The organism is Haloquadratum walsbyi C23, from assembly GCF_000237865.1.
Taxonomy (GTDB): Archaea; Halobacteriota; Halobacteria; order Halobacteriales; family Haloferacaceae; genus Haloquadratum; species Haloquadratum walsbyi.
In genome coordinates this window covers 1,842,593-1,957,935 of the sequence record NC_017459.1, presented here as the reverse complement: position 1 = coordinate 1,957,935, position 115,343 = coordinate 1,842,593, and the positions used below count along the sequence as shown (strand labels likewise).

Genomic DNA, 115,343 nt, shown 5'->3' with positions numbered 1-115,343 from the left:
CGATCTCCGTTTTGATACGTGACGTTGACCGCCAGTGGATACGTTTGTTCGTGCTCTTTCCCTTCGCAGATTATCTCCTCAGTCATGTACGAGGAACCCGTTGTGAGCTTCTCTTCGAGGGTTTCTTTCCCGGTTCTCACCGGAAAGACCGGCTCACGGAGAACGCCGATTAACTCGCCACAGAAGGCGTCTCTGTCCATGAAAATTTGATCGATCTCGAACGGATAAGTCTCGACGCGGGCGAGCACGCGCTCGACCGTGTCGGCCTTGCTATCTTTGCCATCAACCGGTTCAACCGCCAGCGTCAGCGGCTTCCCCTGTGCAAGAACAAACGCTGTACAGTAGCGGTGACACTTTGTAGTGCCGTCGCGGGCACTCATCCGCCGGAATTCGTCTTCATCGTCTGGACAGCCGTGGAATGGGTTGTTCATGAAGTCGATGCAGATGGTTCTCGACCCGTCGCGGTCGAGAACCGTCATAGCTACCAGCGCGAGAATGTCGTTGACAGCATCAAGCATTGTCTCTTTTTCCAGCGTGTGGAGCCAATCCATCACTGTCTCCCGGTTTGGTGTGTCCTCAGTGCTGGTTGTGACACCGTTGACCGATGTCTGGTCAACAGCAGCTCGTAAAACGACTTCCATGATCTGGTCGGAATCGAGGCCGGAGCCCTCGATTCCTTCCATGGGTATCAACTCAAGCAACTCCATGCTAAGAGATTTCAGCTGGCTGTTCGAAATGAACTCGTCCGGATCGGTGAGGATTCGTTTGAGCTTTGGTAGGTTCACGTCACCCACATCCGGGCAGCGGATGAATCAGCTTCCTGATTCACCCGCTTCATCTGGCACTATATGTCAGCGACGGCATCACTGAGACAGAGTGGACAACTAGCGAATATGGATTGTCACGGTCAACTACCAGTCACCGATCAAATGGATAGGCGATAATCGGTTGTTCGTTACAACAATTCATATAAATTATTATTGAATTCTATGGCTTCGAGAACGGAACCAGAGCCCTCATTTACCCCTGATATCAAGACTGGTTGATGAAAGCGACGACGGTAACCGTGGCGTTCGGTATCGTTGTCATCCTTGGCGCGGTTATCGGATTCGGTCTCACCGGCGGGGTGGCAAATGACTCCGAATTGAGAGCGACGTGGACGAGCGATACCGGGCGACAGGTGTCTGCGAATCACCATGCGGTCGCCGTGGCTGACGGTGGTGTATATGCGCCGATTAGCGATGACGGCGACGGGAGCTGTGCACTCATATCAATGGATATGGTTGATGGCGATACTCGCTGGACGTATGGAATTCCGTCAGAAAACTGCACCATACATGCTGTCGCCGATCCGACCGTCACCGATGTCGACAGCGACGGACAGAACGAAGTGCTGGCGGCAACGACCGAAAAGGAGGTTGCTATTCTCGATACAAACTCTGGGGATATTGAGGCGAGGCTTAATCTCTCTGACTACGGTTACACGCAGCCGATTGTCGCCGACCTCGCGCCGACAACTGGGCAGGAAATAATCGCAGTCGACGTGACCGGCACGGTGTTCGTCTTTGGATCAGACGGCACGACCCTCTGGACGGCAAGTCTTAATGAGTATGTCTGGGCACAACCAACTGTCGAAGACTTCGACAGGGATAGCAGACCCGAATTACTCGTCGGCGGTCAGAATGGAAATGCGGTACTGTTCGGTCACAATGGCACGGTTGAGTGGAATACTACTGTTTCTGACAAGGGGTCGATTACCTGGGGAACGCATGGGCAGGCTGATGAAGATTCAGCGCTAGAGAGCTTTTTTGCAACCACCGGTGGCGACATTGTGGCAGTTGACGGTCGAAACGGTTCTGTAGAGTGGCGCACTATGATCGGTGAGTTCGCTGCTGTCCGCGCGTTTGGTGATGCCGATAGCGATGGGTCGTCCGAGGTGTACGCGACGACGCAAAACGGCAGGGTTCATGCGCTTGATTCTGTCACCGGTGAGATAGAGTGGACGACCGAGGTAGTCGTCGATCGTGTGCAGATGATGCCACCACCAAACCTTGGTGATCTTGATGGCGACGGTTCGTTAGAACTTCTTACAGCCGGGAATGATGGAAGTGTAAGTATTCTCGATCCAGAAACAGGGAATATCTTGTCTTCGTATGCCCGAGACATGCAGATATTCACCCATGCTACTATAGTCGATTCCGATGACGATGGAGCGAGTGAGGCGTACGTCATCTATGCTGACGGACGCGTCGTTCGACTGGAGTACGACTGACTGAACTAGACTGATATCCTCAGTATGATATATAATCAGCACTACGACATACAACAACAAACGTTCCTTGAAGATCTCGGGAGCTCCGCTGCTCTGTCAACAGTAGGCTGTTTTGATACACTCGCCAGGAGCAATTAGAACACCGTACTCAGACGACCTGATAGGGGTGCAACGACAAGTGCTGACCTCCCGTATCTGCGTGGCGCGCGGATACTCGATGTCACAGTACTGTCGCCGTTGTAGAATGAGTCTGTGTCGCTTCGCGACGTTGAGACACCGTTCTTTATGACATTGTATTATCTGTACTGCTGGATAGTCTGTCCGTTGCTCGTCAGCACGCTCCGGCAGATACAGCCACACAGTATCGAACACGACTATACTGACGCTGTCGCGTTTTATCCAATCGACTTTGACCCCGAACACGACACACCGGAGGTAGTTTCAGCGTGCTAATCCAATTAATATCGATATAGACATCGGTAACTGGGCGTTCCTCCGGACAAAATGAGACTGCTGCAACGGAATTATTATCAACGAGTTCAGTAATATGTGTGAAACGGTTGAATCGGAGTATAGCGACTATGCGTTCATCCACACGTGCATCATCATATTTAATTAATGCCAAATGATTAAGCAAAATATCGAAGAGAGAACACGCGCCGAAGTGACGGGCTTCACCCCCGCCACGGTAGGATTGGGAACTCGGGCTATTTTTTCATTTAGCTGAATTTAGCTGATTTGAGGCGCTAAGCCCCTTCCTCAACGCCCGAACAGAGTGAGGGCGTGAGGAGGGGATACAGAGCCGCATAGTTTATTTGCGCGTTCATCAGCACGTTTACTACCCACACGGGTGAATCTGGCAGTACGATGCTCACCGCATCTCTAACGGTAACGGTGTTCAAGCGCAATCAAAAGTGCGCACTGTCGATTGTGGCTGAGTGTCCATCTGGGAGGAGTGGGACACTCCGAACTGCCTGTGAAGGGAAATCGCCTGCGCAGTCTGGAACCGCTGTGTCCACGTCGGGTACAAGCTCCGACGCAGAAACAAGAAACCCTGTACTCACCAAGCGAGGGGCGAGCAGCCCAGAGCGCGGTAGGGCAGGGCAGTTCACACGGGATGGAATCGACCAGCTGCGGTTCATAAATGATCTCAAGACCATTCGAACCGGTGGAGGAATCTTATGATTCAACGCATGATATTATGGGTTACGCACACGGACCTCGTAGGATTTTCGCTCTCGTTGATCTTCGCTATGAGTGCAATCGGTGGGGTAGTCTTACTTTCACTCAGTGTCGTCGTCTATGCGCAACGCCGGTCATTCTCATACCTCCTCTTGACAGTGGCTATCGGCGCGCTTGTCGGTCGTGTTCTCGTCGGGGGACTGGCGTTCGGCGGTATAATGAACGAATCGATGCATCATCTAATTGAACATGGGCTCGATGTTGTGACATTAGCCGCAGTCATCGGAGCAGTGTATTTCGCCCGACGGGTTCGTGGAGAGCTGAGCGTATGACAACGAGAGAACGAATCCAGGCAGCGATTCGAGCCGAGCCGGGGATTCATTTTAACGAACTTGGACGCCGACTTACCCTCGCTAACGGACAGATACAGTATCATGTCAGGCGGCTAGAACGAGCGGATGAAGTCGATCAAGAGATATACGCCGGACGGACACACTACTATGACCGGGACTTCGACCCTGAACTTCGGCGTGATGTCGCTGTCCTCAGACGCGAGACAGCACGAGACATTCTCTCATATCTACGCGACAATGGTTCAAGCCCCCCGGCGGAAATCGCCCAACGACTCGGTATTGCTAGAAGCACAGTTGAGTATCACCTGGATCGTTTATGTGACTGCGAACTTATCACAAAGTGTTACGGGACTGGCAGCGCTGTCACGGTGAGAATTAGTAATCATGAGACCGTTAGAGAACTCCTTGGAGTCGTGGAGCCAACGTTCCCTGAGCGGATGACTGATCGCTTTACCAGACTATTTGACGATGTGCTGCATGGGTGGTCCGCCGACATGGACAATAAGTAAACCAAAGACATCATACGATACGATGACTGCAGTACAGCATCAATTCGGGAGGTGTACCAGAATCAGTTTTATTGGACAGGACGGAGGATGGATATGAACCGACGACAAGCGTTGACCGGAATCGGCGTCACGATTTTTGGCTCCACTGCAGGATGTATCGGTAATCCGTCAAGCCTCTTCGAAACAACATCAGGGCGAGCACCACCACTTGTTGAAGATCGACCGAACGCAGTGTATCTTCCGACACACGTTGAGGGAATGAATATGATTGGGGTGACGAATCTTGGCGATCTCATGGTCGGACTCACCTACTCGTATCCGCATCGATTCTGGACGGTTGAAAACGATGGTGGTGAGTATACTACCCAGCGAACGGATATTGAACAGGATGACTCAGTCCATCTGATGGCGGTTCCGTGGGACCCTAAGACAGGAACTGTGCTTCCCAACACTGGTCTTTCCGTCGAGATTACTCGTGAGGATGAACTCGTGAGCGAAGAGGTCATTTACCCGATGCTCTCTCAACGAATGGGATTTCACTATGGAGCAAACTTCGGTCTTATCGGTGATGGTATGTATGATATCTCAATAAGCATGGGTGGGATCAGCGCCTCCCGATACGGTCAGTTTAAAGGCAAATTTGCGAAGGCTAGCACGAGCACGATATCATTCGAATTCTCTGAACAAGATATGAACAACATCTCTTACGAGAGATTAACCAGCGAGCAGGGTCAACAAAAGGCGGTTGAGCCTATGTCGATGGAGATGATACCAACTGGGGGCGCACCAGAATCGCTTCCAGGAACCAATATCGGACGCGGAACGAGTGGTGATGCCGTCTTTGTCGGGACCGTCGTTGAAAGGGACCGATTCGGATCAACTCCGTATCTTGGGGTCTCCGTCCGTACGCCGCACAATGGTCTTGTTATCCCCAGAATGGCGCTTTCAGTCTCGATCGATGATACCGAGTCCGTTGTCCTCTCTTCAAGCTTAGATCCAGAACTTGGATTCCACTACGGTGCAACTGTTGAGGGAATCTCAACAGAGAGTGCGGTCGAAATCACCGTCGAGGTTCCCCCGCAGGTCGCTCGGCACGAAGGGTACGAAACGGCATTTCTAGAGATGTCTCCACTCAGTCTCGAATAGCGCTCTTCAGCGGATACTTATCTGGGAAGTATCAGACCCTGCCATGTCCAATTGAGAATCAGAGACCTACCCAAATCCCAGACGATGGTCTCCCTGCATCGAGAAGTCCAGAAAGTATTTTATCATTCACCTTACTGGTGCTGTATTGGTGAACTCGATGAGTTTGAGAGGCTAGTCACTCAATATTCAAGATGTAGAATGTCAGTCTGGATTTGAATTCGAATCTCGGATCGTGCGAGATATGGGAAATCGGCATCATTCTCATGAACTACCGACGGGAACAACAGCAGGAACGCTATTCCAAACGCATCTGAAACCCACTGTTGATACAGTAGCCTGTGTTCACGGACAGATCAATGGGTAGAGCAGTCCCATCTCATCACATTTCATCTTTCCCGACGACGTTTGAGTTACCCGTGACACTGCCGGGCGGGTTCAGATCTGCACCGATGATACAAATGCTAACTGTCGACGCTAATCATAATTTGACAGACCACTACTGCAATCGAGGGCTTGAGCTAAAAAGAACAATGCGTTCTTCAAAACAGTTTGACAGACACACAATCTCCGGATGGAAAATAGCCTCCAATCCGCGTTCATATTTTACAGATACGTGGTTCGGGTCCGATGGTCGGGGAAAGTGTTCACGCCTACATTTGACATCACCTCTGTGACCTATCACTCGCCACTTGATGTGTCATCACGAATAGCTCAGAATTCTGAACATGGTTCAACTCGGATATGCGGGAATACCGTTTGTTTCCGCGACAAATGAGTACCTGAGTGAGACACTGATGAAAGATATCGTGGAACGGAAATCACAGTAACAGTGCTTGAATCGTTGATTTAGGTCTCAGAGTCGAGTTACCTCGAAATTCCTGAGTGATATAAAAACAAATGTCAGGGACAACTGGAAGCGTCCGATCGGTTTTGTTGAAGATAATGAAACAGAGTGCACGTATATGGACAGTACCCTTTGGAGCTGTATGATCTCATCCTGATAATTTGATATAGCGACATACGATATATATGTTCCATACAACACAGAAAATGAAATCGGTCTTTTCAATCTATGATTATCGACAAACCGTTAATTCGATATTTTCGTCGGTCTCACTCCATACATCTAATTTGGGGGATCCATTTTATCTCAATCAGCATATGACGTTGATATAAACATGTGATTCGTGAATTGATGCGGTGATACCGGTCCAAACACTGAGCCGTTCACTACTCACTCCAGATAAGTCGATCAACGCTGGAAAACTCACGCTTTGCTATTTGGGGTAAGTTATTGCATCTGGGATTGATGTCGCAGTACCACGGAAGAGATACGAGCGAATGCCTTTTTGACATTCTTGTCCACTGTGGGGCAGATTACCCGAACACTCGCATCGAATGATCAAACTGCTGATGTGATCAACACTGCACCCTGCAAGTTATTGGTGTTTAGATACTTTCTCTACTGATTACAACACTCATCTATCAAGACCGGTGCTTTCACAATTGGTCTCTTGCTCGATTCAAACCGTTTTGTACGGTCCCTGCCGATAGTGTGACCACCTGGACACATTCTCTTTCAATAGCCGTATCGATGTATATGAGATCGTCAGTCTTCCCAGTATTCGCTAATTTGTGAGGACCACTGCGAGTACCCAAGTCCTATTTCGGCTTGTTCAACGGCAGGCTTGAGTAGCCGTATATATGGACTGAGATATGTTTCTATATTCCGCAACATTACCGCACAATGTTCGCAGTATGAACTCACCCCGAACGACCCTGTTAGACGGCGTCTGACAGCCTATGAGATGCTCTCACGAATCCGGTTTGTATCCACAACCTCTCGACAAGACGTGAACGGAGAGAGTGCAGTCTGCAACGAGAACAAAACTCTCATTCGTACACCAGAATCGCGAACCGATTCTGAGGGTGTTGATTCGGCGTCCTCGTCCTAACCGATTAAACCACGTCAACGGACAGATTTTCAGACGTGTGAATGTAGCTCGTAATGTCGAGGTCAACACTCATGCAGTCCTCAAAGTCACTCTCACCGAGTGGCGACTTCTCGGGCGTGTCTTCCACGATGGTCACGAGTGAGACGCACGATCTGCCTATTGGTTCCTTTTGAGGATATCTTGTTAATATCGCCTGCTGGTGGGACGTCGCGGTCTGCGCGAATCTTGAACCAGCTGATCTTTCCCAGTTGGAGTCGTATGAATCGGTCGTCGCCCCTGTCATTGCTCATATTAAACCGACCGTACTGACCTCCGCAAATTACAATTTTATCAATGAAACAAAATATTATATCGGTCGTAATTACACTGCAGCGATTAGCGCATAAATTAAGTACGCAAGTGGCGAGATAACGAGTATCAATCTCCCGGCTCGACTGAAATTAATCCACAAGCCTGTTCTGGAGAGCTATCCTGGATGATTAGTTGAAATAATGATAAATAATTCTGATATAATTTAAGCTCAGACTGACAACTATGCATGGTGCACTAGATCACCTTTCTAATGACGTCAACCCCTGGAGTAAACGTCTCTGTTGACCCTTCTACAGAATGACTCAAGATAGTTGATGATCAAGCAACCGCTAACGCTACGATTCCTACTCATTTAACACACTTTACAGACGATTGACTGCTCTGCTTGAAACATGCAATCGCCCTTGTTGTCAGATTGGATCCCACCTGTGTCTCTCACTTTCGGTTTCATATATCGAGTAGACGCTGGCAAATAACGATATGTCACGACGTCGCTCATATGAGCACGATACACCTCTAGTTTGGATTCAAACGATGTGAGAACTGTTGCGATGTTGCATCGTTGCAATCTACTCTTATGTCAGAAAGAACCTAATCTACGCACCAACTTATTTGTGTAGATACATCATTATGTCCGAAAAGCACAGTCTCTACACAACTAAGTAAGTAATAACCGTGATTAAAAATTGTAGTTACACAGATAACATAGATTAGATGTGTAAAGACAGTACTTTGAAATGCATACCAATCATGAAATAAACTATGTCTGAGACTGAATCAAATACCGACCGCACCAGCGTAATGACGTACGTTTCACCCGCACAGAAGCAAGAATGGGTTACTCATGCTGAGACGCTCAATATGAGTCAAAGTGAGTTCGTCCGAACGATGGTCCAAGCGGGTCGTCGTGACTTTACTGTCCCAGATCGTTCGTCTATTACGACTGAGACAGCGTCTCAAAACACTGATTCGACGAACACAAATACCAATAATTCGGCGAACACACAGACAAATTCTCTGAGAGCACGTGTCATTGACGCTCTCACAGCGGACACGTATCACGAATGGGATGAGCTTCTTGCAATCGTTTCAGAAAATATTGAAGAGCGGCTTGATAAAACCCTCGCAGAACTTCAAGAGGCGAGTGTTATCACCTACAGCGGTCGTCACGGTGGGTATACCCTCCGTGAGGACGCTGATATGATCGATAACGCTGATACTGAAATTCTCTCCGGAGGCGAGAGCTAATGAGTGTTAACACAGCAGACGGCGAGGTTGTTCATGACCCGGTTGGATACTTCATCCAAGATATGACCTATCATGGAAAATCAACGCAAACACGGGATGCATACAACCGTGTTCTTCGCCGCTTTGAGACGTTTCTCACAGAGGAGAGTCAAGATGCATCCGATCAAACATCACCGACAGAGATCGATTCGACTGCCACTAGTAATATCGCACGTGCAACACACCGCGATTGTATGGCATGGATCCACTCACTCCGGCAAACAGAGACCGCAGATAGCACCATCGCTACATATGCCTCCTATCTTCACCGATTTTATGCATATATGTCTCAGATCGGTGCATTCGAATCTAATCCAATGACACTTGTCATCGCTGAAATGGATGAGCGTATTGATACAAATCCATCTCGACGAGAGATTTCACTAACAGATATGCGGTCATTCCTTGCAGATATACATCACCCACTTGAGCACGCGGTAATCATGACACTCATCAAAACTGGGATACGCGCCGGTGAGCTCTGTAATCTTGATCTACGGGATATCGTACTTACCGATAGAAAAGCACTTGATGAGGTGTCGACAAGTAATTCTCAACCATTACGGGCACATCTTGAGGGACGAGGACCTTCGATGTATGTTTCAGACGCTCCAGCGGTCGGAGTTGTTGTCGCTGGTGAGGAGCGAACTGCCTCAAACAAGCGTCAGCGCTCAACAACGATTCCAATCGATGAGGAACTCGATTGGGCGCTACGACGCTGGCTTGCGATTCGCCCACAGACAACGTCGCCTGCTCAACCACTATTTGTCAGCACCACAGGACAGTGGGGGAAACGTCTTACACCACATATGGTCCATCACATAGTTGAAACCCACGCAAAGGATGTTGGATGGCACAATGATGGGGGCGATGCCACAGAAAATGTCACCCCACACTATTTTCGACATTTCTTCACGACACATCTTCGAGATAGAACTGGTGACCGTGGTATTGTCAAGTATCTTCGGGGTGATGTTGGCGGTGACATTATTGAGACATATACTCACAACTGGGGTGACAGAGTCCGTGAAACCTATGAAGAGCACATATACACGATACTGTAGTTATGCTGTAGCAACAATACTCATCACACATCTCCGAAGTCACCCACACATAAACTGGCGGAATTACTCATGAGATAATATCCAAGGTCTATCGATTGCTAAAACAGTTTGTCTGTGTCAGCGAGGTTCACTGTCCAGGTTCTATTCAACTACGCGATTACAAATTGCTGCTCTTATCCAGGGTGTGTATACTGAATTCTTCCTGTAATCTTGCTTTTTCCAGATGAAATTTGATCTGGTAGATGTGCTAAACTATTATTAATGCCAGTACTCAGTGCTGCTGATGGCGATGTATGGTAAATTTCCATACGTATCCGGTGAATAATATATTATCTCCTGGCAAATCTCCGTCCGCGTTGCGACGTATAAACCATATAACGCTATATCAAAGTACTGATCCAGTAGTTGAGACTACAGTGGGTTTAGCGGGTCTGTGATGTGTAGTTTCGACCGAATCGATAAGTGGAGACTGCTTCAGAACCTTCTCTAAACGACCATTCTTGTTGAAGTTCCTACCATATGGACGATTTTCTGTAACCTTCGGTAGCATTGCCACTCGGACGACGCTCTATCACGGGTAGAGCACCGTGCTACCCGATTTCGGTCTCCTTCTTCAACAGCGTGAGCGTATTATCGGCAGTCACCATCGGTGACCGTTCGTATTCTCCAGTCAACTTGACTTGGACGAGCAGATCGACCGCTCGCCAAATCGAGTACAACAAACAGGCGAACGCGAAGTAGAAGAACCGCAGCCCGAAATCCGTTGACTTTGTCGCGACCATGAACCACTTAATCGACCGATAGCCGCTCTCAATCTCCCAGCGATAGCCGTATTCGCTGAGGAATCCACCGCCACGGTTGGACATGAACACCGAGTACTGTCGGTGATCATCGTGTTCAGAGTTCTCTTTGCGTCGGTAGATCAGCGTCGTCTCGTGCCACTCGTTCTTGTCGAGGTGGAGCTTCCGGTCAGTTTCATACCGGTCTTGGTCACGCTGGAGCAACCGCTTGGTCTGAGCTCTCTCGCTGGTCTGCATCCGCTTCGGAACGACATACGAGAGCCCGCGCTGGCTAATCATCTCCAAGAGGTGCTGGCTATCGAACTCCCGGTCCATCAGGACGTTATCGACATGGACGAGGTCCTCAGCCGAATCGAGCAAGTCCTCGACGATTTCCTGTCGTGCTCGCCGATCCCGATTCCGTTCCGCTAAAATCCTGACTCGAGTTGTGGGTAAGAGACAGGGCTAAAGACGCAGGTATTCTCCTTGGTTCTGTATAATTGAACGCTCAATGAGGTACAGACAATTCGAGATTCACCAATATGAAAAGCACTGACATGATAAATGGTTACAACTCAATTGTGATAATTATTATTCACTACCGATAAAGGGGTAGCTCGAAGATATTATGAAGTAAAAATAATTACTACCATCGAAAGTCACTAGTATCAAACCGAATATTATCAATTTGTATGACGAACTCACTTCTTGGAAGAATCACAGATACACTATTTGGAACCAACTCAGATGCGAACGACGGCGCCTGCTGTGGTGTTGAAATTGAGGAAGTGGACGACGGAGAATAATTAACAATGTCTGAATCCACTCCTGAATCGACACGACAAACGCTTAATCGTCTTTATGATAATCCCGAAGATCGTCTGACGTCGCTGACCGAGTTGACGGCTGACGACACAGAGATTCAAACGACGCAAGCAGTATTCAAAGCGCTCTCAAACGAGTACCGGATTCAAATTCTTGAAGCCCTCAGGGATGGGGAGTTGTGTGCGTGTGAAATACAGGTCGTCCTTGATGCTCCTCAGTCAACTGTCGCGAGCCATCTTCGTGAACTCAAAGACACCGATCTCGTCAACACGCGTCGACAGGGGAAGTGGACATATTATCGCATCGGAGATACAGCCGTCCTCCAATTACTCGACATTGCAGACGCACTTGGTGGGAAGACAGCATGACTCCTTCTGGTATCGAGACGGCACTGATTGATTCTGGAGATTATTTTGTTCATCTGGCGACAATTCTTGTTCCGCTGTTCATCGGAGCATCGTTTCTCGTTGGACTTGTTGAGGAGTACTTGCCGCCGGAAACGGTCGAAGAGATACTCCAGAAGCGAAATCGAGGAAGCGGAAATGTTGCGGCAGCAGGTTTGGGTGCTGTGACGCCGTTTTGCTCATGTTCGACTGTGCCAGTTCTTGCAGGGCTACTTGGCGCTGGCGCACCGCTTGGATTGTCATTCTCATTTCTGTTGGCGTCGCCTATTGTCAATGAAATTGCTGCGTTCTTGTTATTGGGATTATTCGGCGTCGAAGTGACAGCAATATACCTCATCTCGACACTGATCGCCGCAATCGTTGGTGGGGTCATTATCGATATCCTCAATCTCGACCATCTGGTAAAAAATGTGCAAATTACGACGAACGATCGCACAGTCGCGACGGATGGGGGTACCACATCATGTTCGTGCTCAAGTAATGCACAGACGACAAAAACACACCGCAAACGGATTGAAACCGCTGCTGGAGGCGCTTGGTCGTTCTTTACTGGGGCATTCCCGTATCTCCTTCTTGGGATGATCCTCGGTGCACTGATTCACGGAGCAGTACCTGCTTCGTGGCTCCAACAGGTTGCTGGGAATCCACTTGCTGTTCCACTAGCCGCACTCGCAGGCGCACCGCTTTACGTCAGCATGGCAGGAATGCTCGGTATTGCTGCTCCGCTCGTTGACCAAGGCGTCCCAATTGGGACAGTTATCGCGTTTGTCGTCGGTGGTGCAGGTGTCAGCATCCCGAACCTGATCCTACTTAACAAACTCTTCGAGCGGAAACTCCTCGCTATTTATGCCGTCACTGTCGTTACGACTGGGACTATGCTCGGTTATGGATTGAACTTCATTTCTATTTGAATATTTTCTTGTGACTAAAGATGCGGGCAAATGCGGAGCGAATGTTTGATATCTCGCAGGTTGTGTTTCTTTGTCAATATCACTATACCTTCGATCGACCTGTCTCACATGAGCGAATCAAGCATTGACACCCTCCCCGCCCTGAACGGCGAGGTTTGGCGCCTGCTCATCGGATGAGAAAGTATAAATAAAATTGAATATTCCCCAATTATCTATTGTGATGTGCTACAACTCACATTCAGGGACAGTAACATCAGGTCTGCCGACCGAGACTCCAATATCTGCGACTGATGTCATTTCGAAGACAAAGTAATCTGCTGGAATCGCTGTCACGAATTTATCATAATCGCTGAGGGGTTCATGTTGGTCGCTCGTCCCATCATTATCATGCAGATGACAGACTCGGATTTGATCACCAAATTTCTCAACGAATTCTTGATACTCATGCCCGTTCACATTCGCATGTCCAATATCAAATGTCACATCAAGTGATGCATCAGTCCCGTCAATAGATACTGCTGATGCAAGATCAGCAACTGTTGTTGTATGTCTAATATCACGGTCACTTATTGGTTGGTTCTCAACACAGAGTGGAACACCAACACGGTCGGCGTAGACTGCGCACTCTCGAAGTGACTTGCATGCATTATTATGTGCTTTTTCTCGCACCCACTCAGGATAGCGACGAGGGACTGACCCAGCGTGAACAACAACACCACCAGCCTCTGCCGCAGCAGCGTCATCAAGTGTTTGTTTCACTTGTGCAACACTATTTCGACGAATAGCATCATTAAAACTCCCCATGTTCCAGTCTCGAAACGGTGCGTGATAGGTAAGTGAGACATCATATCTATCTGTGAGCGCGCCAAGTGTTGCCGGCGTTGGTGTGTCTGGAAATCCTTCAAGATACTCGCGTTTGAGTTCAAGATGTGAGAGTCCCAGATCGGTAATATATTCAAGAAATGATTCGACTGAGATACCAAATCGAACATCCATCGCAGCACCGAGTTGTGGTTGTTGTGTACTCATTTTGCTCCCTCCGCACGGTACACAGGAGCCCCTGCGACAAATGCACGAGTAACTGTTGGGGTTGGATTGGGATCGACCATTGCAATGTCAGCACGTGCACCAGCTTCGATGCGCCCACGATCAGTCAGCCCAATAGCATCAGCAGGATTCTTACTGACGCGTGCAACGCGCGTTGGCAATGGCTCACCCGTATCGATGAATACCGCTGCGAGTAGCGACATTGGATGATAGTCTGTGACAAGCGCATCGACCACATCCGCCTCAATTGCGTCCGCTGTCCGGAGATTCCCCCACTGGCTTTCCCCACGAATGAGATTGGGTGCTCCCATCGTGACAGTCATCCCAGTGGCATGAGCACGCTTTGCCGTCTCAATGTTGATTGGATATTCACTAATATTGACACCAATATCATGCAATTGCGCCACCTCCGTTGGATCCTCATCATCGTGTGATGCTACTGGAATATCTGCATCGCGTGCGCAGTTAACAATCCGACGGACTCGTTCACGAATTGTCTCCAATTCAAGACTGCCACGCTCATCAATCATCTCTTCTGCCTCTGCGACAGTATGATTCTGCGAATTTCGATAATACTCTATGAATGCATCTGTATCGCGAAACTGCCCTTTACCAGGAATATGACTCATGACCGAAACCAATCCTGCGTCGTCAGCGTCAAGAAGCGTCTCAATCGCCTCAACACAGCGTTTCTGTGTCACTTCACACCGAGCATGAATGCGGTGGTCAGCAATGAGTCCATCAGTTTGCTCAACCGCCGTGGTGAGTTCAGCGCCAAGTTCAGGTGAACGATTTGCTTCGGGATCAACCTCAAACGAGATTGCATGAAATTTGGTTGTGATTCCAGCAGCGACATTCGCGCGGTCTGCACTCGCCAACGCCATCTGTGTCTCAATTCGCGCGCCTGCTCGTGGGTACAGATGTGATTCAATATCATCACCATGAAGATCGATAAGACCTGGAACGAGATACTGCCCTGCGGCGTCGATGCGCCGGTCCGCAGCGGATAGTGTCTCATTTTTGATATTCTCCCCGACTGATTTAATTCGATCTCCCTCAATATGAATACTACCGTTAATTACGGTCGATGGCGTGACAACCTGCCCATTTTCAATAACAACACTCATGATACGGGTGTCGTCATGAGATTTCTTTTGGGCATGTGTTGATTTCGTTGTGTCACGAGTATCGTTATCTCCATCGTGGGTGTGCGCATTTTGTGTTTGATTATCACTCATTGAGGGTCTCCACCGTTAGTGTCCGTCTCTGAATCGCCCGCAGTATCTGCAGTGTAGTCGTTATTTGTTTTTTTCTCCTGGTCGACAGCAACTGAGTCGGTGCGCGAGTGTGTCGCTGAGTATGTCTCAGCGGGTTCAATTCGCTTGAGTTGTGCCTCATCAAGAACGGCAATCCGGTCGGCGACAGCCGAGACAACATCCGCATTATGAAACACACCGATAACCGTCGTATCATCATCTAAATACGTTTCTAGCAGTTCAACCGCAGCACGACGTGTTTCTGGATCGAGTGCACTTGTCGGTTCATCAAGCAAGAGAAGATTAGGCTTTGGTGCGATTGCCTGTGCGAGATTGACCCGTTGTCGCTCACCTCCACTGAACGTCGCTGGGTATGCCTCCCATAATGACTTGGGAAGTCGAAGTTGCGATAATAACGATTTTGCACGTTCACGAGCCTTCTTATCTGCAAATCCCTGCTCGCACAGCGGTCGCGCGACGACATCAACTGCAGGAACTCGTGGGATCTCATCAAGAAATTGTGATGTATATCCGATTGCGTTTTTTCGCAGGCGAATGATTTCTCGGTCTGAACAGGAGACAAGATTAATCTCAGTCGTTATTTCATCACTCGATTCATCCCCCGGATTTTGCACACGCTGATGATACAGAATATCCCCATCAGTCGCTTGATATGTTCGATAAATACATTTTAATAATGAAGACTTTCCTGACCCCGACTCACCAACAACACCAAGAAACTCACCGGCAGTAACCTGAAATGAGACCTCATCAAGTCCAACAACCTCCGTTTCATCAACCGTGTGGAGTGCAAATGTTTTTGATAATTGCTTGACCGTGAGGACTGGTCGACATAGCTCTGTTCGAGATATCGATTGTGTCTTAGTCTTTGTGCGATCGTCTGTATTTGCTTGTGATGTCATCTGTTAAATTACTGAATTAATGAGTGTCTGTGTGTACTCGTGATGTGGATCTTCCATGATACGGTCCGTCAATCCCGACTCGATAATCCGTCCATGTCGCATCACCGCCGTTCGGTCAGCCAACAACCGGATGACACTCAGATCGTGTGAAACGACGATTGCAGCAACATTGTTTGCTTGCTGAATCCGTCGAAACATATCGAGGACACGAGCCTGAACGCTTACGTCAAGCCCTGCTGTTGGTTCGTCAAGAATGATGATATCAGGCTCATTGGCGAGTGCACGCGCAATCTGAACACGCCGTTGCATACCGCCAGAGTATGTGTGGGTTGGGTCGTCCATCCGGTCAACAGGAATCTCAGTTGCGTCAAACAAGTTCCGGACCCGTTCACGGACATCATCATATCGCCGCCATCCAGCAGAAAGCAGTTTTTCTGCAACATTACCGCCGCCAGAAAACTCTAACTCGAGTCCATCCCGAATATGTTGATGTACGAGACTCAGATGGGTGTTTTTCAGTTCATGTCGTGTTTGATAATCAACAGCTAAGAGATTGCCATCATATTCTGTATATGAAATGTCACCAGCTACTTCTCCCTCATCATCTTTCTCAAGTGCAATGAGTTCTGCAAGACTTGACTTTCCAGATCCAGATTCTCCAACAATCCCGAGCACCTCACCAGCGTCGACTGTCAAATTAATGTTTGCACATGCAATGACAGTGTCACAAACAGGACAGTGATTCGTCCCAGCATCATCACCAGTGCGTTCGATACACGCTGAGCATCCAGAGCCATACTGCTTTTTTATATCTGATACCTCGAGTAATCTCATACTCATTCGGTATCACCTGCAGTGTCTCCAGAATCGGGATCACTTACCCCAGGACCCCACCCGTCAATCGATTGCTCAAGATGATGATCACGATCTAATTCGGGTTTTTGTTGTCGTTTGTGACAAAAGGACGCATCGTTACAACTGTAGTAGACCGATCCATCATCTGTTTCAATCTCAGTGAGATACGTATCGGTCGACCCACATGCATGACAACTGACGTCGGGGAAGCGCTCAACCTGAAATGTGCGGTCTTCAAATGCAAGTGGTTCGACCGATGTGTGTGGTGGCACAGCATAGATACGTGCTTCTCGTCCAGCAGCGAAAATGAACAATGAATCCGCATGATCAAGTTTCGGCACATCCCAGCGGGGGATTGGAGAGGGATCCATCAAATACCGTCCAGCAACCATTGTTGGGTATCGAGCGGCGATATTGATCTCACCCCACTCAACGACGTTCTCATAGAGGTGTACCCACATTTTCCCGTAATTACGATGCGCATGCCGTCGACGATTCGCAGCATCGGAGCCGTCAACTTTCCGAAGTGGGTCAGTGACGGGAACCTGCAATACAAGAATTTGCTCATCGGTGAGAACTTCCTCAGGAATCCGATGTCGAGTTTGAATTATATCTGCGTTTGTCGTATCAGTCGTTGTTTCGACATCAGCAGTGTTTGATGCCAGCCGTCTAATATTTGCTGCATTGACCGATTCATCGGACCCTTGATCAATCACTTTGAATGTATCATCAGGTCCAAGCAGTGAGAGTGACGCCTGAATACCACCAGTTCCCCATCCACGGGCTAGCGGCATCGGTCGAGAAGCGTATGGAACTTGATGTCCCGGAATTGAGATAGCCTTGATAATTGATCGCCGCACTTCACGCTTTGTGTGCTCATCAAGATACGCATAGTTGTATCCTGACAAGCTATCATCATCATCAAACTCACCGAGGAGTGAATCAACGGTTTCAACAGCACTTCCCTTGGGTTCGGTCATTTCATCTTTGGGCTGATCATGTGCGTGCTGATCGGCATAATCTCTTGATTGAGTTGTGACATTATCATCTTGATTACCCTCTTTGACTTCTGCGTCTGTTTCTGCATTTATTTCACTCATCACACTCAACCTCCGTTGTTGTCGTCCCGTCAGATTGTGTTGCATGAGTGCTGTCACTATCTGCTGTTCGTTGTCGAATCCCTCTGATTCGATCAAGAATTGACTGAAATGTTACATAATGTGGCAATTTAAGATGCTCAATAAATCCAAATGAGTCCATTCCGTCGATAATATCTAAAACAAATTCTGGATCTTCTGCAGGCTCAGCGTCACTATCAAGTTGGATCGATGCATCAAGTATTGTCATTGCAATCGTCTTTCGCTCATTCCGTCCAAAGGTGAGCCCATACCCAAATGCAAACTGTGGGTCATCCCGCTTGGCGTAGATAGGGACGATTGCTTCGCTTTCGCTCACCTCAATATCAGTGATTGTTGCAGTCTCCTCAGTATATGGATGCTCAATCATGACCGGTAGCCGCCCAATCCGTACTTCAGCAAGCGTTGGATGCACCTGCCCATAGCCGCGAAGTGCAGAGTATCCAAGTGCAGTCATTGCCCCTGTTTCGCCACGAGCTAACTCCTGTAAGATAGCATCGCGATCTGCCGGATGAGTAAGCGACTCACGTGTCGTGTCTGTTGGATCAGTTATCTCAGGTGAATCTGGCTCATGAACGAGCCCTTCTGACCGAAGCACAGACATCACATTTGCGAGCGATTCAGGCGCTTCCTCAGTCGTCACATCCCACTCGGCTGTTGGATCCATTGGCTCCTTTGTCCCGCCGGATTGGGTTTTTCCCTCGTTGGTAAGTGCGAAGTCAAGTAACCGCTGAGTATAGTCCTTTGTCGGACCAAGAATTTGTCCACCTGGAACGTCTTTGTATGCAGGCGAGACTCGTCGTGTTGCAAACATCTCATTTGGATCAACTGGAACAGTCTCATCCCACCGCTCAAGCGTTGAACGGTACGCACGTAGGAGGAAAGCGGCCTCAACTGTATCCCCCTGTGCTTGTTTGACCGCAAGCGCAGCGAGGCGAGGGGCATAAAGACCTCCTTCACTCATCACTTGTGCGACTGTACGACCAAGTTGTTCCTCAAGTTGGTCAACGCTTACTGGCTCGGTGTCGCCATTGAGACGCTGTTTCTCAAAGAGGTCAGCCGCACGTTCGATAAGCTCCTCACCAGCTTTGACAGCAACATATCCCATTAGCGTGCCTCCGATTCGCGTTCACGCACTGACCCGTCGGTTACTGTCGACTGAGCATGCTCAATCGTGACTCTTGATATGCTTGCTGACCGAGGAATCGCAAGCATAGACTCAGCAGTCGTGATAATCACGTCGACACCCCGTGGATACGTTGACTGCGCAGTCGCAATTCGATCCAACTCTTCTGGAGGAAGCCCAATCGCTACTGTTCGGCCTGTCTTTGTTGGAACTCCCGGTCCGTCAATTGTGACCACTGTAATTGAGGTGTCATCCCCAACCGCATCCTGATGGATATTATCAGACTCGACGGCTGAATGTGATGATATTGTTGTAAGCGTCTCAACTCGATATATTACTGTTGCACCATCACTTGGCTCAAGCAGTGTTCCACGTGGAATATCTCGAATATCCCATGATGGTACCCCCCGCGTATGAATAATATCCGCTTCACGTACATCCGCATCTTCATATCGCCCTTGTGCGTCAAGCTCTTTTTGAAGCTTTTCATCATCTATCTGTGCTTGGAGTTCATGATCAACGAGCGTCACAACGACAGCGTGATCAACGGGAGTGACACTGTGCTGTTCAATTGTTCCTGGATTGGATAATACAGCACATAGCGTTCGGAATGTTTTTTGAGTATCATGAATGGGATCAATCCCAAGAGCTCTCATAACTCATTCTCCATTGTTTCAAACTCGACTGCAGTATGTTGACTTTCACTCCATGTTTCGTCCCGCTGTTGCTTGCGACGTTCATCCACAGTATCGAGTTTATTTTGGATTATTTCAGCATGCGTATGATTTCCAGCAACCGCAGCATCAATAATCGCTCCCGAAAGCGCTGCTCGCTCTTGTTTACCTGGGTACATTGCGAATCCCTGTGCATCATTAATCGAAACCTCAGCAGGCGTGACCACTATCTCACCAAGATTGAATTGCTGGTGTTCAACAGGGTCTGTCACCTGTTGCATGATTAATTGTGGATGTGGCTCCTGTAAGACCGATAACGAGGGATTGGTCGCAAGCACCCTGTTTGCGAGGGTTGTGAGTGTTTTTATCTCCGCATGCGCAATCTGCTCAAATCGAATAGTCCGATCATTTCGATCATCGTACTCCATGAACTCACTGTTCTGTAATAACCTGATAAGCCTGCGCTAAGTACTCTCTATGTTGTCACTCCAAGTGAGGTTATAGTTACCTTCGATAATATTTCGTACAGACGCCTATTTATTAATGACATCTTATATATAACCAATTATACCAGAATAGACCATTATTGGTTATTTATCAAATATATTGGTCCAAGAACTCTCCTTGCCATTCGTTATTGACCTTATATACTCTATGAGGACAATAATTATTCACTCGACTTAGTTCAACACAGGTGATGATGAAGAAGAAAGATCAGAATGTAAATCCGGAGCGAAATCACACAAATCAGTCTCGCGGTATGCTAACAGGGCGTCGTGGATTTATTGCCGCAGGTGCCAGCGCTGTCCTTGCTGGGCTTGCCGGGTGTAGTGGTAGTGGAACGCTCGGCGGGTCTGCGAGCGGTGGTGGTACGACAATCACCATGGTGCTGACGCCAGGAACACCTTCGGATATTCGGACACGGTATGAACCAATGCGAGCGATGATTGAAGGTGAACTTGATGAAGTTACTGTTGAGATGCAAGTTCCACAAGACTACTCAGCAGTTCGCCCAGCGCTCAATAGTGAACAAGCCGAAATTGGAATGGACGATGTTACACTTATTTCGAATCCCGACTTAATGGATGTATATGGGACAACCGTCACGGGTGGGTCGGCGTTTTATTTCTCAGTAATGCTGACAAATGAAGACTCAAATATCACACAACGCGAAGATATAGAAGACAAAACAGCGGCTTTTGCTGATCGTCTCTCGACAAGCGGATCAATCTTTGCAACATATGCGCTGAAACAAGCTGGTCTAGACGTTGGTGATGCCCCAGATGGTGACCCGGTTGATTTCACCGGCTCATGGTCGAATCATGAAGTTGCACTCGAGAAACTTGGTGCTGGTGAGGCGGATGCAGCAACCACGTATGGTGGAAACGGAATGCCACATATCTCATCATCATACAAATCTGACTTTCCACAACGCGTCATTGATAAGAGTTCAGCACTGGATGTGCTTGATACTGAGTCACCAAAATTCCGACCATTCTGGTGGTCATTCCCGATTCCAAAACAGCCAGTATATGCCCGAAAAACCTGGGATTCAGAGTATAAAACACAGGTTGGCGATCTTCTTGTTAACTCAAATAAAAGCTTAATTCAACAGTATTATCCAGAGGATTACAATGAGGCTGATTTACCATTCACAACACTCCGTGACACCTCAATCGATGACTACCAACCCGTAATTAAACGACTCAATAATCTTGGAATCGAGCTTGGATCCTAATCCCTGGTAGCAATCAACTAACTCTTTTATTAAAGATAATTATTATGAGCACACTTACTGTAGATAACGTAACAAAAACATATGGTGACGTCGTTGCACTCGATTCAGTCTCATTCGAGATTGAAGATGAATTTGTTGTCCTTCTCGGTGAATCAGGAGCTGGAAAGTCAACGATGCTCCGCTGTGTTAACGGACTAACACATCCAACCGAAGGAGAGATTCGACTTAATGGGGATCCGATCAATGGCTCACGCTCTGACATTGGGATGATATTCCAGCAACACAATCTCGTTGATGGTGTTTCAGCGTATATGAATGCACTTACTGGTTCACTTGATCGAACGTCGACAGTTAGCAGTCTATTACAACAGCAAAATAAAGAGACAAAAGAACGCGCGCTTGAAGCACTTCAGACCGTTGGCCTTCTTGAGGAGTCACATCAGCGTACCTCACAGATGAGTGGTGGGCAACAACAGCGTGTTGGAATTGCACGAGCACTTGTACAGGATCCAGCATTACTTCTTGCGGACGAACCTGTTGCAAGCCTCGATCCCTCAAGTGCAGAGAGTGTAATGGACTATCTCAAAAAAGCAGCAAGCGTTCATGAAGTTACTGCACTCGTCAGTCTTCATCAAGTAAATATTGCAGCTTACTTTGGTGAACGATTTATTGGACTCCGCGATGGTGAGATACTCTTTGACGTCAGTCCTGAGAAACTTACCCCAGGTCTCGTTGACGATCTCTATGGAAATGTCGAGACGGTTGGGCTTGCAACTGATAATAGCGATAACTCAACTGTAAATACTTCTGATGGTACTCGTTTCGACACCGAAACCGGTAGTGATGATACTGATGAGGTAGATGTTATTGGGCGGCAAGTAGAATCATGAGTTCTCAATCATCTGACTCTCGACTCCGCGACCTGTTACAGTACTTTGGACTTGCCTCTGTCGGGGACTCTTCAGTCGAGAAAAAATTAACCGATCTTCGCAGACGTAAGACAGTTCGCCGGCTATACGCTGGTCTCGGTATTGTCATAGCAGCAATTGTATTCAATGCAAGTCTAAATGCTGTTGGTTTTTCACTTACTGAGTTATTTGCACAGATTCCACAGTTCACCGAAGCACTTGGAGAGTACTTCCCTCCAACAACGTATTATGGAATTCCATTTATTGATTTCATGCAGTATTGGAACTTCATTATCGCGGAAAATCTCTTTGCCGCCTCTCAAATTACGATTGCGATTGCGATTGCTGGAACGATACTTGGGCTTCCCGGGGCATTATTATTTGGTATCATGGCAAGTGAGCGTGTCGTCCCATACCCATTCAATTTTGTATTTCGTGCAACAATGAGCCTTATTCGTGCAATCCCAGCACTTGTGTGGGTCTTAATTCTGATTCCGCTTGGTGGGGTCACGCCATTTACTGCGACACTGGCGATTATGATTGACACAACAGGATATCTTGGGCGACTATTTACTGATGAACTTGAAGAAATCGCTGATGGTCCAATTGAGGGAATCCAAAGCACCGGCGCAAACAAAAGCCAGATTGTCTCCTTTGGGATGCTGAGTCAAGTCTTCCGACAATTCATTGCGTGGATTGCATTCGATCTTGAACACAATGTCCGAGTCGCAATTGGACTTGGTCTTATTGGCGCAGGCGGACTTGGGCTTGAGCTTGATATCCAACGAAAAACGTTCCATTACACTGAGATGATGGCTTGTATTCTTCTTGTTGTTCTTCTAGCCGGGTCAGTCGAACTCCTCAGCCAGCGAGTTCGCTCATATCTTCGTGACGATGATGAAGTCGAAGAAACTGGGATTCTTGAAGCGATAATCACTGCCCCTAAGAAAATCATTACTGCAACAGCTGGTCGACGTGAGCGCTGATTAGCCATGTACATCGAGTCATATGGACCGACACGTATCGATTCGCTCAGTCCAGAACCGACGTTACATGATCCGGTCCATATCACCGAGAGCAATCTCGGGAGGTGGACAGATGTTCGCTCATACGCTCGTGTTAGTGAATCAACACTCGATGATTACAGTTATCTCATGGAGCGCGTTCAATTAGACTACACATCTGTTGGGAAGTTTGTGAGTGTCGCGAGTGATGCCCGATTGGGACCGACAAATCACCCGATTACCCGCCCAACCGCACATCACTTTAGCTATCGCGCAGCCATGTATGATCTCGGCAGCGACGATGAGACGGTATTTGAGTGGCGATCAGACCATCCAGTAACTATCGGTCATGATGTGTGGATTGGTCATGGCGCAACTATCCTACCAGGCGTTGAGATTGGTAATGGTGCTGTCATTGCTGCCGGTTCAGTCGTCACCGATGATGTTTCTCCATACACTGTTGTTGCCGGCGTGCCTGCATCGGTTATTCGTCGTCGATTCGCGCCAGAAATAGCAGCTCGTATTGAGTCAACTGAATGGTGGCACTGGAGTCACGAAACACTCAGTGAACGAATTGCTGCATTCCGTGATCTTGAGATGTTCCTTGATATGTACGCGCCGTCTGATTAAATAATAAAATAATCTGAGTGGCAGTAGCGACGGGCAAATAAAATCACTTGCTCTCTGTGAACTACCCCACCCTACTCGCTCACGGCTTGCACCGGTCGCTACTTGAGGGTGGGGCTTCCTGTTTCTATGACGCGCTTTCCATCCACAACCTCGGAACTACCCGACGAGCTAAACTCACTCACGTTCAAATTCTCGTATGTTCTGGTTGAAGACCAGAGTGAACCTGGACTGCGAGTTCAGCGGCATCAACCCAGTAGTGAATCGCACGCTCAAGTGCACGTGTGATGGTTACGAGATATCCATACATCTCTGGGTCGTACGCCGTTACCAGTTCAAATAATTCATCAAGATCTCGATGGACGGTCTTTTCAAGAGCTACCAACTGCTCATGAGCACTAAGATGACACTCAAAAAGAATTGTCTCGAGGTGTGAATTGATTGCATCGCCCGCTTCGAAAATATCGCTCACGCGTTTCTCGATGACACCTGTTGCAGGAGGTTGCTCACGCGTAACGACATCAGCGATAAAACAGGCTCGATCACCGACAATTTCAAGATTTGTTGCGATTGTTGAAAGATCTGCTGCGATGCGATTACCTGGCCAATTCGTTGTCAGTGTATATGATTTGAGTTCACTCAACACTGCGGAATACCGCTCATTTGCGAGCGACTCAAGCGTTCCTGCTGGTTGGTCCGGTTTATTATCAAGAAACGCATCATGAGCAGCATGATATTGTGTTGTCGTCACCGTATTAAGCCGATTTAATAGGTCTAAGACAGAAGCACTGCGCTCATTCCCGGTTGTCTGTAATCCCTCAGTAAGCGTCGATGAGAGTGCATCGATACCTGTCTGTGCGTTACTCTCAGACACATCCGTACCAGAATCACGGGTTTTTCTCGCTGTATGTGTCTGATTAGCATCTGCCCCAGCGGATTCTGTTGTTGTCGCTTGTGAAGTTGTCTGGTTATTAAGTCGCGATACGATATCTACAGACTGATAGACACGTTCATTATCAACCACATACCCCTTCCGTACAATATTATCAGCTTTGAGATCTTGTAATAATTCTGAAGCATATTGCTCTGAGATACCGATCTGTTCTGCAAGTGCTGCTTTTGTCGGTGGTGCTGTCTGATCAATCGTATCAATGACTTGGGCAAGTGTTGCATCACGACCCTGTCGAGTGGCATCATGCGGCCGTCGCCATGTTCTATTAGACATAATTTCTAAATGACAATACCGTGATAAAGAGATAACCTATAGACTGTACAGTGTGGTACATACAAATATTGAGTATATGTGCATCTAAAAAATATAACATGTTTAGGCTACTCGAGGAATTCACTCCAACAGCCGAATTTATATGATAATCAATCAGCTCATAGTATGATTCTCGCTATCTTAATCGGACTCTATAATTATATATAGCTCTCTACAGTGAGTATATACCTATTGGAATGAAAAGAGTGGACAAGCACACTCATATAAACTATCATATAATTACATCTGTGCATCTGTAATGTATGGAAACACGAAAGGTGCAACTTTCGGGTGGGACCACATATACAGTCTCACTTCCAAAAAAATGGGCTCAAGAACACGGTATTGGATCAGGGTCTGTACTTGCGCTCCACCCAAGCGGTGATGGATCACTTCTTGTTGAGGCAACTGCTGATCGATCATGCATTGACCAGGGTGTGACAGTTGATATTTCAACAATCTCAGAGACAGCACTTCGACAGCGGATTCTTGCATTACACGCTGTTGGATTTGACACTGTTACATTACGAGACAATGCTGGCAGTGGACATGAGAAAGCCCGAACCGTTGAAGAAACACTCCGGGAGTTGTCCGGGTTTGAGTTGCTTGAAGTCAATGAGCACCGTATCAAACTAACCAATCTGATTGATGCACAGAATGTTGATATTAAAAAAAGTGTCCGACGACTTCGGTTGGTGACACTCGCAATGCATCGCGACGCTGTCTCAGCAGTCATTAATACTAATGAAGAGCTTGCCGAACGTGTGATTGATCGTGACGATGAGGCAGATAAACTCTTTAGAATGATCACGCGTCACTTTCGTCGGTCACTGACTGATCTGTATGAAGTTGAGAAACTAGCACTTGATCGGGATGAGTTGTTTGAGTATTACTACACTGCTCGACAGTTTGAGCGGATTGCAGACCACGCTGAAAAAATAGCTCGATTTACCCTCAGACCTGATGCGACTATTTCTTCAACCCATACAGAGACATTATCATCACTCGGTGACGCAACGCGAAGTATAATCACTGATGCTGCGGATGCTGTCCTGACTGACGGTGATATTACAACAGCAAATACCGCAATCACCAAGCATGAGGATTTGTCAACTCGACTGACAGATCTGGACCGTGAACTCTATGATCATGATGTCCCCAGTGAGGCTTACGTTCTTGGATTACTCCTTGATAGTCTGAAACGAAGCGCAGAATATGGAATAAATATCGCAAGTATTGCAATCCAGCAAATCACTCGGGCGACAGTCGATCCGTCCTGATAGCTCCGATATCTACCGAGAGCACCCGTAGTCTCTCGAGAAATACCTGAGTATCATATCTTCGAATCACAGTTCGTTTGTTTTCGTATATAAATTAAGAATTCGCACCGTTTGCTTGTCCGCAAGGTCATGAGATTGACATCCTCCTTCGTGTGAACGCGGAGGAATCTTGAGTGTGAATGGTGGAGATTTCAGGGTTGCAGTCCCATCAAATATTATGCTGAGAATCCGTCCGAGGTTCACAGACTGTGTCGAGTGGGGATGGACTACCGGGAGTGCCACATCTCAACCCCCAGTACTCCTATCCTCAGCCATGTTGGGACTCCCAGGGTTGGTTATGCCCCGCCCCGGGGAGTCTGGCAGACCTCGGCGTACTTGGAGTTATTTTTGTATGTTCACACCAGTCGGGCACAGCATCGATTCAGTATCGTAATCAATCGTTTACCTGACCGGGTCCGATTATTGTTTGATTGCTTGGGGTGGCGAAGCCGCCATTGTCGAACTAATCGGAATCGCTCTGTTCCCGATCTAATCCCTCTGTTGAGAAGGGTTGCTTAGGAATTAAAATGACGGATTGAAATCTTGGGTGAGCAGTCGAACGTGGAATGAGTCCGGATTGCCGGATTCATCCTGCGTTACCGAGACCGCTAGTCTCGTTTGCACATCAGAATTCATAGCTTTCTGGGGATAGCGAAAGCTGCAGGTATTCTTCTTGAATCTCTATAATAGTATCAACTCTGGGTTAAGCGCACGATGTTAGCTGAATACAGGTGCTAAGCCCCCGTCCTCAATGAATGAGCGATGCGAGTGAGTAGGACGAGGGCGGGGATACAGCGCCGTCATCATCTGTTCATACAGTTCCACTGGCACATTTACTATCATGTCGTAGCCGATAGTACGATACTCACACGTCTTCAACGGTGTTCAAGCGCGACAAGAAGCGCGCACCGTTGATTGTGGCTGAGTGTCGATTCGGTAGGAGTGGGTTACTTTGAACCTCTCGTGAAGGGAAGTCGCCTGTGGAGTCAGGAACCGATGTGTCCACGTTGAATGTAAGTTCCGACATGGAAGCAGGAAGCCCTGTCCTCAACAAGCGAGGAGCTGATAGCCCCGAGCGCGGTAGGTTAGGGTAGTTCACTCTGTAGTTTTGTTGTTTGCGTCTAGGGATTGTGTGTTTATTTCAGTCATCATTTCTTCCATCTCACAAGTCGCTAATATATCGCGAACACGGTCTGTTTTCGCTGTTGTTTCTGCATTATTCTGCATCAACACTGTTTCAGATGGAAACAGCTCCTCACCAACTACGAGTCCATGTTCACGCGCGGTTGACCCAGTCACCGTTAGATATACCCCGACACCGGCATTCGAAATCGCTGCTTCTTCTTGTTGTTCTTCATGTGGATATTTGAACGACACATCATCAAGTGCGTATGTTCCAAGAACAGCTTCAACCAACCGCTCGTATCTTGGAGAAATACACAGTGTTCCTTGATACTCAATGATGAATGATCGATCAAGTGAAACATCATAATCAAGTACGTCAGGGCGTGCTAGTAGCGTATGATATACTGTATCACCAAGTCCCGTCACAACACGAACATCAGTGTTCATCGGATCAATTCGCGCGTTAATCTCATCGATTGAGTCAATCCCATCTGCCCGAAGGTCAACAACTTCCTCGAGCACAAGGTCGGCACTATCGAATCCAAGCCCGAATGTATGTGTTCGCAATGCTCGAAACGGCTCCTCGCGACCAATAAGTTGTACTGGTATACCAGAAATGTCGATTGTGAGAGTATCAAAAACAATTCGACGTGGCATCCCAGGACGGTCATCTCGCCGAAGTGTATATTCTGGCTTATATTCATCATGAAGAGTTGAAATAGTTGACAATCGCTCGTACACGTCCATTGTCGGATCGATACTTCCCTTCGTGATTGCTTTCTCGTGACGCAGTGTCGAAATGACCTCGTCAACGACGGATTCAGCATCGGTAACCATTGCAATACGTTCGAGGACTGCCTCCAGTGGGCGACCTTTTCGAGGTACAGCCACTCGAACTGATTGAGTCATTACTCCAAAATATGTAATTGATTAATTAAACCGGTTGTGTTTTCAAGACTTATATGCTGAGCAGGCGCAATACCACGGCCTTTAGTGATTCAACAAACTTCTGGGTGAACTTATTCACTAAGTCGATGCGAGAGAACTATTCTGACTGATGCATGTCTACTCAAGCACCCACTTCTTCTGTGAGCTACTACAGACCGTGGATACGCGCCGTCACGCCCTCCAAAATCCTACTGTCGTCGCTCGATTTAAATTTCAAAATACATACATTTAAATCACAGGCAATCACACGATTAAATAGGAATCGGTTGGAAACAGAGCGATTCCCGCCAGTCCTACGATGGCGGCCTGTCCGCCCCAAGCAATAAGACAATCATCGGAACCAGTCTGGTGAACGGTCGGTTCCGATACTGAACCGATGCAGATGCAGATGCTGTGCCCGACTGCTTGAAAACACCACAGAAAGTAACTCCGAGTTTGCTAACGCCTGCCGGCGTCCCTGCGGCAAAAACAACGCTTGGACGCCGTATATGGTCGAGAATAGGAGTACCGGCGGCTTGGCACCGCCAGCAGTCCCACCCACATCAGACCGCGAACAACCCTTCAGATTCGCACTGGCTGGTTGTTCGGTGGGAGTGTGAAACCTGAAACTCCCAACGCTCGGGATTCCTCCGCGTGAACGCGGAGGAGGATGTCAATCATCATGCTGATCTGACCGTGTCGACCGACCCACATCTCGATGTTATGATGTATTATATGAGTTAATCAACACTGACAGTGCTCACATCCCTTTGATAAAATAACGATGTTAATGCGACCTTTCGGAGTTATATATCGATACGGTCGCCAATTTCAGCAATCTCAATCACCCGAGGGAATGTATAACTTTGTGCATGTGCGTGCAATGCTGTTGGATCCGCTGTTAATCCTTTCCACATGTCCCAATGACTTGGAAGAAGCCGATCAATATTGAGGGCTGCTGCTGCACGGATAATCTCGTTTTCAGTTGCATACCATTTTGTTCGGACAGGTTCACCAGTGTCTTTATCATCGATATTACCAATTGAGCCAAATGCAAGTACCCCAAGGTCAATATCATATGCATTCCCGAGCGCGTCAAAATCATCGTGCGGCTTTGTATCACCACCATGAAAGAATGTTCCTGTGTCATGTTCAATCACATATGAGACCGGGTGTGTCGAATCAGGATCATGAGCGTACTCAACATGAACCGTGAACTCTCCAATATCAATTGTATCTCCCTCTGATATAACCTGGAGTTGTGTCTCATTGATATCATATTCATCCTGCCACGCCTCGGTTTCACGCGCAACATCAATTGAATCATCAGGTGCATAAAATCGCGCGTCTGTTGACTCAAGAATCGGACCCTGTGATGGACCATGGGTATGATCAGTGTGCTCATGAGTTGCGAGGACTGCATCCATGGTTGTGATATCACCAGGATCGAATGGTACCGGAATCATCCGAACCGTTCGCGGCGGATCACCAGTTCCAACATAGGGGTCAATTGCGATTGTTGTCCCTTCATTCCCCTTTAGAAAGAACCCATTACATCCAAGATACCAGATAGCAACTGTATTAGGTGATGCTGCTTCGACATCGCGTGGGAGCCACGATCCCCAATCAGTTTTGACTGTGCTCATATTATCTATGTAAATATCAAGCATTAATGGGTATAAAAATCAAGGAAAATACTCACCGCTTTATACACAAAAAATATCAAATGGATATTATGTATAATATCCCGAGATATCAGGGTAGATTAAAATATTCTTCGAAATGAAATAAAAGGTCGGTCACCTGGGATACTCCATCGTAATAACGCCAACACTGGCACTACCGAGTGAGTTTGTAATCTACTAATTGAATTTATTAATGATGCAGAACAGACACTATGTAGGTCTGTTTATAGTCTCGAGGCGATTCACCATGTGCCGTGGAATGTATCGAAAGAAAGCGAGTCCAATGGCTTATCACCAACAGCGATGCGATACTCGCCAGGTGTGAGCATCGGTTTATGAAACTGCGGCCCATCATCGGTGGTAATACGCGGACAACCTGTGTTGACAAAAGCGTCCATATCGAAGTTTCGAAGTCGATCTGGTGTCACCTCATCCATTGTAATGAGATATGTATTGTCGTTATCCTCAAGAATTGACTCAGCCGTATCCATTCTACCCTGCCCAATCTTCGTACAGAAGATAACTCCCCACTTGTTGGCACTCATTGCCTTATGTACAGCCGCATATCGCTGCTTCATGAACTTCTCTGTGTCAGCAACAGTCACGACGTTATTGACCGGATCTGCGATTAGAACGTGCTTATCCGGATGTTCCATCGCAAGCCCAAGTGGGTGGAACTTCCCACCACCAACGTAGAGTACCTGATTAGCATCAATGTCCGCTGATGCATAATTACACCCAAGCACTTGTCCCTCATGTGTGAGCCTGTCGTCACCTCGCCGAGTGTGAACATCAAACCCGCGTGTCTCAAGCCACGTGACCATTGATTCGAACTGATTCATATGTTGAGCAGTTGTCACGAGACCAACATCATCTTCGGGTAATTCATCAACAGCCTCTTCAAGAATCGGAAATGGGTCAACATTCGAGAATAGTGGCACATATATGATTTTATCAGACTCCTTCATTGGCGAGTGCCCAAAGTGCACGAATACGTCCGTTCGACGCATCAGATATGTATCAAGATCACAGGCACCATAACATGGTTGACCGGAGAGCATAAATGTCACATCATCGCCACAAAGTGCGCGCAGGTCATCTGCGACTGCTGGACCACGTCGTTTGAGTCCTTCAGGAAACTGTAATCCAACACGATCTGCATCACGTTCTTCAATCTCCTCAACAATTCGATCGAGTTCGTAATCCCACTCCCGATCATGTTTGAGTGACATACCGGTATTTCTGAGGTCGCCTTCAGTTGCTGTTTCTTGGCTCATTATCATATATAACCTGTCTGGCTGGATAACTGTTATTCACTGATGTTGCCAAAATTTCCCCTCATCCCGGTGTTCTATCAATTTATTCGTGAAGAACTCCGCATTTTTTCGGGTTGCATAAACACTATCGATGTCTGAATGCCAATCGGCACGGCGATGAATCAGCAGTTCTTGACATGCTCCTCCACGTTCACGCGGAGGAATCCCACGGCACCGCGCCGCTGCGCTGAGTTGGGGGTTTCAGGTGCAGGTTTGCAGACTGCCAATCTCACACACCGTGCGAATCGGTATGAAACCAGGTAATGGACAGCCTCTTGCAATTGGGAGTGCCACATCTCAGCCCCTCCCCCCGATACTCCTATCTTCAGCCGAAAACGTGTTCCTGTGTTAGTTTTGTCATAGGATTGGTGGTTGGTGGTCGGTGTCACCAGACTCGGTGTTACTTACGTTAACGCTCGCCCGGTGCGTTGTTTGCTTCCAACATGAGGCACACCCTGTTTCAAGCGTGAGCGGACACTCACACTCGAACCGCCACGTTTCAGGCGTTCGGCTACACCAGGGTCAGAGCTAGTGCGCCGATAATTATACTTATATGATGTTGTAAAGAAAGTGTTCGGAAACCTCCGACCTCCGGCTGCGACAGCGCGTATACACGGTCTGAAGACCGTGGTATTGCGCCTGTATCAGCTATAACAAGCAATTTGTCGGAACTATCAGATATCCCTGCTAACATATCATCATCGTGTCGATCTCGCTGTCTCATTTTGGGCCGTTGTGTACCATTGAGGCTGTGAGGTTGTTGTCGATCCGATATCCTCATACTCAAACGAAACGTAAACATTGGTCGTTTCATTTTCTGTGACACGACGATACGATGCAGTAAACGATGAGACAAACCCCTGCTCATTCACCTGAGCAACCGCTTGATACTCCTCAGTGCGACCGTCTGTATTTATTCCAAATGGCTGTCCGCTCGCAATAATGGTATATGTCCCATCGTTCGGTTTTGAGAGGACGACCCGTGATTCCGAGGTATCAAGATACCGTTGTATGATGCTTTCTGCGCGGTTGGCAAATCGCCCATTGTTGCTTCCAAACTCACCGCCACTAACAGAAAATCTCCCGAATGAAACATTCTCCTCGCTCTCGCGATCAACTCGAATATAAGCTGCTGATCTGTCAGCATAAACACTTAGATTCACATCTTCAGTCTCATTCTCCGACTGCAATATTCCTGTTGCGGTATATAAATAATCAATTTGATTGGCGACTACTGCCTCTTCTGAGAGCTCTTGCCAGGTTTGTTTACCAAACGCACTGACATTCTGCTTCCTGACGATATATCGATATGATTGTCCTGAGATAGTATCAGCATGTGCTGCTGCTAATCGGTCTGGATCAACGATGCCAGTTGTTGTGACGCCCGGTGGATATCCGAGTAATGTCTGCGTATCTCCTGTTGTCTTTCTAGGCTCTGAGCCGTTTGGTGCCAACTGACTTCTAGCATCTGATGCTGTGGATTGTGTCCCGGGGTCTGGCTGTGACCATGACTGCTGTTCAGCACTAGCTGATGAAACTCCAAGAAACACCTGAATCTCAGCACTTACTTCATTGATAATCGTTCCAACCGTGGTGTCTCCTGAAGTTGTCTCTGATGAGATATCTGACGCTACCCCTGGCATGACACCGAGTGCGATTCCACTACCTGTAATCACAGTTAATAAAATGATAACTACAAATACCGATGCTACCGGTCGCCGACGCTTGGCATGTGTATTTCGTATCAGTGATGTTAGGCTATTCAATAAGCTATGTTTCGTATACGTATTTGAGTGATGGCGGGTCCCGGTTTCGTCAGCATGTGAACTATCTATCGTAACAGACGTATTGAAATACTGATTAAAAAGTTTCTCAGCAGTCGGTCGTGGAATAGCATAAAGTGCAATTGAGCGCAATTCTGCAGGACCGACAATACGTGCATCAACAGCGCCAGTTGTCTCTATATATCGTTTTGTCTGCTGTGTCGTAATCAGAATATCAACTGTCTCAGGAATAGTGAATCGGCGAAATCGACTTGGCATCCATGAATGACCAACAACAGCAAGCACAGTCTGCGATTGACTCTCATTTTGACCACCAATATAGATATATTGCTGTTCAATCGTTACATCTTCATCATTCCGTGCGTCCCAGAGGGCAGCTACAAAGGCTGTAAAACGGGATTGTTCAAGCTCGCGAAGTAACGTCGCGAACCGGTCGGTTGAGACAGGTGCCACATATATATATATACAGGTTGGGCGCTAGACTCTTTTGCTTATTTCATCTTCCCACTTGTGTCTATTTGACTTCATCCGAGCTGCTGAATATATCATATGATTATTTATATGTCAATTCATCAGATTTAGATAGTGAATTACCCCGAAGCAGTTGGCTTGAGTACCCGTGCATATGACCGCACTTTGAAATACTTCCCAAGCATATATTACACAATGAGCGTTCAAACGGACAAACTTGAGCAGCTTGGAAGCGATCTTGGAGAGGCAATTGCTGAAACTCCGGAGTATGAAACATTCGAAGAAACAAAAGCAGCTGTCGAAGCAGATGATGAAATTCAAGCTCAGATCGCGAAATTCCAGGATCATCGTGATACATTTATGACTGCTCGTCAAGCTGGAACCGCTACCCAAGAGATGCTTGATAAAGTGAAATCCGCACAGTCAGAGCTACATAATATGTCGAAGATGGCAGCATATCTCGATGCGCAAAAAGCACTTCAGTCCAAACTTGAGGATATTAATAAAGCAATCTCAGACCCATTAGCTGTTGATTTTGGCGGTGAGGCAGGCGGATGTTGTCAAGATGAGTGATTCGTGTCGGTTACTATAACGACATAGTTTTCTGGAAAAATACCTTTATTTCGCTGACACGATTTGTCAGATAAATAGCAGAGATTGTGTTAGCGATTTTCAAAAGATCCGAGTGTTCAAATCACAATCCGACCTGACAATTTTAGCATGTTCGCGATTGCTGGTGGTAAGGGTGGCTGTGGTAAAACAACAACAACACTTGGGCTTGCTCGCGCGGTTAACGGTCCTGCAGTCGCTGTTGATGCAGATTATGATCTCCCAAACCTACATCGACTTGCCGGTACTTCGCGTCATACAATCAAATCATCATCTGAAACAACGTATATTGACCCAGTAGATCCACAGACCCGAATACTTCCAGCACCGCTTCCAGATGACCATATTACACATCTTACAGCGCGCATTCGGTATCTCAAAACGATTGTATCTGCTAACCTTGGTCCGGTATTCACTGATTGTCCCGCCGGAGCAGGTCCAGATGCAGCCCGCCCTCTCCGAGTTGCAGACATGGTCATTATAATCACTACACCAGCAGTTGCTTCGATCCAAGACGCTGCAAAAACGGCTGCCATGGCTCGAACACTTGGAACCACAGTTGCAGGTGTCATTGTTACACAGACAGATTCGCCACCGCGTGGACTCTCAGAAATGTTCGCAGCACCAACACTACACAGTGTACCTGAACGAACTGAACCACTTCATTCACCCGTAGTCACACAGGCATATTCAGCAATCACCGAGACATTGCTTAGAAAAAAGTGAAAAAAGTGAGTAAAAGTGAGTGATATTTTATATGTCCTATCAGATGGTGGCAATACTGTGATTCTTCCGTTCACCGTGGAACGTACTGCCATCAGACGAATATGTCATATGGCGGCATGGTACAGTAGTGCGGCACTGTTGGTATCCCTTCAGAAATAATACTCCGTGAACTCCCAAGTCAGTATCCCTCCGCTTGTGGGAAGTCCTGTTGTTCACTATGAGAGGATTTCCACTTTATCTATTACGCTCTTGTGAAGCAGATTGTTGGTGATGACTCTCCGAACTGAGTAAATTCGGTAAATCGGTTCTTTCACCCTGTCTCACTCTCGTTCTGGGAAGCTCAGGCGCCGTAGAGAAATACAAAAAATCGCCCGACTGCTCGCCACCAACAATGTACTTCATAAGAGCGATCTATTATTCAATAGGTGCTAAGCCGTCCTCAAGGAACGAGCGAAGCGAGTGAGTAAGGCGGGGATGGGATACAACGCCGTCATTACTCTGTCATACGGTTTGATCAATACAATCAGCATCCTGTGTGTTTTCGGTGTTTCACACGATGCTCGCCGTGTTCTCAGCCGTATTCGGGTGCGAGAAGAAGCACGCATTGACGAGTACGGCAGAGTGTCTATCCAGTAAGAGTGAGACACTCCGAACCACACGCGTGAAGTCTGGAATCTCTATGTCCTCACTATGCTTCTGACAGCGAAGCGAAGCGAAGCAGGAAACCCTGTACTCAATAAGCAAGAGGAAAGCAACGAGCAGCCCCGAGCGCGGTAAGACAGGGTAGTTCACTGCTAGTCATATCAATTACTCTTCAACATCGCCCAATTCAGCAGCTAGTTCTTCAGCGTCGATGTCTACATCTTCAAGTTCTTCGAGGTCTTCGACTGTTTCCTCGATATCGACATCATCCGACTCATCGACATCTGTCTCAACATCGTCTTCAGCATCGAGTTCAGGACCCATACCGCCCATCATGCCACCAAGACCCCCCATCATGCCACCTCGTCCATCAAGGATTTCTTGAATAATCATCCGGTCAATACCAGTCCGGTCAATAACCTCTTCTGCAATCTGTTGTTTTGAGAAGAGCCACTGTTGATTCATTTGCATTTCAGGCGTTGAGTCCACATAGAGTGTTTCCTTTTCAACTTCAACCGTCTCAGTTTCAGTTTCGACTGGTGGCTCAACTTCTGCTTCAATCTCCGACTCAGTATCGGCATCGACATCATCTTCAGCCGCAGTCTCTGATTCGTCTGCTGTCTCAATAGGTTGCTCTTCTTCGACTGTATCAGTCTCAATTCGAACGGTTGGAGGCGTTTGGAGATACATTCCAAGTAGACTTTCAGCCTTTGTTTCAGGATCCTCAACGATATCACGCACTTCATATTCATACTCAAGATCCTGACCAGCGAGTGGATGGTTGAAGTCTACCCGTGCACGTGTGTTGATTATGGTTATAATCCGACCCTGATCGCCATCAATCTGCACTTGCGCGCCAGGGTACTGATTATCGTCATCAATCTTATTTGCACTGATTGTTCGGACCTCATCCTCATCATACTCACCGAAGGCATCATCCGCAGGGATTTCAACAGCCCCACTGTCGCCAGCAGTTGTGTCGAGAATCGCATCTTCGACTGAGGGGAAAAGATGTCCTGCACCAATAACTAATACACGAGGCTCAAATTCACGCTCATCGTCATCTAACCCTGCTTCTTCAGCGACCTCTGGGTCTGTCGTGTCGATGACGGTTTTATCTTCCTGCGTTCGGAGGGTGTATGCAAGACGGACAAAGTCACCGTCTTGAATGCCCGAATCGGCCGTATCGGCCTCTTCCGCCTGCGGTTCGTCACTCATATACTGAATATCTCCCGTCTGACTCTTAAGAATCACGTTTCGACCCTGCATATTATCGCATACCGCTCAATACCAATTATCACGACAATAGACTCCTCGGATCGACTTCTGCATCATGTTCATACATCTACAATTTACTTCTTATGGATAGAGACTTAGCCCTTGTATCCAACTAAATCGATTACAAATATATTTAAATAAATACAATCTTTTTACGCAAGAGAACGATCCTCAGACTATCAGCAATGTCGACCTAGCAGACCAGATAACTTATTCCAATTCGGTTATACCGAGGCTATGTGTACGAGGTTGAACTTAAGATCCGTGCGTCTCATGATAGAGTTGAGTCCGCGCTCACTGAAGCCAACTCGACATATGTTGGGCATGTCGAACAGCGTGATACATATTATAATGCACCACATCGCAATTTTGCAACAACAGATGAGGCGCTTCGAATTCGGCGAGAGGAGCGTGATGTGTCTGATGAAGCCGATACAGCCACATCAACAACTAAGCTCACATACAAGGGTCCTCGGATTGACGCAACATCAAAAACGCGGGAAGAGTATGAAGTAGCAGTCGCCGATGATACGACAGTTGCTGCTATTTTTGATGAATTAGGATTCGATCCTGCTGCCACAGTGGTGAAACATCGTGATATCTATACCTTCAGACATTCGGACGATACCACACATACAGTTGTACTTGATAATGTTCGTGATCTTGGTGAGTTTGTTGAGGCTGAGGCAACAACATCAACCGAGTCAGACGTCCCTACTGTGCGGTCAGATCTCACTGATACAATTAGAGCTTTGGGATTAAATCCAGATGATCAGATTCGGAGTTCGTATCTTGGGTTATTACTTGATGAGTAATCTGTTTTATTTTTCGTGGTAATATTTCTTCTTGAGAAGGTTTCCACAAGTTATAGGATGACCGATGAAGAAACGAGAATAATGACTGAGCGGAATATTGCAATTGAGGCAGCCAATCGTGACGCTGTTGAGGATCAGCGAGTCGAAATAGTCGAACGAAAGGGGATTGGTCATCCAGACTCTATTTGTGATGGCATTGCAGAGACCGTTTCACGTGCGCTATCACAATTGTATCTCGACCGTGTTGGTCACGTTTTACACTATAATACCGATGAAACACAGTTAGTAGCTGGTGAATCGATTCCGGACTTTGGTGGCGGCGAGGTTGTGGAGCCGATGTATATTCTGATAGTTGGGCGTGCAACAAAAAAATATAATGGGCAACGATTGCCAGTTGATTCGACAGCAGTGAGCGCAGCTCGAACATATCTTCGCGAAAATATCCCTGCACTGACTCTCGGGACAGATGTCATCGTTGACGTTCGTCTCGGACAGGGGTCTGGAGATCTCAAAGATGTCTTCGGCGAAAATAACGTTGAGATTCCAATGGCAAATGATACCTCATTTGGTGTGGGACATGCACCTCTCACAGAGACAGAAAAAATTGTTCAAGCTGTTGAGATGCAACTTAATGGTCCATATGCTGACAATCATCCTGTTATTGGTCCGGATATCAAAGTAATGGGAAAACGAGAGAATAACAGCATTGACATCACTGTTGCTGCTGCGATGATTGATCGTTACGTCGCTGATCTTGAAGATTATGCTGATGCTATTGAGAACATCCGTGCGTTCGTTACCGATGTCGCGCACAGGCATACAAACCGCGAGGTCACTGTTGCAGTTAACACTGCAGACGACTATGATACCGGATCTATCTATCTGACAGTTACAGGAACAAGTGCTGAAATGGGTGATGATGGGTCTGTGGGGCGTGGGAATCGTGCTAACGGGCTTATCACGCCAAATCGACCAATGAGTATGGAGGCTACCTCAGGGAAAAACCCAGTAAATCATATCGGAAAAATATATAATCTTCTTTCAACCGACATTGCTGAATCAGTCGTTGCTGATGTTGATGGAATCCGTGACCTACAAATTCGACTTCTCTCACAGATTGGTCGTCCAATTGATGAACCACACATTGCAGATGCAAAGATTGTGACCGAATCAAATGTTAATCTTCAAGCAATTGAGCCTGAAATTCGAGCAATTATTGATAATCGACTCGCTGATGTTACGAGCATTACAGAGCGTGTCATCAATGATGAACTTACAACATTTTGATACTGATGGGATTCAAATCTGGCGTTTAAACCGTACATCATAATCCACCGTGTGCCGAGGTAGCTCAGATCGGTATATTCAGATGGCGATATATAGGATTGTTTCTGATTGAACTCGGCTTAATAAATGTCAACAAGACATTGATATCAGGTATATGGTATATCGAACATCGATTAAAATCAGGGAGAATACGTGTGTGTGCAAGTGGAGAAGGATGTCAGTAATATTCAAAAGTATCCATTCAACGGTTACTACCCAAGATGAAATGTAAGAAATCATTTGTACACTTATTCATAATTATATAACAAAGTATCTTGTTCGCAACCAATCTTACCTGAACAATCGGTGAAAAATGCATTTACATGGCTTGATACCCTAATTACGATTATGTCACGAACGTGTCGTCCTCACCCAACCACCCCCGAATGGACCGTCCGACAAGTCATTCATCGAAGCGACTGGAAGGACACAACAAAAGTGTGCCCAACGTGTGAAGAATCGATTTATTTAATGCATGGTCATTGTCAAGTTGAGTTAGATCGCGAGCGAACGCCGCCCCCCGGATCCAAGTTGACTCGGGAACGCCGTTTACTCGCATTTTGCGATGAGGAGTGTGCAACGCTTTGGCTTGATGCAGACTAGGTGTAGTATAACACTAAAATAGTATATACTATGTAACCGTTATAACGATAACGTCTTATTTTCTTATGAGAGAAATATCGTGTGACGGTCGTCTGCCTTCTTGGTGAGCAAGGCACGGATGTGCAATATGAACTCCTCTCTCGGGAGACAGCAAGAGAGGCACTTATTACATATTCGTTTGCTGAGCCATTTCGGAATTCTCTGGCAGTTGAAACGGTAAGCCTTGGTGCAGCAGTCTCGTTGTGTAATGACCTGGATTGGTATCTTCTCCGATTCGTTGACCAGACCATAATTCGTGAACCAAGTATTACGAGTGATGAATGGTTGAGCCGGTCACTCGCAACTGCTGTCCGTGATGAACAGATTCCACCATCGAAGACCGGTGAACGACTCGCCATCTATGGCGTTGTCGATGGCTCCCCAACCGAGCCGATGTATGTGACACGACGTGCTAAAACCGAAGATAGCTCTTATAAGACACTGCCATCGTATGACCTTCGCCAGGTCGAAGAAACGGTTGTCGTCCGCGTCACGGCGAATGAATTCAATGAATGATCATATATCTTTAATCACTGTGAGCCTCAACTCAAGGCGAACACTCATTTGATGATTGTTGATGTGATAATCTGATATCCCTAATTATTCTATTCCGATCAAGATAATAGACATATCACTCGTTTTAATATGGTGTAATCTCGGCTATATCACTGTATAAGTAATATATTTTACTATATTTTTTCTACACAGGATGCTCTATTTCACAACAATGACGTGGAATCTTGATAAAATACAACGAACTGTTAAGATGGATGCCACCGTGAGTCGCCATATGGACGAGACAATCGAAGAGATCACGACACTGATTGGTCATAAAGTATACTCAAATAGTGGTGTTTTTGTCGGTGAGGTGGAAGACCTTCGCGTTGATCTCAAGGATCGACGTGAGATTACTGGGCTTGCACTGACACAGCTTAATGATGAATTATTTAGCGACCGAGTTGAACCTGGGACAGGTGTCATTGTTCCTTATCGATGGGTGCGGTCGGTTGGTGATATTGTCTTGGTCACTGATGTTGTCGAACGGCTGAAAGATGATGAAGATGATGAGGATGGTAACACTGTTGTTGCATGATACAACACATGTGATGCTGAATGATACTATGAGTCGTGTGTGACTGTAATACACTCTTTATTTTCTCATATTCGCACATCTCACACCGATAACTGTCGGTATCATATCTTACTGATGCTAATACAACTTTTCTATTAATATCGTGTCAGATGAATATGTACGGGCGGTTCAACGCGACTGCCCCGGGGCTTGACCGCAAGGCAGTTTACAATATGTCGGCGTGATTATTTATTCACTAGCTAGATTAAATATGACGTGGCGTTAGGAGCCATGGTGATATCTAGAGATTTCTGCTCTCCGGTTAACTTCCATTACCGCTCTCAGCTCCTTCGACACCCATTGCTTCAAGTAATTTTCGTCGGACAGCTTCCTCGGTCAATTGCAGAAGAGTATCGCGGTTTCCATCGGTTGTCTCAATCCCAGTGAAAATACCGAGTGGAATCTCGACATCCCCTTGGGTGGAGTGTCCACCAGTCTCGCCGATATCTGCGAATGCATCTTCAAGTATCTTCTCAATGTCTATACGGACATCCTTCGAGCGCGCTGAGAGGTAAATCCGATCGTCAGCGATACCAAAAACAGCTGTTGTGGTGATTCCTTCGAGTTTAAGTAGGTGCTGTGCTGCCTGCCCAAGTGCATCCCGGTCGCGAACAAAGCCGGCGTTTGATACAAGATGGCTTCCCTGAACTTCCCGATTCTGGATTCCTTCTGCGAGGATATCCAGGGTTTCTGGCGACATAGAGGGTGATTCAACTTGCTCAAGTGTGTCATGGTCTGCGAATGGATACAGGTATGCTGCAGCCGTGAGATCTGCAGGCGATGTTTCACGTTTAAAGTCGAATGTTTCCGATCGAATGCCATACAGAAGCGCTGTTGCAACAACTTCAGTCGGGCTCATATCAAATTCCTGGAGATATTTTGTAAGGATAGTTGATGTAGCTGACATGCTTGGTCGAATATCACTGAAGCTGGCATCGATTTCCTCCTCAGGTTCGCAATGATCGATGACAATGTCGACTGTTCTATCTAATCCAGGAGTTTCAAAATCTGCATGATCAACAAGTGCAATAACATCGTATGCGGACAATGTCTGCTCTTTGGACTCTGATGTCAGTTTAATCCCAAGCACGTTTACAAACGCTCGATTTTCTTGATGACCAATATCACCATCATACAGGATATCTGCCTCAGCATCATGAGACTCAGCAATCGCCTCTAGTGCTGCTGCTGATGCAATTGAATCAGGATCTGGGTTTTTTTGTGTCAGGATCGCAACGGAATCTGCTGATGACTCAAGTATTGCTGCTAACTGGTCAGTCTTATACTCGAGTTCACCAGATTCGAGTGACCGGAGTGCTGAATTGGCGATAACCTCAGAGGGGTTAATTACAGCATCCGCACCGAGTTCATCGAGTTCGTCTTCTGTTACCGGATCAGATGCCCTTGCAACGATAAATTGATCATCATCCTGTTCGCGGATTGCTGCGACTGCAGCTTTATTAGCCTCGACATCTGATGCGAGAATAAGGACGACCTCACGGTCAGCTACAGCCGTTTTCACAGTTTCATCGGAAATATCAGTCTGTTGGGCGTTTAAGTCCTGATCACGCAACGACTCAACACGACTCTCATCTTTATCAAGAATGAGAACATCTCTACCTTCCTCAACGAGTTCTTCGGCCACCGCGTAACCGACACTTCCGCACCCAAGAATAGCGTACGCGGACATCGATGAGATAGTGGCCTCTGTGCTCATTATGCAGATTAATCCGGTCGGCCACCACTTAACAGCACTCGTTCGGACTGGCTAAACCGAGGTATATCCGGATTATTATAACTCTGGGTGATATTCAGTACCCACTATCACATTTCGACTAACCAGAGATAACTCCTATTACTAGTGAACTGCTCCGGGGTCAAGCCCCGAGGCACTCTGCCTGCTTTCTCTGTAGAATCAATCATATACAATATCATATATAGCCGCTCGTCAATGCTATTGAGTGTATGAACTTATGCCCGAATAAGCACAAAAGTGAGTATGTCTCTGCCAATTAAGATTGCCATTGTCCAACATAACCCCATTGTTGGTGATGTGTCTGGCAATTGCACTCAGATTATCGAAGCATATGAGCAAGCTACCGACGCGGGTGTCGGTTTAATTATTACACCAGAACTCGCATTATTGGGGTATCCGCCTCGGGATCTCCTCCATCGACAGCGTGTGCGTGATGCAGAACAGACTGCGCTTGAGACCCTCCGCCATCTCACCGAACAGGGTCCCCCGCTCATCGTCGGACACACCGCCTCTGCAGACCGCACGAGCGGTCCACCACTCACGAATAGTGCAACAGTCTTCGTTGATGGAGAAGCTACTGTGCAGTATAATAAGCGTCTTCTCCCGACGTATGATATCTTCGACGAACATCGCTATTTTTCACGAGGCACCGAATCGCAGACAACTCATATTGACGACACAACGGTCGGGATTACAATCTGTGAAGATGCTTGGTATGATCATGAAGTAACTGGTCAACAGCGTCATCAAACAGATCCGATTGCACCCTATGAAACCGCAGATGTCGACCTTCTTGTTAATCTATCTGCAAGCCCATATCGAGTGAATAAATCCTCAGCACGATTTGATCGATTTGGGCGTCATGCTAGGCGCATCGACGCACCGGTTGTTTTTGCCAACCAAGTCGGCGGCAATGATGACATTCTATTTGATGGCACATCGTTCATACTTGATTCTGATGGTTCTCAGATAGCCTCTGCTACAAGCGGCGAACCACGTGTATTGATTGGTCAGCCGAAGAATAACTCGACGTCAGGAACAACCCCATCTGAGACGGCACAACTCCGACGGATGCTCGAACTGGGAATTCGGGATTACCTCGATAAAAGTGGATTTGATGATGTTATTATCGGGCTTTCCGGTGGAATCGATTCATCAGTTACTGCTGCCCTTGCTGCCGAAGCTATCGGTCCATCGAATGTTCATGGCATAACATTACCGAGCGCTATTACCACTGAGAATAACCGAACAGATGCAGAGCGGGTTGCTCAAAATCTTGGAATACAATTCGATGAAATCGGGATTGAACACCTCTCACAGTCTTTGCTTGATGCAATCAATGGAGTCACACCAGGTGATGATACTCGGGGGATTACTCGTGAGAATGTACAGGCTCGAGTACGTGGTTTGTTATTGATGGGCGTCTCAAATGATCTTGATGCACTTGTGTTGACCCCTGATAATAAAAGCGAAGCAGCAGTTGGTTACTGTACACTCTATGGTGATGCGGTTGGTGCGATTGCACCCCTTGGTGACTGCACCAAGCGTCGTGTATACGCACTTGCAGAAGATTTCAATACGGATATCCCAACATGGGCTGATTCTACTCCAATCCCTCATTCTGTCATAGGAAAAGCGCCGACAGCAGAACTTGCTGAGGGACAAACTGATGTTGATGATATTCCGCCATATGAGATCACCGACGCTGTCGTCAGCCAGTATGTCGGAGACAAATATCCGCTCACACAGATTGTCGAAGAGACCAACGCAACAAAAGAACAAGTCAAAACAGTTGTAGAAAATATCACTCAATCAGAGTTTAAGCGTAAACAGACACCACCAGCGCTCCGCGTCACAACAAAGGCTTTTGACAGTGGATGGCGCTATCCAATCGCGGCATCGTACAATGAGATTTTCACAGATAATTGAATCGAAAAAATGTGCTGATATGATGAAGAAAAATTAATTATCACATACTGTCTTCTGACTCATCCCCTCTATTACAGATAGATATTTGACATCCTCCCCGCGCTGAAGCGCGAGGATTCCCACGGCACCGCACCGCTGAGTTGGGATATTGTGGTTTACGACCTAACCCGTTCTTCAGGTGCAAACGCACCAGTCTCCTTGTCGAACAGGAATGTCGATGGCTGTGCCAACCAGCCGTTACTCCTATTCACCGACAGATTCGGTGAACTCAGAGATACTTTCTGTCGGATATTCTCGGCCCCGTTCACATCAGCGTTCGCCACTGTACCGCACGTATCGCAGACGTACAACCCGCGTTCAACGCGGTTCCCATCCCGCTTGCGACCACAACACGAACACGACTTCGACGTATCGCGCTCAGACTCCTGCTCAACCGTGATGTCTTCCGTCTCTGATTTGTAGGTGAGCAGCTTCCTGAACCGGTCAAACGCCCACGAGTGGAGATCGAGGTTTCCATGCCTACCCCAGTTTTTTGCCTCATTGGTCTCCTCATCCACACGGATGTCGGAGAGATTGCCGACCACGATAGTTCCAACGCCTTCCTCAACACACCGTTCAACAATGTGTTTCGAAAGCGTATGGAAATAGTGAGTGCGACGAGCCGACTTCTTATGATTCAGCCGGGTGACCTGCTCGGAGTTCGAGTCGTCACACCGAGCAATCCGTTTGCTGAAGTAATAGTCGTCCTGTTTCAAGCAATTGAGCGGGTACAGTTCGCTGTGACCGTCCTCGTAGGCGAGCGCGGCAAAATTTTTAATACCGAGATCAACACCGACGGTCTTCTCGCCGGGCGACTCAGATGCCTCAATCTCCACTTTACAGACGAAGCGAAGTTCCCATTCGTCGCCTGTCCACACTGCTTTCACTTGCTGGACGGTCTCTACGGTGGAGAGGTCAACGTCGGGGCGAGTATGGAATGTACAGAGGATGAAGTCCGACCAATAGTTCTTGAGGTTTGCGCCTTGAGAGAGTCGAACGCGGTTGTACTGGGTATCGAGTTTGAAGCCAGCGGCTTTGAACGTCACCGTGCTGCGTGGGTGTTCGTCACCATGTTTGCGGTAGCCGGGCGGGTTCGCTCTCATGTCTCCGTTGCGTCGTTTGCCGTACCAACTGTTGAACGCTTCAGCGAGTTCTTGAAGGACTCGCTGACTTGACTGCGAATGCAGGTCATCGTAGCGTTCGTGGGTTTTGAGGTACGCGGTGAGTTCGGTGTGGTTCGGGATGTGACCGATTTCACCCCAGATGCGACTACACGTCCACCGTCCGACGTTCCAGAGTTTCGAGGCTGCGAACCCAAGGGCATCAAGATCGTCGGACACCCGTGACTGATTCCGAATGGAAGCAGTATAGGTGCGCGTGACAACCTGTTTTGCCATAGGTACTCTATGACAGTATTCGTAATTAATGGTATGGGTATTGCCACAGCGTGGAATATCCTGCAATGTTATCAGGCGGTGGAGTGTGGAGAGTTCGTCGGATTCATTCCCGCGCTGAAGCGCGAGGCTTTCTCCTCGATTCTCCGTAATCAACCGTATGTGATCAATTCATATCGATGAAATCAGGCTCAAGTCGTTTATTTTCGTACTCAGACTGGAGATGTGAGTGAAACGTACTAAGATCAACATCCTGTTTTTCACGCTCTTTCCGGTCACGAACTGAAATCGTCTCTGTTGAAACCTCATCATCGCCAATAATAATCATGTAGGGTACCCGTTCCTCTTGTGCTGCACGGATTTTTCGTCCAAGTGTCCACGCACGGTCCTCAATGCTGACACGGAAATCACTGAGTTCATTCTTAATCCGATGTGCGTAACCGAGTTGATCATCACTGATTGGGAGAATTCGGACCTGATCAGGAGCAAGCCACAGCGGAAACTTTCCATTAAAGTGCTCAATCAACACCATGAAGAACCGTTCATATGATCCATACAGGGCACGATGAATCATTACCGGTTGATGATCCGTATTATCTTCACCAGTGTATGTTAATTCAAACCGATCCGGCATATTGAAATCTAACTGGACGGTTGGTCCGTCCCATTGTCGACCAAGTGCGTCCTCAAATGCAAAGTCAATTTTTGGACCATAAAATGCACCGTCCCCGGGTTCAAGATCGTAATCAATATTCTGTGATTCAAGTACTGACCGGAGTTGTGCCTCAGCGTTCTCCCAGATCTCATCGCCGCCGACTGATTTCTCTGGTCGCGTTGCAAGCGCAACATGTGCTTCCAGCCCAAATGTATCAAGCACTGAGTAGATTGCATCCATCACATGCGTGACCTCCTGTTCAATTTGCTCTGGCTGACAGAATAGATGCCCATCGTCGATAGTAAATGACCATACGCGAGAAAGCCCGGAGAGTTCTCCACGTTGCTCTTTGCGATATACCTTTCCATCCTCAAAGTACCGAACCGGTAAATCGCGATATGACCATGAGTGTTGGTCAAAAATTGTCGCATGTCCAGGACAGTTCATTGGTTTGAGCCCGTACTCTTCATCGCTCACATCCAATAAGAACATATCATCAACATAATTCTCATAATGCCCTGATTGCTTCCAGAGTTCTGTCCGAAAGAGATGCGGCGTTTCAACGGGCTCATATCCAGCCTCAAGATTCAGTGACCGTGCGAATGATGAAAGTTCATTAAGTATCTTTTTCCCATCGGGATGATACAACGGTAGTCCTGGTCCAGTGATATCTGGGATGGAGAATAAATCAAGTTCTTGACCGATCTTTCGATGATCACGCTCTTTTGCCTTTTTACGACGCTCAAGGAATGATTCAAGTTCTGATTCCGATTCGAATGCTGCTCCGTAAACTCGAGTCAGTGTGTCATTATCCTCATCACCACGCCAATATGCTGATGAAATATTCAATAGTGTAATTGCACCAATCTCACCTGTTGAATCGACATGTGGACCCTGACAGAGATCCTCAAAATCATCTTGAATATAGAATGAAACTGGATCCTCATCGGCGGCCTCTGTCTCAAGAATATCACACTTATATGGATTATTCTCATATTTCGAGAACGCTTCCTCTCGTGATTGATACTGTTGGGTGATTGGAATGTCGGCATCAATAATTGCCTCCATTTCGGTTTCAATCGTCTCAAGATCATTTTCATCAAGATCAACACTCGCAATATCATAGTAAAATCCATCATCAGTCGGTGGACCGATAGTTAATTTCGCGTCTGGGTACTCTCGTTGAAGTGCCTGTGCGAATACATGGGCTGCGGAATGTCGAAGAACGCGCTGGTATTCGTCACTTTGTTCAGTAACGATGACGACGCGCGCATCATTATATACAGATGTAGTAGCATCAACAAGCTCGCCGTCAACTACCCCAGCAATCGTATCGCGTCCCAGTCCAGGGCCAATCTCATAGGCCACATCCTCGACGGTTGCATCTGCTGGTACAGATAATTCGGAACCATCGGGAAGCGTGACCGTGATATCATTCATATCGATTAGAAATATGAGGTCACGAATAAGTGTTTTTGAGTGGCAAATCAATTGATTGAATAACCTATTGATTATAATACATTTAATATTTATATTTCGATAGAGCATATCTTTTGCTATCTTCTCTGGTGGAATCACGGAGTAATTTCGAGTAGTGAAAGCAACAGGGTCAGTAGTCTCATCGAATGACTACTCAAAATAGATCTAACACAAGCCCACGTTGGAATCTAATTCTTGATTGTCGTATTACGTCTGTATGCTGCGGTATACCTGTCTTTAGTCACATCCTCTCCGCGCTGAACGCAAGGGTTCCTCCTTGGTTCTCCGTGATATACAGAACAACAGTGATTAATTGCCGACGCCGATGGCTTCAGTATGCAGTTTGATCGACAGGCAGGCGTTTTCGCTCACATCACTGCACTCCCTGGTCCACATGGGATTGGTGATCTCGGTCCAGGTGCACGAAACTTTCTTGAGTGGCTTGAAACAGCTAATCAGTCGGTGTGGCAATTCTGCCCACTCGGTCCAACAGCCGGTATTCATGATGACTCTCCATACCAGTCATACTCTGCATTCGCAGGGAATCCATTGATAATTAGCTTAGACGATCTCGTTGCTGATGGATATCTCACAAGCGAGGATCTCAAACCGGTCCCAGACTTTTCACCGCACGAAGTTGCGTATGACGCAGTACGTGAATACAAACATGACCGCCTTCGAATCGCTGCAAAACGATTCCAGGAGTCCGTTGGCGGGATTAACATTCATGCTGATACTGATACTACTGCCAGTTCTGGTGTCAATGATGACATAGCAGTTGATGTCACTGTCACGCTCGGTGATTCTGTCGATCCGAGCCAAAATATATCCACTCATAATCAAACAAGCATCGATGCCACAGCATTCAAACCATTTTATCATCGAGAGAGTCATTGGCTCACCGATTATGCGCTGTTTATGGCACTTCGAACCTCGTATGATGGCGCATGGACAGACTGGCCGGAGTCAATCCGGCATCGAGACCCAGACGCACTCAGCGATCAGTATGAATCATTAGATTCAGAGGTTATATATCATCTCATCATACAATTTATATTCGATCAACAGTGGCAGTCACTTCAGGCGGCAGCCACTGACCGCGATATTACACTCGTCGGTGATCTCCCAATCTATGTTGCTCTTGACAGTGCAGATGTTTGGGCGACTCCTGATGTATTCCAACTAACAAAAGATAATGAGCCAGCGGTCGTCGCTGGTGTCCCCCCAAGTGACGGCGATGATGGTCAACGGTGGGGAAATCCAGTTTATGACTGGGAACATCTTCGTGAGACGGAATATAATTGGTGGCTTCATCGACTTGACCGACTCTTTACACTCGTCGATATAACCCGCATTGACCATTTCAAGGGGTTTGATGCATATTATGCAATTCCTGTCGATGCCGACACTCCTGCTGCAGGTGAATGGCAATCGGTTCCTGGCTATGATTTCTTTGAGACCATTCGTGAACACATTGGATCACTCCCGTTTGTTGTTGAAGATCTTGGATTTATTGATCAAGCGCTCCACGATCTTCGAGAACATTTCAATTTCCCTGGAATGCGAGTTCCTCATTATGCTGATTGGTGTCACGAAGGGAATATGTATCAACCGATGCATTATCCCGCTCAAAGCGTCGCATATTCATCAACCCACGATACTAATACAATCGTTGGATATTATGACTCACTTTCACACTCACAGCGCGATTGCTTACATTATAATCTTGGAGTTGATGGCTCAGAGATTAATTGGTCAATTATCGATGCTGTGTGGCGTTCAGATGCTCAAATTGGATTTACAACACTACAGGACATACTTGGACTTGACTCACATGCCCGATTTAATGAACCCGGGACAGCAAGCGGAAATTGGCAATGGCGGTGTACTGACAGTGGACTTGATGACGATCTCGCACGTCGGCTTGCCGGGCTGACAATTGAACATGTACGTGATTAAGTAATGTCAGGAATAGATTAACCCGGGAGCCGGGGGAAGTGCTATATCTATATGTTGGTGGCGAGATAGTGGCGACTCCCCCCAAGCATGCAGGGAATTCACTGTAAAGAATACACATGGGCTGTAGTTAGCTCTCAGAAGCAACGACATTGTCTAACTAGAATTATATCTGATCACAAAAAATTATCGAGAGCGTGAACTTACACCGAGACAGTCGCCTTGCACCGCCTGTGCAGGACTCCGACCGTGGTAGATGCCGGAGGGGGTAATTAATTATATAGATGGTGCATGGGCTTGGACAATCAAACGAAACGCCAATACACATTGCGCGTTTGGATATCCTCAATGGATTATTCTGGCTTCGAGTCAGGTGCAATTGATCTTCAAGATATCGCCGGACCATTTGATCTTCAAGCGACACTTGAGAGTGGGCAATCTTATCTATGGAATCGAGCAGATAGCGGAATGTATGACTCAATGTCGGTCAGTGGTGGTTCAAACTGGTATGAGACGGTTGCACCACCAATCGACGGAATAAGTGATACCCCAATCGTCATTCGGGTCCGCCAGCGTGAAGATCAACTTGAATGGGAAGCTACAGGCGATCCTGTCGAGGTTTTAACGCATTTACTCCGCTTAGACGACGATCTCACGTCGATATATGATTCATTTCCCGATGATGAGCTTGTTACGACGGCTGTTGATGCTTTCCATGGATTGCGTCTTGTCCGTGACCCACCGTTCTCGACACTAATTTCATTTATTTGCTCCGCGCAGATGCGAGTATCACGTATTCATCAGATGCAGCTATCGATGGCTGATGCATTCGGGACGACACACACTGTTGGCGGTGAGTCATTCGCAGCATTTCCAACACCATCACAACTTGCAGCACAATCAGAATCGGCGTTACGCGATCTCAGTCTTGGCTATCGCGCATCATATGTCCAACGAACAGCAGAAATGGTTTCAACCGGTGAAGCACATCCTGCTATAGCTGCTGAACGTGCATATGAAGACGCTCGTGAATATCTCACACAGTTTGTCGGAGTTGGAAACAAAGTTGCAGACTGTGTATTATTATTTTCACTTGATTATACAGAGGCGGTCCCGCTTGATACGTGGATTCAAACGGCGATTGCTGAGCATTTCCCGGCATGTGACCGTGATGGATATGTGCAGACATCGCGAGCGATCCGTGACCGGCTTGGTGGTCAATACGCTGGGTATGCACAGACATACGTGTTCTATTATCTTCGTGGTGGCGGAGAAGTGTCGTCGGCTGATACAGCGAACCTTTGATGCCATCTGCGGTCATAGAGTATTATGATATGGACTGTAGTGTCGCCGTCGAGGCTGCTGTCCCGGTTTATGATGTGGAGTCAACCGATGAAGCCGTACGCATTGCCATTTCAAAGACCGGGGAGATGTTGAATCCTGATCTCAGTTACGTTGAAATTTCAATGGGCTCGCGGCACTCACCCTCAGGTGAAGAACTTCCTCCGGCATTTGTCGCTGCAGATGAAGCGCTTGTGGCGCTTGAGCTCGAGATGACGGTTTTCAATGTTGAACGTACTGAACATGCATCTCGAATTGCCCGCAAGGAGATTGGACAACGACTTGAGAATATCCCGTTGAAAATCCTTCGTATTGATCCAATTGCGGATGATGACGAAGAATCTCCAGAGACAAACTCTGAGACTGGAAGTAATATCTCATCGGGTGATGAATCTGCGAATAATACGGATGATGATTCAGATGGTGATAATCTTATCCCTGAATTTGATGAGCTTGTTGAGGAATCATGAGGATTCATGAGTATATGCTATTCACCGTTGATTGGTGCTCAAAACCATATTAGATTGATATAATCGATTCTCATCAAGTATATTCTATTGCAACTTGATACGAACCCCGGCGCACCATCTCAATGTGATAACATTAATCTCAATATCTGAACTGACCTTTTCTCGGCGCTAAAATACACGGGAATTCCCTATTATACTCTTTGACATCTTCCTCCGACTAAAGGCGGGAGGAATCCCACGGCACCGCACCGCCTCGCTGGGTTGGGAGTATCAGCTTTCGGTTTGGATTTGAGTTTGGGTTTGAGTTTGGGTTTGCAGACTCCCAATACCAATACCAAGCCAGTCCACCGTTGGAATCGGTGTGTGACCGGTCACTGGGCAATCTCTAGGGAGTGCCACATCTCAGCCTCCAGTACTCCTCTCTTCACCCGATGCGAAGTCCCTGTGTTGGTTGTGCCACAGGAGCTTCGGTCACCGTCACTGTCACCGGACTCGGAGTTACTTGTATTGGTAACAAGAGCCCGATACTCGTTGTTTGATTCCCACGTAGGGCACACCCTATTTCCAGCGTGGGCGGACACTCACACTCGAACCGCCACCTGTCGGGCACTCGACTATATCGGATTCACAACCGATGCGCCGACACTGATATATACACCGCTGTCCAGGAAAACCATTCGTAATCCCCCACTGTGACGGCGTGGTATTGCGCCTGTTCAGCGTATAATTTACTCAAGTAATCTTTAAGAATCGACATGAATCTAAAGATCGTAGCGAGAGTTCCACGGGTAACCCGACCCGTGGTACCTTACAATTGAAATTAATATTGGTTGCGACAGTCTACAACTATAACTTCGATTACTGTTCGACACTGGCGATGGCATAAACTAATTGGACTACACCAGGAGACCAGAGGTCACTGTTTATACACACAATTAATATCTGTCTATTCGTGCGTCTCGTATGTGTGAATCGCCTCGGCTTAACCCCCGGGCATCCTCCTTGTAATCTATCAATGTAGATCACTCGAACCTGTTTTGATGAATACAGCGAGTCTGCGTCGCTAATTGATGTATATCAAAAAGACGTCACTTAATCCTGATCAGTCAGCAGTTGGTGCAACACGATCCGGCTCAGATTCGTCCATCGGTGCGGTGATTCCTTCGATAAGCTTGAATACGGCCGCTTTATGATCTGTCTTGGATTTATGTATCGATGTTGGTCGAACACCAAGTTCATTATACGCGGTAAGCGGAATGTCTGTCTCCTCCCATGCTTCGACCTGGGTATGTACCTCTGCAAGCAGGCCGTGAAGGTGGATGAGTTCCTGCTTTTTCATAAGCAACTTTGGCTTGAAACCGGAGGGATATATTACTATCTTGAGTCACGTTATCATACATCTCTCAAATTTGGTCGTTTCTGAGGGTGTATCGGATATTCTACATGGATCTTAATTCTATCTAATTCTGTTTTAATGTCATGATATGTAGTATTTTTAATATTAATTCCCCGTAAATTGTATATCTCCCGACGATCGTCCTGGCAGATATGGACTACGATAAGCAATTGAACCGTGCGCTTGCGGAGACACCAGACGTCGCTGAGGAAGGACATAGGTTTGAACTGCCCACTCCGGACATTCATATCGAAGGAAATCGGACGGTCTGGGAAAACTTCGAGACGACATATGACCCGTTGGCACGAAAACCAAATCATATTGTCCGGTATCTCCAGTCGGAACTCGGAACAAGTGCTCAAATAGATGATAAGGGTCGGGCTCGGGCTCGGTTTACTGGTGATTTTAGCTAATTTGAGGCGCTAAGCCCCCTTCCTCACCGCCCGAACAGAGTGAGGGCGTAGAGAGGGGATATAGCGCATAGTTTGGTTGCGCGTTCATCGGTACGTTTACTTTACCACCCACGGTTGAATCTAGTAGTATGATGCTCACCACGTCTCTAACGGTAACGGTGTTCAAGCGCAACAAAAAGCGCGCACTGTCGATTGTGGCTGAGTGTCCATCTGGGAGGAGTGGGACGCTCTGAACTGCCTGTGAAGGGAAATCGCCTGCGGAGTCTGGAACCGCTGTATCCACGTCCGATACAAGTTCCGACACAGAAGCAAGAAACCCTGTCCTCGCCAAGCGAGGGGCGAGCAGCCCCGAGCGCGGTAGGGCAGGGTAGTTCACACAGAACCGGATAACTGACGCTGTTGAATCATACACCGAAACATATGTATTCTGTCATGAATGTGGATCACTAGACACACACCTTATTGATCGTCAAGACGCAACTGTTCTGAAGTGTGATGCCTGTGGCGCGATTTCACCAGTTTCGAATCCATGACTTGGTCGACGCTCTGTCCCTTCGTCAAACAATATGTAAATTAACTCTATACTCTATCAAAGTAATTAAAAAATCCGATTCTTAATTTCACTACTGAAATAACCCCAGAGTGATAATATCTTCAATTATATATTAGGCACTCTATGCAAGAACGCCAGCGCCGTCTGCCTCAAGAAGCTCCTTATACCGATTTCTGATTGTGACTTCTGAGACGTTCGCAACTTCACTCACCTCATTTTGTGTTACCTTCTCATTAGTGAGCAGCGCAGCAGCGTACACTGCAGCCGCTGCGAGTCCAACCGGTGATTTTCCTGAGTGAATCGCCTCTTCTTTTGCATTCCGTAGCAACTCCCGTGCTTGTCGTTCAGACTCATCTGATAAATCAAGATCAGATGCAAACCGTGGGACGTACTGCTCTGGGTCCGCTGGTTCAATTTCTAGTTTGAGTTCTCTGACCACATATCGATATGTTCGTGTCAATTCCATCCGGTCAACTCGAGAGACGCGCTCAATTTCATCGAGCGATCGTGGAGTTCCAGCCTGCCGAGCAGCGGCATATAATGCTGCGGTTGCAACTCCTTCGATTGAACGCCCAGGAAGGAGATCCTCATCAAGTGCTCGACGGTAAATTACGGAGGCAGTCTCACGAACACTCTCTGGAAGGCCAAGTGCGGAAGCCATTCGATCGATCTCACCAAGTGCCTGCTTCAGATTACGTTCTTTTGAATCCCGCGTTCGGAACCGTTCATTCCATGTTCGAAGCCGCTGCATCTGTTCACGCTGGCGAGCTGATAACGCATTTCCATATGCGTCTTTATCTTGCCAGCCAATATTCGTTGAAAGTCCCTTATCATGCATCAATTTCGTCGTTGGGGCACCAACACGAGATTTTTGATCCCGTTCAGCGCTATCAAAAGCACGCCACTCTGGTCCACGATCGATTGAATTTTCATCAACGACAAGCCCACAGTCAGAACAGACTGTCTCACCACGTGCTTCATCTTGGATCAGATTTCCACTACATTCAGGACAGCGATGCGTCTCTGATGCTGATTCAACTTCTGACTCAGTTTCTGTCCGCCTTCTTGTCTCTGTCGTCGAAGCTTCCTTATCATCGACCGTTTCCTCGTCGTGCTTTTCCGATTCTCGCTCGGTATACTCTCTTGTGCGTGTGTCACTCATAATGGGGACGGCGGTCGTGTGCTGGCCGGTCAAGAATACAGGAGAGCCTTGGCAGTAGACCTTACCGTATGTAATACACTAAAGTATTTAAAGTATTCGTCGGGGATAGAGATTAAAAATCGGGATACAAAGCGGCGTTCAATACTAATGGACGTATATTTCGGCGGTACGGTACATGTGATCTGTCCTATAATATGCAAAGATACTCACTAATGAATTATTGCCCACATAATTGCTATTTCCCCGCACTTCTTGGGAGAAGCAGTCTCAACTTGACCTCCTCCCATCACTGAAGGGCTGTCTCTTATCCACACATCGAGTCGCTGTCGAGATCGATGAATTAAATAAAAATCCTGATATCCACGGATGAAACACCACTATGGAACGATCCTGTTGATCTTGTTTATTTGCATTCAGCAACCCCCTCCCGCAGATATCCCCGCCCGAATCGGTCCTCGCCTCGGTCTTCTGATTACAGACTGGGTTCGAGGGTACCTGAAACAGCAGTTTGAAACTCAGTGAACTCATAATTAGGAGACAGCCCTGAAGCGGTGGGATGCCGATCACTATCTTGATACAGCGAAAGAATCCTGCCGTTTACTACGGGCGTGAATCGCGTGTGCCGAGACCTGATAGAGCGATTATATAAAGAATGCATTGGCACAGCGTGAACCTGCCTCGCGGGCAAGCCCCGAGGCTTCCTGTTTCTCTGACAGAACTTACAAACCCACTCTCACCGAGAGAGCCGTTTCAGAGCGCTCCCCACAGGTCGTTCGAAAATCGAAGATTTTCGTGATCACGAGAGACTTCATCTCTCGGACGACGTTGATTTGGAATGTCCCACCCCTCTCTGAGTTGGACAGTCTTGATGTCTGACCGCCCATGTTATTGGACTCTCAGCCAAACACACTAACCATCACAATTCAGTATTTACTGACCTACTTGATTAACCATTGCGTTTGGATGAGGGGTGTCGGTTTACCCTCGAGATCAAGCCCCGAGGCAGTCGCCTTGTACGCCTGTACGTGGGCGTTAACCGACGTGCTGGAAACGCATTGGTTGGAGTCACCACGCTCTCATGAAAATCACAAACAACAGCGCACAGACCAGAATACCGTATACCGTGACGGGAATGTTGCCTCTGGCTCTGGCGAGTCAGAGACCCACTGAGACTCACACGGAGGAAACTGCGCCGTGAACGGCGTGGAGGATGTCATGTGGTAACCAGATTTGTTTGCTAGTTGCAGATTTACGGAAGTGCGAGGAGAAAGCCCCGCCGTTCACAGCGGGGATAAATCCGACAAACCCTCCGTGAACCACATTCAACGTGCAGAACGGATGTTTTAAGCAACCTGACACCGTCCAGTGGTCAACCGAGGCGGTCTACCCGCCCAATCAATCGGACAGTATCGGGATTCCCTGATTTCAAGCGGGAGACACCCTCTTCCGTGCCAGAATGAGGGTGTGAGCAGTAAGACGTACCTCTGAATCCCATGCCGGGATAGGAGTAACGGCTGGTTGGCACAGCCAGTAATCGTCCACATCGGGCGACTACAAATCTTACACATCCCAAACCAGCGGTTCGGTGCCGTGGGAATCTTCGCCCTTCAGGGCGGAGAGGACGTCAAAGAAAATCGAGGCGAATGCTACAAGGCTTTGATGTGATCCTGAGGCAGTTCATGTGATTTGAGTGATCTAACTATCATCAAATGAGATAAACGATGACTGATGATCATCCAAGATACGATACATCGACTGAGTGTTTTTTATTCTCCAAATCAAGTATTACTGTATTCACGCGCCGATCACAGACTGATTCGCGCCATGTTTCAATAGCGGATTGATACCACTCACGGTGGCGTGACTGCGAATATTGTGTCGTCGAACGTCGAAGTTTATCTTCTATGGAATCAACGGTTGGAAGCGGTGGTACATCATCAATAAACCGTTCCGGGTCAATTGTCACTGGCTCGGTATCTACTGCATGCTCATCGTTTGGTCGAACTACGTAACTCGTTTCATCATGGTGTTCACGATCATTCGCCGTATGGTCGACATCGACATCCACATCAGCAACATGGAGTCGTGCTCGCATTCGTCCGGTGAATGGTGGGGTGACGCGAAGGACGGTCCCACGTCGGTCGCGAATACTTGACTCAATTGCTGTGATAAGATCATCTGTTGTAACTGCAAGCGCGGTGATACGTGTTGGGTCTGTCATCTAGTCAATTAGCGTTCCTCGCTGTCTCCATGTCCGGGGTGAGGCTACCACCGCACTCCGGACACGTAGCCCGGAATGCGCTTGAGGACACCCGGGAACCGCAGTCAACACACACAAACGGTGGTCGCTGACTCATAATAGTATAATTATTGTCGGAATCATTGTTAACTCTTATCATGATATAACTGTGCTGAATATGTATGCTATCTCCGACATAACGAGTGATGATGCACTATGATATCCACATCAATATTAAGATTAACAGACACTCATAATATAAATACTCATAATAGTAAATATCGCTCGCAATAGCTGATTCCACTCTGTTGTGGGTGGCCCCCGACTTCTTTGTTCACCTTACTCACCCATGGGGAAGGGAACTTAGTCTGTGAGGATTCAAATTTATCCATGAGTAAAGAACAATCTGACAATCCAGCGTGGTTTAGCGATATTGACCCTGATGATATTGATGCGGCAGCAACAGCAATAACCAATGGAGCGGCTGAGGATCCACAGAATTGGCCAACGCAAGCTGTTGAGTCAGAGATCGTTGAGGATACTACAACGTATTATCAATTACTGCATGATGCTGCAATCACTGCAACACAAAATGCCGTCGAGTCATATGAAGCCTCAGATGATCGTCAACTTCGACACTGTCTCACAGCAATGGATGATGTCGAGCGAACAGCAAATGAACTCACCGAGCGACTAACCGAGTGGGGTGGTTCACGCATTGATGACTCAGATACAGGCGTAGACACGGTTCGCGAACTCGCAGATATAACCCCTTCGACACCTGTAGAAACGCGGCTTACATCACTCGCTACTCAGGTTCTCATGTTGTATGAAGAGCGGGATGATCTCCGAACATATATTGAGACACAGGCTGCAACGGTTGCACCAAATCTCACGGCGATGGCAGGACCGGTTCTTGCAACACGGCTTATTGAACTTGCAGGAGGACTCAAATCACTTGCCAGACAGCCTGCAGGTACTATTCAGGTCCTTGGTGCTGAGGACGCACTGTTTGCACATCTTGAAGGACGTGCTTCTGCACCAAAGCACGGCGCGATATTCACACATGAATATGTGCGGGGAACACACCCAGCAAATCGAGGATCAGCCGCTCGGGCTTTCGCCGGTAAACTGGCGATCGCTGCGCGGATTGACCACTACTCAGGGACACACAAACAATCGATTCATGATGAACTTACTGATCGAATTGAAACAATTCGCGCTCGAGATAAAGAGGACACTGCATGAAGGCATCATCATCACTTCCTGACGGCGTTCAACGACGTCAATTTGATAATCGATCCCGGCTCACAACGCACGGAACAACGGTATATGGAGAGCCACGTGATACTGATGGATGGCGTCTATGGGATGCTGGGCGGTCAAAGCTTGGTGCAATGTTTAAACTTGACATTGAAACTGGTCTGACAGGAGGAGAATCAATCCTGTATCTCGGTGCTGCATCAGGGACAACCGTTTCTCATGTTGCAGATTTTGCTGGACCAACGTATGCTATCGAATTCGCTCCTCGTCCTGTTCGTGACCTTCTAGAGGTTGCGACGACCCGTCCAAATCTAATTCCGCTCCTGTGCGATGCTCGGCAACCCGAAACGTATGCCCATGTCGTTGAGACTGATATTGAGTATCTGATTCAAGATGTTGCGACACGAGGGCAGGCGACCGTTGCGCTCCGCAATCGACAGTTCCTTGCACCTGATGGAAAACTCATCCTTATGATTAAAGCTCGTAGTGAAGACGTTCTTAGTGATCCCGAGGATGTGTTCGATACAATTATCTCAACCCTCCGTGAGGGATATATAATACAGACTCGCCAACGACTTGATAGATTTCACGATGATCATCTAGCCGTTGTTGCTACTCCAAATATGTAATGCAAGATTATTCGACTGGAATGCATGTTCGAATCAGGGCGCCTAAACCGCCCACCCTCATCCGCTCGATTGTCGAGCAGGAGCACTAGCATACGCCTGAGAAATACAAAAAGCTTCGCGCCACTGCGCCCGAGGTTGTTTATGTATAGACAAATACAAGTTCCAAATCACGTTTTCTGAATATTGTGAATATAACTCAACTCTCGTGCGCTAGTGTTGCCTTCGCCCGCGACATATTTAATTGGGGACCACAAAGCATCTATCGATGGACGTAGGGTCGGCCGACGCCTTCGACCGGATGGGTACCCTCGGCGTTGAAGAGGAGTTTTTCGTCGTTGATGATAGTGGACAGCCAACAGCTGGAATTCAGGAATTGATCTACGATTATAACCACCCACCAGCGGGAGTGCTTGCGGACCGACTAGATCATGAACTATTTCAATTCGTCATTGAAACACAGACCCCGCTTCTTGAGGATGTGTCTGCAGTCAGTGAATCCGTACAGGCTGTTCGTGATGCACTTGTTACGCATGCTGCAGACCATGGTTACCGAATTGCGGCAGCGGGATTACATCCAACAGCGAAGTGGCGCGAGCGTAATCACGTCGAAAAACCCCGATATCAATCACAGTTAGACAGAATTCAATATCCACAGCATCGGAACACAACTGCTGGACTGCATGTTCATGTTGGTGTTGATGATCCCGATGCTGCAACTTGGATTGCAAATGAACTTCGCTGGTATCTCCCGCCGCTTCTTGCACTTTCGGCAAATTCACCGTATTGGAACGGATTTGATACTGGATTAGCCTCCGCTCGAGCAAAGATATTTGAGGCACTCCCTAACACGGGAATGCCAACCCGATTCGAGGATTTTGAGGCATATTACCAACTCGAGAAACGAATGGTTGAGACAGGATCAATCAAAGATCGCGGCGAATTATGGTATGATGTTCGACCGCATACCGGGCATGGAACTGTTGAAGTTCGCACACCAGATGCACAAGCTGATCCGTCAGTAACAGTTGCGATTGTTGAATACATCCATGCACTTGTCATGGACTTTGCCGCTCGGTATGCAGATGGTGAATCTGGGACTAAAGTCCGCCGTGAGATACTTGATGCGAACAAATGGCATGCAATGCGGTATGGTCGCGATGCTGAGTTTATTATCCCTGGATCGATGGAGACCGTCACGCTTTCAGAATTTGTCGATCGCGAAACTAATCGACTTGGCGTTGATGGACTCACGACACTGCTCGCGCGCGAGGGTGGAGCAAAAAAACAGCGCCGACTCCATGCAAGTGATAATATCGATACCCTTCTTGAGTCGCTATGTCTTGATACGGACACATAGGACTCCGCATCCTCAATTGTGTAAAGATATGACGAGGGACAGTCAGCACATCGCTTGTATAACGCACTGGTCGTCTCGGAACTCGAATTGAGAGCAGGCTGATTGAATATCGCCCGGGCTCTTTTGATAAAATCGAATATGCTCCTACATTTTTACCCATGGCAAGCTATCTACTGATTATGCATGTGGCGCTGGGTGGGACTTTTGACCCGGTTCATGACGGTCATCGAGCCCTCTTTGAGCGGGCATTCGAATTAGGGGATCTCACTGTTGGACTCACAAGCAATGAACTTGCCCCAAAGACAAGACAGGTAGATCGGTATGTTAAGCCGTTCACTGATCGCCGCTACTCTCTTATTGCAGAGCTAGAACCACTTGCGGAAGCACATGACCGCGAATTTGAAATCCATCCATTGAAGAAACCAACCGGAATTGCGACTGAACCAGGATTTGATGCTATCGTTGTCTCCCCGGAGACACAAACGGGTGCTGAACGAATTAATGAAATTCGTCAAGAGCGCGGTCTTGATCCACTCACTGTCGAAATAGTAGAACATGTATACGCCGATGATGGTAAACGAATCTCTTCAACACGAATTGTCCGCGGCGAAATTGACCGCCATGGGCGTCTAACACCTCATCGAAGTGGACGATCATCGACCCGACCAGCGGATGACTGTGGTGCTGAGTAGTGAGTTAGTATGCAACAGGTAGCACAGATGCCGTCTTTACGCGAGGCAAATGACTTGCAATCGAACATCGTGAACTACCCCACCCGACTCCGCTATCGCTCTGTTGAGGGTGGGGATTCCGTGTTCTCGCATCAGACTTTCTGCTTTTGTGACGGTATTTGCAAGCGGTACGTCCGGATGACGCGTACCAACCGTGATACCAGTCTCCACAGACGTTCTGAGTCGGACTGTCCCAGCCCTACTCAATAGTGACAACGATAACTCAGGCTGACCGTGGTTAGTATCCCATTCTAAGTCAGTCTGATGAATACTGCTCGTCATAATTTACCACGAGAAGGCATGCTAGTAATCTCTTGGCAAGATAATGCACGGCTGTATCCCCTCCCTGCTCGTTCGTTTCACTCTCCTTGAGGAAGGAGACTTACCCTCGTAATTATTAATTCTATCAAGATAGCAGGCAGAGTGCCTCGGAGTTCGATCCCGAGGCAATCCATAATGTATATTCTCTAAACTGTCTGATAAGTCCAGCTTCAGACGCTCTATCATTCAACATTCCTCTCACCACGATGGTGGCTGGAATCCAGCCGTATTGAGAATCCCTTTCCAGTGTTGTTGAACGCTGAGTCTCGTCACGTTCATCGCATCTGCAACTGCGCTTTGAGACCGCTCTGAACCTGTAATAAGTGTCCCAGCATACAAACTCGCAGCGGCAATAGCCTGCTTTGAACGATCACTATCTGGGGCTTGTGAAAGAAACAAATCCTCAGCAACAGTTTGTGTTTCACTGCTAAGATTAAGCGTTACTGCAGCGGTTCGAATCTCTTCAAGCCATGACTCATTCTCAACCCGGTCACGAGCACTGTACATATATATAATGTTGTATTGTGTATCAAGCAATATGAATAGAACGTCGCAGGGTCTCTCATCTTTACCTGCCGAAATAAAAAATTCTCACCACTGTTGTTCAGATCAAATTTACCCTGATGTTGACTCAATCCCTGCGGGTTCAATCATTTGCCGCTGAAAGTGAATAGAGCAGGTGGGTGCGAAAGATCAGGAAATTCGTCGATTCGACAAGGTGAGTAAGACGAACACCTCAAAACGTGGATAGATGTGACCCCGAAACAATTCGTTTAGAAGTAGATTAGTGCTTTCCCCCGTTTGTTTGAGAAGCAAACAGTGTCAGCCGTGAGAGAGTCGCATAGCTGACACGATAGAGCACGACTAAACATTGAGCTTTCTCATAACAAATCGGTGTCAGGTACCCTAGGGACAAGCCCCGAGTCACTCGCCTCGCACGACTTGTAGATTATGATGACAACGACAGTTTGATTTGGACGCTGATTAACTAACAAATGTGCGCGGGTAGCCAAGTGGTCAAAGGCGCAGCGCTTAGGACGCTGTCCTATAGAGGTCCGCAGGTTCGAATCCTGTCCCGCGCACTTGGACAACTCGATTTAATTCAGTGTGAAAAAGTGGTACTCAATATTGCCGTGTTATACCCATAATCATTTATAAACACATTGCATAGAAATAACATATGGCGGTGCTATCTGACCTAGTAGATGATATTATAGCTGATATCCAAGGTCTTGTGATGTTTTCACCAACTGGATCGCGATATGAGCGTTTTATTAATGCAGATCTTGAATATCCAATCATCGTTGTTGCTCCTGAAAATAATGTTAATGCCGCCACGTATATTGAATTACCAATCGAGTTTGATGACGCTCGCGATCAAATTCGATTTGGGATTGAAGGAGCGATAGAATCTGGAATCGTCGCGGAAGGTGACGCTGTTGTTTGCAATCTCAGTATTTTTGACGATGGTCCAGACTCTCTTGTTCGCGTCCAGGTTGGTGAATCAATTCGATCAGGTATCTATGATTTATTTGTTAACTCGCGAGCTGATTCAAGCGTCATTCGAGATGTATTTAATGTGGCTATTGAGCTTGGTAAAAAAGGTCAGAAAGGCAAACCAGTTGGAGCACTATTTGTTGTTGGCGATGCAGGAAAGGTGATGAATAAATCACGTCCACTAAGTTACAATCCCTTTGAGAAATCACATGTTCATGTCGGTGATCCCATTGTGAAGGTAATGCTCAAAGAATTCTCACGACTTGATGGTGCATTCATTGTTTCAGATTCAGGAAAGATTGTCAGTGCATACCGGTATTTGGAGCCAGGAGCTGAGGGAGTCGATATCCCGAAGGGACTTGGTGCACGGCACATGGCTGGTGCGGCAATCACGCGTGAGACAAACTCAACGACAATTGTGTTATCTGAATCTGATGGACTTGTCCGCGCATTCAAAAGTGGAGAGCTCATCTTTGAGGTTGATCCTGAGGTATACTAATAGTCATTCTCATGTGGGTACTACAATCGTTCCCGCCTGTGGCGCGTGACTTCGTGGCTGCTGTCCCGCAGGCAATCTGGGTTGCTATTCTCGTCTTCATCGCTAGTGTGGTTGCTGCTGTTATTACAGGCAGAATAACCACACGCCTCTTGTTACAGCTCAATATCCCGACTGTCATCGAAGGAACAGCACTTGAACGAACGGCACAAGAGTTCGGGACATCGACGGTCAATCTCATCAGTGGAATTGTTAGGTATTTTATCATCGCCGTCGGAGCCGTCGGATCGCTTTCAGTCACTGATTTACAATATGGAACTGCACTCTGGCAGGAAGCCGTTCAATTTCTCCCTCGCGTATTTGTTGCATTGCTTGTCGTCCTGACTGGTATTCTCATTGGTGACAAAGTAGAGCTCTTTGTTGATGAGCGATTAAGACAAATTAAGCTTCCTGAAATAACTATCATCTCTCGATTAGCGAAATTTACCACATTCTATATCGCTGCACTCGTTGCACTTTCACAGTTAGGAGTTGCCACGCTTGCGTTGGTGGTCTTGCTCGCTGTATATCTTTTTGCTGTTGTTGCTTTTGCTGCTGTTGCTTTTGTCGATTTATTGAAGTCAGCTGCGGTCGGCACATATCTTCTGTTACATCAACCATATGCAATTGGTGATGAGGTTGAAATTGGTGACACTCGCGGCATTGTACAGGAGATTGACTTATTTGTTACACATGTTGAGAATGAAGATGAGGAACTTATTATTCCGAATACACTCATATTCAAACGCGGCATTGTTCGTGTTCGATAATAGCACAACTCTGTCGGAAATCAAAAATGTATTTTATTGGGTATTGGAGACAAGTATTGAAGATATGAGTAGTGAGGGTATACGTCGTAGTTGACATCCTCCTTCGTGTGAACGCGGAGGAATCCTGAGCGCGAGCGGGAGCGGTGGAGATTGCAGGTTTGCAGTCCAACCGAACCCCGACACGGTGAAAATCCGCATTGGGTTCACGGACTGTCGCGGGGAGAGTGGGACTGCTGGGACTGCCATATCTCAGCCTCCGGTACTCATATCCTCTGTCGTGTTCGGACTCCCAGAGTTGTTTGTGCCTCGAGGAGTCCGGCAGATTTCGACGGACTCGGAGTTACTTTCTGTGGTGCAGACAGTAGTCAGGCACAGCATCTGCATCGGTTCAGTATAAGAACTGACCGTTCACCTGACTGGTTCCGATTTCTGCCTGATTGCTCGGGGCGGACAGGCCGCCATCGTCAGAGTGGTCGGGATCGCTCTCTGTTCGGTCTAAACGAAAAGCAGCGCGAGTTCCCCGCCCCACCGTGGGCGGGGGTGAAGCTCGTACGCTCGGCTGCGTCCCATTTTTTTAGTATCGGGACGCCCTACTACAATTTGGAATCCACGTTATCGGCCTCGCAAAACCCGCGCACCCATTTTGGGGTAAGACGCGGTGCGCCGGGTCTGTGTCGCGCCCATGTGAAGGGGCGGACGCCCACGGACACGCCCGCCACGGCAGCAACAGACGACCTCTGTTGCGGTGGCACTTTTGATGTGTTCGGGTGTTACTGGTTCCACGCGAGTCTCGCCAGAGACGAGCGCGGGCGGAATTAAAATTCGCCACCGGTCGTTTCGCTGGCTTCCCGCCAGAGACCACGGCGAAGCCACGGGCCACCGCGCCCGTGGTACTTCACTTCCTATCTAAATATGGGACTGCCTGTCAATTTAAACCATGGATTGTCAAGTCTCCGAGTGGCTATCCATGCGTAGATTGATTTAGAATTGCCGGATTCATCCTGCGGCTAAGTCGCAGGTATTCTCTTTGTATTTTTATAACTCATCATTAGCTGATACTGAGGTAGTTGTCTATGGGCGAGTTGCATCTTGCTCGTCCTGTTTCGTCATCTGCTGTGCGGGAACACCAGCAACTGTTGTATGTGGTGGAACATCTTGAGTTACAAGAGAATTTGCGGCAACCTGTGCTTCCTCGCCGATATGAACTCCCGGCAGTATTGTCACCTTTGCCCCAACCATTGCCCGCTTATCAATAACGATCTCACCCGTTCGATATTCATCTTGAAGAAATTCATGACAAAGCAATACAGCATCATATCCGATGATAGCATTATCCTCAATTGTAATCAATTCTGGCCAGAATACATCTGGCGTTGCCTCAAGTCCCCATGAAACGCCCGATCCGATATGTGCTCCAAGTTGACGGAGCGCCCAGTTTCGTGCCCGAAGCGATGGAACCAATCGAGCAAACATAATAAATATGTAATTACGGATAACAATCCAAACGGGTTTCGCGTCTGTCCACTTCCACAACGAGTTTGTCGAACCTGGTGTTGAGCTTCTATCCAGTCGACGATGTCTATCAGTCATATTATATTATATTATTCTTTTTGCACTGCCTACTCATTGCCTGTCGTGTTGATTGTTGAATTGAACATTACTGGCGGAATCTCTGTTCATAAATGATGGTTAACTGACTATACTGAATAAAATGAGTTTGTGTTTAAATTCAATATTGATCTTATGATAATTCCGTTAATCTGCATCTGACCACGCGAAGATATGCGCATCTCAGACATGTTACTACTCCTCACGAATTACACTCATATGATCGATCCTACGCTGGAGAAGCGATTGTGTTCCGATATCGTGTCGTATACGAAGTCCGTCATCTGCTGCAGAGAGCGCTGTCTCAGCCTGCGATTCAGCTGTTGCAATTGAGTCTGCAATCCCAACAACAGCGAAGGCACGTGATGTTGTTGTATATAATCCATCTTCACGAGCATCAACACTTGCATAATATATCTGTGCACTTTCTACGGACTCCTCGTCGACAGTAATTCGTGTTCCGCACTGTGGGTCTGTTGGATATCCTTCGGGAACAGCGTACTTACACACAGTCGCCTGATTGCTGAAACTGAGTGGTGGGAGTGACTCATTATGTTGTGCCGCGCGCATGATATCAAGAAGCGATGTCTCCAATATCGGGAGTGTGTTCATTGCTTCTGGGTCACCAAATCGAGCATTGAATTCAATTACCCGCGGTCCATCGCTCGTGAGCATAAACTGACCATACAGGACTCCCTTATAATTGGGCAATGCACTAACAGTCGCTTCTAAAATTTCGACTGCGTCTGCGTACTCTTTATCATTCATGAATGGGAGTGCCTGTGTTGTATCGCTGTAACTTCCCATGCCGCCAGTGTTTGGTCCGGTGTCGCCCTCGTATGCGCGCTTATGATCTTGAATCGCTGGAGTCGTTCGAACTTCACCATTCGCGACGAACGCTTGCACAGTAAACTCCTCACCAACAAGTCGCTCTTCAAGCACAATCTGCTCGTACTCGTTTTCTCGAAGGTACGATTTTGCCTCACTTTGAGTCACTTGATCCCCAATCACTCGAACTCCTTTCCCACCTGTCAGCCCCGCAGGCTTGACTGCAAGGTCATTCTCAGCGGCATCAATATACTCACATGCAGCCGCAGTCTCCTCAAAGACAGCAAACTCTGGACATCCTGGAATCGATTTTGATTGCATAAACTGTCGCTGAAACGCTTTATCGGTTTCAATTCGTGCAGCCTCTGCTGTTGGTCCAAACGTATACACACCGGCTGCGTCAAGCGCATCTGTAACTCCTGCCTCAAGCGCCGATTCAGGTCCAATAATGGCGAGGTCTGCATTAACTGGATCCGTTGTTGCGTACTCAACAATTGCATCAACGCTCGTTGCTGGTATTGATTCAAAATCAGCGGTGAGAGCAGTGATTCCTGGGTTTCGATTCCCTGCACAGGCGTATAGCGTGCATCTTGAATCGACGGTTAATGCTTGAGCGATAGCATGCTCACGACCACCACCACCGATAAGAAGCACTGATTCAGTGTTGCTCATACGCCGAGTGGGTCCACACGAGTGTGTAAAGCTTACTTTTTGTCGTTGTATCCGATAGTACGTGAATATGAGATTATGTCGTGGCTATATATCGTCGCCCAAGAATATATCCGATTATGTATGTGGATAGAGTCATGTTGTCCGTTTATCAATCGGATGATGATATCAGAACCATTCAAGACTTTTCAAGTTTCTTCACACGGCTTTTGCCCTGGCGTGGCTAATAATACATATGTCGGATACACCAGTGCGGAATCGACTTGATAATGAGGCAAGCCCCTATCTTACACAGCACGCCGAAAATCCCGTTAATTGGCAGCCGTGGGATGACCGTGCACTTGAGTATGCGGAATCAGCAGACAAACCAATTTTTCTCTCTGTTGGATATGCTGCGTGTCATTGGTGCCATGTTATGGCTGAGGAAAGTTTTGAGGACGATACTGTTGCTACTATCCTCAATGATTCATTTGTCCCAATTAAGGTCGACCGTGAGGAACGGCCAGATCTTGATCGTATCTATCAGACAATCTGTCAGCTTGTTACTGGTGGCGGTGGGTGGCCATTGTCTGTTTGGCTAACACCAGATGGAAAACCATTCTATGTTGGCACATATTTCCCAAAGACAGAGCGATCTGACCGTGGCGACACTCCTGGGTTCCTAGAGATCTGCCAATCGTTCGCGACCGCGTGGGAAAACGACCGTTCAGAGCTTGAATCTCGTGCGAATCAATGGGCAGATACGCTTCAGGATCGACTTGAGGTCGACACGAACGCTGATACCAGTATTGATGTTGATGATGATGATGATGTTCCCGCTCCTGACATTGCATCACCTCAGACAGATTCTGACGCTGATGATGATTCCACTATGGATCTTCTCACATCAGTATCTACGGCTGCAATCCGCGCAACAGATAATGAATATGGTGGATTTGGCTCACGCGGTCCAAAGTTCCCACAACCGGGGAGAATCGAGGCACTGATCCGTGCACATGCAGAGACTAACAGAGAGACAGCACTTGATGCTGCGACAGCGACACTTGATGCGATGGCTGCGGGTGGTATCTACGATCATGTTGGGGGTGGATTCCACCGTTATGCAACGGATCGTAAGTGGACAGTCCCACACTTTGAAAAGATGCTATATGATAATGCTGAGCTCTCTCGAGTTTACTTATCTGCGTATCAACATACCGGGCGCGATCGATATGCACGAGTCGCTCATGAGACGTTTGCATTTCTCTCACGCGAACTTCAACATCCTGAAGGTGGATTCTACAGTACTCTCGATGCGCAAAGTGAGGGTGAAGAAGGACGATTCTATGTTTGGACGCCAGAGACGATCCGTAATGCAATCACTGATCAACAGATAGCAGATATAGCGATTGATCGGTTTGGCGTGACAGAGGGCGGGAACTTCGAAGGATCGACCGTTCTCACCGCTACTGCATCAGTCTCACAACTTGCCACAAAATACTCATTAACAACCGATGAAATCATGTCGCAACTCGCAGATGCACGTGATTCACTTTTTGATGCTCGCATGGATCGTGAGCGTCCCAACCGAGATGAAAAGATCCTGACCGCATGGAATGGGCTTGCCATCTCTAGTCTTGCTCGCGGTGGATTAATATTAGAGACCGAACAGTATACAGAGTTAGCAAATGATGCTCTCTCATTTATTCGCACGCATCTCTGGGACAGCGATTCAGGTAGGCTCTCTCGACGATATAAAGACGGTGACGTAGATGAAACAGGATATCTTGACGATTATGCATTCCTCGCGCGTGGTGCTTTTGATTTATATCAAACCACCGGTGCTGTTGAACATCTTTCTTTTGCAGTCACGCTTGCTGAATCAATCGTAGAACTGTTCTACGACACTGCGGGTGAAACGCTATATCTGACGCCAGAGGATGCTGAGTCACTTGTTGCTCGACCACAGGACCTTCGTGATCAATCAACCTCATCAAGTGCTGGAATTGCAGTGCAGACACTCAATGCAGTTGACCCATTCACATCAACTGACTTTTCGGGCATTGCTGGCGCTGTCATTGATACACACGCTGATGAGATTCGCGGTCGACCACTTGAGCACATCTCATTAGCAATGGCTGCTGATTCTCGCGCCCGTGGGCATGATGAAGTTGTTATTGCGCATGATACCGATACTGAACTTTCACAACCAATACGTTCAGACATTGCATCAACATATCTTCCGGGAGTTCCTCTTTCTCAACGCCCTGCAACTGTATCAGGACTTGAGTCTTGGACTGATGAGTTGGGACTCGACTCCCCACCAGCAATCTGGGCAGGACGTCACCAACGTGACAGTAAGGCGACTATCTATGCATGTTCCGGGCGAGCCTGCTCGCCACCGACTCACTCACTCACAGATGCTCTCGAATGGTTTGATACGGACATCAGTACCGCTCACTCGGACTCCACCAGTGGTGATGATATTGACACTAATGAAGTCGATGGTGATACGATTGAGGGGATTGACCTGAGTGAAGGTACGGACAGTTTCGATAATTAATACCACTAGGCAACAGCAGCGATGTTAGAAATAATTGGTAGTAGCGGGTGAATGATCGATTCATGATCTAATCTAGCAGTGTGACTCTATTGACTGCTTGATCTTCATCTGTATGTACATGAGCTACGGATGCTGATGATATCTCTTGAACTCAGATACCACGGAGTAGTCTTTTATTATTATCAATTTGACTTATACCACCTAGGTAATAAGTTACATAAATAGTTAGACTGCTTTTTGTGGAAGTAGCTCAGCCTGGCACTCTGAGCAAGCAATCAGGTCATGCGACTCTGTACATATGGTTGTCTCGAGACATAATTCACACTCACATTCGACCTCAAATATCTGCCCGCCCCAGCGGTGTGGTGAGAGTCGCTTACTGACGCGGATTGATCTGAGCATCTTCTATAGTTTCATATGAAAACCGCACATAAGTCCCTTGTTATAATATAGGCATCCAAAGTATATACTGGTAATATGTATATAATGATATTTTGGATTAACTCATTCGGTCACTCGGTGAGTTGCTCAGCGAGAAACACCGCGATAGGGACTGATTCAGTTTCAACAAATCGTGCCACTTCCTCATCTTCTCGTTCGATGACAACTGTTGGAATCCGATTAATTCCGTATTCTTTGACACTCGGTCCATATTTTTCTCCATCAGCATTTTTTTCAACGGAATATTCATGAACTCGTTTATTCGGGATATCAGCAGCGTTAATCGCGGCTGCAAAATCTGGTAATTGTCTCCGGCAGTCATCACACCAATCACCACCCCACACTCGGATTATTAAAGTATCATCACTAAATGCGGCTACGGTATCTGACCATGAATTAGCGTCCCATACCGGATTTGGTTTCATTGTCTCAAGTGTTCTCCCAACATTTGCATCAACCATGTCTGGCAGTTATCATGAACTATACTAAATGTGTGGATACGCTGCGCATCGAACTCATGTGAACTACCCCGCCCTGCTCGGTCTGACGGCCTCGCTGAGGGCGGGGCTTCCTGCTTCTACGACGTTGTCAGACTGCGTCTGACAGCCCACCAGACGGAGTCTGGTGAACGCACTTTGCAGATACAGGTGTATCCACAGGGAGTGCAGTCTCCACAGGCGTTGACGAATCGCCCCGCGATTCGTTCGCACACCAGAACTCGGAGATGTCTGGGGACGTTTCTTCGGAGTGTCGCACTCCTAATTGCTCGACGGGGTGATTCCGTGGGACAACGCACGCTTCTTGTCGCGTTTGAACGCTATCCCTGTCCGTCAGCCTCGCACAGAGCAACTCGTTCCGAATAGTGCTCCTGAATACTTATTGAGGAATTCAATCCAAAATCTTGTCATAGAGTAGCTGCTGATACTGTTGCGTAGAACCGATGGTTCAAAATGTTTCACGGAGTGCTATATGGAACGACGAGCGAATCAAAGCCGACAGGTCAAAATGCCCATCTTACTCTTTAGTCTGGCGTCCGACAATATAACTGCTTACATAGGTCTGTGAGTCTGCCGACGCACAGTGTACAACCAGATGATGATGGCGCTGTATCCCCTTCTCCCTACTGCGCTCCTTGTCCGCTCGCGCGGACTGCGGTGCTCCTTGAGGGAGGGGGCTTAGCGCCTGTATTCAGCTAAAAGATATAATAATATGTTATAGTTCGAGTCGGATTAAATTGTGAAGCAGCTTCAGATCACGTTTATTATCGACACACTCGTCTTGATATCTTATTGGATGAGTATTTCATTCAGAAATTCACATCCGTTTTGGTCGTCACCGTCTTATCCATCACCGACAAATACCTGTTTTGATGGATGCGAACGTTTTGGAAACGATTGGATCACCGCTCGTCCGCGTTAATTCTCCGCCGGGTGTGACAATCGCTGCAAAGATAGAATCAAAGAATCCCGGTGGCTCTGCAAAGGACCGACCAGCACTTGCAATGGTGGAGCGTGCTGAGCGTGCCGGCGATATTGAACCAGGCGACGCCCTTGTTGAGCCGACAAGTGGGAACACCGGCATTGGATTATCAGTTGTTGCTGCTGCGAAAGGGTATGATCTCACAGTGGTGATGCCCGCCTCACAGTCACCGGAACGGCGCGAGTTAATGCGAGCGTATGGTACTAAAATCGAACTGATCGATGGCACGATCAGTGATGCGAAAGACCGCGCTGATAAATTAGAAGATACCGGAATGAAGCAGTTGCGACAGTTTGAGAACGCGGCTAACCCTGACGCTCATTATCAGACAACCGCTGAGGAAATTCTTGAACAAGTTGAAGGACGGACTGTTGATGCACTCGTGGCTGGTGTCGGCACTGGTGGGACGATCTCCGGTATTGGAAGACGTCTTCGCGAGGAGTTTCCAGACATGTCTGTCATTGCTGTTGAACCAGCCGAAAATGCAGTTATCTCTGGTTCGGAGCCTGGAAATGACGATTTTCAGGGTATGGGTCCAGGATTTATTAGCCCAAATCTTGATACAGAGTTGATTGATGATGTCGAGACTGTCACAATCGATGCGGCTGAAACGGAATGCAGACGTCTTGCACGAGAGGAGGGAATTCTTGTCGGACAATCCTCCGCAGCATCAAACGTTGCTGCAAAGCGTATCGCGAAACAACTTGCTGACCCTGCTCAACCTTGTAATGAGCGAGAAGCGGGATACGTCATTGAGGATGCACCCAAATCAGAATCCGTTGTGAAATCTTCGTCTACATCGACTCATGATGATACCGCTGACACTGCTACACCCACAAGCACCTCAAACACAAGCACAAACATAAACACAAAAGCAGAGTATGAAACCGGGATTGCTCCCTCTTCTGAGGACCGGAATACACAGCCTGACTGCCCACTAGTTATTACGGTTTTTTGGGACAGCGGGGAGAGGTATATGTCAACCGGATTGTTTGATGACCCAGACCAGAGTCACGAGTGAGGGTTGGCATCATGAATTTTCTCATCACAGTACTCTCAGTGATCCTCAGTTGAATGTGACTGAGAAGATCCGGACGTCGTAGCCGTGTATTCATAGAATTGCGAGGCGGAAACCCACGGCTTTAGCCCTGTCTCTTACCCACAAGTTCGTGGAGTCGTAACCGGACGTTTCAGACGCTCTCAGAGGTATTTTGAACTAAAAAATCGAGGCGAGAAGCGATTCAGACAGTGATATCGGCTGTAGGGGTTACAGAACGCCGGTAATCAACTCCACTATAATTGTTCCAAAGAGATATTAAATCTGTAGATATCGAGATTTCAACCGGTTTACTGACCTCAGCAGCGACTCGATTTGTAGGTAAGAGACAGTCCTTGAGGGTGGGGCTTCCAGCGAAGTTTCCTTTAGATTCTGACCAGATTCAAGATTGGAGAGAGTTATTCATTGCGGGGCGTCCACAGCCCGCACTACACCCTCTTCAGACTCGAACAAATCTGAATTGGACTTACATATTGATCTCCGAGCCATATTCACTGCACTGTTCACGTTGACATTGTAGCGTGTCTCGTCTGACGCATCGAACAAGCCACGCTCCACTCGTTCCGTTTTGTTCGCTCTTTGAGCAAGAAGCCTCACCCTCAGGTTTAGATAATACATGTCCACTGGTAAACACAGTCCCAATTAGCTGTTTGTATGCGCTGATCTCCCGTCCTCAAGGAGCGACCGCAGAGAGCGAGTATGTTGGAAACACACGCCATTATTAACCAAATATTCGTATGTGTAACCTGCAGGAAGGTCGCGCCAGCGCTTAAACCAGGGGTAGTTCCTCAGAAATTCACAGAGAATGCAGATAGAGTGTTTTGGAATTCGATATGATCCCCAGGGCACTTCAATGTAAATCTCTTGATTTGATTATGATATTTATCTGTTTTGATATTACGCTCTTGTGAAGTACATTGTTGGTGAGTCAGAGAACTTCTCGGATAATCTGTTTCAGTGCTTCTTGTCCCGGTTTGCGGAGGATTCGTCGCCGAAGTTGGAACGGCCTGAGATATGCTGTCAGTTTGTCCTTTGAGACGCCTCGATGCGGCGAGAGCCACCGTCGCGCCAGCGACGCGTGGCTCTCGCACGTGTTCACATGTGCGTCTCCATCAACGTACTCGCCGTCACCGTGAATTACTGATTCTCGGTGGAAGCTCTCATCATTGTCGAGTGGATCGTAGGCACGAAATCCGTCAGTATAGATGCTCAGCGACTCCTTCTCGTGGTTGTCGAGAAGGAGTCGCACGGTCGTTTCATCGGCGGATTTCGCTGGGACGACGTATCGCTGACCGCTGCCCCGATCAACGAGCGTGAACACTGGCGGTTTATCACCCTCATACGTTCCTCGTCCGCGTTTCGAGAGGGCACGCGAGCGCGACTCTCGATCGCGCTCGCGACCTTTCTTCCCAGCAGAGACATAGAACTCGTCGATCTCGACCGGTCCAACGAGATCGATTGTTGGCGCGTCGAGCGTTCTGGCGAACTGCTCGACGCGCCGGTGAAGCGAGCGATACGAAACGTCAATTTCAGCGTCTAACTGGCGGATACTCGTGTTGAACCGGAGGAACGAGTAGAACGCGAACAACAGCTTATCGAGGCCGATCTTCGCGTGCGCAAAAATCGTGCCGGTTTTGTCGTTGAACGTGCGGTCGCAATCCTTACACAGGTACCGTTGATACTCTCGATAGCTGCCGTGTTTGATTACCGACTCAGACTGGCAGCGCGGGCAACAGAGGCCCTCTCGCCAGCGAACCTGCTCCAGCAGGTTCGCGGCGCTCGCCTCTGAGCTCAGCAATTCAAATGGGAACATTGCGTTCAGGTGACGCGTCGCGTCACTCTTGCCCGCTACGCTTTCACGGCGATAGCTTTACCCGACCAACAATCTGCTTCAGAAGAGCGTTGATATTATCTGTTATTGCATCAAAACTCACTCAGCATCTTCTGTTGTCCCCTGTGATTCTTCTGTTGGATCGCTTTCTTTAGATTCGCTCTCATTGGCTTTAGATTGATCATTGTGGTCTGTTGTCCTCTCCGATGATGTCTCATCAGTGTTATTATCATCAATCGTGATATCAACCGGACCGGTGCTTGTGTCGGATGGTGTCTCAGAGTCAGATCCAGCGTCAGCATTCATATCCGAATGTGCATCCGCATCGGTACTGGTATTTGTATCTGTATCTGTATCTGTATCCGTTTCAGATTGCGCTGTTGTGCCCGCACCAACAACATATCCAATCGTCCCACCAACAAGCCCACCAATAATCGCTCCGCCGGGACCGCCTCGTTTTAACCCTGTGATTGTCCCGACAAACCCACTAATTGCGGAGATGGTGGTCGGATCAACGCTTTGCTCTGTCATTGTCTCGGTGTCGTATTGATCAGCTGTCATCACGTGAGATATTCACCGCAGACAAACGAATGTTTGCCATATAGTGAACAGATATCTGATAGGGATTTCAATGTAGAGTCGAATCAACGCAGTCGATGAATACAAACAATCGAGACAGCAGATGTCTTATTCAATTGGTGTCACATCTTCAATCAATTGCTTGCCAATAGAGCGAATTCCGCCGTCAGTTAACTCAAGCATGAACATGCTCCCAACATCTTCATACCCTGAGACGGTGATTGTCCTCTGATCGCCATCTGTAATTTCATGCGGTTCGGCTAGCGTAATCTGATAGGCTTCATCTGCCATAGCATGCACATTCTGTTCTACATCTGTATTGGGTTGTCGGTCACAGTTACAGATAGCTGGATAATTAATACTGAGTGATTTGATTTGATCAAAAAAGATATTGATTTCATAGAATTGCAAGGCGGAAAACCCACGGCTTCGGCTTTAGCCCTGTCTCTTACCCATAAGTTCGTGGAGTCGTAACCGGACGTTTCAGACGCTCTCAGAGGTATTTTGAATCAAAAAATCGAGGCGAGAAGCGATTCAAATAGTGATATCGGCTGTGGGGGTGACAGAACGCCGGTAATCAAGCTCACTACAATTGTTCCAAAGAGGTGCTGAAACTGTAGATACCGAGGATTTCAGTCGTGCTCGCCGATCCCGATCCCGTTCCGCTAAAATCCTGACTCGAGTTGTGGGTAAGAGACAGGGCTTTAGCCGTGTGTGGGAGGAAGCCGACAATACGGCAACAAACCACAATGAATAGACTCTCTGACTCTCCAATATGAGTAAGGTAGGTTTAGATAATACAGGCATTACAGTAGAAATACGTGCTGAACCGGAACTGTCAAATAAAACCTACAAGTCTCGCCTCGAGGATGAAGGTCTCCCTAATGAAACGTTCGATCAGTTCCGCCAAGCAGCACAACACGTCGCAAAATACGGCTGGAGCGATAACCCGGGTACTATAATCGACAGCAAGAACGACTACGATACACAAGTCAGCGGTGTAGTCACTCGGCGTGTGGTCAGTAGTTCATAGAAGAAGTGGGTGCTTGAGTAGACATGCATCAGTCAGAATAGTTCTCTCGCATCGAATGAGTGAATCAGTTCACACCTGCCATGTCTTGTGGTCAGACCGGGAGTCAACTGACAAGCCTACCGCTTTAGGATACTTGATTATATCAACAGTATCGCCACCACTCCAGTCGTAATTGGGGTCGTAATAATTGTGATGTTTTCCCATGTCGAACCCTGTACAACAAATGCTCCAGCCTGGCGAGCTTCGACTGGATTGCTGATAATCGCGATATCACCAGCTGATAAACTTGCAGAAAAACTCAAAAGTAGAATAACTGGAAGAATTATTGTTGCGTTTATCGAGATGAATATCCCGACCAATGAAGCAACAGTAAGATACACTACTAATGGCGCCACTGCAACCGCTTGTATTACCCATGTTGATGTTGATGTGTCGATTTCAGCATTAAATTGTCCCAGTGGGATTGTCGTCCCTGACCATTGTGGAAGAATGCGGATTACAGGATCGAGTCCAAATAATACTGCGATAGCCGCATGAGCAAGTTCATGCGGAAGCACAATCGGTGCAACAATGACCCGAGCAATTGTCTGCCACCAAGTACGTGAATTCTCGTTTGAATCTACTTGGTTCTTCATTTGGGACTCAGACGTCGGTTTTAAACCTGAACCATCATGTATATTCTCTGTCAAATCTAGATCATGTTCTTCAGATCTTGTATGATCTGTATCTGAACGTGAATCATTCTTTGTCACTGTTGTGCGGTCAGGACGCCCCACCATCCGGTTATTGATTTATTGAACATATGCTCTGGCACCAATGGTGCTGGAACTGGTTGAAACCCATTATGCCGCATATCGGTGATTCCACCGTATCGCTCAACCGGTCGCCCAGCGAAATCAAGTACACGAATCTGCTTGTCATCATCGCGATGGTATGCATATGGAAATCGTTCTCGAGGCGGGCATGCAAGTGCGTCGACGTTGTTGAGTCGCACCAGCACCTCGTCACCGGCGCGAAGTTCAAGCCAGGGTCTATTTGTACTTATATTGACACCACTGTTCATATCTGGCGTTGTATCATTGCTCCTACTCGGTTCCATTGACGGATTTACATCTGTTGTTATATTTTCTTTACCTTCCTGTTCAGTTGTTGGCTTTCTTGACGTCTTCTCGTCTGTCGATCCAGATTCTGCTGTTTTTCTTTGATCAATCTCAACATCATCCTGTTCCGTTGTTTTTTTCCGTCCTCTTCCGATGTGATTGCTGGAGCATCATCGGAGATTGTAGCGACCAGTCCGGGTTGTCCCGACGCTGTTCGAGATTCATTCCATGAAAGAGGTGCTGACGTTGGAACAGCAGCATATCCGCCCTCAGCGAGTGGAATCCGGTCCGGTCCAGGGTAGAACTGTCGCCCATCATTGGTACTATCTACAACCCCAACTGGTGCGGTTAGTATATTCGTAATTTTTGCTGTTGCCTGCTGAGTTGGTGTTACGAACAGCGTTGCTCGATTATGTGATTGGTTGTTCCAAACGCGCGAGAGTACTACCGTCGGGTCAACTTCGCTGATTGTCTCGATTGCAATAGACCATCCTGAAGATAACAGCGTCTCTGGTGTTGGCGGTTCTGATGCGCGAGCATCGATTACTGGGCGTTCATCGTGGTTCGAGGATTCATCAGATAATGCCGCTGTCTCATCACCCGCTGTGTGAGCAATTACCGGAGGTTTCGCTGCATCACTTGACCGTGAGGTCACCAAACCGGCGCGATGACACCGGTCGATACCGACGGTCAAAAGCCTCTCATTCATTATCATTTGTATGCTCCCAAACAGTAAGTGGATTGTGGGAAAGTCACAATCATCAAATTATAATACACCTGAGATTGACGCATCTCAGCTGTCGCGTTCTGAGTTACTCGACTCTGCACGTTTATAAACTACCCTCAGAATGGAGAAAGAGGTGGTCAATGTCTTCCATCAGTCCATCGAGATCGCGGTCTGGTTGATCGCGCACCCAGGAAAACATGTTGTAGATCGTCTCCTTGAGACCGTGTTCGAGTTGTGATCGGAGCGACGAGGCTTTCGAGACAAGTCGCTCCGAGGCGCTCGATTCCGGACCAAGCCGAAGAAGGCTGTAGGCCAGCATCTGAAGGTGCCAGTGACGACTGGCACCGTCAGAATCACGAACCTCGCAGTCTCCTAAGCCAAGATCCTCTTTCGAGTCCTCGAAGAATGTCTCTACTCGCCATCTGTACGAATAGCTCCGAATAATGTGTGCCGAAGGCGCGTCAATCTTGCTCGTCGCAAGATACTTTACTGGATTCTCTTTGTCCTCATCGGTAACCTTCTCTGTGATTACCAGCCGAACTTCACCTAATTTCGAGACAGGGACTGTCTTAGTCCAAATTTTGTACGTTTCACCGTCAACTTCTCGCTCTTCCTTGTCGATGCACTCTTCGAGCGCATCGACGCGTCTCTCTTTGTTCGCGTAGGTCACCTGTCGGTTGCCCCGTAGTGGTCCAATCCAGTCCTTGCCGTGTGATTCGACGTGTTCGATCAGACCGGAGTCATGAGCAAACCATGCATCGAAGAGGTAGGTGCCCGCAGGCACACCTACCTCTTCTTCTAATTCCGTGATTATCTCTCGTGCGAGGTCGTATTTTGTCTCCTGTTCGTCTTCCTCGTCCTCGTCGTCGACCTTCTCGTACTGGCGAAAAGCAAGTGGATAGGACGTTTTATCATCGGTATAGAACGCGTAGACGAGGTTCTGTCCCCAAACAGGCTCACCCTCAGAGTGATCGTAGAACTCTCCAGCACCGGGAAGGGACTTCCCGGTTCGCTGGATGACTGAATCGTCAATAACGATATAGCCGTTTTGTGACCAGCGTGTCTCTCCGTGTTTTTGCAGTTCCTCTAACCGCTCGTGATTGAGCTGATCCTCATCCCAATCGTATTCGGTGATGAACTTGTTGAGTGCTCGGTCACTTCCGGCAGGAAGGACCTCTCGTGCAATTCCGGTTACAGTCTTGCTGCGGCCCGCAGCAAGACCTGTCACGTACGTTTTGGCGTGAGTCGTTTGATGATATGATAGCGAGTCGAATTCATCCAGCACGTCGGTGCACGAGAGGAAATCCGTAATCGGCAGCATCAAGTTTCAATGCTGCCTACATCACGCCCCTATTTAAACGTGCAGAGCCGAGTGAGTTAATAAAGCCCCGGAGAAATCAATCTCTCGGAGAGTAGCTGGATCAGGATTGTCGAGAGTGTTCAGCTCCGAAAAGCTGCCAATGAACCAGATGTTGGACCGAGAGAAACGGCGTCTCAGGGTCATAGAAGAGGAAAATCACGGGTCGGGCGACAGCCGTCGCTGGCGGGCGACGGCTGTCACCGGTGATTGAGTGGTAATCAGCCGAACGTATCCAGCGTCTTATTCCAGAAGGTCCGGACTTGTTGAATTGCACGCGCCATGCCACCCTTGACTGGGTGGCACTGGCGGAACCACTCGACAAGCACGTAGCCAATCAGCGCACAGAACAGCTCGAACAAGACGCCGTTCAGCGATTTCGAGTGAAAGTTCTCGATGTTGAGATACTGCTTCAGCTCCCGAAACAGAATCTCGATGCAAGTTCGAAGCGTGTAGATACTGATCACATCGATAGGGTCGTACGCTGACGACGCCAGCGTCGTCAGGTACTCGATCTCTTCTCCATCTGGCGCGTTCAGAACAATCCGACGAAACTCCTCACCAGTCTCGGCTAACTCAATTCGCTCATCACGAACCTGCCGTGTCGATTCGTCAGCAGAATCCCTTGGCTGAGCGCCTCTCTCGGGAGTAATGCTGACTTCAAACTCTTCGAGTGTCTCAATGAGTTCAAATCGAGCGTCTGAGTACATCAGTGTGACAAAATCATTGTCACTGTGCTTGATCTCACAGAACCGTAGATATCGCGTGTATGCACGGTCAAACGTCCAGATGACCGAGTCGAGGTCTGCGAAGACCTCGACATCGTCTTCAAGGAGATCGAACTGCGGGCTTTCGTGGGTATCGCCTTCTGTGACAGTTGCACCAAGCGGATGCTTGTGTTTGCCGTCTACACGTGCGGCACAGTGAAGCTCAACTCCTCCGCCATCCGTGTCTATCTCGTAGATGTCTTCATCGTCTCCGACGAACTCGTCTGAGACGACAACAGAGCGCGTAAGTTCGAGGTTTGTGGCATCAACAGCGACAACACCTCGTGTCATCCACCCCAGTCGTTTTCGTTGAACTCCACGTTGATGATACAACTGTGGCGTGTGCAGTAACTCGAATAGGAGACGAACGACCGCACGGTAGTCGCGGTCGTTCGTGAGTTCTGAAAACCGTGATTTAGGCATGTGTTCGAGTGAGTCGTCGACAATGGTTTTATCCTCAAGTTCAGCGAGTGAGCTGGAGGGGTCAAGACCCTCACGAACAACCGTCTTGACGTGGTTCGTGAAGTCATGTTTGTCGGAATGGAGCCCAATCTTGAACTCATCGGCAATCGACTCGCTGTCGACTTCGTCGAGCAGCGAGTACAGTTCGTCAGCGACGAGATCAGTAGAATTGATATTAGAGGCGTCCGTTACGTCTTCTGACGGCCTGTTTGCTGAATCAAATTGCACAGACATTACGGGCCGTCACTAACGGCTCACGCCGTTTTTATATACTCAGAACGCGACAGCATCTCAGCTATATGTTACAAATCAAGTGTCTCAAAATCCATTTAATGATACAGATTGTCAAGGCGACTGTCTTAGGGCTTGACCCCAGATGAAGCCGACACCGCTAATTGACCCGTAATATTTAGAATGGTTGGTGATTGTCAGCGTGTCTGACTGAAAGTCTCATCACACGGGCGGTCGGACACCACGCACTGTCCAACTCAGAGAGGGATGGGGGCGTTCCAAATCAACATCATCCGAGAGACGAAGCATCTCGTGATCACGAAAATCTTCGATTTTTAAACGATCTGTAGAGACCGGAACCGCTCTGAAACGACTCTCTCAGTGAGAGTGGGTCTGTCAGTTCTGTCGAAAAAGCAGGAAGTCTCGGGGCTTTGATATTGATGTGACCCCGAGGCAGGTTCACAACAACCCACAATTATTATTCACTATATGCGTGTAAATTGGTTACGAATGATTATGTGAACGGTGCTGAGAACATTTGATAACAAGTATCCCCGAGTCTCGCCATGGATGGCGATGACAGGAGTAACGGCTAGTCGGCACAGCTATCGACGTACCTGTTTGACAAGGAAACTGACTTGTTCAAGTTTCAACAATAGGTAATGTCGTGAGATTCCGGCGTCTTCAGGCGCGAGAGGATGTCAAATATTTACTACTCATGACTTATTCTTCTAAGTGAAGCGTGATTATTTTGTGCCGATATATCAAAAAACAGCGTTTTGTCCGGATATCAGAATTAATCTCAGGTAAAATACGCGATAAATTGCGGACGCTGGTGAATCTTAGAACGTCCCTGGAACAATGACGTATGCAAACAGCAGTGTCAGCAGTCCTGTTGCAACGCCATAGTACAACACTGGGATTAATTCAAGTCTGATCACACGACCTTCTTCACCAATAAGTCCAACAACGGTGAGGGCGGCAACGACATTATGAATTGCAATAAGATTTCCAATTGCACCTCCGACAGCTTGTGCAGCGACCACGATTACTGTTGGTGCTCCAACATCCTGTGCGGCTTGGAATTGGAATAATCCAAATAGAATGTCGCTCACGGTATTCGATCCAGCGATGAATGCACCGAATGCACCAATAAATCCTGAGAAGAATGGGAATGCAATCCCTGTCACATCAGCTGTCAACTCTGATAGTAACCCGAGCATTCCAGCAGAAACTGCAGCGTTCTCAAGAACAACGCTACTCCCTGACCGTTGCATAATCATGACTGTCGCAACAGCAAACCAAAGTGCAACAACTGCCGGAGCAATATTTCGGAATGCCTCACTCCACGATGATTTGATTTCATCAGTACTCATGCCATGGATTGCATATGTTAATACTGCAACAAGAATAAACAACGACCCTGGAAGATACAGCAGTTCGATTCCCTCTGAAAACGGCGTTGCAAGAATATTATTCCATGTAAGCACACCCGTCGAAGCTAAGAATGACTGCACCGGTCCAATAACACGCGTTGCAATTAGCAATGCTGCGACGAGAATATATGGTGTCCATGCTGTCAAAAGTGACATATCTTTATTATGTAAATCAGCGGGTGATGCTGATGCAGTCCCACCATCAGTCGCGACCGCTTCATCGCCTCGGGACTGGGATGCAAACCCTCGCCCAGGTTCAATTGACCCAACCCAATGATCAGGCCACCCTGATTGCGGTCCAAAGTCCCACGTATTATCAGGAATGAAATATCCAGCCCGAAGTGTTGTTGTGACAATTATTAATCCAACCATCGCCCCAAGCAGCGCGGGGAATGTTGGACCAAGATAAATTGCTGTCAGATTGTATGGAATAATAAACGACAGCCATGCAAATAACGTCAACGGCAGCACCTCAATCGCGGGTTTAATCGATCGCTCTTCGCCGAAAAATCGTGTCATCATTGCAACACCAATGAATGGAATCGCAATTCCGACGATTGAATGAATGAGAGCCGCCCAAATACCAATTTGAGCGACATACGCTCCAGTGCTCTCATACGCGCCTGAGGTGATGATTTGTTGTGCTGCACGCTCATCCCGATACATTGTAACATAGGAGTTTCTCGAACCAATCTTCGGGTGAATTGAGCTTCAGTGCAAGGAAGTTGAGATATTTCTGTAGATGATGCTTCGAGACGCCTCTGAAGTTCGCCAGCCACTGGCGAAGGAAACTATGCCGGTTCTCACAAGTATTCGTGTGAGCGTCACCGATGACGTAGGTATCGGAGTGGGTGACGGTCAGATGGCCGTCCACCCCCTCCTTTTCCTCGATATCTTCGTAGATCGAGTAGCCATCCGTACAGAGAATAACACTGCCATCGCCGTAGGCTGCGATTTCTTCGTCGGCTTCCTGTAGATCCTTGCAGACGATGAATCGAACTCGTCCGTCAGACCGACGGACGAGTGTCAGGACTGGTGGTTTGTCTCCCTCGAAGTCACCGCGTCCCTTTTTTTTAGTCCGCGCTCGCGCGGACTCGAATCCTCGTCCTCGCGTCCTTTCTCACCGGCAGTCACGTAGATCTCATCGGCCTCGCACACCTCCGAAAGCTCGAATTCTCCGATGTTACCGCTTGTCTCCTGGACTTCGTGAACGAAATCAAGGACAGCCTCGTAGTCACGGTCAAGATCACGGGCGATCTGAGCAGTCGTCTCAGATCGCATCTCCTTGACCATATAGAACAGCTCCTCAAGCTCAAAGCGATGTTGGCCGAAAATCGTGTCTGTGAGGTCGTTGAAGTATGTCTCACAGTTTTTACACCAGTACTGCTGGGCATCTTTCCCCGTGGTTCCTCGCTTGACTACCGCATCACTCTCGCAGTGGACACACGTCACCGTCTCGCCGAAGCGGGCGAGACGGAGACGCTCAAAGCAGCGTTCTCGTGATGGAAGGAAGACTTGAGCAGACTCTTGATCCATCGTTGACTGATCAATGATCCGCCGGCAAGATTGATGTTACGGCTTATCGAGAAGAGCGGTGCTGCATTCGTGCCTTCTGCAAATACAACATCACGAAGACCGATAATCAAAGGAGTCCCAACGGCTCCGAATGTAATTGCAAGAATATTGCCAGTTAGGGCAACCACAACAGCAGCTAATGGCGGGAACCCAAGTCCAACAAGCAACGGACCGACAATTGCTGCTGGTGTTCCGAACCCAGCAGCACCCTCAATGAATGAACCCATGAGGAAAACCAATAATACAACCTGCACACGCCGATCATCACTAACTGATGAGAATCCAGCGTTGATTACATCAAATGCACCAGATTGCCTCAGCGTATATAATAGCAAAATGGCGCCAAATACGATGATAAGAATACGAGTCGCTGTCATCGCTCCACGAATTGACGCAGCAGCGATTAATGTTGGAGTCATCTCCCAACCAATATATGCAACACCTGCAGCAATTAGCCATGCCACGGGCATCGTTCTCGTTGCTGGTTGGTATAGTCCTACCATCAACACAGCAATCGTTATGAGCGGTAATACTGCCAAAGCGGCGAGCGTTATATCTACCATATGTGCACCGAAATTAAGTTATTGAACAAATCTGATTTCATTGTTATTTATTTGATGTATACTTATACCCAATTTACCGCATCGGCTGATGGTCAGCACACAACGATGTATATCGATGTAACGTTGAACCCTCAGCCTACATTTTTGCGTTTCTCCACGATTGTTTATAATTAACTGATTTTATCCATTTAGTAGTTTGTTACCAAATATCACATAAAACTACCAACGATATATCGGGATAATGCTCGATTTCAATAATATCAGTCGACACACATTAATAGATGTTACATACACGGGAGTGTATGATAGAGGTTTTTATGAGAGGAGACAGAATAAATCACATCAACAATGGCAACAAATACGCCATCCACGGTAGACGAGCGCTCACTAGGTAGCGAGTCTGATCCCGCTGGTGAGGGTACATATGATTACGTCAGTGATGATATTGAACGACCAGGATTGATGGAGGATCTCGACGCTCGCGTTGATGGGGATGTTCGTTTTGATACTTATTCACGCCAGTTATATGCCACTGATGCATCAGCGTATGAACAGACACCGATTGGAGTTGTAATGCCAGCACATACCAGTGATGTTTCTGCGGTGATGGACTACTGTGCAACACAAGAAATCCCTGTTCTCCCCCGTGGTGGTGGCACAAGTCTTGCTGGACAGACAGTAAATGAGGCTGTTGTCATTGACCTCTCACGATATATGGATGATGTCAAGACAATTGATTCAGATAACGAAACAGCAACTGCACAAGCCGGTGTCCGGCTTGGTGATTTGAATGCAGCAGCCGAACCATATGGACTCAAATTTGCACCTGATCCTGCATGGGGAGACAAATCAGTCTTAGGTGGAGCAATCGGGAATAATTCAACCGGCGCACATTCATTACAGTACGGAAAAACCGACTATTATCTTGAGACGGTTGAGGTCGTCCTTGCGGATGGAACTGTCACAACATTTGGTGAGGTCACCATGGACACTCTTCATCAGCGCGGTGATCCTGACGGTGATATTGAAGCACAAATATATGCAATGGTCGCGCAGATCCTGACTAATCACGCTGATGAAATCGCAAGCAAATATCCGGATCTCAAACGAAATGTCTCAGGGTATAATCTTGACATGCTTGTGGATGAACTTCGTGGAGAACGCCGTCTCCCTGATAATTCTGCTATTGATCCCCAGAGTGAGCCTGGTTCGGTCAATCTTGCCCGCCTTCTTGCTGGATCAGAGGGAACACTTGCCACAGTCACACAGGCGACTGTCTCATTAGCCTCCATCCCGGAAACAAAGTCAGTTGCATTACTCACGTACGATGATGTAATAGGTGCAATGGAAGATGTTGCACCAATACTTGAACATGATCCTGCCGCTGTTGAGGTGATGGATGATGTTCTATTAGACCTTGCTCGAGAAACTGCTGAATTCGAGGATGTTGTCGGACTCCTTCCAGACGGAACTGATGCCGTTCTACTCGTTGAGTTTTATGCTGAAACTAATGAACACGGTCGTCAGCAGGTTGCTGATCTTGTTGCTGACCGTGTCTCAGGTGACGAAACGGAGGCTGAGCCAAACCCTGGAGCTGCATCAATCACGACAACAGATCAAACAGCTATTCAATCGATGGAAGCTCACGATGCTGAGACCCGTGAAAAATTCTGGAAGATGCGGAAGTCTGGACTTCCGATACTTCTCTCACGAACCAGTGATGAAAAGCATATTGCGTATATTGAGGATACAGCGATTCCAGCAGAAAACCTCCCAGCGTATGTTTCTGACTTTCAGGATATTCTTGATGAGCATGATACATTTGCGTCCTACTACGCACATGCTGGTCCGGGAGTGCTTCATATTCGACCATTAGTTAATACAAAAACTGCTGAGGGTGTCGAGACATTCGAATCAATCGCTGATGCAGTGACTGATCTTGTGGTGAAATACGGTGGATCTATCTCAGGCGAGCATGGTGATGGTCGTGCACGGACGCAGTGGAATCGAAAACTCTACGGCGATGAACTCTGGGATGTGTTTCGTGAACTGAAGTCTGCATTTGACCCTCAGTGGTTATTGAATCCAGGAAATATTTGTGGTGAACATGCACCGACTGCAAATCTCCGGTTTGACCCTGAATACGAATTTGACGCTGGATTTGAACCGACAATGAACTGGGAGGTCGAAAATGGATTCGAAGGGATGGCTGAACTCTGTCATGGGTGTGGCGGATGTCGTGGTCCACAAGAGACGACAGGTGGTGTAATGTGTCCAACGTATCGGGCAGCCGAGGAGGAGATTCAAAGTACCCGTGGTCGGGCAAACATGCTTCGTCAGGCAATGAGCGGGAGTCTTGATGAAAACGAATTGTTCGAGGATGAATTTGTCGAGGAAGTACTAGATCTTTGTATTGGGTGTAAAGGGTGTGCAAAAGACTGCCCGAGTGGCGTCGATATGGCGAAAATGAAAGCAGAGATTACACACGAATATCACCAGCGAAATGGCTCGAGCTTCCGTGATAAGCTATTCGCGAATGTGACCACAGTACTAAAGCTTGGATCAAAATTCGCTCCACTTTCAAATCTTGCCCAGCAGGTGCCTGGAAGTGGAATTCTTCAAGAAAAACTACTGGGAATCGCGCGTGAGCGGACACTGCCGCCATTCCATCGTCGAAGTTTCGTTGATTGGTTTGAACAACGCGGTGGCGCAGCTATTCCCGCAAATGAAGCAACTCATCGAGTCTTATTATTCCCAGATACATATACAAATTATAATCATCCTGAGGCAGGTCAAGCAGCGGTTAATGCTCTTGAGTCACTCGGAGTTCATATCCAGATTCCGGATGATGTGACTGGATCTGGAAGACCACCACACTCGAAAGGATTTCTTGAAAAAGCAAGAGAAAGCGCACAAACAAATATCAATGCCCTTTCACCACGTATCGCTGATGGATGGGATGTTGTCGTTGTTGAGCCATCTGATGCGGTCATGTTCCAGCGTGACTATCTTGATCTCCTCTCAGGATCAGATGTTGAACGTGTCGCAGAAAACACATATGGGGTGATGGAATATATTGATACATTCCGGTTACTTGCTGATGCAGGGCATACTAACATGGTCAATGGAACAGCACCGTCATTAACATATCACGGGCATTGCCATCAAAAATCAACAAAGAAAGACCACCATACTGTTGGTGTTTTGCGCCGTGCAGGTTATGAGGTAGACCCACTCGACTCAACATGCTGTGGAATGTCAGGGAGTTTCGGGTACGAGGCAGAGCATTACTCAATGTCACAAGCCATTGGAGAGATCCTATTCGATCAGATTGACGATAGTGACGGGGATGTTGTCATCGCGCCCGGGGCATCATGTCGATCACAGATTGGCGATCGACCAGACGGAGATGACCCACCACATCCTGTTGAATTACTTGCAGACGCGGTTACTGAATGACTGTATTCAGCTAAAGAGATATCAAGCGCTGATACTCAAATACGTGTATAGATTCATTGTATGATTATGTTGCTCATCACTTGAAAGATCGCTCACATCGTGAGCCAATGCATCATTGGATGAGTATAAGTGAAGTCGAATCATACTTATGATCGCCGGGGTGCCTCTGACGACCGGCGTTCATATGAGGTCTTCTCACATGGCATATCATCGTTGACGACGGATTTGCCCGAACCGACGCGACGATGTCCACGCCAATATCAGTTTATCCTCATATGATTTCGATAATGCATACTCCTAGATCAATGATATGTGTCCTCTATTAACATCCATGCTAGCCGTGAATATTTATAAATAATTACAACATCATGGGGATAGTGAGTTCTCCGCACCGCTGTGCGCATTGACATCCTCCCCGCGCTGAAGCGCGAGGCTTTCTCCTCGATTCTCCGTAATTTCCGGCTTCAGCATTTCAAGCTGGAGCCCCCGACCTCAAGGAATGAACGGAGTGAGCGAGTAAGGGTGAGGTAGTTTAGTTGCTGGAGGCGCTCAGCTCCTGAATGACAGTACTGCACTGATTGCATATGTGCGTGGCAGAGCCTGAAATAAAGAGATGTGTTGTACAGGTACAATCAGATGAGCCAAATCCTTCGAGTGGCGGCTCCTTCATTCGACTGAGTAATGATGAGGCAATCGCACATTCAATGTCAGCCCCTGGGGCGACGACAATGGCTGTAAGTGATGCATTCTGATGACTGATGAGATAATCAATATGCCAGTGTGTAACATCATGTATCCCCATAGCCACACGCCGATATCGGTCAACACGCCCGAGTCCATTTGATCCAAAAGCACTTCCAACGTACGCGTACCCACCCGCAGGGAATACTGCCGTTCCATGAGCGCCAATGGTCATTGATGTCGGAGCGTCCAAATTTACACATAGCACGTAACTTCCTGGCGGAGCAGTTCCTGCCCCAATTCCAATTGGGTCAGTCTCCGCTGCAATGGCTGCTGGACTGATTACAATTGGATTCATATTGATATAATAAGAGACAATCTATCGCCTCTTCGATTATCTTGATATAATAAAAATTCGATTAATCTGGAAGAGTACCCGGTGTCGGAGTCATGAAGAGTCAACAAAAAAGCCTGAATCTTCAGCGCGTGAAGAATATCAAGCGGATGCCTGTGTTGTTGAGGACGCAGCAAGTGAACTAAACACCGAAGCTGCCGTCTTTTTCAGCGGGTATATTTCATGATAATCGTCAGGATCACGCCCCCGTCCAGTTGCAGTTCCGACAAGGCTTGCAATCTGATCATAATTCTTGCGCACTAACTGACTTACAATGTCTGGCATACTTGCTCGTTGAGCTAGTTCCTCAGCAGCAGCTCGTCCTGCATACACTTGATCACAACGATTGTCAACAAAAAACATCGCAAATGGTGTTTCATCGAACTGTGCTTCGAGAAATTGCTGTGCTGTTTCATCATACCATGAAATGGCACCGACTGCATCAAGCCGCTCGAGTGCTCGTGCGGCGATTGAACAATATGGACACTCACCGTCGTATATCAATACCGAGTCATATTCAGGCATATCTATCCTAATACAGTGAGACTCAAAACAATGCTGGATGTATACTATCCTGCGTTCAAACCCCTAAATTTTGCCAGCGTCTGTCATGATGATTATCCTGACGTGCTGTTTCGACAGTAACTTTAGGCTTGCCTAAAAATTGAGTATAATGCGCTCAGATATTTGCGTCATTATTCCCACTATCCGCACGTACGACCGAATGAAATCATATTTCGAGAATGCTCGAAGTCACGGATTTGATCTTGACCGACTATTTGTCCTTCTCGTTACTGAAGATGACTGTGATGTGAGTGGAATGAAACAAATGCTTGACACAGCAGGTGTTGATGGGGCAGTGTATGATGAGACTCGTCGTGAGGCATGGTTTGATGCCCATGGACTAAGTCAATATATACATCTTATTCCAGCGAAATCACATGCTCAAACAAGCTTTGGTCTTCTCTATCTATGGGCAAATGAACAGTTTAAACAGGGGTTCTTCATCGACGATGACACCCGACCGCACTCAGAGTGGGACTTTTTTGCCCGACATCTGCACAATCTTGATCGAACTGATGCCATTGAATCTGTCCACTCAGACGAACGGTGGGTAAACGTGTTATATCAAGACATTGATAATCATGGGTTATACCCACGGGGGTATCCATATTCAGCAATGAATGAAACTATCGAGACAGGTCAACATCAACTAACTGATGTTGTCGCCTCACAGGGACTCTGGACAGATGTCCCCGATCTTGATGCCGTTCGAATTCTCATGGATGGCGATCTTCATGGACAGGCACAGACACGAACGAAACAATCACATTTTGATGGCGACTTTATTGCAGCCCCAGGACAGTACCTCACGGTCTGTTCGATGAACCTGGCATTTGAACGGGAGGTGATTCCAGCATTCTATCAACTCCCAATGGACGATAATGAATGGGACGTCGGACGGTTCGATGATATTTGGTCAGGTATTTTTCTTAAGCGTGCTGCGGATATCCTCGGGAAGGAGTTGATCAGCGGATATCCACTTTGCATCCATGAAAAAGCTGCCCGCTCAACGTTCGATGATTTGATGAATGAGGCACCTGGACTTGAGCTCAATGAACACGTCTGGAGTATTATTGATGACGTTAGTGCAGATGCAACAACATGGACTGAAGCGGCAACAGCGATGGCAACTGCATTATCTGAGGGCGATTTCGAACAACTAACAAATGGTGCGTTTCTGAACCATTGCGGTGAATACTGGCTTGACTGGCTTTGTTGTCTTGAGAAGCTCTCTGAGACGACAGCACCAATTGAACACACACCACATACTGATACTGCGCGAGTGGGCGAGTGAATTCACATCATACGGTATGACTGTAATGATTTATTCCTACCCAAGTTGATATCAATAGTCGCCGTTTTGAATAAGAGACTCTCTTCCCGCCCACGAAATCGCAAGGTATATAAGATTTAGGCGGACCTAAAACAGACATGGGAGATATCAGCCGGACCGACGAGCGAGCAACCGTTGGGACACACTCTCGCACACGAAGACGCTTTCTTCAGGCCGCAGCCGTTGCCGGAATTGGGTCTGCTGCCGGTTGTGGTAGTGCCGGCGATAATGAAACAGGAACGACGACAGAAGCTGAGGTATCATCACCTATGGGGACATCAGATAGTGAGCAAATTGGGTCTGGGCGTTCTCCTTTCGGTGAGCGAGATATCTCTGATGGTGTTTCAATGTCGGAGATGCCTGATCTCGCTGGCGAATTGACAGTGTATTCAGGTCGTGGTGAGGCACTTGTCGGGGAACTACTCAGTTTCATTGAAGATCGATATCCTGAATTGACTATTCGCCCACTATATAATTCAGCGAGTGAGCTTGTTAATCAAATTATCACCGAGGGACAAAATAGTCCAGGAGATGTATTCTATTCGGTGAATGCCGGATCACTAGGTGCACTCGCAACCCGTGAGCGGACACAGTCACTTGCAGATGAGACATTATCACTTGTTCCTGAGGCATTTCAGTCACCAGATGGATCATGGGTTGGCACATCTGGGCGTGCGCGGGCTATCCCATACAACACAAACATACTCACTGAATCGTCAATTCCAACGAATATCATGTCATTCCCAGATACAACCGAGTTTGATGGACAACTTGGTTGGGCACCAACATACTCATCATTTCAAGCATTTATTACGGCGATGCGGCTTCTTGAAGGAGAATCTGATACACGACAGTGGCTTCGTGGTATGCAGGAGCTTAACGCTCAATCGTATGCTGATGAATTCCAGATTGCCCGGGCGGTCGCTGACGGTGAAATAGCCGTTGGTTTCACAAATCATTATTATATTCAACGCGTCCTTGCTCGTCGAACGACTGATGCACCGCTTCGAACGACATTTACTCAGAATGATGCTGGTGCAATATTCAATGTCGCTGGTGCTTGTATGCTTGATACCGCAAGTGATACTACTCTGTCATCAAATTTCGTCCGACATCTCCTTTCTGCAGAAGCACAAGATTACTTCGCCCGGAAAACATTTGAGTATCCTCTTGTTCCCGAGATTGAACCGATTGGACGACTCCCGTCAATTGACTCGTTGAATCCACCGGAAAGTATCAATCTAACAGAACTGTCAAATCTTGAGAGAACCATTACGCTGCTTCGAGAAACGGGTGTCCTCTGATGAAGAATCGCTGCATCAATATAATAGCAGGGCTCAATCACTGACACTAAGAACGACTAGATATATTATATAATGTCCGACATGTCTGAGGAATAAAATGGCAACCGAATATCAAACTGATACCGACGCTAACACTGGTCCTGACGCTGCTGATGATGAGTCATCACTTCCTCTTGGACTTACTGTTGCCGCGGGTGCGGTTGCTGCTGCAGCCGTGATTCCGTTTATTTGGCTTCTTCGAACTGGCAGTGATGTTGGCATTAAGAATGCGATTGGGCTTATCACACGACCAACAACGATCCAAATACTCATTAATAGCGCCGTTTTGGTTATCTTAACAACGTCGATCTGTGTTCTTTTGGGGGTTCCACTAGCATATCTAACTGTTCGGACAGACCTTCTCTTTAGTCGTGTTTGGACTGTTGCGGTGTCATTGCCACTTGTTATCCCAAGTTATGTTGGTGCATTCGCTTTTGTGTCAGCATTTGGTCCTCGTGGTGGATTTCAACGACTCCTCTCTCCGATTGGGATTGAGCAAATACCAGAAATATATGGACTTGCCGGGACGGTGCTCGTTCTTAGTTTATATACGTATCCATATGTATATATTACGACACGGGCATCGCTCAAATCAATGGATACAACACTGGTTGATGCCGCTCGAACACTGGATCACGGACGTTGGGCAACATTCCGCCGTGTTACTATTCCACAAATCCGACCGGCAGTCGCTGCTGGAGCGCTTCTTTCGTCGTTATATGTGCTTTCAGACTTTGGAACGCCCTCGATTATGCGTTATGATGTATTTACTCGTGTTATATATGTTGAATTCGGGGCATTCGGTCGTGACACAGCGACACTGCTGTCATTGCAATTAGTTGCAGTGACACTTTTTATACTCTGGCTTGAATCACGAATCCGCGGTGAAGAACGAACCTCTGTAGGCGGTCGATCTCGTGATATTGTCTCTCTTGGGCGCTGGCGACTTCCGGCAATGATACTGCCAGCTGGTGTTTCTGCACTCGCGCTTGTCGTTCCCGTCATTATCCTTATTTCATGGCTTGGGACAGCCTCAGCGACAGTAAGCGAATCGCTTGCATTTCAATGGAGATACATCGGTAATTCAATCACGGTCGCTACCGCAACTGCTGGTGTTGCTGTTATCGGTGGTATCCCAGTTGCATATCTTTCAGCCCGTCATGACGGATTTCTTCCATCAGCGTTTGAGCGTTTTACATACGTTGGATATGCTGTCCCAGGCGTCGTCATTGGATTGGCACTTGTTTACTTTGGAACTTCGTATGCTGCCCCGATTTATCAAACACTTTATCTGCTTATTTTCGCATATGTCGTCCGATTTCTCCCACAATCAGTCGGGTCACTGCGAGCGTCGTTCCTCGCTGTTGATCCGTCGCTTCCTGAGGCTGCGCGAACACTTGGACAGTCATCTGTCGGAGCCTTCCGATATGTCACGCTCCCACTCGTTGCGCCGGGACTTCTCGGTGGCGCAGCACTGGTCTTTCTGACAACAATGAAAGAACTTCCAGCAACACTATTATTACGACCAGCGGGATTTACGACGCTTGTGACCCACATTTGGGCAGCATACAAATCTGGGTACTTTGGACAGGCGGCTGTTCCGGCGCTTGTACTCTTAGCGGTATCAGGAATCTCAATGCTTGTCATCCTTACACAGGAGGGATATGATGTCAAATAGTGCACAATCACACACAAACTCGCATTCAGACGAACAGATGAATAGTTCAAAAACAACTCAGAAGACGCGCCGATCACCTGTAAGTGATGAGAATAATCACACAGATGAGGTTCTCGAATTGTGTGATTTACAGAAACATTACGGGACGGAGACTGTAGTTGATCACCTCTCATTATCGGTGAATTCTGGTGAGATTCTGACTCTCTTAGGACCCTCTGGGTGTGGAAAAACAACCACGCTGAGACTGATTGCCGGACTTGAAGCTGTAGATGGTGGTACAGTGCGTCTCAACGGCAAAAATGTAACTGGATCTTCATTTGTTCCGCCAGAGCAACGCGGTGTCGGGGTTGTGTTTCAGGAGTTCGCACTCTTTCCACACCTCACCGCACGCGAAAACGTTGCTTTCGGATTGACAGACCACTCTTCAGCTGAAACTGATCATCGTGTTGATGAATTACTTGAATTAGTTGATCTTCCAGACCAAAGTGAAAGTTATCCTGATGAACTCTCAGGTGGTCAACAGCAGCGCGTTGCACTCGCTCGTTCGCTCGCTCCTGAACCCGATATTTTATTACTTGATGAGCCATTCTCAAACCTTGACGTAGACTTACGAGTTGCCATGCGAGAAGAAGTACGTCGAATCCTGAAAGAAGCAGGAGTCACAGCTATTTCGGTGACACATGATCAAGAAGAGGCGCTTTCTATCTCTGATCGTGTCGCGGTGATGAGTGATGGCCATATTGAGCAGGTTGGTAGACCAGAGGCAGTGTTCCAGCATCCAGAATCACGATTCGTCGCGAGCTTCCTTGGATATGCAAGCTTTATTCCGGGATATGTCTCCGGTGATGTGGTACAGACAGAGGTTGGAACGGTGCCGCGCGAGCAGATTCACGGACTTGCATCAGAATACAATCAAACGCGTATTGATCTTCTTGTCCGTCCAGATGATGTGAGCGTCTGTCGGAGCAATCCGGATAGGAATGACAGACAAACTACGGACCACGGAAATATGACCGCTGACGGTGCCGGTACTCATACTCAGTTCACGAATACGACCAAAACCACATCGAGTCCGATTTCCGGGACAACAGTTGATGAACATGCTGACAAACAAATTAACGAGTATGGGTGTGGAGAGGTTGTTGCTCGTCGGTATCTCGGTCCGACGTTCCTATACGAAGTTGAACTTGAGACTGGTGAGTCTGTTCAGTGTATGCATAATCATGATGAGGATATTCCAGAAAGCGGCGTCGTTGATATCGAAATTAATGCCGATCATGAACTTGCATGGTTCCCTCGCGAACAGCGACCGGATGAGACGGATGAGCGATACCCTCGCGGTATCTGAGCATTTTTCATTTTTACCCCTGTTCGCTGTCCAGCATGCATTTTATTTATAAATTTATGCGCTCTGATAATACTTTATTGACACGGGTCCGTGCTCGTCTTCCAATATCTATTCGGACGCTTCTTGCAGGGATACTTGCTGTTGGAACTGGGTTGCTTGTTGCACTCGTTGCTATCGACGTATTCCCATATCATTCGATTAATGATGACGAGGCAGTTTACCTCACGCAGGCAGCATTACTGCTTGATGGGGCGTTCTTCATTGATCCGGCACCATATCCACCCGAGGCAGTCCGCCCATGGTTTTTTATTCTTGATGATAGCGCTGTAGGAACACAACTGTACAGTAAGTACACTCCTGTCGTTCCCGCTCTCTTTGCAGTTGGGTATCGTCTTGGTTTTGGGACTTGGACGGTTGGACTCGCACTCATTGCAACAGGGACCGCAGGTGGTGTCTATCTACTTGCCGCACGGGCGTTTGATCGAACTATTGGCGTATGTGCAATTGTCGTCCTTGCAGGATCTCCGATGTTTTTACTCACCTCAGCAACATTCCTGTCATATGCTCCGACAACTTTTCTCAATGTCATTTTTGCGCTTGCGTATCTTCATTCGTTTCGTGCGCATGACCAGCGCTTACTCACCTGGGGATGGGCTATTGCTACTGGCTTTGCAACCGGTATAGCGTTTTTCGCCCGACCATACACAGCACTGTTATTTGCTCTTCCATTTATCATCCATACACTGGTTACTGTTGGTCGTCACCTACGAGATTTTGGATGGTCACATCAACAAACACGCGTTGCAGTGACCCGTGCATTTCTCACAGCAATCGCTGGATGTGTCATCGTTGCGGTCGCGTTATGGTACAATGCAATTGTGACAGGCGACCCGCTCACTTTTCCATATGCTGCCTTTGCTCCAGCCGATGGGCTCGGGTTTGGTCCTCATGAGTTGCTCTCATATGAGGCAACATATACGCCCGAAATAGCGTTGAGAACAACAATAATCATTCTTCAATCACTTGCTACCGAGTGGATCGCTGCAGGAATCATTGGGACCGGATTTAGTATCCTCGGTGGTAGCGTTGTCATATATGATATTATCATTGGGTCATCAGATCCCGACAAGTCATCACTTCCCAGCTCGACTATCTCGCTGCTCTTGATATCAATCATTCCGACTGTCGTTATCGGTGAAGCGTACTTTTGGGGGACATATAATGGATTACAGAACGGTCTCATCGATCTTTTAGGACCCTTTTATCATTTTGATATTCTCATTCCAATCGCAATCTTTGCTGCTGCTGGATTTGTCACGCTATTTCGTCGTCTCATCACAGTGCTCACGATATTTACGACCAGGCAGCGGGCACGCATTGTGATCGGTATTATACTCATTATGACTGCGCCTATTATTGGAGTCACCGGAGAGTCTGTTTTGATGGATCCAATCGAAGCAAATGGTGAACGGAGTGAGTCCCTTGCAGCAACATATGAACCAATTAAGGAACATTCATTCAATAACGCTGTAGTCTTTACTCCAGATACATACGGCGATTGGCAGGCACATCCATTTCAGTATCTCCGATCGGATCCGACTCTTGATGGACCTGTTGTGTATGCAACAGACGGTCCACCACGTCGTGATATGACAGTTATTGATGCAACGAACCGAACGCCGTATCGATTCACATATCGTGGTGATTGGACAGGTGCGGTGGAGCCAGTCACACCAGCGCTGCAGCAACTCTCAGTCCGACGCGGAGCAGTCATACAGATTCAGACAACTGTTGGGCAGCCTCAGAATCTTCAATCAGCGAGTGTCCGGATTGAAACTGACGATGGGTATGCACGATACCAGGTGACACCGGCCAACCACACTCGCAGTGACCAGACAGTACTGGTGCGGTGGTTAATTACTCCAGACGGTGTCTGGGTTCGGAACCTCCCAACTGCATCAACTGGAGGGGAAACAGTACAATTAGATACCATATCTACATTTGCACCATCTGGCTCTGACCTAAGTAGATCAAAGAACGAGTACAAAGCATCACGTGACAACAGAGCCAACATAACTACAAATACAACACAGACTGCTGTGACACTCCCTTCAGGACCATCAGAGGTTGATCTCATGATAACATTCGTTGGTGCAGGTGGTGCAAGTATAACATATCGACAACACGTTTCTGTTGAGACAACAAATACCACAGCATCCATTAAGGATAACAGAAAACCATCAGTTCGAGCGATTTGGCCGGCAAAAACTCAGGTCTGCCGGCTCACGACTGATTGCGGTCGTGAACGAACATGGATTGGACCAACATCTGAAACACTGAATGGCGTCTCGATAAATGCATCAGCAACAGGTTACCACGCTAACGTCTCCTCAGTGGATTAAAACAGCGTCATCACATGATATATGGAATAAGTAAATCTCGCCAAAATCCGATTTTCTTCAGCATTTTATCCCTGTGACTGTGAGTATGACTCCGAGTTGGATTCACAGAGTAACAAGGCGGATGCCACGGGGCTTGACCCGAGGCGATTCACCATTCTATCCTCATTCCTCCATTGGACCAGTAAGATCAATCTCAATCAATCCTTCACGGATTGCATATTCCATCTGCTCATCAAGGGGCATCTCTCTCCATCCACTAGGTCGTGCATCCTCAGGAATCGCCTCAAGTTGATCACGAAACGATATATGGAGGAACTGTCCATTTTTTTCACACGCTGGACATGTTAAAATAATAAGACGAACTCGATATGGTCGATCCTCCGTGTGCCCACAGCGTGGGCAAATATACGACTCTGTCACTATTTGCTCGTATGTGCTACAGTAACTCGAATGTATGGAATAAATGAAAACATGAACTAGAAATGATAAATCTATGCGTATATAAATAAGGATTGAATCTCTGTGAACTACCCCGCCCTCAGCGAGGTCGTCAGGCCGAGCAGGGCGGGGTTGGGCTTCCTGCTTCTACGACGTTGTCAGACTGCGTCTGACAGCCCACCAGACGGAGTCTGGTGAACGCACTTTGCAGATACAGGTGTATCCACAGGGAGTGCAGTCTCCACAGGCGTTGACGAATCGCGGGGCGATTCGTTCGCACACCAGAACCAGAAATCTCCGATTTCTGGGGACGTTTCTTCGGAGTGTCCCACTCCTAGTTGCTCGACGAGGTGATTCCGTGGGACAACGCACGCTTCTTGTTGCGTTTGAACGCTATCCCTGTCCGTCAGCCTCGCAAGAAGCGAGTCGTTCCGAATGGAACGACGAGCGAATCGAAGCCGACAAGTCGGAATGCCCATCTTACTCTTTTGTCCGGCGTCCGATGATATAACTGCTTACATAGGCGAGTCTGCCGACGCACAGTGTGCAACCAGATGATGATGGCGCTGTATCCTCTCCCTACTGCGCTCCTTGTCCGCTCGCGCGGACTGCGGTTCCTCGAGGGAAGGGGGCTTAGCGCCTGTATTCAGCTAATATCAGATAAAAGAGACGATCAATTTATATCTGAGTTGACAGTGGCTGCAAAGACACCAACATTATTAATAACAAGTCCCTCAGCATCTGCGGCTGATTCGCCCGTCACTAGATTCTCTGCACTGACATCGACATTGACCGATTCATTACTCTTGATTTCATCGTTATTTCTAGGTATACTCGTTTCTGCGATTGTAACAGTGACCGGTGTCTCCCCAAAATTGAGGATACAAACATAACTTTCTTCATCTGCACGTCGCTCATACGCAACGACGCGTTCAGTATCAACTGACGTCTCAATATCATCCACAATAGTGTAATCAACCGGGTTGATTGACCCATCAACGCCAAGAGCTGATATCTCATTACGAAGTTCAATTAATCGCTGATAATGTGTGTAAATTTTCTCACGAGCATCATCCCATGCAAGTGCATCACGTCGTCCTCGCTGCCCTATCTCCTGCCCACCATAGAGCATCGGGACACCTGGAAGCGTGAATAACGCTCCGGCAACAGCCATTGCAGCATCTTCACCGCATTCGACAATATACCGGGTTTCATCATGGTTCTCTGCATATAGCATAAATGCGGCATGCGGTGGGAATCCAGCTGCTTCTCGTTGATCTATTGCATCAAGAATCCCTGCGGCGTCAGCATGTCCACGACCGACCTCGCGAAGTGTGGAGTAAAGCGTTGTATCGAAATGCATGTCAAACATCCCACCATGGAAGTCCGCAATATATGGAATTGTCTCGTCTAAGAGGAGAAACTCTGGGTCATGTGTCTTTACCCGGTCACGGAGCTCTCGCCAGAAACTGTTTGGAACTGCCCATGCCATATCACATCGAAACCCATCGGCCACTTCCATCCACTTATCTACCACATCAAGTAAGTGACGGCGAACTTCCAAATTCTGGAAATTCCAATTGGCAATATACTCCCATTCGAAATACGTCTCTGGCTCATCCTCACTACGCCAGGCGTACCAGTCGTGATACGGTGAGTCTGGATTTCCAACAGCGTCCTGATAGAATGGATGATCACGCGCAGAGTGATTCAATACAAGATCAAATAATACCGTCATCCCTCGATCATGCGCCGCATCAACAAAGGTTTCATATGCCTCACTATCGCCGAGATCCGATGCAATATGAAAGAAGTCAGTGATGTTGTATCCATGCGGTGCATGGTCATTTTGCAGCACTGGCGTGAGCCACAAACAATCAACCCCAAGTTCTGCGAGATAATCAAGGCGCTCAGTGAGTGCAGTAAATATCGAGTCTGTCTCTTCATCGTCAACAAATCCTCGGACATAGATCTCATACAGTGTAACGTCTGTCGCCCATTTTGGAGGCTCATTTGGGCGCCGAATGTTAATCGCGCGATTACTGATGTCTAGTTGTTCAGCATCACTCTCAACTATGTCTGTTTGTCTGTTAGTATCTCCAGCGCGAGTCTCTGTTTCAACAACTACTTCACCACCGTCAGGTTGCGGATCTCTGGTAAATTCAATACTATCTGGGACACTGTATACATCGGTAACAGCGACAGCATGAATGCGAACACGTCGCCCAACAGCCTCCAGTGGAATCCGCATTTCGCGGTCTGTGGTGCTGACGACATCTGAACTAACATCATCTCGGTCATCGATAAGGAACTCAACATCAATATCTGAGTGAGTCGACTCATTATCTGGTCGTGTCTGGGCATCTGCAGTAATAACGAGTTCATCACCCGCAACATCACCCTGAAGTTGAATCCGCGGTCGCCCGCGTTCTACCGTATCATCACGCATCCCAGACCCCGACCCTGAGACGCCAGCACTCTTTCTAACTGGTTGAGCTGAACCACTTTGATGACCACTGACACCACCAGAACCGCTTTCACCTCCGGGTATTGTGATCGGTGCGAACGACCCAGGAAAGACACGTATAGTGAGCGAATAACTGTTGACTGTGCTTTCGACACCTATCTGGAATATTCCAGGGGTGTCAGGAGCAAACTCAACAACTGGCTCCTCTGAGGGCAATTTGATTGTGCTTGATGCTGGTGCACGCTCAATATGCCATTGGTATGACATTTCCGGATCTGGGTCACGGGGAGACAACTGCAGTGATTCCCCAACTGCAATAAATCGTGGCGGACCTGGATGCTGCATATTCGTATCAATGCAGGCAACTGTCTTTGCTTTTACTCTACATTCTCATTATGACCTACGAATACTTATGTTGGCATCCACTCATTCGTGTGTATGAGACTTCGGACCGCGCTGAACGAATACAAGCGCGACCGCGCGCGGCAATTTCCTGAGGAGTCCCCGACGACAACCGGTGCGTTCTCGGGACATGGAGACCGGCTCGTCCACGTCGGTCGCGATGGAGCAATTCGCGATTATTCTGCGGCGCTTTCTGGGCTTTATGGTATTGACCGTTCGCGGTTTGCGATCGAGGCAGATGGTGACATACGATGGTTTGATGATCTTGAACTTGTCCGTCAACATTACTATCGAGAAACAAGCCTTGTCGAAACCGAATTCGATGCTGGCGGATATACAATCCATCAATTTGATCTGACAATCGGACGTGCGCATCTAACACACGTTGAATTACAGGGAGCTATTCCAACAGACGCTCATCTCACAGCATTCGTAACACTCGCTCCAGAAGGTCGCGAGACACGGGTTGGTAGACTTATCCATGAGAATGGAGGTCCGGGAAATACCCATGCTGTTGAGGTATATCATCGTAATGAGCATGATTATATCACTGCTTCAACCGGTCTCAGTGATGTTCGAGGGCAGATTCCTGAGCGATTTGATGAGATACTCTCATCTGAGACATTTACTTTCCCCCGTGAGGCAGTGCTTGAGCAGTATGAGGATACACATCTTAGTAGTGATATCGTTGTTTCAGCACCGCTCGAACGCGACGGGCGAGCTGTCCAGACAACACTCGTCACACAATTATCAGATCATCAAGAGGTATCTCGCGACGAAGCACTCAGTGACCTCCGGAATTGTGCGGTCGAACATAAAAGTGCTGATGATATTCGGACAGCAGCGCGAGAACGCGCAGAAATTTCCGTTTCAAATCACATTCCACGCCAACAGATTGTTCGTGCTGATCTCCGAGCACTATCGCTGCTTCAAGCACCTGCTGGGTCTCACATTGCTGGACCTGAGTTTGATCCTTTCTATGCACACTCCGGCGGATATGGATATACGTGGTTCCGTGATGAAGCAGAGATATCGCGATATCTCTTAGATGCGGGATCGATGCTCAATATTGATGTCCAATCTCAATTGAAGACTGTTGCAGCATTTTTCTGTGATACGCAACTCACGGATGGATCTTGGCCACACCGAGCTTGGGCTGTCGATGGATCTCTTGCTCCAGGCTGGGCAAATGCACGTGTTGAAAACTCAGAAAAACCGGAATATCAAGCTGATCAAACCGCAAGTGTGGTCACTTATCTTGCGAGTGTTCTTGATGAACATGGCGACGCATTCGATCAGAATGAGATTGACCGAATTCAATCAGCCATTGCTGATGGGATTGAGGCGCTTGATGACTCACTCACGGCTGATGGGCTTCCAGAACCATGTCAGAATGCATGGGAAAACATGGTCGGTCAATTCGTTCATACAGCAGCAACATTCCTTGAAGCATACGCGACTGTTGCAAATACACCGCTTGACCCAGCACTATGTAAACACGCAACTGGTCAGGCAATGACAGTATATCAAGGATTAGATGCACTGTGGAGTCACCGTGATGAGCAGTATGCACTGAGACTTGATGATGGTGAACGCGATATTCGAGCCGACTCCGGGTCGTTTGCGCTTGTGAGAGCATTTGCTGAGTATGATAAACTCACTGGGCTTGATGAGACAGGGCTTGACCGGCTTGAATCACATCTTAAAACGACGTTGCGCACACTATATCGAACAAGCTCAGAGACGGATGCTGTTGCTGGACTTGTTCGATTTGATGGTGACTCTTGGCGGAGCGGGAATCAAGATAATGAAAAAGTGTGGTCAGTCGCAACTGCATGGGGAACTAGCGCCGCGGCTGAAGCAGCAGTACTATTCGAAACACACGATCGACTTGATGTAGCGGACACGCTGTTCGGATGGGCAACAGACCTCTATAAGATTCTTCGCCCCGATGGACCATTGACTTCTGAAATGGGCTATTTCGCTGAGCAAGTGTTCGATAATGGGGATATAGATAGTGCAACCCCAATAGGATGGTCACATGCACTCCGATTATACGCAACGGCTGTTCTTGAGGAACATGATGCCTTACCCGCCCCGAAATCAGCACCGTCTGGTCCTGGTCGGCAACCGCGGTGGACAACCGGTGAGAAATACGGAGTCGGGACCGTTGCTGATCACACTGCGTCTGACTCCTCACGTGTTTGGTTTACACTCACTGAGGGATCATTGACCGAACTTCGGTATCCACGTGTTGATCTGATGAACTTTCGAACGGTTGATTTTCTCATTACCAGTGCTGCTGGTGACAGTGAGTACACAGCACGAACACACAATGAAACACGCCAAGACGATCAAACAGACACAATCGAACGACGTGCAGAGGCTATTGATGATGAATCATTGCTGTTCCGCCATGTTATCACAGAGACAGGCGATGGACGTGGGCATCAATGGAATCTAACTGTCGAGTACGCGAGCGATCCTGCGCACGATGCGCTTTTAGCTGATGTCACATTCGATGCCCATGACAACAATGAGTATGAACTCTACGTTATTGCGAATACAGCACTCACAAATTCAGGCGCAACAGACCGTGGGATTCGACTTGGGAGCGATCAATATCAACTTGTAGCCCGTGATACAGAGGCATATGACCAGACTGGTGAGACAAAACCGCTTCTTATTGACGAACACGGTCAAGAGTACAGTGTTGCGGCTGCGATAACCTCAACAAGTCGATTTGACTGGGCGACTGTTAGCGTTGCCGGATCTGCATATCTTTCAAAGCTATTCAGTGAAGGGACCGTCCCAGAGCAAATCACAGAGGTTGATGATGAGAATGTCGTGCTTGTTGGTCGGGTTGGGAATGGTGCAGCGGTTACGGAAACGCTTGCATTTGGCTTTGCTGAGGATGCTGATACGGCTGGTGCACTTGGAGAAGCAGCCGGAGCGTTGACTCGTGGATATGAAACTGTTCGCAGTTCATATATCGATTCATGGAAGACATTCCTTGCCGATAAGCCGCTGCCAGATTCTGTCGCAGATGACCCGACACTTGCTTCGCAGTATCGGGTCAGTCTTATGACACTCAGAGCTGTTGAAGATAAGACTTTCCTCGGTGCTGGGATTGCTTCACCATCTGTTCCATGGGGCGAGGCTGTTGCTGCTGATGAGGCAAAGGGATATGGATATAATTTTGTATGGTCGCGAGACCTTTATCAGGTCTTTACTGTCTTTGATGCGGTTGGCGATATCGATACAGCAACAGAAGCTCTGCAGTATATCTACCGATACCAGCAGGATAACCGTGGATTTATTCCACAAAACACCTATCTGAATGGTCGGACGCGGTGGGGTGGTGAACAGATGGATAATATATCATTCCCACAAGTAATGGCGTGGACACTCCGCCAGCATGGCGTCACATTTGATGACGTTGAATATGGATATCAGAATATCAAACGCTCCGCGGATTACGTTGCTCGCAACGGACCACCAACTGCACAAGAACGATGGGAAGAAGAGTCAGGCTATTCACCATCATCAATCGCGGCTGAGATTGCTGGGTTAACCTGTGCGAGTGATATTGCAATTGAAGAGGGACACGCCGCAGACGCACTCACTTGGATAGCACTTGCAGATGAGTGGACTGAAAATGTCGAAACATGGACCGCGACAAACACCGGAACTGACCGGCATCTAAATACTCCATATTATGTTCGTGTCACTCGTGATGGTAACCCAGATGCAGGGCAACTCCGGACACTTGCAAATAATGGACCAACGCTTGATGAGCGAGAGATTATCGATGCTGGATTTCTTGAATTGGTCCGGCTTGGAATTAAGCCGGCGACCGATGAGACGATTCGCAACTCCATCGCTGAGGTTGACAGCACAATTCGTGTTGATTCCCCGCAGGGACCGGCGTTTTACCGATACAATGGTGATGGATATGGTGAACGCGCTGTCGAAGATGAGGGTGCTCCATGGTCAGTTGAATCGAAGGGCAAAGGACGGTTATGGCCGATCTTCACTGGTGAGCGTGGTGAATATGAATTAATGCATGGTACCGAAACCGGTGACCTCGCTCCACAGAATCTGCTTGAAACGATGGCTGAATTCGCGAATTCTGGACGAATGATAGCCGAACAGGTGTGGGATCGCGAACACGGTACCGAATACAACTGGGTCTTTGGTGAGGGAACCGGGGCAGCAACACCACTCGCATGGTCAATGGCGCAATATGTCCGACTCGCACATGGTATTGACGTTGGCGAGCCGGTTGAGATGCCTGCTGTCGTTCGGGATCGATACGTTGAGACCGATCGACCAGCGGGTCCACTACTACAGGTAAGCACTCGGTTTGCTGGCGACGATGTGATTGTGTCTGGACGAACTGATGCTGCAATCATTGCGGTGAAAACGGGAACAGAAACAGCAATTATCTACCCAGACCCTGCGGACGAATCATTTGAGCTTGCACTTCCAGCCGAACACGCAGAAAATCAGCTTCTCGTCGCCGCAGCTACAGATACTGATCTCAAGGTCGCTGGAACGTCTGTCACCCGATCTCGAATTTGAATTCTTATCGGCAAAGCCCTGAGAATTCACCTTTGTCACTGCCCGCGTTCTTTTCTTTGAGAAGGCAAGTTTGTAACATATGGCAACGTATTCACGACAAACACGTATCGATGCACCACTGGAGTCAGTTTGGGATTTTCATTCACAGATCTCAGGATTGGAGGCATTGACGCCTTCTTGGATGAATCTTGAGATAGAATCTGTTACCGGACCTGATGGCACTACTAACCCAGACGTGCTTGTTGCAGGGTCAACAATTAAAATGTCGATGCGACCACTTGGGATTACGCCACAGCAACAATGGACATCAGCAATCACTGCCCGGAAAGCAGGTGACGGGACGGCGATGTTTCGCGATGAGATGCGTGGGGGTCCATTCTCGACATGGGTGCATACACATCGATTTTTCGCTGATGGAACAACGACAATTCTCCATGATGAAGTAAGATATGAGTTCCCAGGTGGATTTCTTGGAGATATACTCTCAACATTTGGTGTCATTGGATTTGAACCAATGTTTCGTGATCGACATCAGACGACAAAAAAACAATTAGAGTAACCTTATTTTGTTCTGATGGACTGAATGAATTTGATATTTCGCTACTTATCTTCAACTCAACTCACTATCAAAAAAATATCACGAGTTACAGATACTCACCTAACCGCATTACACTTACTACCGGTAGTGTATGATGTCGATTTATGAGTTATACAGACGCAATACCACGATCTTCAGACCGTAGATACGCGCCGTCGCAACCGGGGATTTCTGAGCAGTTTCTTTGCAACATCACATAGGTATAACTGTCGGCGCACTGGCTCTGGCTCCACTGTAGCTGAGCGCCTGAAACGTGGCGGTTCGAGTGTGAGTATCCGCCCACGCTGGAAACAGGGTATGCCCTACGTGGGAAGCAAACAACAAGCACCGGGCAAGCGTCAACGTAAGTAGCTCCGAGTCTGGTGACACCGACCACCAACCACCGACCACCGCTCCTATGGCAAAACTGACACAGGACCGCGTTTTCGGCTAAAGATAGGAGTACCGGGGGCTGAGATGTGGCACTCCCAATTGCAAGAGGCTGTCCGTTACCTAGCTTCATACCGATTCACACGGTGTGTGAGCTTGGCAATCTGTGAACCTGCACCTGAGACTCCCAACTCAGCGCAGCCCCGCGGTGCCGTGGGATTCCTCCGCGTGTAGTGATTCAACAAACTTCTGGGTGAGCTGATTCACTAATTCGATACGAGAGAACTACTCTGACCGGTGCATGTCTAGTTAACCACCCAGTTTTTCTGTGAACTACTAAACGCGGAGGAGGATGTCAAGCTGATATATACACATTATTCTTCTAGTATCATCTCTTAATGACTATGTCAGAGAACACCGATAGTATCCCAGTAATTGTTATTGATACTGACACCAAGACAAAGATCACTGTCAGCATCGGCACCAACCTTCGCGATGCCCTCCGTAATCATGACTTCTCCCCGTATGGACGCCTGAGTGAAACACTCAATTGTGGTGGTAATGGTCTTTGTGCAACCTGTGGTGTTCGGGTGCGTGTCTATAACAATCAACAAAATGATATTGCTGATACTCAAATCCATACCGACGATAATGATATCATGTACCCCGACTCTGGACCTACCCCAAATCACTGGCATGACCGCCTTGCAGCTCGCTTCGGATATCCACGGTTATCGTGTCAAATAACTGTTAGTGAACCGCTAGTTGTGCAATTACTCCCTAAAAAATTACTTTGGGGCGGTCGCAAAACCAAAACTGAGGTCACTGATAGTATGCGTACCAATGATGCAGACAGCAATTACAGGTAGGTCAACTACCCCACCCTACTTCCCTCATCGGGTAAACCGATTCGGTCGATAGAGGGTGGGGCTTGTCAGTGGTCTCTCCCTCTAACCCGAATCCTCGTTTCACAGCAAGGCTGGGTGAGAGCTGTATGCTCTAACTCGGAGTCCTTGACCCTGACTTCAGATCATATTGACTGAGGCTCCTCCCACGAGACGGCTGATGGCCTCGTAGGAGATACAACTCCGCCACGTTCTTCGCTGCGTTGTAGTCGGCGTGATTCTGCTTCCCGCAGCGACGACACTCAAACTCGTCACCGTGACGATTACCATCCCGAACACATTCGCACTCGTTGCATCGCTTCGACGTGTTCTTCGGATTGACTGTATCCACAAACAATCCACGCTCCTCCGCTTTGTACTCAACAAATTTCTTGAGTTTACGGAATGCCCACATCGAATGCCAGTCAGCTTCTGGAAGCTCTTTTCGAATACCGTCCAGCTTCTCGAAGATAATTCCGTCACAATCGTGTTCAATAGCTTCCTGAACAATTCGGTTCGCCACAGAGTGTAGGATGTGCTTCACGAATTCATCTTCCCGACCACTCACCTCCTGCAAAGTACGGTGTGCTGACTGCGTTCCACATTCCTGTAGGTTGCCACGAGTTCTCTCAAACTCTCTCCGAGCGTGGTTGAGTTTGCCTGCACTAAAGAAGCCTTGAGGAAGGGGACTCCACCTCGCAAGTGTTGAAGCGATAATATGTTATCATATCAGTCCGGACCGGAATTCTCCACCGTCCGGCGAATTGTGGAGAGTCAAGGAGAAAGCCCCGTGCGTTAACGCGGGAAATGAATCCGACACAAGGAGCGCTGCCCACGAGTCCTCGCTCTTCAGGCGCGGGAGAATATCAATATGTCACTCGAATCCACTCCGATAATCTGTCTCCGATATAACATCTCAATAGAGACATTATCAGCTATTTATCAGGTGGGCAGCCATTTATCCAGTCTTTATTATTCACTATGCCCGTGAATTATATAGAATTCGTTTGTGAACAGGAATGAGCGAATATGGTTCCAGTTTTATCACTGAATCAATCTGAGTACCAATCATGCCATAGTATTGCAGTTTTATATATTGAGCAATCATGAGATTACACGGTGGCATTAGAACGATATCTTATATACTTCTGCGTTTGTACTATCGTAATTTCTACAGGTGTCATTTTCATCGATTTTGCTGGCGGGTCAAGCAATGAACAAACAGCAGACGCAACATTAGAGCAGCAATCACAGCTTCCATTCTCTGAGCGTAAGCAAGTCGTCCAGTCAAATAAAAATACAACCGTCATTAGCGACCACCCTGGTGACCGGTTGATCGCATTTGCACCCGATGGGCGCCTCCTCTATTATAACGATACGTTTGATCGGTATCACGATGTTGACCCGATTGCGAATGGTTCGAGTACTGTCGAAGTTGTCGGTGTTGAGTACCTTGATTTAGATACAACGCGCCAGTTTGTCCAGCGAATTAACCTGACAACAGGAAATTCAGAAATAGTGTATACGCATATTGTGCCACGAACCGGCGGTCCTCATCGGTGGCATGATGTTGACCGTCTTGGACCTCATAGATTAGTCGTCGCTGATATCTACCGGGATTCGGTGTTTATTGTCAATACAACGACCGAAGAACGCGTATATGAATGGCATGCTCAAGATAACTATCCTCTCAGCGGCGGTGGATCATGGCCGACTGACTGGACTCATCTCAACGATGTCGAAGCACTTGCTGATGGTCGAATTATGATAAGCCTTCGAAATCAAGATCAAGTCATATTCATCCAACCTGGTGAAGGGCTGATTGAGGACTGGACACTCGGTGCGGAGAGTGAATATTCGAGTCTCTATGAACAGCATAATCCAGATTATATTCCAAAAGAGCGGGGCGGTCCGGCGGTTATCGTTGCAGATTCACAAAATAATCGAGTCGTCGAATATCAACGCACAAATGACAGTTGGCAACGAAGTTGGCAGTGGTCGGATACAGAGATGCAGTGGCCACGTGATGCTGATAGACTTCCAAACGGACACACGCTGATTTCGGATTCAAATTCAGGTCGGATTCTTGAGATTAACGAGTCAGGCGACATTGTTTGGAAAATAACCGGTGTTTCAAACTATGAGGCTGAACGACTGGGGACAGGAGATGAAAGCAGTGGCGGATCCTCAGCAGCAACACTTGATTTAGCATCACAAGGAACGCGTGATGCAAAAACATCACAATTCAAATCGATTGTTGGGTTAATAAAGAACTTCCTCAGGTCTATTCTGCCAGCGAAAATAATTAATGCAGCGTTAATCGTAATACCATCTTGGATGTCGCCACAGTCAATTGGTGCGGTTTTCTCAGTAGCTTATTATTGAAACGGAGTCGATATGAGTTTCAAACCCCAATTATTAGACAGGACGAGTAATTATTGTACTCACGAGATCAACGAAGCCATCTCTTTTGAATGTCATAACACGCGTGTATCATATGTCTCAATGTTATACTAGTGAGAAATAATTAGCTCACTATGCAGTTATCAGCCGGGGACAGCCAAGATGTGCTGCAACATTGTGGGTACTGATAGAGTGAAGCGGCTCTAATTGAGCGCTCACAAATGACTGGAGACACGTTGCCAACGCATCAGGGGTGGTGCTATTGCCGGCGAAGTGCGACTCAAGAAGTGTTCGATAATCTTGTTTGGTCAATCTTGTGTCAGTTCGGTCTGTTAATGGTGTCTCTGCCAGATCCCACTCTGCCCGCCACTCATTTGGATCGTTCTCAATTGCGTCTGGGTCGAAGCGTGGGTACTCAGCCGTTATATCACCGTCAAGTGATTGTGCCATTTTGATACTATCGGTATAGTTATGACGAACTCCAAGCCGAGATAAATCCGCATAGTAAAACCCATCAAACACATCATCATTTTCTCGATACAATATATTTCCATCAGCAAGTTGCTGATGTCGAGATGCGAGCAATTCAATTGAGTCGGAAGTATTACTCCAGGTGAGTATTGTCCTTGCGTCTGTCTGTCTTAAATCCTCGACAACATGTTCAAGTAATATCCGCTCATCGTGACTATCAGCTGCTGCTCGATGATAGACTGGGGGGTCTGTTGGTGTATCGAATGAATCAATACAAACTGCTGTTATCTCATAACCAGCAGGATTGTCCGGAGAAATTGCTTGCTCACCGCTCGCTGGAATAACCGTAACCGCGAGTCCGATACGGTCAGACCGCTCGCTGAGTTTTGGAATTGACATGTTGCTTGCAATAGATTCCTCAGACCTAGACGGGGAGTCTATCGCTGGAGGCTCAATTCGCTCACAGTTCTTATTGCCTGAGGTTATGGCAAATGCCGGGGTCCCTGCTGTCTGAATCTCGTGGCTCCGCGTTATTTGATTAAACTCATACCATTGCCCTTGTTGCCACTCGAATGAGTTATCTTCTGGTGATGGGCTGGTGACTGCAACTCGCGTCTGTGTCCGCTCAATGTCTGTACAATATAATATTTTCATCCCATTAGCTTTTGATACCTCCGAAGAGACAACCTGATCAACGCGAAACCGCAAATTATCCGGATTTTGCTGATTGAGCGCTCGAATACTCATATACAATATTGAGCGCTCAGCAGATATACCGGCTTTGCTAGAAACTGACGACATATGACGAGCGGAGGATGTCAATGCTGAGATACTGTAACAGTATTAACCGCCAGATATCAGATATGAAATAACATATAGCTGAGTCACTCTGATAGTAGATACTATCACCTAGTGAGAGAATCCTGCCGTCCATGATGAGAGTGAATCAAATCAATTCAAGTGGGTCATCCACGAGGGCTGGCAATTAAATATCGATGATATGTGTGATATCAAACCAGTCATTCAAATATTATATTTTACATCAATAACCAGTCGAATATTTATATGTAGCCAGCAAAATAATCGTCTGAACACTTCTCAAATCAGTGGTTAAGTAAATATGTCTCTCACTGCATTCACACACGGAATTACACTTGCTATTGGGCTTATCCTTGCACTTGGTCCTCAGAACGTCTTTGTCTTTCAGCAGGGTGCACTTCAACCTGACATTAGCCGAGCGCTACCGACTGTACTCACTGCAGGACTGTCTGATACACTGCTTATTTTACTTGGGGTACTCGGTGTGTCAGCCGTAGTGATTGAATTTGCGTGGTTACAGACCACTTTATTCGGAGCCGGATTTGTGATGTTGGTGTATATTGGGTGGACGCTCTATACCGCTCCCGCGGTTGAAGTGAATCCACACACACAAGAATTTCTTGGCGTTCGTGAGCAAGTCGGATTCACTGCATCTGTCTCATTGTTGAATCCACATGCAATCTTAGACACCGTCGGAGTAATTGGGACCAATGCGCTGGCATACACAACCCCAGATCGGTGGGTGTTCACCGCAGGGTGTCTAATTGTATCGTGGGGATGGTTTAGCGGATTAGCCATAACAGGTCGTGCACTTGGAGAATCAGCGAATGCCAATCTGTGGATGGAATACCTAAACGTCGTCTCAGCAGTCATTGTGTGGATTGTGGCACTATATATGGGTTGGCAATTTATTCACTTACTTGCGATTGTCTGAAGGAAACTACAAAAATCCAATAAAATAACCGCACCAGTTAACGAAGACCGCGTCTGTAAACTAATTGACGCTATGTAATTGATGTAGGCTATCCTACAAGCTGAACAATGAGCGTCTTGAGAATTAAATATAATCCAGAGGCAGCTCACATATTATATCCATTTGATTATAGAATATAAGAAGAAAACCCGTATTTAGCCATTGGAGGATGTCAATGCGCCGATGTCGTTACTAGAGTGTGAATCGGAATACCATCCCCATCAGATATGTACGCACTTCCGCTAGCAAAAATAACCACAACCAGTTATGAACTAGTCGCAGATAATATTTCTACAGCGATCTTTGAATCCTGATTTAGATCTAGATATAATCGCGCCGTTGCTTCATGAACAGGTCCGAAGTGGCTGCGACCGCATCAATTATTGTAAGTTTTGTTCCTCATTCTTCAACTGTGGAAGTGATCCTGATAGTGATTAGTTCGAATAACTTCACTGACGGTGTCGAATGACGCGGGTTCAGCGGCTCCCATCACCGACACGGATAATCACGGCGGTAAAGACTTGCACTAATCACTATGAGAGGTCAAACACTAATGTGCTAATATTCCTGACGCGACTCAACTTGGGTAATTTAGTCACCACCCTGATCAGGCGCATATGCACTTATGAATCGCCTCGAGGTCAAGCCCCGGGGCATTCTCCTAGACCGCCTGTAAAGGCAACAGAAGCAGTCTGTGTGGTTGCAATCGATCGGATACGGTAAGGCGAAATTTCTATACAGTATACCACCAGCAATGATCATCCGGTCGCCCTCTGGTCCACGGAACACATTCACGTGTGACGGAAGCTCATCATCCCGGCGAATATGACTGGTGTCAACATTCCACCGTTGTATTGAGTCAATAACGACCTCGGCATCATACTCATCTCTGACTTGGGAGATACCTGTCGTATCGCGACCGAATTCAGTAAGACCACAGGCGATGTTCGCAGCAACCACACCACTACGGCGTCCACAATGTGTGACGACTGCGATATCACCCGAATCTGTAATATATGAGGGAACATACATGATCAATGACTGCACTCCTGACAGTGATCGTGGTTAATATATGCTATCAATCCCTGATATTATATTATTGTTAATAGACTCTTTCTGTGTCCTCCTCGGTCTGAGCAATACAAAAGCAGTGATTTTTTATTGATATATCGTACGATATGAAGGCGAAATGGAGACGAGAGCAAAAGTGAGTTGGGATACATAATTGAGTATGGACAAGGACTCGACCGTAGACCAGCCTGTAGATGAAACACCAACTATCACGTGTTCACGATGCAATCGCGAGTGGACACTTCATTACGAACTTGAGGAATTATACGCTGGGAATCGAGCTGTCGAACAGTTTGCACTTGATCATGAGCGACATACCGGTCACTTTCCTGATGAAATAACACCATGGATTGTTAGTTGTCAACAGTGCCCAGATAGTGATAGATATCTTGAGGAACGACCAGCTCGCCGCTGGGCGAAGACTCATGTCCGCCATACCGATCATACGGTTGAAATTCGATCACCAATTGAGGAGGATTCTCCCGAATTGATTGATTTCGATTACCAGCAAGAGCAAAAGTGAACCCACGTGTGGTAACCTGAGGCGCTGACTCGCCTCGAAACATCTTGAGATAGAGTCTTATCATAGTAGTGACACTACATAGTAATACACTAATTACCGCTTACTGACCAGAATACTCCCTCAGTTGTCTAAGACTGGGATACTTTCGGTGCGACAAGCACGAAACCACAAAACACATAATCAATAATAATGAACAATCAAATGGATCTTGGGGAGACGTCGTCACATATAACTGCTCAAGCTCATATCTCGCGCCACTTCCTCAAGATCTTCTGTTACACGCTCACCAGTGTGTAGATTGAACTCATTGCATACCACTCATTAAAAAATCGTTTATATTCCCCCGGATACGTTCGGCTACACATCAAAATATGATGTAGGCAACTAGAATCAGGCAGGTTGCTCGACCCAAGTCGATGCTCGTCGGAAGATACAATCTCGGAACGAATTCATTATATTATCGACCTGACACACCCCTGGTGAATACCGATACGACCAGTGCCCTCGGATACCGCCCAAGTGATTACTAAGTCTCTCCGTTCGGGAAGCCTGCTGTGGTTCCGGTGACCGGACATGCAGAACGTTGGTCTAATGTGGCGCTGTCCACTGCAGCCA

Annotated in this window: 92 protein-coding genes, 1 tRNA gene and 4 pseudogenes (1 of these 97 cut by a window edge); 51 read left to right on the top strand and 46 right to left on the bottom strand. The window is 47.5% G+C overall.

The window, feature by feature from the left end:
- On the bottom strand, positions 1-794 hold the 5' portion of the coding sequence (locus tag HQRW_RS08625; RefSeq protein WP_014556281.1) for an ISH3 family transposase. It extends 397 nt beyond the left edge of the window; the window shows 794 of its 1,191 coding nt (coding positions 1-794); it begins with the start codon at positions 792-794; its stop codon lies beyond the left edge, outside the window.
- Between the two features lie 251 nt (positions 795-1,045).
- Here HQRW_RS08625 and HQRW_RS08620 point away from each other — a divergent pair, with 251 nt between their 5' ends.
- From HQRW_RS08620 to HQRW_RS16715, 7 genes are all read left to right on the top strand, one after another.
- Positions 1,046-2,272, top strand: a complete 1,227-nt coding sequence (locus HQRW_RS08620) for an outer membrane protein assembly factor BamB family protein (protein ID WP_014556280.1) — start codon at positions 1,046-1,048, stop codon at positions 2,270-2,272.
- Between the two features lie 252 nt (positions 2,273-2,524).
- Positions 2,525-2,725 carry an SCO family protein gene (locus HQRW_RS15860; RefSeq protein WP_158307746.1) on the top strand — a complete coding sequence of 67 codons (201 nt, stop codon included), beginning with the start codon at positions 2,525-2,527 and terminating at the stop codon, positions 2,723-2,725.
- A gap of 414 nt (positions 2,726-3,139) precedes the next feature.
- Entirely contained in the window at positions 3,140-3,457 is a 318-nt protein-coding gene (locus HQRW_RS08610) for a hypothetical protein (RefSeq protein WP_049891879.1), read from the top strand.
- Complete coding sequence (locus HQRW_RS08605; RefSeq protein ID WP_014556279.1) at positions 3,454-3,786, top strand: DUF7471 family protein; 333 nt, start codon at positions 3,454-3,456, stop codon at positions 3,784-3,786. The genes HQRW_RS08610 and HQRW_RS08605 overlap by 4 nt, the downstream gene beginning before the upstream one ends.
- A complete protein-coding gene (locus HQRW_RS08600; RefSeq protein WP_014556278.1) occupies positions 3,783-4,316 on the top strand; it encodes a winged helix-turn-helix transcriptional regulator in 534 nt (177 codons plus the stop codon). The genes HQRW_RS08605 and HQRW_RS08600 overlap by 4 nt, the downstream gene beginning before the upstream one ends.
- A gap of 93 nt (positions 4,317-4,409) precedes the next feature.
- Entirely contained in the window at positions 4,410-5,462 is a 1,053-nt protein-coding gene (locus HQRW_RS08595) for an iron transporter (protein ID WP_014556277.1), read from the top strand.
- Between the two features lie 241 nt (positions 5,463-5,703).
- A complete protein-coding gene (locus tag HQRW_RS16715; protein ID WP_269448445.1) occupies positions 5,704-5,826 on the top strand; it encodes a hypothetical protein in 123 nt (40 codons plus the stop codon).
- 1,683 nt (positions 5,827-7,509) lie between these two features.
- Here the strand turns inward: HQRW_RS16715 and HQRW_RS08590 are convergent.
- The gene (locus HQRW_RS08590) at positions 7,510-7,707 is read right to left on the bottom strand and encodes a hypothetical protein (protein WP_149031540.1); all 198 of its coding nucleotides are present in this window, start codon (positions 7,705-7,707) and stop codon (positions 7,510-7,512) included.
- 784 nt (positions 7,708-8,491) lie between these two features.
- On the opposite strand from HQRW_RS08590, the gene HQRW_RS08585 reads away from it, so the two are divergent.
- On the top strand, positions 8,492-8,977 hold the full coding sequence (locus HQRW_RS08585) for a DUF5805 domain-containing protein (RefSeq protein ID WP_014556276.1): 486 nt from the start codon (positions 8,492-8,494) through the stop codon (positions 8,975-8,977).
- Positions 8,977-10,080 carry a tyrosine-type recombinase/integrase gene (locus HQRW_RS08580; RefSeq protein ID WP_014556275.1) on the top strand — a complete coding sequence of 368 codons (1,104 nt, stop codon included), beginning with the start codon at positions 8,977-8,979 and terminating at the stop codon, positions 10,078-10,080. The genes HQRW_RS08585 and HQRW_RS08580 overlap by 1 nt, the downstream gene beginning before the upstream one ends.
- Positions 10,081-10,670: 590 nt before the next feature.
- Here HQRW_RS08580 and HQRW_RS08575 read toward each other — a convergent pair.
- Positions 10,671-11,261: pseudogene (locus tag HQRW_RS08575) on the bottom strand (transposase); the annotation flags it as partial.
- Between the two features lie 410 nt (positions 11,262-11,671).
- Between HQRW_RS08575 and HQRW_RS08570 the strand changes: the two are divergent.
- Both HQRW_RS08570 and HQRW_RS08565 read left to right on the top strand, forming a co-directional pair.
- Positions 11,672-12,052 carry an ArsR/SmtB family transcription factor gene (locus HQRW_RS08570; RefSeq protein WP_011571840.1) on the top strand — a complete coding sequence of 127 codons (381 nt, stop codon included), beginning with the start codon at positions 11,672-11,674 and terminating at the stop codon, positions 12,050-12,052.
- Positions 12,049-12,999 (top strand): permease, encoded by a 951-nt coding sequence (locus tag HQRW_RS08565; RefSeq protein WP_014556274.1) that lies wholly within the window; start codon positions 12,049-12,051, stop codon positions 12,997-12,999. Before HQRW_RS08570 ends, HQRW_RS08565 begins: the two co-directional genes overlap by 4 nt.
- Positions 13,000-13,224: 225 nt before the next feature.
- On the opposite strand, the gene HQRW_RS08560 is transcribed toward HQRW_RS08565, so the two are convergent.
- The 8 genes from HQRW_RS08560 to phnG are packed head-to-tail and all read right to left on the bottom strand — an operon-like array spanning position 13,225 to position 20,444.
- Positions 13,225-14,028 (bottom strand): sugar phosphate isomerase/epimerase family protein, encoded by an 804-nt coding sequence (locus HQRW_RS08560; protein ID WP_014556273.1) that lies wholly within the window; start codon positions 14,026-14,028, stop codon positions 13,225-13,227.
- Positions 14,025-15,284: an alpha-D-ribose 1-methylphosphonate 5-triphosphate diphosphatase gene (locus HQRW_RS08555; protein WP_014556272.1), complete on the bottom strand. Its 1,260-nt coding sequence runs from the start codon at positions 15,282-15,284 to the stop codon at positions 14,025-14,027. Before HQRW_RS08555 ends, HQRW_RS08560 begins: the two co-directional genes overlap by 4 nt.
- Positions 15,281-16,225: a phosphonate C-P lyase system protein PhnL gene (locus tag HQRW_RS08550; RefSeq protein ID WP_014556271.1), complete on the bottom strand. Its 945-nt coding sequence runs from the start codon at positions 16,223-16,225 to the stop codon at positions 15,281-15,283. Before HQRW_RS08550 ends, HQRW_RS08555 begins: the two co-directional genes overlap by 4 nt.
- 3 nt (positions 16,226-16,228) lie before the next feature.
- Positions 16,229-17,065, bottom strand: a complete 837-nt coding sequence (locus HQRW_RS08545) for an ATP-binding cassette domain-containing protein (protein WP_014556270.1) — start codon at positions 17,063-17,065, stop codon at positions 16,229-16,231.
- A complete protein-coding gene (locus HQRW_RS08540; RefSeq protein ID WP_014556269.1) occupies positions 17,062-18,180 on the bottom strand; it encodes an alpha-D-ribose 1-methylphosphonate 5-phosphate C-P-lyase PhnJ in 1,119 nt (372 codons plus the stop codon). Before HQRW_RS08540 ends, HQRW_RS08545 begins: the two co-directional genes overlap by 4 nt.
- Positions 18,173-19,324, bottom strand: coding sequence for a carbon-phosphorus lyase complex subunit PhnI (locus HQRW_RS08535; protein ID WP_014556268.1), 1,152 nt, complete (start codon positions 19,322-19,324; stop codon positions 18,173-18,175). Before HQRW_RS08535 ends, HQRW_RS08540 begins: the two co-directional genes overlap by 8 nt.
- Positions 19,324-19,998, bottom strand: coding sequence for a phosphonate C-P lyase system protein PhnH (gene phnH / locus HQRW_RS08530; RefSeq protein ID WP_014556267.1), 675 nt, complete (start codon positions 19,996-19,998; stop codon positions 19,324-19,326). Before phnH ends, HQRW_RS08535 begins: the two co-directional genes overlap by 1 nt.
- Positions 19,995-20,444, bottom strand: a complete 450-nt coding sequence (phnG, locus tag HQRW_RS08525) for a phosphonate C-P lyase system protein PhnG (protein WP_014556266.1) — start codon at positions 20,442-20,444, stop codon at positions 19,995-19,997. Before phnG ends, phnH begins: the two co-directional genes overlap by 4 nt.
- Before the next feature lie 269 nt (positions 20,445-20,713).
- Between phnG and HQRW_RS08520 the strand changes: the two genes are divergently transcribed.
- From HQRW_RS08520 to HQRW_RS08505, 4 genes are read left to right on the top strand one after another with little or no spacing between them, the layout of a single operon-like run.
- Positions 20,714-21,754, top strand: a complete 1,041-nt coding sequence (locus tag HQRW_RS08520; protein ID WP_231852291.1) for a phosphate/phosphite/phosphonate ABC transporter substrate-binding protein — start codon at positions 20,714-20,716, stop codon at positions 21,752-21,754.
- A gap of 44 nt (positions 21,755-21,798) precedes the next feature.
- The gene (locus HQRW_RS08515; RefSeq protein ID WP_014556264.1) at positions 21,799-22,644 is read left to right on the top strand and encodes a phosphonate ABC transporter ATP-binding protein; all 846 of its coding nucleotides are present in this window, start codon (positions 21,799-21,801) and stop codon (positions 22,642-22,644) included.
- Positions 22,641-23,648 carry a phosphonate ABC transporter, permease protein PhnE gene (gene phnE, locus HQRW_RS08510; RefSeq protein WP_011571824.1) on the top strand — a complete coding sequence of 336 codons (1,008 nt, stop codon included), beginning with the start codon at positions 22,641-22,643 and terminating at the stop codon, positions 23,646-23,648. Before HQRW_RS08515 ends, phnE begins: the two co-directional genes overlap by 4 nt.
- 6 nt (positions 23,649-23,654) lie before the next feature.
- Positions 23,655-24,296, top strand: coding sequence for a transferase hexapeptide repeat family protein (locus tag HQRW_RS08505; protein ID WP_011571823.1), 642 nt, complete (start codon positions 23,655-23,657; stop codon positions 24,294-24,296).
- A 184-nt stretch (positions 24,297-24,480) separates the two neighbouring features.
- Here HQRW_RS08505 and HQRW_RS08500 read toward each other — a convergent pair whose 3' ends face one another.
- Entirely contained in the window at positions 24,481-25,518 is a 1,038-nt protein-coding gene (locus tag HQRW_RS08500) for a hypothetical protein (protein ID WP_014556263.1), read from the bottom strand.
- 302 nt (positions 25,519-25,820) lie between these two features.
- Between HQRW_RS08500 and HQRW_RS08495 the strand changes: the two genes are divergently transcribed.
- Positions 25,821-26,837, top strand: coding sequence for a phosphate uptake regulator PhoU (locus tag HQRW_RS08495; protein WP_014556262.1), 1,017 nt, complete (start codon positions 25,821-25,823; stop codon positions 26,835-26,837).
- A 1,134-nt stretch (positions 26,838-27,971) separates the two neighbouring features.
- Here HQRW_RS08495 and HQRW_RS08490 read toward each other — a convergent pair.
- From HQRW_RS08490 to HQRW_RS08475, 4 genes are all read right to left on the bottom strand, one after another.
- Positions 27,972-28,910 carry a hypothetical protein gene (locus tag HQRW_RS08490; protein WP_014556261.1) on the bottom strand — a complete coding sequence of 313 codons (939 nt, stop codon included), beginning with the start codon at positions 28,908-28,910 and terminating at the stop codon, positions 27,972-27,974.
- 824 nt (positions 28,911-29,734) lie between these two features.
- Positions 29,735-30,574, bottom strand: a complete 840-nt coding sequence (locus HQRW_RS08485) for an MBL fold metallo-hydrolase (RefSeq protein WP_014556260.1) — start codon at positions 30,572-30,574, stop codon at positions 29,735-29,737.
- Between the two features lie 281 nt (positions 30,575-30,855).
- Entirely contained in the window at positions 30,856-31,890 is a 1,035-nt protein-coding gene (gene dph2, locus HQRW_RS08480) for a diphthamide biosynthesis enzyme Dph2 (RefSeq protein ID WP_014556259.1), read from the bottom strand.
- A 737-nt stretch (positions 31,891-32,627) separates the two neighbouring features.
- Positions 32,628-34,166 (bottom strand): hypothetical protein, encoded by a 1,539-nt coding sequence (locus tag HQRW_RS08475; protein ID WP_014556258.1) that lies wholly within the window; start codon positions 34,164-34,166, stop codon positions 32,628-32,630.
- Between the two features lie 213 nt (positions 34,167-34,379).
- Here HQRW_RS08475 and HQRW_RS08470 point away from each other — a divergent pair, with 213 nt between their 5' ends.
- Both HQRW_RS08470 and HQRW_RS08465 read left to right on the top strand, forming a co-directional pair.
- Positions 34,380-34,757: a YlbF family regulator gene (locus HQRW_RS08470; protein ID WP_011571816.1), complete on the top strand. Its 378-nt coding sequence runs from the start codon at positions 34,380-34,382 to the stop codon at positions 34,755-34,757.
- Between the two features lie 147 nt (positions 34,758-34,904).
- Positions 34,905-35,519 carry a MinD/ParA family ATP-binding protein gene (locus HQRW_RS08465; protein WP_011571815.1) on the top strand — a complete coding sequence of 205 codons (615 nt, stop codon included), beginning with the start codon at positions 34,905-34,907 and terminating at the stop codon, positions 35,517-35,519.
- An 807-nt stretch (positions 35,520-36,326) separates the two neighbouring features.
- Here HQRW_RS08465 and HQRW_RS08460 read toward each other — a convergent pair.
- Entirely contained in the window at positions 36,327-37,379 is a 1,053-nt protein-coding gene (locus HQRW_RS08460; RefSeq protein ID WP_014556257.1) for an FKBP-type peptidyl-prolyl cis-trans isomerase, read from the bottom strand.
- 299 nt (positions 37,380-37,678) lie between these two features.
- Between HQRW_RS08460 and cyaB the strand changes: the two genes are divergently transcribed.
- The 5 genes from cyaB to HQRW_RS08440 all read left to right on the top strand — a co-directional run bounded on the left by cyaB (position 37,679) and on the right by HQRW_RS08440 (position 41,315).
- Positions 37,679-38,254: a class IV adenylate cyclase gene (gene cyaB / locus HQRW_RS08455; protein WP_014556256.1), complete on the top strand. Its 576-nt coding sequence runs from the start codon at positions 37,679-37,681 to the stop codon at positions 38,252-38,254.
- Positions 38,255-38,335: 81 nt separating this feature from the next.
- On the top strand, positions 38,336-39,541 hold the full coding sequence (locus HQRW_RS08450; protein ID WP_014556255.1) for a methionine adenosyltransferase: 1,206 nt from the start codon (positions 38,336-38,338) through the stop codon (positions 39,539-39,541).
- A 387-nt stretch (positions 39,542-39,928) separates the two neighbouring features.
- Positions 39,929-40,183 carry a hypothetical protein gene (locus HQRW_RS15090; RefSeq protein WP_014556254.1) on the top strand — a complete coding sequence of 85 codons (255 nt, stop codon included), beginning with the start codon at positions 39,929-39,931 and terminating at the stop codon, positions 40,181-40,183.
- Positions 40,184-40,264: 81 nt separating this feature from the next.
- On the top strand, positions 40,265-40,738 hold the full coding sequence (locus HQRW_RS08445) for a DUF5804 family protein (RefSeq protein WP_014556253.1): 474 nt from the start codon (positions 40,265-40,267) through the stop codon (positions 40,736-40,738).
- 274 nt (positions 40,739-41,012) lie between these two features.
- A complete protein-coding gene (locus HQRW_RS08440; protein ID WP_011571810.1) occupies positions 41,013-41,315 on the top strand; it encodes a PRC-barrel domain-containing protein in 303 nt (100 codons plus the stop codon).
- A 301-nt stretch (positions 41,316-41,616) separates the two neighbouring features.
- Here the strand turns inward: HQRW_RS08440 and HQRW_RS08435 are convergent, their stop codons facing one another.
- Positions 41,617-43,071, bottom strand: coding sequence for a DHH family phosphoesterase (locus tag HQRW_RS08435; RefSeq protein ID WP_014556252.1), 1,455 nt, complete (start codon positions 43,069-43,071; stop codon positions 41,617-41,619).
- 282 nt (positions 43,072-43,353) lie between these two features.
- On the opposite strand from HQRW_RS08435, the gene HQRW_RS08430 reads away from it, so the two are divergent.
- On the top strand, positions 43,354-45,039 hold the full coding sequence (locus tag HQRW_RS08430) for an NAD+ synthase (RefSeq protein ID WP_014556251.1): 1,686 nt from the start codon (positions 43,354-43,356) through the stop codon (positions 45,037-45,039).
- 155 nt (positions 45,040-45,194) lie between these two features.
- Here the strand turns inward: HQRW_RS08430 and HQRW_RS08425 are convergent, their stop codons facing one another.
- Together HQRW_RS08425 and thrS are read right to left on the bottom strand one after the other, a co-directional pair.
- Positions 45,195-46,475, bottom strand: coding sequence for an RNA-guided endonuclease InsQ/TnpB family protein (locus HQRW_RS08425; RefSeq protein WP_014556250.1), 1,281 nt, complete (start codon positions 46,473-46,475; stop codon positions 45,195-45,197).
- Positions 46,476-46,638: 163 nt separating this feature from the next.
- A complete protein-coding gene (gene thrS / locus HQRW_RS08420; protein WP_014556249.1) occupies positions 46,639-48,567 on the bottom strand; it encodes a threonine--tRNA ligase in 1,929 nt (642 codons plus the stop codon).
- A gap of 375 nt (positions 48,568-48,942) precedes the next feature.
- Here thrS and malQ point away from each other — a divergent pair, with 375 nt between their 5' ends.
- From malQ to HQRW_RS08405, 3 genes are all read left to right on the top strand, one after another.
- Positions 48,943-50,565, top strand: coding sequence for a 4-alpha-glucanotransferase (gene malQ, locus HQRW_RS08415; RefSeq protein WP_014556248.1), 1,623 nt, complete (start codon positions 48,943-48,945; stop codon positions 50,563-50,565).
- A 345-nt stretch (positions 50,566-50,910) separates the two neighbouring features.
- Complete coding sequence (locus HQRW_RS08410) at positions 50,911-51,867, top strand: DNA-3-methyladenine glycosylase family protein (protein WP_049891872.1); 957 nt, start codon at positions 50,911-50,913, stop codon at positions 51,865-51,867.
- Between the two features lie 29 nt (positions 51,868-51,896).
- Positions 51,897-52,373: a DUF555 domain-containing protein gene (locus HQRW_RS08405; RefSeq protein WP_014556246.1), complete on the top strand. Its 477-nt coding sequence runs from the start codon at positions 51,897-51,899 to the stop codon at positions 52,371-52,373.
- Positions 52,374-52,643: 270 nt separating this feature from the next.
- Here the strand turns inward: HQRW_RS08405 and HQRW_RS16710 are convergent, their stop codons facing one another.
- Entirely contained in the window at positions 52,644-52,772 is a 129-nt protein-coding gene (locus HQRW_RS16710) for a hypothetical protein (RefSeq protein ID WP_269448444.1), read from the bottom strand.
- Positions 52,773-53,475: 703 nt separating this feature from the next.
- Positions 53,476-53,712 (bottom strand): UPF0058 family protein, encoded by a 237-nt coding sequence (locus HQRW_RS08400; protein WP_011571803.1) that lies wholly within the window; start codon positions 53,710-53,712, stop codon positions 53,476-53,478.
- A gap of 209 nt (positions 53,713-53,921) precedes the next feature.
- On the opposite strand from HQRW_RS08400, the pseudogene HQRW_RS08395 reads away from it, so the two are divergent.
- A pseudogene (locus tag HQRW_RS08395) lies at positions 53,922-54,176 on the top strand (translation initiation factor IF-2 subunit beta); the annotation flags it as partial.
- Between the two features lie 392 nt (positions 54,177-54,568).
- Entirely contained in the window at positions 54,569-54,715 is a 147-nt protein-coding gene (locus HQRW_RS15085; protein ID WP_077260104.1) for a eukaryotic translation initiation factor eIF-2-beta/eIF-5 family protein, read from the top strand.
- Between the two features lie 141 nt (positions 54,716-54,856).
- Here HQRW_RS15085 and HQRW_RS08385 read toward each other — a convergent pair whose 3' ends face one another.
- The 3 genes from HQRW_RS08385 to HQRW_RS17160 all read right to left on the bottom strand — a co-directional run bounded on the left by HQRW_RS08385 (position 54,857) and on the right by HQRW_RS17160 (position 58,254).
- Positions 54,857-55,897, bottom strand: coding sequence for a transcription initiation factor IIB (locus HQRW_RS08385; RefSeq protein WP_014556244.1), 1,041 nt, complete (start codon positions 55,895-55,897; stop codon positions 54,857-54,859).
- A gap of 1,732 nt (positions 55,898-57,629) precedes the next feature.
- The gene (locus HQRW_RS08380) at positions 57,630-58,118 is read right to left on the bottom strand and encodes a hypothetical protein (RefSeq protein WP_014556243.1); all 489 of its coding nucleotides are present in this window, start codon (positions 58,116-58,118) and stop codon (positions 57,630-57,632) included.
- A gap of 4 nt (positions 58,119-58,122) precedes the next feature.
- On the bottom strand, positions 58,123-58,254 hold the full coding sequence (locus HQRW_RS17160; protein ID WP_455429223.1) for a rubrerythrin-like domain-containing protein: 132 nt from the start codon (positions 58,252-58,254) through the stop codon (positions 58,123-58,125).
- Between the two features lie 272 nt (positions 58,255-58,526).
- Here HQRW_RS17160 and HQRW_RS08375 point away from each other — a divergent pair, with 272 nt between their 5' ends.
- The 4 genes from HQRW_RS08375 (at position 58,527) to HQRW_RS08360 (ending at position 62,077) form a co-directional block, all read left to right on the top strand.
- A complete protein-coding gene (locus HQRW_RS08375; protein WP_014556242.1) occupies positions 58,527-59,384 on the top strand; it encodes an NOP5/NOP56 family protein in 858 nt (285 codons plus the stop codon).
- Positions 59,381-60,028, top strand: a complete 648-nt coding sequence (locus tag HQRW_RS08370) for a fibrillarin-like rRNA/tRNA 2'-O-methyltransferase (RefSeq protein WP_011571797.1) — start codon at positions 59,381-59,383, stop codon at positions 60,026-60,028. The genes HQRW_RS08375 and HQRW_RS08370 overlap by 4 nt, the downstream gene beginning before the upstream one ends.
- A gap of 265 nt (positions 60,029-60,293) precedes the next feature.
- Positions 60,294-61,385: a glutamate--cysteine ligase gene (locus tag HQRW_RS08365; protein WP_011571796.1), complete on the top strand. Its 1,092-nt coding sequence runs from the start codon at positions 60,294-60,296 to the stop codon at positions 61,383-61,385.
- 179 nt (positions 61,386-61,564) lie between these two features.
- Entirely contained in the window at positions 61,565-62,077 is a 513-nt protein-coding gene (locus HQRW_RS08360) for a phosphopantetheine adenylyltransferase (RefSeq protein ID WP_014556241.1), read from the top strand.
- Between the two features lie 558 nt (positions 62,078-62,635).
- Here the strand turns inward: HQRW_RS08360 and HQRW_RS08350 are convergent.
- Positions 62,636-62,944, bottom strand: a complete 309-nt coding sequence (locus HQRW_RS08350) for a cyclin family protein (RefSeq protein WP_014556240.1) — start codon at positions 62,942-62,944, stop codon at positions 62,636-62,638.
- Between the two features lie 492 nt (positions 62,945-63,436).
- Between HQRW_RS08350 and HQRW_RS08345 the strand changes: the two genes are divergently transcribed.
- The 3 genes from HQRW_RS08345 (at position 63,437) to HQRW_RS08335 (ending at position 65,239) form a co-directional block, all read left to right on the top strand.
- Positions 63,437-63,519, top strand: a tRNA-Leu gene (locus HQRW_RS08345).
- A gap of 98 nt (positions 63,520-63,617) precedes the next feature.
- Positions 63,618-64,433 (top strand): diadenylate cyclase DacZ, encoded by an 816-nt coding sequence (gene dacZ, locus HQRW_RS08340; protein ID WP_011571793.1) that lies wholly within the window; start codon positions 63,618-63,620, stop codon positions 64,431-64,433.
- Positions 64,434-64,444: 11 nt separating this feature from the next.
- Positions 64,445-65,239, top strand: coding sequence for a mechanosensitive ion channel domain-containing protein (locus HQRW_RS08335; protein ID WP_011571792.1), 795 nt, complete (start codon positions 64,445-64,447; stop codon positions 65,237-65,239).
- A 1,071-nt stretch (positions 65,240-66,310) separates the two neighbouring features.
- Here the strand turns inward: HQRW_RS08335 and HQRW_RS08330 are convergent.
- Positions 66,311-66,829 carry an acyltransferase gene (locus HQRW_RS08330; RefSeq protein WP_014556239.1) on the bottom strand — a complete coding sequence of 173 codons (519 nt, stop codon included), beginning with the start codon at positions 66,827-66,829 and terminating at the stop codon, positions 66,311-66,313.
- Between the two features lie 213 nt (positions 66,830-67,042).
- Positions 67,043-68,347: a phosphoribosylamine--glycine ligase gene (purD, locus tag HQRW_RS08325; protein ID WP_014556238.1), complete on the bottom strand. Its 1,305-nt coding sequence runs from the start codon at positions 68,345-68,347 to the stop codon at positions 67,043-67,045.
- Between the two features lie 232 nt (positions 68,348-68,579).
- Between purD and HQRW_RS08320 the strand changes: the two genes are divergently transcribed.
- Positions 68,580-70,886, top strand: a complete 2,307-nt coding sequence (locus HQRW_RS08320; protein ID WP_014556237.1) for a thioredoxin domain-containing protein — start codon at positions 68,580-68,582, stop codon at positions 70,884-70,886.
- Positions 70,887-71,398: 512 nt separating this feature from the next.
- Here HQRW_RS08320 and HQRW_RS08315 read toward each other — a convergent pair.
- The gene (locus HQRW_RS08315; RefSeq protein ID WP_011571787.1) at positions 71,399-71,788 is read right to left on the bottom strand and encodes a TlpA family protein disulfide reductase; all 390 of its coding nucleotides are present in this window, start codon (positions 71,786-71,788) and stop codon (positions 71,399-71,401) included.
- A 908-nt stretch (positions 71,789-72,696) separates the two neighbouring features.
- On the opposite strand from HQRW_RS08315, the gene HQRW_RS08310 reads away from it, so the two are divergent.
- Positions 72,697-73,827: a PLP-dependent cysteine synthase family protein gene (locus HQRW_RS08310; protein WP_014556236.1), complete on the top strand. Its 1,131-nt coding sequence runs from the start codon at positions 72,697-72,699 to the stop codon at positions 73,825-73,827.
- 964 nt (positions 73,828-74,791) lie between these two features.
- Here the strand turns inward: HQRW_RS08310 and HQRW_RS08300 are convergent.
- The 3 genes from HQRW_RS08300 to HQRW_RS08290 all read right to left on the bottom strand — a co-directional run bounded on the left by HQRW_RS08300 (position 74,792) and on the right by HQRW_RS08290 (position 76,564).
- A complete protein-coding gene (locus HQRW_RS08300; RefSeq protein WP_014555843.1) occupies positions 74,792-75,676 on the bottom strand; it encodes an IS1595-like element ISHwa6 family transposase in 885 nt (294 codons plus the stop codon).
- Positions 75,677-75,793: 117 nt separating this feature from the next.
- Positions 75,794-76,255, bottom strand: a complete 462-nt coding sequence (locus HQRW_RS08295) for a hypothetical protein (protein ID WP_014556235.1) — start codon at positions 76,253-76,255, stop codon at positions 75,794-75,796.
- 126 nt (positions 76,256-76,381) lie between these two features.
- Complete coding sequence (locus HQRW_RS08290) at positions 76,382-76,564, bottom strand: hypothetical protein (protein ID WP_014556234.1); 183 nt, start codon at positions 76,562-76,564, stop codon at positions 76,382-76,384.
- A gap of 484 nt (positions 76,565-77,048) precedes the next feature.
- Here HQRW_RS08290 and HQRW_RS08285 point away from each other — a divergent pair, with 484 nt between their 5' ends.
- Positions 77,049-77,306, top strand: a complete 258-nt coding sequence (locus HQRW_RS08285; RefSeq protein ID WP_049891859.1) for a hypothetical protein — start codon at positions 77,049-77,051, stop codon at positions 77,304-77,306.
- A gap of 137 nt (positions 77,307-77,443) precedes the next feature.
- On the opposite strand, the gene HQRW_RS08280 is transcribed toward HQRW_RS08285, so the two are convergent.
- From HQRW_RS08280 to HQRW_RS08240, 8 genes and pseudogenes are all read right to left on the bottom strand, one after another.
- Positions 77,444-77,941 carry a metalloprotease family protein gene (locus HQRW_RS08280; protein WP_231852289.1) on the bottom strand — a complete coding sequence of 166 codons (498 nt, stop codon included), beginning with the start codon at positions 77,939-77,941 and terminating at the stop codon, positions 77,444-77,446.
- A 113-nt stretch (positions 77,942-78,054) separates the two neighbouring features.
- The gene (locus HQRW_RS16495; RefSeq protein WP_049891858.1) at positions 78,055-78,405 is read right to left on the bottom strand and encodes a hypothetical protein; all 351 of its coding nucleotides are present in this window, start codon (positions 78,403-78,405) and stop codon (positions 78,055-78,057) included.
- Between the two features lie 20 nt (positions 78,406-78,425).
- The gene (locus HQRW_RS08270) at positions 78,426-79,115 is read right to left on the bottom strand and encodes a hypothetical protein (protein ID WP_049891855.1); all 690 of its coding nucleotides are present in this window, start codon (positions 79,113-79,115) and stop codon (positions 78,426-78,428) included.
- A 121-nt stretch (positions 79,116-79,236) separates the two neighbouring features.
- Complete coding sequence (locus tag HQRW_RS08265; protein ID WP_014555765.1) at positions 79,237-80,454, bottom strand: IS701-like element ISHwa4 family transposase; 1,218 nt, start codon at positions 80,452-80,454, stop codon at positions 79,237-79,239.
- A gap of 257 nt (positions 80,455-80,711) precedes the next feature.
- The gene (locus tag HQRW_RS08260) at positions 80,712-81,953 is read right to left on the bottom strand and encodes an IS4-like element ISHwa9 family transposase (protein WP_014555129.1); all 1,242 of its coding nucleotides are present in this window, start codon (positions 81,951-81,953) and stop codon (positions 80,712-80,714) included.
- 839 nt (positions 81,954-82,792) lie between these two features.
- A pseudogene (locus tag HQRW_RS08255) lies at positions 82,793-84,001 on the bottom strand (L-lactate permease); the annotation flags it as partial.
- Positions 84,002-84,038: 37 nt separating this feature from the next.
- Positions 84,039-84,922, bottom strand: a protein-coding gene (locus tag HQRW_RS15075; RefSeq protein ID WP_149031511.1) for an IS1595-like element ISHwa30 family transposase whose coding sequence is annotated in 2 segments (ribosomal slippage) — positions 84,039-84,463 and positions 84,463-84,922 — 885 coding nt in all. Because the reading frame shifts where the segments join, the coding sequence is not laid out codon by codon here.
- A gap of 59 nt (positions 84,923-84,981) precedes the next feature.
- Positions 84,982-85,524 (bottom strand): annotated as a pseudogene (locus HQRW_RS08240) (L-lactate permease); the annotation flags it as partial.
- 348 nt (positions 85,525-85,872) lie between these two features.
- Here HQRW_RS08240 and HQRW_RS08235 point away from each other — a divergent pair.
- On the top strand, positions 85,873-88,983 hold the full coding sequence (locus HQRW_RS08235; RefSeq protein WP_014556230.1) for an FAD-binding and (Fe-S)-binding domain-containing protein: 3,111 nt from the start codon (positions 85,873-85,875) through the stop codon (positions 88,981-88,983).
- 532 nt (positions 88,984-89,515) lie between these two features.
- Here the strand turns inward: HQRW_RS08235 and HQRW_RS08230 are convergent.
- The gene (locus HQRW_RS08230; RefSeq protein WP_014556229.1) at positions 89,516-90,022 is read right to left on the bottom strand and encodes a GIY-YIG nuclease family protein; all 507 of its coding nucleotides are present in this window, start codon (positions 90,020-90,022) and stop codon (positions 89,516-89,518) included.
- Positions 90,023-90,160: 138 nt separating this feature from the next.
- Entirely contained in the window at positions 90,161-90,583 is a 423-nt protein-coding gene (locus tag HQRW_RS08225) for a DCC1-like thiol-disulfide oxidoreductase family protein (RefSeq protein ID WP_014556228.1), read from the bottom strand.
- 148 nt (positions 90,584-90,731) lie between these two features.
- Between HQRW_RS08225 and HQRW_RS08220 the strand changes: the two genes are divergently transcribed.
- The 5 genes from HQRW_RS08220 (at position 90,732) to HQRW_RS08200 (ending at position 98,726) form a co-directional block, all read left to right on the top strand.
- The gene (locus HQRW_RS08220; RefSeq protein ID WP_014556227.1) at positions 90,732-91,916 is read left to right on the top strand and encodes a hypothetical protein; all 1,185 of its coding nucleotides are present in this window, start codon (positions 90,732-90,734) and stop codon (positions 91,914-91,916) included.
- A gap of 137 nt (positions 91,917-92,053) precedes the next feature.
- Positions 92,054-93,259: an extracellular solute-binding protein gene (locus HQRW_RS08215; RefSeq protein ID WP_014556226.1), complete on the top strand. Its 1,206-nt coding sequence runs from the start codon at positions 92,054-92,056 to the stop codon at positions 93,257-93,259.
- 97 nt (positions 93,260-93,356) lie between these two features.
- On the top strand, positions 93,357-94,976 hold the full coding sequence (locus HQRW_RS08210; protein ID WP_014556225.1) for an ABC transporter permease: 1,620 nt from the start codon (positions 93,357-93,359) through the stop codon (positions 94,974-94,976).
- Between the two features lie 37 nt (positions 94,977-95,013).
- On the top strand, positions 95,014-96,324 hold the full coding sequence (locus HQRW_RS08205; RefSeq protein ID WP_014556224.1) for an ABC transporter ATP-binding protein: 1,311 nt from the start codon (positions 95,014-95,016) through the stop codon (positions 96,322-96,324).
- A 56-nt stretch (positions 96,325-96,380) separates the two neighbouring features.
- On the top strand, positions 96,381-98,726 hold the full coding sequence (locus HQRW_RS08200; RefSeq protein ID WP_231852287.1) for an ArnT family glycosyltransferase: 2,346 nt from the start codon (positions 96,381-96,383) through the stop codon (positions 98,724-98,726).
- Between the two features lie 162 nt (positions 98,727-98,888).
- Here the strand turns inward: HQRW_RS08200 and HQRW_RS08195 are convergent, their stop codons facing one another.
- Both HQRW_RS08195 and malA read right to left on the bottom strand, forming a co-directional pair.
- Entirely contained in the window at positions 98,889-99,146 is a 258-nt protein-coding gene (locus tag HQRW_RS08195) for a hypothetical protein (RefSeq protein ID WP_011571771.1), read from the bottom strand.
- Between the two features lie 691 nt (positions 99,147-99,837).
- Positions 99,838-101,976 (bottom strand): alpha-amylase MalA, encoded by a 2,139-nt coding sequence (gene malA, locus HQRW_RS08185; RefSeq protein WP_014556222.1) that lies wholly within the window; start codon positions 101,974-101,976, stop codon positions 99,838-99,840.
- Between the two features lie 93 nt (positions 101,977-102,069).
- On the opposite strand from malA, the gene HQRW_RS08180 reads away from it, so the two are divergent.
- The 3 genes from HQRW_RS08180 (at position 102,070) to HQRW_RS08170 (ending at position 108,453) form a co-directional block, all read left to right on the top strand.
- A complete protein-coding gene (locus tag HQRW_RS08180; RefSeq protein WP_014556221.1) occupies positions 102,070-106,617 on the top strand; it encodes a glycoside hydrolase family 15 protein in 4,548 nt (1,515 codons plus the stop codon).
- Positions 106,618-106,696: 79 nt separating this feature from the next.
- Positions 106,697-107,176, top strand: coding sequence for an SRPBCC family protein (locus HQRW_RS08175; RefSeq protein WP_011571768.1), 480 nt, complete (start codon positions 106,697-106,699; stop codon positions 107,174-107,176).
- A gap of 806 nt (positions 107,177-107,982) precedes the next feature.
- On the top strand, positions 107,983-108,453 hold the full coding sequence (locus HQRW_RS08170; RefSeq protein ID WP_014556220.1) for a 2Fe-2S iron-sulfur cluster-binding protein: 471 nt from the start codon (positions 107,983-107,985) through the stop codon (positions 108,451-108,453).
- Between the two features lie 130 nt (positions 108,454-108,583).
- On the opposite strand, the gene HQRW_RS08165 is transcribed toward HQRW_RS08170, so the two are convergent.
- Positions 108,584-109,183 carry an RNA-guided endonuclease InsQ/TnpB family protein gene (locus tag HQRW_RS08165; RefSeq protein ID WP_231852485.1) on the bottom strand — a complete coding sequence of 200 codons (600 nt, stop codon included), beginning with the start codon at positions 109,181-109,183 and terminating at the stop codon, positions 108,584-108,586.
- 404 nt (positions 109,184-109,587) lie between these two features.
- Here HQRW_RS08165 and HQRW_RS08160 point away from each other — a divergent pair, with 404 nt between their 5' ends.
- Entirely contained in the window at positions 109,588-110,853 is a 1,266-nt protein-coding gene (locus tag HQRW_RS08160; RefSeq protein ID WP_014556219.1) for an arylsulfotransferase family protein, read from the top strand.
- Between the two features lie 150 nt (positions 110,854-111,003).
- On the opposite strand, the gene HQRW_RS08155 is transcribed toward HQRW_RS08160, so the two are convergent.
- Positions 111,004-112,089 (bottom strand): hypothetical protein, encoded by a 1,086-nt coding sequence (locus HQRW_RS08155; protein WP_231852285.1) that lies wholly within the window; start codon positions 112,087-112,089, stop codon positions 111,004-111,006.
- 373 nt (positions 112,090-112,462) lie between these two features.
- On the opposite strand from HQRW_RS08155, the gene HQRW_RS08150 reads away from it, so the two are divergent.
- Positions 112,463-113,095, top strand: coding sequence for a LysE/ArgO family amino acid transporter (locus HQRW_RS08150; RefSeq protein ID WP_014556217.1), 633 nt, complete (start codon positions 112,463-112,465; stop codon positions 113,093-113,095).
- A 1,270-nt stretch (positions 113,096-114,365) separates the two neighbouring features.
- Positions 114,366-114,728 carry a hypothetical protein gene (locus tag HQRW_RS08140; protein ID WP_014556216.1) on the top strand — a complete coding sequence of 121 codons (363 nt, stop codon included), beginning with the start codon at positions 114,366-114,368 and terminating at the stop codon, positions 114,726-114,728.
- Positions 114,729-115,343: the final 615 nt, after the last annotated feature.

What these genes read in the sequence shown, in the direction of transcription:
- HQRW_RS08620 (WP_014556280.1), top strand. Translation starts at nt 1,046, where the DNA reads ATGAAAGCGACGACGGTAACCGTGGCGTTCGGTATCGTTGTCATCCTT.
- HQRW_RS08610 (WP_049891879.1), top strand. Translation starts at nt 3,140, where the DNA reads ATGCTCACCGCATCTCTAACGGTAACGGTGTTCAAGCGCAATCAAAAG.
- HQRW_RS08605 (WP_014556279.1), top strand. Translation starts at nt 3,454, where the DNA reads ATGATTCAACGCATGATATTATGGGTTACGCACACGGACCTCGTAGGA.
- HQRW_RS08600 (WP_014556278.1), top strand. Translation starts at nt 3,783, where the DNA reads ATGACAACGAGAGAACGAATCCAGGCAGCGATTCGAGCCGAGCCGGGG.
- HQRW_RS08595 (WP_014556277.1), top strand. Translation starts at nt 4,410, where the DNA reads ATGAACCGACGACAAGCGTTGACCGGAATCGGCGTCACGATTTTTGGC.
- HQRW_RS16715 (WP_269448445.1), top strand. Translation starts at nt 5,704, where the DNA reads ATGGGAAATCGGCATCATTCTCATGAACTACCGACGGGAACAACAGCA.
- HQRW_RS08590 (WP_149031540.1), bottom strand. Translation starts at nt 7,707, where the DNA reads ATGAGCAATGACAGGGGCGACGACCGATTCATACGACTCCAACTGGGA.
- HQRW_RS08585 (WP_014556276.1), top strand. Translation starts at nt 8,492, where the DNA reads ATGTCTGAGACTGAATCAAATACCGACCGCACCAGCGTAATGACGTAC.
- HQRW_RS08580 (WP_014556275.1), top strand. Translation starts at nt 8,977, where the DNA reads ATGAGTGTTAACACAGCAGACGGCGAGGTTGTTCATGACCCGGTTGGA.
- HQRW_RS08570 (WP_011571840.1), top strand. Translation starts at nt 11,672, where the DNA reads ATGTCTGAATCCACTCCTGAATCGACACGACAAACGCTTAATCGTCTT.
- HQRW_RS08565 (WP_014556274.1), top strand. Translation starts at nt 12,049, where the DNA reads ATGACTCCTTCTGGTATCGAGACGGCACTGATTGATTCTGGAGATTAT.
- HQRW_RS08560 (WP_014556273.1), bottom strand. Translation starts at nt 14,028, where the DNA reads ATGAGTACACAACAACCACAACTCGGTGCTGCGATGGATGTTCGATTT.
- HQRW_RS08555 (WP_014556272.1), bottom strand. Translation starts at nt 15,284, where the DNA reads ATGAGTGATAATCAAACACAAAATGCGCACACCCACGATGGAGATAAC.
- HQRW_RS08550 (WP_014556271.1), bottom strand. Translation starts at nt 16,225, where the DNA reads ATGACATCACAAGCAAATACAGACGATCGCACAAAGACTAAGACACAA.
- HQRW_RS08545 (WP_014556270.1), bottom strand. Translation starts at nt 17,065, where the DNA reads ATGAGTATGAGATTACTCGAGGTATCAGATATAAAAAAGCAGTATGGC.
- HQRW_RS08540 (WP_014556269.1), bottom strand. Translation starts at nt 18,180, where the DNA reads ATGAGTGAAATAAATGCAGAAACAGACGCAGAAGTCAAAGAGGGTAAT.
- HQRW_RS08535 (WP_014556268.1), bottom strand. Translation starts at nt 19,324, where the DNA reads ATGGGATATGTTGCTGTCAAAGCTGGTGAGGAGCTTATCGAACGTGCG.
- phnH (WP_014556267.1), bottom strand. Translation starts at nt 19,998, where the DNA reads ATGAGAGCTCTTGGGATTGATCCCATTCATGATACTCAAAAAACATTC.
- phnG (WP_014556266.1), bottom strand. Translation starts at nt 20,444, where the DNA reads ATGGAGTACGATGATCGAAATGATCGGACTATTCGATTTGAGCAGATT.
- HQRW_RS08520 (WP_231852291.1), top strand. Translation starts at nt 20,714, where the DNA reads ATGATGAAGAAGAAAGATCAGAATGTAAATCCGGAGCGAAATCACACA.
- HQRW_RS08515 (WP_014556264.1), top strand. Translation starts at nt 21,799, where the DNA reads ATGAGCACACTTACTGTAGATAACGTAACAAAAACATATGGTGACGTC.
- phnE (WP_011571824.1), top strand. Translation starts at nt 22,641, where the DNA reads ATGAGTTCTCAATCATCTGACTCTCGACTCCGCGACCTGTTACAGTAC.
- HQRW_RS08505 (WP_011571823.1), top strand. Translation starts at nt 23,655, where the DNA reads ATGTACATCGAGTCATATGGACCGACACGTATCGATTCGCTCAGTCCA.
- HQRW_RS08500 (WP_014556263.1), bottom strand. Translation starts at nt 25,518, where the DNA reads ATGTCTAATAGAACATGGCGACGGCCGCATGATGCCACTCGACAGGGT.
- HQRW_RS08495 (WP_014556262.1), top strand. Translation starts at nt 25,821, where the DNA reads ATGGAAACACGAAAGGTGCAACTTTCGGGTGGGACCACATATACAGTC.
- HQRW_RS08490 (WP_014556261.1), bottom strand. Translation starts at nt 28,910, where the DNA reads ATGACTCAATCAGTTCGAGTGGCTGTACCTCGAAAAGGTCGCCCACTG.
- HQRW_RS08485 (WP_014556260.1), bottom strand. Translation starts at nt 30,574, where the DNA reads ATGAGCACAGTCAAAACTGATTGGGGATCGTGGCTCCCACGCGATGTC.
- dph2 (WP_014556259.1), bottom strand. Translation starts at nt 31,890, where the DNA reads ATGAGCCAAGAAACAGCAACTGAAGGCGACCTCAGAAATACCGGTATG.
- HQRW_RS08470 (WP_011571816.1), top strand. Translation starts at nt 34,380, where the DNA reads ATGAGCGTTCAAACGGACAAACTTGAGCAGCTTGGAAGCGATCTTGGA.
- HQRW_RS08465 (WP_011571815.1), top strand. Translation starts at nt 34,905, where the DNA reads ATGTTCGCGATTGCTGGTGGTAAGGGTGGCTGTGGTAAAACAACAACA.
- HQRW_RS08460 (WP_014556257.1), bottom strand. Translation starts at nt 37,379, where the DNA reads ATGAGTGACGAACCGCAGGCGGAAGAGGCCGATACGGCCGATTCGGGC.
- HQRW_RS08450 (WP_014556255.1), top strand. Translation starts at nt 38,336, where the DNA reads ATGACTGAGCGGAATATTGCAATTGAGGCAGCCAATCGTGACGCTGTT.
- HQRW_RS15090 (WP_014556254.1), top strand. Translation starts at nt 39,929, where the DNA reads ATGTCACGAACGTGTCGTCCTCACCCAACCACCCCCGAATGGACCGTC.
- HQRW_RS08440 (WP_011571810.1), top strand. Translation starts at nt 41,013, where the DNA reads ATGGACGAGACAATCGAAGAGATCACGACACTGATTGGTCATAAAGTA.
- HQRW_RS08435 (WP_014556252.1), bottom strand. Translation starts at nt 43,071, where the DNA reads ATGAGCACAGAGGCCACTATCTCATCGATGTCCGCGTACGCTATTCTT.
- HQRW_RS08430 (WP_014556251.1), top strand. Translation starts at nt 43,354, where the DNA reads ATGTCTCTGCCAATTAAGATTGCCATTGTCCAACATAACCCCATTGTT.
- HQRW_RS08425 (WP_014556250.1), bottom strand. Translation starts at nt 46,475, where the DNA reads ATGGCAAAACAGGTTGTCACGCGCACCTATACTGCTTCCATTCGGAAT.
- thrS (WP_014556249.1), bottom strand. Translation starts at nt 48,567, where the DNA reads ATGAATGATATCACGGTCACGCTTCCCGATGGTTCCGAATTATCTGTA.
- malQ (WP_014556248.1), top strand. Translation starts at nt 48,943, where the DNA reads ATGCAGTTTGATCGACAGGCAGGCGTTTTCGCTCACATCACTGCACTC.
- HQRW_RS08410 (WP_049891872.1), top strand. Translation starts at nt 50,911, where the DNA reads ATGGATTATTCTGGCTTCGAGTCAGGTGCAATTGATCTTCAAGATATC.
- HQRW_RS08405 (WP_014556246.1), top strand. Translation starts at nt 51,897, where the DNA reads ATGGACTGTAGTGTCGCCGTCGAGGCTGCTGTCCCGGTTTATGATGTG.
- HQRW_RS08400 (WP_011571803.1), bottom strand. Translation starts at nt 53,712, where the DNA reads ATGAAAAAGCAGGAACTCATCCACCTTCACGGCCTGCTTGCAGAGGTA.
- HQRW_RS08385 (WP_014556244.1), bottom strand. Translation starts at nt 55,897, where the DNA reads ATGAGTGACACACGCACAAGAGAGTATACCGAGCGAGAATCGGAAAAG.
- HQRW_RS08380 (WP_014556243.1), bottom strand. Translation starts at nt 58,118, where the DNA reads ATGACAGACCCAACACGTATCACCGCGCTTGCAGTTACAACAGATGAT.
- HQRW_RS17160 (WP_455429223.1), bottom strand. Translation starts at nt 58,254, where the DNA reads ATGAGTCAGCGACCACCGTTTGTGTGTGTTGACTGCGGTTCCCGGGTG.
- HQRW_RS08375 (WP_014556242.1), top strand. Translation starts at nt 58,527, where the DNA reads ATGAGTAAAGAACAATCTGACAATCCAGCGTGGTTTAGCGATATTGAC.
- HQRW_RS08370 (WP_011571797.1), top strand. Translation starts at nt 59,381, where the DNA reads ATGAAGGCATCATCATCACTTCCTGACGGCGTTCAACGACGTCAATTT.
- HQRW_RS08365 (WP_011571796.1), top strand. Translation starts at nt 60,294, where the DNA reads ATGGACGTAGGGTCGGCCGACGCCTTCGACCGGATGGGTACCCTCGGC.
- HQRW_RS08360 (WP_014556241.1), top strand. Translation starts at nt 61,565, where the DNA reads ATGCATGTGGCGCTGGGTGGGACTTTTGACCCGGTTCATGACGGTCAT.
- HQRW_RS08350 (WP_014556240.1), bottom strand. Translation starts at nt 62,944, where the DNA reads ATGTACAGTGCTCGTGACCGGGTTGAGAATGAGTCATGGCTTGAAGAG.
- dacZ (WP_011571793.1), top strand. Translation starts at nt 63,618, where the DNA reads ATGGCGGTGCTATCTGACCTAGTAGATGATATTATAGCTGATATCCAA.
- HQRW_RS08335 (WP_011571792.1), top strand. Translation starts at nt 64,445, where the DNA reads ATGTGGGTACTACAATCGTTCCCGCCTGTGGCGCGTGACTTCGTGGCT.
- HQRW_RS08330 (WP_014556239.1), bottom strand. Translation starts at nt 66,829, where the DNA reads ATGACTGATAGACATCGTCGACTGGATAGAAGCTCAACACCAGGTTCG.
- purD (WP_014556238.1), bottom strand. Translation starts at nt 68,347, where the DNA reads ATGAGCAACACTGAATCAGTGCTTCTTATCGGTGGTGGTGGTCGTGAG.
- HQRW_RS08320 (WP_014556237.1), top strand. Translation starts at nt 68,580, where the DNA reads ATGTCGGATACACCAGTGCGGAATCGACTTGATAATGAGGCAAGCCCC.
- HQRW_RS08315 (WP_011571787.1), bottom strand. Translation starts at nt 71,788, where the DNA reads ATGGTTGATGCAAATGTTGGGAGAACACTTGAGACAATGAAACCAAAT.
- HQRW_RS08310 (WP_014556236.1), top strand. Translation starts at nt 72,697, where the DNA reads ATGGATGCGAACGTTTTGGAAACGATTGGATCACCGCTCGTCCGCGTT.
- HQRW_RS08300 (WP_014555843.1), bottom strand. Translation starts at nt 75,676, where the DNA reads ATGTTCCCATTTGAATTGCTGAGCTCAGAGGCGAGCGCCGCGAACCTG.
- HQRW_RS08295 (WP_014556235.1), bottom strand. Translation starts at nt 76,255, where the DNA reads ATGACAGCTGATCAATACGACACCGAGACAATGACAGAGCAAAGCGTT.
- HQRW_RS08290 (WP_014556234.1), bottom strand. Translation starts at nt 76,564, where the DNA reads ATGGCAGATGAAGCCTATCAGATTACGCTAGCCGAACCGCATGAAATT.
- HQRW_RS08285 (WP_049891859.1), top strand. Translation starts at nt 77,049, where the DNA reads ATGAGTAAGGTAGGTTTAGATAATACAGGCATTACAGTAGAAATACGT.
- HQRW_RS08280 (WP_231852289.1), bottom strand. Translation starts at nt 77,941, where the DNA reads ATGAAGAACCAAGTAGATTCAAACGAGAATTCACGTACTTGGTGGCAG.
- HQRW_RS16495 (WP_049891858.1), bottom strand. Translation starts at nt 78,405, where the DNA reads ATGGAACCGAGTAGGAGCAATGATACAACGCCAGATATGAACAGTGGT.
- HQRW_RS08270 (WP_049891855.1), bottom strand. Translation starts at nt 79,115, where the DNA reads ATGAATGAGAGGCTTTTGACCGTCGGTATCGACCGGTGTCATCGCGCC.
- HQRW_RS08265 (WP_014555765.1), bottom strand. Translation starts at nt 80,454, where the DNA reads ATGCTGCCGATTACGGATTTCCTCTCGTGCACCGACGTGCTGGATGAA.
- HQRW_RS08260 (WP_014555129.1), bottom strand. Translation starts at nt 81,953, where the DNA reads ATGTCTGTGCAATTTGATTCAGCAAACAGGCCGTCAGAAGACGTAACG.
- HQRW_RS08235 (WP_014556230.1), top strand. Translation starts at nt 85,873, where the DNA reads ATGGCAACAAATACGCCATCCACGGTAGACGAGCGCTCACTAGGTAGC.
- HQRW_RS08230 (WP_014556229.1), bottom strand. Translation starts at nt 90,022, where the DNA reads ATGAATCCAATTGTAATCAGTCCAGCAGCCATTGCAGCGGAGACTGAC.
- HQRW_RS08225 (WP_014556228.1), bottom strand. Translation starts at nt 90,583, where the DNA reads ATGCCTGAATATGACTCGGTATTGATATACGACGGTGAGTGTCCATAT.
- HQRW_RS08220 (WP_014556227.1), top strand. Translation starts at nt 90,732, where the DNA reads ATGCGCTCAGATATTTGCGTCATTATTCCCACTATCCGCACGTACGAC.
- HQRW_RS08215 (WP_014556226.1), top strand. Translation starts at nt 92,054, where the DNA reads ATGGGAGATATCAGCCGGACCGACGAGCGAGCAACCGTTGGGACACAC.
- HQRW_RS08210 (WP_014556225.1), top strand. Translation starts at nt 93,357, where the DNA reads ATGGCAACCGAATATCAAACTGATACCGACGCTAACACTGGTCCTGAC.
- HQRW_RS08205 (WP_014556224.1), top strand. Translation starts at nt 95,014, where the DNA reads ATGAATAGTTCAAAAACAACTCAGAAGACGCGCCGATCACCTGTAAGT.
- HQRW_RS08200 (WP_231852287.1), top strand. Translation starts at nt 96,381, where the DNA reads ATGCGCTCTGATAATACTTTATTGACACGGGTCCGTGCTCGTCTTCCA.
- malA (WP_014556222.1), bottom strand. Translation starts at nt 101,976, where the DNA reads ATGCAGCATCCAGGTCCGCCACGATTTATTGCAGTTGGGGAATCACTG.
- HQRW_RS08180 (WP_014556221.1), top strand. Translation starts at nt 102,070, where the DNA reads ATGAGACTTCGGACCGCGCTGAACGAATACAAGCGCGACCGCGCGCGG.
- HQRW_RS08175 (WP_011571768.1), top strand. Translation starts at nt 106,697, where the DNA reads ATGGCAACGTATTCACGACAAACACGTATCGATGCACCACTGGAGTCA.
- HQRW_RS08170 (WP_014556220.1), top strand. Translation starts at nt 107,983, where the DNA reads ATGACTATGTCAGAGAACACCGATAGTATCCCAGTAATTGTTATTGAT.
- HQRW_RS08155 (WP_231852285.1), bottom strand. Translation starts at nt 112,089, where the DNA reads ATGAGTATTCGAGCGCTCAATCAGCAAAATCCGGATAATTTGCGGTTT.
- HQRW_RS08150 (WP_014556217.1), top strand. Translation starts at nt 112,463, where the DNA reads ATGTCTCTCACTGCATTCACACACGGAATTACACTTGCTATTGGGCTT.
- HQRW_RS08140 (WP_014556216.1), top strand. Translation starts at nt 114,366, where the DNA reads ATGGACAAGGACTCGACCGTAGACCAGCCTGTAGATGAAACACCAACT.